The organism is Bradyrhizobium sp. (assembly GCF_049519115.1).
In the GTDB taxonomy this organism is placed as follows: domain Bacteria; phylum Pseudomonadota; class Alphaproteobacteria; order Rhizobiales; family Xanthobacteraceae; genus Bradyrhizobium.
The window spans coordinates 1-110996 of sequence record NZ_JBEKRB010000008.1; the positions used below are offsets into that span (position 1 = coordinate 1).

A 110996-nucleotide genomic window follows, 5' to 3' on the forward strand; every position below is an offset into this window, starting at 1 on the left:
GGTGATGCCGGTCACGATCTCCTGCGCCAGCGGTGAAAGCGGGACGAGGTGTTCCAGCTTGTTCTTGGTCCGCGCGCCGGGCAGCACGATGGCGTCGGCTTCCTTGTCGAGTTCCATCCATTCCAGTTCGCCGATCTCGTCTCGGCGGCAGAGGGTGAGGATCAGTAACTGGACGATCTTGCCGTAGTCGCCAAGTTCACCGGCGGCGCGCCAGATCTGCGCGATTTCGTCAAAGGCGAGAGTCCGCGACCGCGGCTCTCGCTCACCCTGCTTCGTAATGTTAGTGACTGGATTGATTTCGCACTGCCCGGCGTCGATCGCCCAGGCGAAGAAGGTGGACAGGGTGGTGCGGGCTCGGGCGGCGGCCACGGCGCCATTGTCCCGGGCGATCTCGTCGAGCCGCTTCTTGATATCGTCGCGGGAGATGTTGGCCACCGCGGTACGGTGCAATGGCCGGAAGTAGCCTTGCCGCGATCCACCCTCGCTTTCAGCCTTCGCACCGTTTAGGTAGCGCTCCATCTCGTCGTAGGTGGTCTCCCTCGGCGCCGGCCTATCTGGGGGCCAAACTCCTTTTTTCCGCGCATCGAGGTACTTTTCGACGGCTTGGCCGAAAGTGTCCTGCTCGACCTTCTTCCGCGCGTCCTTCCGAACCTGCGCGATGTCGATTCCCTTGGCGATTTCGCCTTGCAGCAGCTGCGCCGCATCGCGCGCGGCCTCTAACTTCAAAGAGCGCGGGCCAATGACATGGCGGCGCTGACTGCCCTGGCGCTGGTAGTAGAGCGTCCATTTCGGTTTGCCCTCGGCGCGGAACCGGAGGCCGAGGCCCGTAACCTTATCATCATAGAACGTCTTGTCGGTCTCGCCGGCCGGCAGCGACAGCCGGTCGAAGTAAGCCTGCGTCCGGTAACGTTCGGCCATCTGGACATCCCCCGCCGATTTTGGGAAGCTATTGGGCGCTTCCCAGTGCATCCCAGTGAAATCAACTGGAATCAATGACAGAGGGTCTAACGTAAAATACTCTGTGAATCAAGGGATTTGAAACACAATGAAATTATGGGAAAGCATAAATAGCCTGTCTGTGGAACAGGAGGTCGGTGGTTCGAGCCCACCCAACTGTACCACTTTCCAATGGCTTAGCCGGATGACAAACGTTTTTGCTCATTTCTGGCTCGCTCGATCGGAAACGGAAATTCCCTCCGGATAGCTGTGTCAGCGTGGTTTACTTCAGCCCGGATTCGGGTTCTGGGCGGAAGGTGTCGGACATGATCGAGGGTGCCGTAGGCGGGCGCTCGCATCTTGTGCTAACGCACCGCTCCGAACGGCCTTTTAGCCGCACGTTACGTTTGGAGAACCAGTGATGTTCGATCGTCTCAGGGTACGCTTGCTGCCGGTCCTTGGGTTGCTGTTGGCCGGCTGTTGGCTTGCGGCGCGCTTGGCTCACGCCCAATTCCCCGAGGGTGAGAACAAATGGACCGAGATCGACGTCATCAATGCGATCAATCGCGCAATGGACGAAAGCAAGGAAAGCGCCGATCTGCGTGAAAAGCTCGTACGCCGCTTTGCCGAATGCTCGCTGACGTATGGCGGACTTTCAACACTGACGTCCAATGCTGAAGCCAAAAAGAGCTACGTTCAGGCTCAGCTGGCCACCATGGAAATTGAATCGACGATTGCCAAGCCATTGCAAAACGAGAAGAGACTGGAACTTGAAGAAGCCGCTCTCAAATCGGTGGGAGTGAGGTTGCGTGCCCTGAAGGCGCAAAACGACAACAAAGAAGCGAGTGCTTTTCTCAGGGGCTGCAAGTCGTTGAACGACGTGAGGGAAATCAACAACGCGGTGCGGGAGATTTCACGCCAGTAAGCACGGTGGCGCTTGCCGGCGGGTCACTCCGCCGGCACTTCTTTCAGATCGAGAGTTGAGTTCTGATCGGTCGTAGCCGCGATGAATCTCCGCCTGCGTAATCAAGCCGTCACATTACGCCGTGATGTCCACCGTCGTGCCGGTTGTCGATGAATTGTCGTTGCCCGTCGATGACGTCGACGTATTGGTCGATGTGGTGTTGGAATTGATACTGCCGCTGCCGTGATGGCCGTGATGGTGATGACCGCCAACCTGTGTCTGTTGAGCCTGTTGGGTCTGCTGCAGGGACGACAAGGCCTGCTGCGCGCCGGAGATATCGCCGTTTTGCAGCGACTGCCCGATCTGATTGACCGTCTGGGCGAGCGGCGTGTTCGAGGTCGCTGACGGACCCTGACCGCTGCTTTGCAGGTCGCTCAGCGTCGAATAGGCCTGCTGCGCATTCGAAAGGTTTCCGGAACTGACGTCGCTGAAGAGCTGGTTGAGCGTTTGACGGAAATTTGCCTGGCTGTTGGCGGTGGTCTGGGCGGAATTGGCCGCGGTGTTGGAAACGGATGAGATGGACATGGCGCGTCTTCCTCGGATGCGAGAGCCGTTTAGAGAACCAGGCTCACGCTTTCGAAAGTCGATCCGCAGGGTAAACCACGGGTTAACCGAGACGTCGTGTCGTAGCTTTGATTTGTTTCAATTTACGAAATCTTTGCCGGTTGCAGGACTGCGCGGGAGAAGCGGCGCCTGAAGGCCGTGTTCAACGGCGCTTGCGGTTCCATGTGGGCAATTCCCCCTCACGCCGCAAAGCGCGTGCGCGCCTGCTTGCCAACACCATGTCGCTCACCCAGAATCTGAGTCTGGGGTGATTTGGGGGATGACATGGGTGCTTTTGCGCTTGGAAGAGAACGACTGGGTAGTGGGCTTGGAAGTCGGCTTGGGAGTGGAATCATTCTGGCCGCCGCGTTGTGGGTATGGCCCACAGCCGGCTGGGCCTACACCGCCGACCAACAGCAGGCTTGCATGGGCGATGCATTCAGCCTGTGCGGTTCTGAGATTCCGGACGTGCAGCGGGTAACCGCCTGCATGGTCAGAAAACAGGCTGAGCTTAGCCCGGGCTGCCGGGTTTACTTCAGGGCTGAGCGTACGGAAGTCAGGCCGGCAAGGCTTCACAGGATACGCAAACGCGTCGCTTCGGACGCGAACGAGGACTGATCGGCCGCCGGCCGTTCAACCGCGGATACCTTGACGGCTCATCGGGGTCGGCGAAACCGGGTATGTCTCAAAAACAACCCCCCCGACTATTCGTGGGCATCGCCACAATTGACCCTAAATTCTTCTTCCACGAATCAGCGCGCTGATTCATTTTTCGTTATCTGGGGTCAATCTGGAGGCGAAGAGGATGAACGTCATTGTTTTTGCGTCGCGTAAAGGTGGCTCGGGAAAGAGTACCCTGGCTGCCCATCTCGCTGCGCATGTCCACAAGACAACCAAGCCGTGCCTGTTGGTCGATGCCGACCCGCAGGGATCGCTGACGTTGTGGCATAAACTGCGTGGTACCAACGAACCGGCGATCAAGACCGCCGTCAATTCGGTCAGCGGCATCGTCGCCGCGGCCAAGCGCGACGGCTACGAATGGGTGTTCATCGATACGCCGCCAAATCTGTCGGCCGTGGTCGATGACGCCATCAAGAACGCCACCATGGTCGTGATTCCGGCGCGGCCGGGCGTCTTTGACGTCAACGCGGTGCAGGAAACGATTCAGATGTGCCGTTCGGCGCGCAAACCTTATGCGGTCGTGCTCAACGGTGCGCCTGCCCGGCGCGACGAGGTGGAAAGCCGCATCGTCACGATCGCCCGCGAAGCATTGATCAAGTTCCGCGCACCGGTATGGGGCGGGCAGATCACCAACCGTGCAGATCTCCTGATGGCGCTAGGCAAGGGCGAAGGCGCCCGCGAATATTTTGCCGAAGGCCGTGCGGCGGCGGAAATCGGCAGGTTGTGGGCGGCGATCGAACGTTCGGTGAAGGCGATCCGCGGCACCGCGTCGGCGAGCGGCACGATGCACAAGCAGGCGGCCTAGTAGATCGGACCCAATGTACGGAAACGGTGCGGCACCGATTCCGTCGCGCTAGCTGCCGGTTGAGCGGTCAAGGCAACATCATCCCGCGTGGGCACTAGGGGAGCTCACGCGGGATGATGTTGCGTGAACGTCAGTTCACCATCAGCACGTAGAACATCACGACCGGCGACAGGGTCAGGATCACCGACCAGATGCCGACCGCCCAGATAATGTCCTGGATGCAAAAGCTGCCCGAATTGAGGTCTGAGTTGTCTTGAGTGTCCATAACGCCCCCGCGCTTCTTGTTTTTAGTCCGGCAACGATGTGACGCGCCGTCAGCTTCCAACCAGAAAGCGAACGGCCAGCACCGGCGAGAAGCCGAGCAGCATCGCCCACAGCCCGAACGATGAAACGATCAGGAAATCCTGCTTCCTCTCGGCCCATTTGGAATTCGCAAAACGCTTGTTTGGGATGGTCTCAGCGGTCATGGTTTGCCCCCCGGCTTGTTGGTGATTGGGGCATTTCATACCGATAAAGTCCTAAAAATACGGACCCGCCATCGGCGCAGAGTTTAACGGGGCATTTCAGCGCCCGTTAACCAAACGAGTTGTGCTCAGTCTGCGATCGATCATGCGGCATATCGTTTGCGCATGCCCTTTCGGAAAACCGCTATACACTTTTCCGGAGCATGCGCTTACCGCTCGGCGCGGCCGACCACATCCATTAGCTCCGTGATCTTGCGGCGCTGATCGGCTTTGTCGCCGGACATGATGGCGTGTTCGACGCAATGGGCGACATGGTCGCGCAGGATTTCCTCCTCGACGCGACGGAGTGCCGCCTTCGCCGCCGCGATTTGCGTGACGACATCGATGCAATAGCGGTCGTCCTCGACCATGCCCGCAAGCCCGCGGATCTGGCCCTCGATTCGTTTCAGCCTTTTCAGGCAGGACGTCTTGATCTCCTGGCGCATAGGCGTCATATACCCCCCTAGGGTATAATTTTCAAGAGAGACGGAATCAAAGGATGGCGCAGGGCGAATCGATACACGGCGCTGAAGCCACGCCTACCGGCCAACCTCAGGCCTGCCATCACCAAGACCATCATGGCGGCCACGCCGGCCACGATCACGCGAAGCCGGCCGCCGGCTCCTGCTGCGGCGGTAAGCATGAGGGCACAGCCGATCAGGATGCCGAGGTCGCAATCGATCCGGTCTGCGGCATGAAGGTCAAGCGCGAGACCGCCAGGCATCGGTTCGAATACAAGGGCCAGGAATATCTGTTTTGCGGCGCGCGTTGCCGCGAACGCTTCCAGGCCGACCCGGAAAACTTTCTCAAGCCCAAACCCGAGCAGGCGCGACCTGCGCCAAAGCGGCAAGAGCCTGCGGGCACGATCTACACCTGCCCGATGCATCCGGAAATCCGACAGGTCGGTCCGGGAAGTTGCCCGATCTGCGGCATGGCGCTCGAGCCGGAGCAGGTTTCGCTCGACCAGGGACCCGATCCCGAATTGATCGACATGACGAAGCGATTCTGGATCGCATTGGTCCTGACCGCGCCGGTGTTTGCGATCGAGATGGGCCGGCATCTCGGCCTGATGCACCTTGTTCCGCCGCCATGGTCGAACTGGATTTCCTTCGCGCTGTCGACGCCGGTGGTGCTGTGGGCTGGCGCGCCATTTTTCGTCCGTGGCTGGCGCTCGGTCGTCTCACGCCACCTCAACATGTTCACGCTGATCGCGATGGGCACCGGCGTCGCCTATCTCTATAGCGCGATCGGCACGCTCTTCCCGCAGATCTTCCCGGCCGGCTTCCGCGATATGCATGGCGCCGTCGCGGTCTATTTCGAGGCGGCCGCCGTGATCACGGTGCTGGTGCTGCTCGGGCAAGTACTGGAATTGCGGGCGCGCGAACGTACCTCGGGCGCGATCCGCGCGTTGTTGGGTCTGGCGCCGAAAACCGCGCGGCGCATCACCGATCACGGTGACGAGGACGTCGCGATCGATGCGATCGCAGTCGGCGACCGCCTGCGCGTGCGTCCCGGCGAGAAAATTCCGGTCGATGGCCTCGTCACCGAGGGACAGTCGTTTGTCGATGAATCCATGGTGACGGGCGAACCGATGCCGGTGGCCAAGGCTGACGGCGCGCGCGTCATTGGCGGCACGGTCAATCAAAGCGGCGCGCTAGTGCTGCGCGCCGAACAGGTCGGCCGTGACACCATGCTGGCGCGGATCGTCGACATGGTGGCGCGTGCGCAGCGGTCGCGGGCGCCGGTTCAGCGTCTCGCCGATCGCGTTTCCGGCTGGTTCGTGCCGGTGGTGCTGGCTTCCGCCGTTATCGCTTTTGCCGCCTGGATCGTTTTCGGACCCGAACCGCGCTTTGCCCTTGGTTTGGTCGCGGCAGTGACCGTGTTGATCATCGCCTGTCCCTGCGCGCTCGGCCTCGCCACGCCGATGTCGATCATGGTCGGGGTGGGACGCGGCGCGCGGGCCGGCATCTTGATCCGCGACGCCGAAGCGCTGGAAGCATTCGAACGGATCGACACCATTGTCATCGACAAAACCGGCACGTTGACCGAAGGCAAACCAAAAGTTGCCTCGGTCGTGACCGCCCCGGGCGTCGACGAAAACACGCTGGTGCGGTTGGCGGCCAGCGTCGAACAGGCCAGCGAGCATCCGCTGGCGCGCGCGATCATCGAGGCCGCCAAGGCCCGCGCTCTGCCACTCGATCAGGTCTCCAACTTTATCGCTCATCCAGGCAAAGGAGCCACCGGCAACATCGGACGCAAAGCGGTTGCGCTCGGCAATGCCGCGTTGATGGGTGATTTGAATATCGCGGTGTCCGGGTTCGAGATTGCCGCCGAGGCTGCGCGGGTCTCCGGCGCGACCACGGTCTATATTGCAATCGATGGCGGGCCAGCGGGCGTCATCGCCGTCGCCGATCCGATCAAGGCCTCGGCGAAAGCCGCCATCGCCGCATTGCGGTCGGAAGGCCTGCGCATCGTGATGCTGACCGGCGACAACGCGACCACCGCCCGCGCGGTGGCCGCACAGCTCGACATCGCGGAAATCGAGGCGGGGGTTTTGCCAGAACGCAAGGGCGACGTGGTGCAGCGCCAGCGCAAGGAGGGCCGCCGCGTCGCCATGGTCGGCGATGGCGTCAACGATGCGCCGGCGTTGGCTTCCGCCGACGTTGGCGTCGCCATGGGGGGCGGCACGGATGTCGCGATCGAAAGCGCGGGTATTACGCTTTTGACCGGCGATCTGGCCGGGCTGGTGCGGGCGCGCCGGCTGTCGGCAGCGACCATGCGCAACATCCGGCAAAATCTCGCCTTCGCCTTTGTTTATAACGCCGCCGGTGTGCCGATCGCGGCAGGCGCTCTCTATCCTCTATTCGGCATCCTGCTGTCGCCGATGCTGGGTGCAGCGGCGATGGCGCTGTCTTCGGTCAGCGTGATCGGCAACGCGCTGCGGCTGGCGCGCGCCAGGCTTTAGTCAGTTTCGTTTCGAGATATGGGCGCCAATGAAACGCGCCAGCGCCGCGCCGATCTCGTCGGGGCTGTCTTCCTGAATGAAATGCAGGCCGGAAACCGTGATCTCCTGCTGGTTCGGAAAGCGCCGGCAGAAATCACGTGAGCGGCCGATCAGCATCGAACCCGGTTCGGCATTGATGAACAATTTGGGCAGCGGGCTTTGGAGAAGCCAGTTTCCGTAGTTTTCAACGATCGCCACGACGTCGGCGGGTTCGCCGCCGATCGGCAGCTCCCGCGGCCACATCAGCGTCGGCAACCGCGACGATGGGTTAAGGAACGGCCGCCGGTACGCGTTCATTTCCATCTCGCCGAGCGGACGGATGACGAGTTTCGGCAGCAACACCTCGATGAATAAGTTTTGGTCGAAGATCATCGCTTCGCCTTTCGCGGAACGCAGGTCGTGAAAGAGCGGCGCCCGGCTTGGCGGAAGGTCTTCCCATTCGCGCGGCCGCACAATCGATTCCATATAGGCGATGGCGCGGATGCGTTCGGAATGCCGCGACGCCCAGTGAAAACCAAGCGCCGATCCCCAATCGTGCAGCACCAGCGTCACGTTTTCGCGCAAATCGAGCGCGTCAAACCAGGCGTCGAGATAGCGCGCATGATCGCGAAACCGATAAGCGCCGTGAGGAGAAGCCGCCGACTGCCCCATGCCGATGAGGTCCGGCGCCAGACACCAGCCGAGATCGCTGACATGGGGAATGACGTTGCGCCAAAGATAGGATGACGTTGGATTCCCGTGGAGGAATACGATCGGATTGCCCTGGCCGACCGTCACATAACTCATCTCGGCATCGAGAATGGGGACGCGCTGCCGGGGAAGGTGGTCTTCAGCAGAGACGGTGATTTTGTTCATGTCGCCGCGCTCTCGCGATTTCGACCGATGAATTCGGCCTATTAAGGCGCGCAGGCCGACTTTGTGCCATGCCAAAGCGTCTCATAATTTCGCGAGGCTCAGGCGTCAGATTCCTGACCTGTCGCAAGCTTGAGCCCGGATAGCGCCATATCGCGATGCGCGGCGTGGCCCAGCAACCGATGGACCGCCAACCAGGCGCCGCCCGGCACGATGCCGTCGCGGCTTGCGAATTCGCGTGCCTCGCCCACGCGTCCCATCCTGGCGTAACAGGCAGTGAGGAACCAGCCGGTGAGGGGATAGGTCGGCAGCTCACGGAATGAATCTTCCAGAAACCTGGCTGCTTGATCGAAACGATGCTCGAAGAAATGGCACATGCCGAGTCCCGTGAGATGAAACGCCCGTCGCGTCATGCGGGGATCGAGCCGCATCGAGGTCTCGAAATGCTCAATCGCGAGATTAGATTCGCCGGAAACCGTGCGCATCCAGCCGCTCCATAGCCAGGCGAAAGCATGACTGGGATTGCGGGCGAGCGCGCCATCGACCAGCCGCTTCAGGGTTTCGACGTCTTCACCGGTATTTAACAGCGCTCCGGCTGCCGAGGTGACGGCGGAGGGATCGTCGGGCGCAGCGTCCAGCGCCCGGCGCGCCCAAACGATGCTCCGTTCGCTTTCACGCGCGATTTCGTCAGTCCATCCGCTCGAGACGTTCTGCGAATGACAGAGCGCCAGCGAAGCCAGCGCCATTCCATATCGTGGATCGCATTCCACGGCCTGTTCGAGCAGCCCGATCGCTTGTAGATTATCCTCGCGCGACCACGCGCGTAGGTGCGGCATCGCGCGCAGATAAAGGTGATACGCGTTCATATCGGCCGTCGGATGCTCCGACACGTGCCTGATCTCGGCATCGAGCAGCAGGGGATCGATCACGCCGGCGACGTGGGAGGCAACCTTGTCCTGAAGTTCGAACACATCGGCCATCGGCCCATCGAACTCTTCGGCCCATAAATGCGTACCCGTGGAGGCATCGATGAGCCGCCCCGTAATCCGCAGCCTTGAACCGTCCCTTCGCACGCTGCCTTCGAGCACATAGCGCACGCCGAGATCATGCCCGACCTGCTTTATGTCGATCGGCTTGCCCTTGTAGGCGAACGAAGAATTCCGCGCGATCACGAACAGCGACTTGAAGCGTGACAGCGCGGTGATGATGTCTTCGACGAGGCCGTCGGCAAAATAGTCCTGCGCGGGATCGTCGGCCAGATTCGCGAACGGCAATACCGCGATCGAAGGTTTGGCCGGAAGCTCGAGTGCTGGCTCCGTCGTGAGCAACGAGGACGGGATTTGCGCCGCACCTTCTCTCGTGAAACGCTTATCCTCGCCGAAGGAGACCCGCCAAACCCGAATCGGTTCGGCAATGTTTTTCAGCTGCTGCGGCCCGAGGTCCTGGCAGATGAGTTCGAACTTGCCGCGGACCTGCCGGTGGGCGTCATCCGAGAGTCAGATGCCGCCGGGATCGGCCAGCCCCTGAAGCCGCACGGCGATATTGACGCAGTCGCCGAATATATCGTTCTCGTCGATCATGATGTCGCCGACATGCATGCCGATTCGAAATTCGATTTTGGCCTCCTTCGCTTTGCCGCCGTTCTGTGCAGCCATCGCGCGCTGGACCTCTACGGCGCTGCGCGCCGCATCTACCGGTCTTGCGAACTCCGCCAGCATGGTGTCGCCGGACGTCTTCACGATACGTCCGCGATGGGATTCGATAGCCGGCGCAACGAAGGTCTGTCGGATGGTCTTGAGCCGGATCAAGACGGCTTCCTCGTCGGCGCGCATCAGGCGGCCGTAGTCCTCGACCGTCCCCGCCAACACCGCCGCCAGTCGTCGTTCCACGCGTTCGCCGGTCACGAAACCTCCGGCCGTTCTTTCACATCGGTCACAATATCACAGCATTTCGATAGGATGGCAGCGAGGCCTGCGCCGGGGGTGAACTCAGACTGTCACATCAAGGGAACCGAACCTCTGACGGCCGGTTCGATTTGGTCGCGTCGGATTCCGATATCACGGAGTTGATGGTCGCTCAGCGATTGAAGTGTTCTGATTGTTTCTCTGCGCTGCCAATGAGCCACGAGGCGGTTCGGCCAGGTTACGAGTGATCGTAGCCATCGGGGCCGCGGGCGGCTGCGGGTAGTGGAGGAAATCGCGCTATCGGTAACATGACTGACTCGCCGCGCGATCTCCTCGTCGAGCCGTGCAGCGAGGTCACAGCTCACCTCCACCATCGGCAAGCGAACCTCGGCGCTGTCGATCAGACCGGTGCGCGCCAGCCAATACTTGGCCGGCGCCGGGCTCGGCTCGGCAAACAGCAACCGCGTGAGGGCGGACACGCTTTCCCAATGCTCGCGCGCTTCCTCGCTTCGGCCTTCCCGGAAATGCTTGCCGATCGCGGCAAACGTCGATGTCTCGATATGGGCCGACAACAGGATGGCGCCGTCGGCGCCATCGCTTAGCGCGTCGTAATACAGGGCATCCTCGCCGGTCAGGATGCGAAAGCCGGCTGGCCGGCGCCGCAACAGGTCGATCGATTGCGCGCGGTTGGCGCCGCAGTCCTTCATGCCGACGATGTTGGGATGGTCAGCGAGTTCAAGCAGCGTCTCGGTCTCGAGCGCGACCGACGAACGGTAGGGGATGTTGTAAAGCACGATCGGCCAGGACGCATGGTCGGCAAGCGCGGTGAAGTGTTGCGAGAGGCCGCGTTGCGACGGACGCGAGTAATAGGGACTCGAGATCAGGTAGCCGTCGATCGGCCAGCCGGCCGTTTCATCCAGCGTGTGACAAAGCTTCCTGGTGTAGCTTCCGGCAAGTCCAAGGCAGATCGGCAAAGTGCGCCGGCTTTCGGCGAGCGCCTCCCGCGTCACCGCGACAATCCATTCGAGTTCGGCGAGCCCGAGGGTCAACCCTTCGCCCGAGGTCGCAGCCAGGATCAATCCATCGATCGGCGAGCATGCGTAGTGGCGCACCAGTCGTCGTAACGAAACTACATCCACGACGCCGTCGCAGAACGGCGTGATGAGCGGCAGCCAGAGGCCAGCTAGGTGTGAGCGAAGGCTGAGAGATTCCGGGTCTGATGTCATGGTCCATCTCCTAATTGGCCGGAGACGGGACACAAAAAACCCCACCTCGCGGCGGGGGTTCAAAGATCGGGCGTGAGCTAAAACTCTATCGCGCGCGTCGATCCGAAGCCCCCGAGAGGGAGGCTTTTTTCACAGCGGTTGCGCACGCATTCGTGATCATGGAGGCAATGATGCGGTGCGCCGGTTCTGCTGTCAACGGAAGAGCGTTTTTCTCATCATGAAAAATGCTTCGTCATCGAAAATGCGAGCAGAAAAAAAGCCGGGCTCGCGAGAGCCCGGCTCTAAGTATTGGCCTCGTTGGGCCGACACAATCACCTTCCAAGAGGGATAACCGAACACCCGCGCCACTGGAGGAGGGGGACATTTGCGCAGCGCGAAAGCTCAGTGTCCGAATAGTATGGGCTTCCCTAGCGCCTTGCAGCAACGGGGTGGACCGCATGTCAGACATGCGGAGACCGGTTATCGACCGATAATTACCGCGTCATACGGAAAAGTGTGCAGCGGTTTTCCGAAAAGATTACGCGCAACCAAAAAGCTAAAGCGCGATGAGGGCCTTCACCGCGCTTTAGGACGGCCAGCGCTGCGCCTTGCTCACCACGAAGTCGCGAAACACCTGGACGCGCGCGACCGTTTTCAATTCCTCGGGATAAACGAAATAGGTGTCGAGCTGGATCGAATCCGATTCGCCAAACAGCTGGACCAGGCGGCTGTTATCTTCCACGAGATAGTCCGGCAGCGCAGCGATACCGAGGCCCTGCTGGCAGGCGCGGACCAGACCAAGGATGTTGTTGACCCTGAAATAAGCCTCGCGCGGGCCGGTTCCGTTGCGGCCGGCCTCGACCAGCCAATTGCGGTTTTGCAGATGCGGCGCGACTTGTCCGTCGGCCAGCGTGATGATGCGGTGGGCGTCGAGTTCGTCGAGCGTACGCGGCGTGCCGAATCGCTTGACGTATTCCGGCGAGCAATAGGCATGAAAGCCCATCGCAAACAGTTTGCGCTGGATCAGGTCCGGCTGCGTCGGCTTGCGGGTCCGGATCGCGACGTCGGCCTCGCGCATCGAAAGATCGAGTTCTTCGTCGGTGACGATCAGCGAGATCCGGATTTCCGGATAGAGCGCAGTGAACTCGCCGAGGCGGGGAATCAGCCAGTTGATGCCGACACCGGGCGTCGTAGTGATCTTGAGATCGCCGCTCGGGCGCTCGCGGCTGTCGGTGAGCTTGGCGCGGGCGGCCTGCAGCTGCATGAACACGTCATGGGCAGTGCGAAACAACAGGTCGCCTTGCTCGGTCAGGATCAGACCGCGGGCATGGCGATGGAATAGCGAGACCGACAATTCCTGTTCGAGCGCCGAGACCTGGCGGGAAACGGCCGATTGCGAGAGACCGAGTTGCTCGCCGGCATGCGTGAAGCTTCCCGCTTCGGCCGCCGCGTGAAACACCTTCAGTTTGTCCCAATCCATATTCGTAAATCCGTCTCGGGTTCGATGAAAATTCATTCCGCTGCCGCGCGGTCATTCGCGCGGAGCGCCAGAAAACGTTCGGCTTCGAGGGCGGCCATGCAGCCAAGGCCGGCGGCTGTGACCGCTTGCCGGTAGGTTTCGTCGGCCACGTCGCCTGCGGCAAACAGGCCGGGCACGGAAGTGGCGGTCGAGTTCGGCGCGACCTCGACATAGCCCGACGGCTTGAGCTTGACCTGCCCGGCGACAAGGTCGGTCGCCGGCGCATGGCCGATCGCGACGAAGACACCGTCGGCCGGAAGTTCGGTCAGTGCGCCGGTCTTGACGTTCTTCAGCCGGACATGGGTCACTTTGGCGGGGCCTTCTTGCCCACGAATTTCGTCGATCGCGCTGTCCCACACGACTTTGATCTTGGGATGCTTGAACAGGCGGTCTTGCAGGATGCGCTCGGCGCGGAAGTGGTCGCGGCGATGCACGACGGTCACCTGCGAGGCAAAGTTGGTGAGGAACAGCGCCTCCTCGACCGCTGTGTTGCCGCCGCCGACCACAATGACTTCTTTGTTGCGATAGAAAAACCCATCGCAGGTCGCGCACGCCGAGACGCCAAAGCCTTTGAATTTCTCTTCCGTCGGAAGCCCCAGCCAGCGCGCCTGTGCGCCGGTGGCGAGGATGACGGTTTCGGCGAGATAGACGTCGCCAGAGTCGCAGGTCAGGCGGAACGGCCGCTGGGCGAGTTCGAGCTTGTTGGCGAAATCGGTGACGATGTTGGTGCCGACATGCGCCGCCTGCTTCTCCATCTGCTCCATCAGCCACGGGCCCTGGATCACATCGGCAAAGCCCGGATAGTTCTCGACGTCGGTCGTGATGGTGAGCTGGCCGCCGGGTTGGATGCCCTGGATCAGCACCGGTTCGAGCATGGCGCGCGCCGCGTAAATCGCCGCCGTGTAGCCGGCCGGCCCGGAACCGATGATGACGACCTTGGCGTGAATAGGTGCAGGCATGGACAGATCCCGTTCCGAGGGGAATTTGATGAGGGCTTAAGCGGGTTTTCGCCCGGGAAGGCGCCGCGATGACGCCGAAAGTGTCAAATGCAAGTCTAAGGCATCTGGCGAGCTATGCAAGAATTGCAATTCAAATGAGCAAAATTTCCCGTGAGCGGTAAAATTGGCGCAGCGCACGCGTAATAAAATTGCGCGCCGTGGCCGAGCTGGGCTAAGAGTGTTACCGCAGCGACCGCAAAAATTGGCGGCCAACCGCGCAAGCATCCTTACCTTGTGGAACCCGGACCTCGTGTCGAAGAATCTTGACGAAATCGATCTCAAAATCCTCAGTGAAATCCAGGCTGACGGCCGAATCACCAATGTGGAGTTGGCCAAGCGGGTCGGGATTTCTCCGCCGCCGTGCCTGCGGCGGGTCCGCACGCTGGAGGAGGCCGGCTACATTCAGGGCTATCGCGGGCTGCTCGATCCGCGGAAGCTCGGTTTCGACGTCACCGTATTTGCCTCGGTGCATTTGTCGAGCCAGGCCGACGCCGACTTGCGCGCGTTTGAGGAGTTCGTTCGCGCCGAGCCGCTGGTACGGGAATGCTGGATGCTGTCGGGCGAAGTCGACTTCGTTCTGAAATGCGTGGCGCCGGATATGGCGACATTCCAGGATTTCGTTACGCACCTGACCGCGGCGCCGCATGTGAGAAACGTGCGAACGTCGCTGGTGCTGCACAATTCGAAATATGAAGCGGCGGTGCCGCTGGAAGTGAAGGCGAAAAATTAATCCGTCATTCCGGGATGGAGCGTTAGCACCAGACCCGGAATCTCGAGATTCTCTGATGTGCAATTGCACATGATAGCTCGCCTCTTCGAGGCGCCCCGGAACGACTGCTACGCCGTCAGCTCTTTCCCAGCTTTGCATCGACGCTGTACGGTCCGCCGCCCGACGTCGCAAGATAAAGGCAGGCGAAGCAGAACAGGATCGCGGCGGTGCCGTTATTGATCAACGGGAAGAACCCGCGCGGAAAATGGCTGATGAAATAGGCGAACGCCATTTCGCCCGACAGGATGAAAGCGGCAATGCGCGTAAACAGGCCGATCATCAGCAACGTGCCGAGGATCAGTTCGATCGTACCGGCCGCACCGATCATCGAGAACAATTCAACCTTGTCGAACGGCATGCCTGCCGGAAATTTCAGGATTTTGGCGAGGCCGTACTGCAAGAACAGCAGCCCGGTAATGAAGCGAAACAAGCTAAGCGCGATCGGCTGAAACTTCGAAAACGTCTGGTCCATGTCATAGCCCCCTGTTTTGACACCTCGGATGTTTGGAAATGTTGCAGTGCCCGCAAGCTTTTGCGGCCCCTACACCCAACCCCCACCTACGAAAACTATTCCGCCGCCGCGCAGAAGAAAAGCCGCGCTTATAAGGCGCGGCTTTATGATTCAAGTCGTTTTGGCTTTGCGAAAAATCAGCGCCACTCGACCTTGGTGATCTCATAGGCCTTGGCACCGCCGGGGGCCACGACCTCCACCGAGGCGCCTTTCTTCTTGCCGATCAGCGCGCGCGCCAATGGCGAGGTGATGGAAATTCTGCCCTTCTTGGCGTCGGCTTCGACTTCGCCGACGATCTGCCACACCGCCTTCTTCTCGGTGTCCTCATCGACCAGCGTGACGGTGGCGCCGAATTTGATGGTGTCGCCGGAAAGCTTCGAGATGTCGATGATGTCGGCGCGCGCGAGCTTGTCTTCGAGCTCGGCAATGCGGCCTTCGTTATGCGACTGCTCTTCTTTCGCGGCGTGATATTCCGCGTTTTCGGAAAGATCGCCATGCGAGCGCGCCTCCGCGATATGCTCGATAATGCGCGGACGATCCTCCGACTGGCGTTTTTTCAACTCGACCTCCAGCGCTGCATAGCCGCCGGCGGTCATAGGAACCTTTTCCATCATCTTCTCTATCCCTTGTCCGTGCGGGCCACAGCCAAGCTGCGGCCCGCGCGAAACGTCTTGCAGATCAGGCCTCCCGGCTGAAATAATCCGGAAAAGCTCATTAAATTTCGGCCCCGAGAGGGCCGATTCAAACATCGATACAGGCGGAGAGTTCCAAGCACCTTGCGGGCGCTTTGTGGCCCGCTAATGATCAGCTTTCGGAAAAATAGCTTTGCAAGGTGCGGACCTCAAGGTCTCCGCCCAGATAAGCGCGGATACCCTGGGCAGCCGCCACGGCACCTGAAAGAGTGGTGTAATACGGCACTTTATGCAAGAGGGCAGCGCGCCGCAACGAGCGACTATCGGCTAATGCCTGCGGCCCCTCGGTCGTGTTAAAGACGAGCTGGATATCGCCATTGGTAATGGCGTCGACGATATGCGGCCGGCCTTCCAGCACCTTGTTAACCTTCTCCGCCGGCACCCCGTGATCGCTGAGGAAGCGCTGCGTTCCCGAAGTCGCCATCACCTTGAAACCGAGCGAGGCTAACAGCCGAACCGCATCCACGATGCGGGTCTTGTCGCTCTCGCGCACCGAGACGAATACGGTGCCCTTGCGTGGGACGCGGGTGCCGCCGCCGAGCTGGCTCTTGGCAAACGCAATTTCGAAGGTGCGGTCGATGCCCATGACCTCGCCGGTCGAGCGCATTTCCGGACCGAGCACGGTGTCGACGCCGGGGAAGCGGGCAAACGGAAATACCGACTCCTTGACGCCGACATGCCCGAGCTTGGGCTTGGTCAGCTTGAAATCGGCAAGCTTCTCGCCGGCCATCAGCCGCGCCGCGATCTTGGCCACCGGCATGCCGATCACCTTGGCGACGAAGGGCACCGTGCGCGAGGCGCGTGGATTGACTTCGAGCACATAGATGTCGCCGTCCTTGATGGCGTATTGCACGTTCATCAACCCGACCACGTCGAGACCTAATGCAAGTTCACGCGTTTGCCGCTCGAGCTCGGTGATCATCTCGGCATTGAGCGAATGCGGCGGCAGCGAGCAGGCGCTGTCGCCCGAGTGAATGCCGGCTTCCTCGATATGCTCCATGATGCCGACGATGAAGGTGTCCTTGCCGTCGGAGAGACAATCGACGTCGATCTCGGTGGCGTCGGACAAATAGCGGTCGAACAACAACGGATTGGTGCCGAGCACGGTGTTGATCTGCCCGGTCTTGTCGTTGGGATAGCGCGCCTTGACGTCGCCCGGCACGAGCTCGGGCAGGGTGCCGAGCAGATAATCGCTCAGTTGATGCTCCTCGCGGATGATCTGCATCGCGCGGCCGCCGAGCACGTAAGACGGCCGCACCACCAGCGGCAGGCCGAGATCAGCCGCAACCAGCCGCGCCTGCTCGACCGAATAGGCGATGCCGTTCTTCGGCTGTTTCAGCCTCAGTTTATCGAGCACGCGCTTGAAGCGGTCGCGGTCTTCGGCAAGGTCGATGGCGTCGGGCGAGGTGCCGAGAATCGGCACATCGGCTTCCTCCAGCGCGTGCGCTAGCTTCAGAGGCGTCTGGCCGCCGAACTGCACGATGACGCCATGCAGGCGGCCGTTTTGTTTCTCGGTCTTGATGATTTCGAGCACGTCCTCGGCCGTCAGCGGCTCGAAGTACAGCCGGTCGGCGGTGTCGTAGTCGGTCGAGACCGTCTCCGGATTGCAGTTGATCATGATGGATTCGTAGCCGGCATCATGCAGCGCGAAGCAGGCATGGCAACAGCAGTAATCGAACTCGATGCCCTGACCGATTCGATTGGGTCCGCCGCCGAGAATGATGACCTTGTCTTTTGCCGACGGCGCGCTTTCATCCGCGGCTTTCCCGGCGAACGGCGCTTCATAAGTCGAATACATGTAGGCCGTTGGCGAGGCGAACTCGGCCGCACACGTGTCGATGCGCTTGAACACCGGACGCACGCCAAGCAAATGCCGGCGCGCCTTCACCTCGGCTTCGGTCAGGTTGACGAGCACGGCAAGCCGCGCGTCGGAAAAACCCATGGCCTTCAGCGTGCGCAGGCCGAACGCGTTCGGCGGCAGGCCGTCCTGCCTAACCTTGGCTTCCATGTCGACGATGGCGCGCATCTCGGCCAGGAACCACGGATCGATCTTGCAGGAGTTGAAGATATCTTCATCGCTCCAGCCGAGCCGCATTGCCTGCGCCACCTGCAACAGACGGTTCGGCGTCGGCGTGCCGAGCGCCGCGCGGATCGCGTTCTTGTCGTCGTCGCGGCCTAGGCCATCGATCTCGATCTCATCCAAACCGGTGAGGCCGGTCTCGAGCCCGCGCAGCGCCTTTTGCAGGCTCTCCTGGAAAGTCCGGCCGATCGCCATCACTTCGCCGACCGACTTCATCGAGGTGGTCAGCGTGGTGGAGGCGCCGGGAAATTTCTCGAACGCAAAGCGCGGGATCTTGGTGACCACGTAATCGATGGTCGGCTCGAACGAAGCCGGCGTCGCGCCGCCGGTGATGTCGTTGGCAATTTCATCGAGCGTGTAGCCGACCGCGAGTTTGGCTGCGACCTTGGCGATCGGAAAACCGGTGGCTTTCGAGGCGAGCGCGGACGAGCGCGACACCCGCGGATTCATCTCGATCACGACCATGCGCCCGTCGGCCGGATTGACGCCGAACTGCACGTTGGAGCCGCCGGTTTCCACCCCGATCTCGCGCAGCACCGCGAGCGAGGCGTCACGCATGATCTGGTATTCCTTGTCGGTGAGCGTCAATGCCGGCGCGACCGTGATCGAATCGCCGGTGTGAACGCCCATCGGATCGAGGTTCTCGATTGAACAGACGATGATGCAGTTATCTTTTTTGTCGCGCACCACCTCCATCTCGAACTCTTTCCAGCCGAGTACGGATTCCTCGATCAGGACCTCGTTGGTCGGCGAGGCGTCCAAGCCCCGCTCGATGATGTCGATGAACTCTTCTTTGTTGTAGGCGATGCCACCGCCGGTGCCGCCCATGGTGAAGGAGGGCCGGATGATTGCGGGAAGGCCGATTTCCGACAGCGCCATCAGCGCTTCGGCAAGCGCCTGCTGCTGATAGCGCTTGCGCCGCTCGTTCTCGCCAAGCGTCCACTGCCGCTCGAATTGCTCCAGCGCTTCGCCTTCGAGCTTTTCGTGATCGGCGAGATATTTGTCGCGGTCTGTTTTTTTTAAGCCGGAGGCGTTGGCGAGCCGCGACTTCGGCGTCTGCAGCCCGATCTTCTCCATGGCGTTGCGAAACAGCTGGCGGTCTTCGGCCTTGTCGATCGCGTCCGCCGTAGCGCCGATCATCTCGACGTCGAATTTGGCGAGCGTGCCCAGCCGGCGCAGCGACAGCGCGCAATTCAGCGCGGTCTGCCCGCCCATGGTCGGCAGCAGCGCGAAGCCGCCGGGAATGACGTGGCGTTCTTTCTCGATGATCTTGGCGACGATCTCGGGCGTGATCGGCTCGATATAGGTCGCGTCCGCCAGCTCCGGATCGGTCATGATCGTCGCCGGGTTGGAATTGACCAGGACGATCCGATAGCCCTCTTCCTTGAGCGTCTTCACCGCCTGCGTGCCCGAGTAATCGAACTCGCAGGCCTGGCCAATGACGATGGGCCCGGCGCCGATGATCAGGATGGTGGAGATGTCGGTTCTTTTGGGCATCAAGTCTCGCGGGTAGCAGCAGGAAAATAGGCACAAAAAAAGGGCGCGCATTCCGCGCGTCCCTCTAAACACTGCGTGAGGCAGGCCCTCGCGCGCACGCGGTCTTTAGACCAGTTTTCGCAGCCGCGAAACCCCCAAAAACGGGCCGTCAACCGGCATTTTGTCTGTTCTGGAAGAGGTTTGGGGGAAGAGCTTAGCCTCGTCCGCCTCCGCTCTGGAGCTACGGCGGGACAGCCTTCGCCACGAGACGGCTTGCCTAGCCGAAGCAGGCGCAGCCTGCGAAGGCTGGAGGCCCGGCCTGGATTTGAACCAGGATAAAGAGCAGTGCAATGCTCTCGCGTCGACGCTTTCCGCCACCGGGCCACGTCCATCTTCCCCCGCGGGCGCGCGGAGAGCTACTGCTTGCCGGGATTAACCCTAATCGGGTGGTTACGATCCCTTCACGACGCCAGCGACTGCCGCGCGATGAAGGTCATTCGCCACGGATTATGGCCGATATTGACGGCGACGCGCGCGGCGGTAAATCCGCATGCCGCGAGTTTGGCGGTCATGTCGGCCTCGCTGTAGCGCTGCAGGCCGACGCGGCTGCGCAATTGCCGGTAATCCGACAACGCGGTCGAGATCAGCCCAATCAGGGCGTCGCGCAGAAAACCGTGATGCGCGGCAAAGCGCAACAGCGCGACCACGTCCCTGATCATGCCGACCTCCGGCCGAAGCACGTCGCCCAGCACCAGCCGTCCGCCTGGTTTCAACAGCCGCCGGGTCGTCGCAAAGGCGCCGTCCAGTTCTTCCGGTGTCATGTACTGGGTGACCGAATTCATCACCACGAGATCGATGGAATGCTCGGCCATCTTCCGCACGTCTTCCAGCGAGCGCACCCGGATCTTCGTGTTGGGCGCAAAACGGGCGATCAGCCGGCCGCGCACCCCGGGCGCCGGCTCGGCCAGATAAAGCTGGCTGCAGGCTTCGGCGACCTTGGCCGCCGACAGCGCTTCCCCGCAGGCATAGTCCAGCACCACCGAGTCGGGCGAGCCGATATAGCCGATAATGTCCCGCGCGATCAGCTGAAAATGCAGGTCGCGGTGCAACTTGCTGACATAAATCGTATGTGTGGAATCGTAATAATCGATCCAGTCGTCCATGACTTCTAATATCCGAAAATGCCGGGGTTCCCCCTGGGGAACCGCCTCGCCTGAGAGGCGTTAAATGGTCCGGTGACTGATGTCCATCGCCGCCTTGTCCGGGTGTTAGAATTCCCGGTTCGTAACAGGAAGGTCCATCGTGAGCAAAGCCAGCAAAACCTCCCCCGATCTCGATACCCCCACCGACCTGCCGCAGGCCGCCGCCGACAAAATCTCGGCCGCCCTCAACGTGCTGCTCGCCGACGCCTTTGCGCTTTACCTGAAGACCAAGAATTTCCATTGGCATGTCAGCGGGCGTCACTTTCGTGACTACCATCTGATGCTCGACGAGCAGTCGGATGCGATTTTCGCCACCACCGACCAGTTGGCGGAGCGTGTGCGAAAACTCGGCGGCACCACGGTGCGTTCGATCGGGCAGGTCTCGAAACTGCAGACCATCAAGGACAACAACGAAGCGTTTGTGCCGCCGCGCGAGATGCTGCGCGAATTGATGGAAGACAACAAGCACGTCGCCGCTGCGATGCGCAAGGCGCACAAGCTGTGCGACGATCACGAGGATTCCGGCACCGCCGGCCTGCTCGAAACCTTCATCGACGAGACCGAGCGGCGCACCTGGTTCTTGTTCGAAGCCTCCCGCCAGGAAGGCAGCAACTCGGAGTAATTCTTCCCCTCTCCCCTTGTTGGAGAGGGGGCCGAGCGAAGCGAGGCGGGTGAGGGGGGGTCTGCGACGATGAGAACCCCTCACCCGGCTTGAATTTCGCGGAGCCTGCCATCGGGCGCGCATTCGCGCGACCCGGTGGCTCATTCTCGCCACCCTCTCCCACAAAGGGAGAGGGTCTAATAGGGTCACATTCCCTTGGCGCCGGAACCTGGAATCTCGAACACCAGACACGTCGTCGTGGCGTGCGCCAGCAGGCGTCCCTTCGAATCGGTGATGCGGGCTTCCGCGGTCGCGGCGCGGCGGCCGACATTGAGCACGCGGCCTTCGGAACGCACCGCACCGGTATCCTGGGTCATGGCGCGGATGAAGCTGATCTTGAATTCGAGGGTGGTGTAGCCGGAGCCTGCCGGCAGCATCGAGTGCACGCACAGACCCATCGCCGAATCCAAGAGCGTCGCGGCGTAACCGCCATGCACCGAGCCGATCGGATTGTAGTGACGAAATCCGGGGATGCTGGAAAACGACACGACGCCCGGTTCGACCGAATGATCAAACGGCTCGATGTTCTGCATGATCGGCGGCGCCGGCAGTTTTCCTGCGAACATGGCGCGAAGGAAATCGATCCCGGCCATCGAGGCCATTACCTCGGTCGGCGTCACGCCATAGTCGATCTTGCGGATCGGGTTGTCGGTCATGGAAAGCGATTCCTGCGATCTATTTTATAATGATGGTCATCATACAAAATATTGAAGCTACCGGCAACACAAGATCGAGATCGTGTCCCGGACGCGGTGCAGCGCCTCTTCGACGGTGCGCCGCAGAGCCGGGACCAATCAAATCGATTTTAGTTGGCCCCGGCTCAGCAGCGCATTACGCCGGCGAAGCCGCGGCGCAGCCGGGGAACGGCCCTTACGCCCGCTTCTTCGCCCGCATCAGATCGGCAAAACGCTGGAACAGGTAGTGCGAGTCGCGCGGACCCGGCGAAGCTTCCGGATGATACTGCACGGAAAATACCGGTTTTCCGTCGAGCGCGATCCCGCAATTGGAGCCGTCGAACAGCGAGACATGGGTTTGCGTCGCGCCCTTCGGCAGCGTTGCCTGATCGACCGCGAAGCCGTGGTTCATCGAGGTGATTTCCACCTTGCCGGTGGTCTCGTCCCGGACCGGATGGTTGGCGCCGTGATGGCCTTGATGCATTTTCCTGGTCTTGGCGCCGACGGCCAGCCCCAGCATCTGGTGGCCGAGGCAGATGCCGAATGTGGGCGTGCCGGAATCGATCACCTTCTGAATCACCGGCACCGCATATTTGCCGGTCTCGGCCGGATCGCCCGGGCCGTTCGACAGGAACACGCCATCCGGCTGCAGCGCTAGAATGTCTTCGGCCGAGGTCGTCGCCGGCACCACGGTGACCTTGGCCCCGACGCCCGCGAGCAGGCGCAGGATGTTGCGCTTGATGCCGTAATCGACGGCGACGACGTTGAACTCAGGCTCGGCGAGCCGGCCGAATCCTTTTTCCCACACCCACGGCGTTTCATCCCACGTGAAGCGCTGGGCCGACGTCACCATCGGCACGAGGTCCATGCCCTCGAGGCCCGGCCATTCCCGCGCTTCTTCCTTCAAGCCGTGAAGGTCGAACTCGCCGTTTTTGGCATGGGCAATGACGGCGTTGGGCATGCCCTTGCTGCGGATCAGCGCGGTCAGCGCGCGGGTGTCGATGCCGGAAAGGCCGATGATGCCGCGCGCCTTCAGCCACTGGTCGAGATCGCGGGTGGCGCGGTAATTCGAGGGTTCTGTGATCGCGGTGCGCAGGATCACCCCGCGGGCACCCGGCGTTGCCGCCATGTTCACCGTCTCGATATCCTCGTCGTTGGTGCCGACATTGCCGATATGCGGGAAGGTGAAGGTGATGAGCTGCCCGGCATAGGAAGGGTCGGTGAGGATTTCCTCATAGCCGGTCATCGCGGTGTTGAAACAGACCTCGCCGACGGCGTGGCCTTCAGCGCCGAGGCCAAAGCCTTCCAGCACCGTTCCATCGGCCAGCACGAGAAGTGCGGTCGGCTTGTGGTCCGGCCAGGCTGGAGCGTTTTCTGATGTCGTCATGAGGCCTTTACATAGTCGCGCGGGCGGCTCTCGTCAAAGTCGCTTGAGGCTGATTCACATGGGTTTTTGACGTTTTCCGAGGCCAATTGCGGGCAACTGCGGTTGTTTCCCCGGCGCGAACATCCTAGATCAGCGCGGAAAGCTGAAACGAGGATGATTCCCATGCTGCGCGACGACATCAACAACGCGGTCAAGGAAGCGATGAAGGCCAAGGAAGAGCGCAAGCTCTCCACGCTGCGGATGGTCAATTCGACCATCAAGAACGCCGATATCGCGGCACGCGGCGAGGGCAAGCCGCCGCTGTCGGATGCCGACCTGCTCGGCGTTTTTCAGAAGATGATCAAGCAGCGCCAGGAATCGGTCGAGCTCTATGAAAAGGGCGGCCGTGCCGAACTCGCCGCGCAGGAGCGCGAGGAGATCGCGGTGATCACGGCGTATCTCCCCAAACAAATGTCGGATGACGACATGAAGGCGGCGATTGCGGCCGCCATCAAGGAGACCGGCGCGGCCGGCATGAAGGACATGGGCAAGGTTGTTGGCGTCCTCAAAGGCAAATTTGCCGGGCAGATGGATTTCGGCAAAGCCAGTGGCCTGGTGAAGGCGGCGCTGACGGGTTGATTTTTGCAGGTGCATGTCGTCCCCGCCTTGTGCGCAATTGCGCACTGGCGCGGGGACCCATACGCCGCGGCGATAGTAAAGTGAGCGAGCTGGTTGACGCTCTGCGCGACGACAGCTCCCTGTGGTTATGGGTCCCTGCTTTCGCAGGGACGTTCCGATGCTCGTGAAGGACCCGAAAGCTTCTTCTCATGCTCACCGAAACCGCCGACTACGACAAACTCTGCCGCGAGTTTCGTTGGGAAATTCCGGCGCGATTCAACATGGCGACCGCGTGCTGCGACCGCCACGCCGACGGCAGCGGGCGCCTCGCGCTGATCTATGTCGATGAGGACGGCTCCTCGCGCCACACGTCCTTCGATGAACTGGCCGACATGTCGCGCCGCTTCGCCAATGTGCTGGTCGCCGACGGGCTGACGCGCGGCGACCGCGTCGCGTTGTTCCTGTCGCAATCATTGGAATTGCCGCTCGCGCATCTTGCGGCATTTCGCGCCGGCATGATCTCGATCCCGCTGTTTGCGCTGTTCGGCGAGGATGCGCTGGAATTTCGTCTCGCCAATTCCGGCGCAAAAACCATCGTCACCGACGCGATCGGCTGGGAGAAGCTGAAGCGAATCCGCGATAAACTTCCCGATCTGAAAAATATCTACCTCGTCGGCGACGACACGCCGGCAGGCACAAAATCATTCTGGCCGGCGTTGCAGGCGGCGTCCTCCGAGTTCGTCACCGTCGACACCGCGGCCGACGATCCCGCGATGATCATCTATACCTCGGGCACGACCGGCAATCCAAAGGGCGCGCTGCATGGCCATCGCGTGCTGCTCGGCCATCTGCCCAATGTCGAGATGATCCACGACTTCTTTCCCAAAGCTGATGACGTGATGTGGACTCCGGCCGACTGGGCCTGGATTGGCGCCCTGTTCGATGTGCTGTTTCCGGCGCTCTATCACGGCGTGCCGGTGGTCGGGCATCGCGCGCGGAAGTTCGATCCGCATGCCGCGATGCAGCTGATGGCCGATCATAAGATCCGCAACGTGTTTCTGCCGCCGACCGCGCTGAAACTCATGCGCCAGGCGGAAGTCAAGAATCCGAACGTGAAGCTGCGCAGCATCTTCTCGGGCGGCGAAGCGCTGGGCGCGGAGCTGCTGGATTGGGTGCGCGCGACCTTTGGCATCGAGGTCCACGAAGGCTACGGCCAGACCGAATGCAACCTCTCCATTGGGAATAACGCAAAACTGTTTCCGATCCGCCCGGGTTCGATGGGCAAGGCGACGCCGGGTTTCGACGTGCACATCATCGATGACGAGGGAAATGAATTGCCGAGGGGAGAACGCGGCATCATCGGCGTTCGCCAGCCCAATCCCGTCACCATGATCGAATACTGGAAAAATCCGGACGCGACGAAAAAGAAATTCGCCGGGGAGTTTCTCTTGACCGGCGATCTCGGACGGCAGGATGAGGACGGCTACTTCTGGTACTTGAGCCGCGAGGACGATGTCATCACCACGGCCGGTTACCGCGTCGGCCCTTCCGAGATCGAGGATTGCCTGCTCAAACATCCGGCGGTCGCGATGTCAGCCGTGGTCGGCGTTCCCGATCCCGTTCGCACCGAATCGATCAAGGCGTGGATCGTGCTACGGCCGGGCTTTGCGCCGAGTGATCAACTCGCGCGCGAGATCCAGGATTTCGTGAAGGTCAAACTCGCCGCGCATGAATATCCGCGCTTTGTCCAGTTCACGGACGTGCTGCCGATGACGGCCACGGGCAAGGTGCTGCGGCGTGAATTGCGGGCGTTGGGATAATCGAGATAATCGGGACGCCTATTGTTTGCGGGCCTTGCCGACTGGTGTCATGCCGGAGTTCTTGATCGCCGTTGTGCTTTGATCCGAGGAGAGGTAATCGATGAATTGTTTCGCTTGTTCGGAACTCCTGGACGTGCCGACGATCGCGGCCGTGAACACCTGAACGAGTTGCACGTCGTCAGGCAGCGGGCCGACGATCTCGATGCCCGGCTGATTGACGAGTTCGCTGACCGGACCAATCGCCAGATCCGCTTCGCCGGCGGCCACCGCGCCTGTCGATTCGATGCCGCGGGCAAACAGTTTTGAGGCCACTTTGTCGGCGATCCCAAGCCGAGGGAATATCTCGTCCTTCAGAAAAATGCCGCTGGTGCTTGCCGGCAGCGCCACCAGATGCGCGCTGAGCAGCGCTCGCTTGAGCGCATCGACGCTGCCGACGTCCGGCTTGGCGCTTCCCTGCCGCACGGCCGCGCCCAGCGGCACGCTGGCCAGTTTCATTTCCGAGCCTTTGGCGATCCGGCCCGCTGCGATCAACTCACCAAGACCTTCTTTCGAAAGAATGACGACATCGACGCCGACGCCCTGCTCAAGCTGCGACTTGATGGTTTTCGGTCCCGTTCCCTGAGAGGCACCGGACAACGTCGTCACCGTCATGCCCATGCTGCGCTCGAACTCCGGCAGAATCTGCTTGTAGGCGAGCGAAAAGCCGCCGGAGATCATGACGGTCAGTTTTTCCATGGCGTTTCCTTCGGATGTCGCAAAGGATGTTGCCAGAGTGACGGCCAGAATGGCCAGTGCGCGTTTCAGCATTTTGGCCTCTACAACAAGGGTGACGCTAGAACTGCCAGTGCGCGCGGGCGGTGAAGACGTTCACCGGGCCACGGTCGGCGTTGTAGCCGGGATTGGCAATGAATTGATAATCGAAGCTCAGCTTCACCGAGGCATTCAGCGCATAGCTGTAATATGCCTCTAAAATCTTCTCCAGCCCGTAGTTCGTCAGTTGCCCGTCGCCGACAAGGATGCCGAGCCCGCCGGCGTTGAGGAAGGCAACATGAGCGTTCGAGATTCCGTTGACGACGCCGGCGATGCCGACGGTGTCATCGGGGCGCCCCCACGACTTGCCTGATATCGAGACGCCGCCCGACACGGTGCGGTCGATGTCGGTAAAGTCCCAGGGCTCGATGTCGCCGTCAGCCCATCCTGCGCGCAAGAATACGCCAAGTGTCGCGGTGATCTGCTGTTCGACGTTGAGGCTGACGCCAGGGCGGCTGGTATAGGCGCGCACCGCATTGATGTCGGCAGGTAGTCCCGTGACTTGTGCGAGCGCAACCGCATCGTTGAAATTTCCGGCATTGCCGCGGTTCAGAAAGCCGGTGATCTTGATCTTGCCCGGCTGGCCCCAGAGGTCGTAGCGGCGCTCGATTTCACCAAGCAGCGAGAACTGCTGGAAGGTAGGGTCGAGTGCAACGCCGATGGGGCTATTGCCGCCCGTGGGTGTCACAGAGAGGTCGAATACGCCCCCGCGAAACGCCCATGAACCGGTGTACCATTCGGCGGCCGCGCCGTAATTGTAGCCCCAGCCATCGGCGGCGTAGTCGAATGTGCCGGCGTTGACCAGCGACCAGTTCAAGAAATCGGATTTCGCATTGTTGGCATAGCGGTTGGTGTCGAAGATATCATTGACGCCGAAAAGGCCGACCGTCAGCACCAGCCGGTCGGTCGAGCGCGTGCCCTTGAACTGAGTGAAATCGTCGTCGACCTTCTCGGTATCGCCGCCGAGATTGATGGTCTGGCGCAGGAAGGCGCGTTGCAGGCGCGCATAGGGTGTGGACGAACCAAGTTTGTAGGCTTCGGCGCTGGTAAAGCCGGCCACGCCATGGGAATCGTTAAAACCGAAGCCCTGATCGATTTCCGGATTGGCCCAGAACTCCGCACCTTTCCAGAGTTTGACTCCGACGGAGAGTGTGGTGTCAAACGTCTCTTTCGATGCCCCGCCGCCGGAGAGGCTGTTAGCCCCTTCATAGGGTGAAGGAAACGCAGGGTGGCCTTGCTGGACGTAGGTTGCCTGCCCATGCACCGAAAAAATATCGGCGTTTTGCATGAAGTGTGACGGTGCGAAAGCAACTGGTGTCGACGGATCGTCAAAGCGGTAGTTGAGCGCCATCCGGAATTGATTGAGCGAGAAACCGGAGCTGACCCGCTGGCCAAACACCGGAAAGCTTTCGTTCACGGACGGAAAATCGGTCCAGAGGTATTCGCCGCGGATGGTCCAATGCGGCGCGAGCGCGGTCTCGACGCCGACGCCGGCGGCCCAGCCGAAGCGGTAGAGCAAGCGGTCTTCGGTATTGCCGGTCGCGTTTTGCATCAGCGTTTGTTGATTGTAGGTCCAGGCGAGGCCGCCCGTAGCATAGAACAGCCAGTGGCCGGGCGCATAGCCGATGCGGCCGCGAAACGTGCCCGACGCCAGCACGTTCTCGCTGAAGCTCCCAGTCCCGAAGGTTGGCGACGTCAAATTCGAAATGCCGCCGATCGTCATACCGGTGATGGGGTCGGGAAAAGTAGGAAACGATCCGTCGCCTTCGACGCCCAGCACCACGCGATTCCGGAGCATCCAGTTATAGCCGCCTTGCACGCCTTCAAACCAGCTGCCGCTTTCCTTGAAGGCATTGGGCGAATGATAAAGCCCAAAGGAACCCGACACCGGTGTACCGCCTCCGGTCGACGCCATCGACCAGCCCTCGCTTCCCGTCGCAAGGCCAATATGGCCACCGACATAAAAGCCGGTCCAGTCATAGTCGGTGGCCGCCGGCGGGGCTTTGACGGGAAGATCGGCCGCGCCGGCATCTGTCGCCAACAGGGCAAGCGACAATGCAACAGACGCGCCTCCGCAGAGGAGGCTGATCATTTCAGCCCGTCGAATCAAGACAGCCCACCATCCCCGTGACAAGTTCATTTCTTGTCATCGTGGCGGAGCAGATGTCAATGCAGGGCGCGGCCGTCAGAAGGCCAAGCAGACAGCCCTGTCATATTGCCGCAACATGATCGAATAGGCCTCGTGACCGAAATAGATCGGCGGCCATTTGTGGCGGGTCTGTTTCTGCCGTTGGGTTGGGGAGGAAGCGATTTCAAGCTTCCATCTTAAGGGCCTCATATGGGATCTCGAGCGGCGTGCCGGTTTCGAGGATGCTCTTGAGGCTGGACAGGATCGCAGGCCATCCCTTCGAGATGCCGGAGTAGAACTTGCAGCCCTCCGCAAAGCCTTCATGCGTCAGCGTCAGCTTGACCAGCTTGCCATAGGGCTCGAGCGTGAAGGTCGCCAGCGCCAGAAAGTCGTTCTTGTATTTGTCCGACAGATTCACAAACGTGTAGGCAAGCCGGCGCGGCGGATCATATTCCACGACCTTGCCGGCATCGGAGACGGTGCCATTGCTGCGCACCATCTCAAAGGACGAGCCGACCTTCCAGTCCGATCGGAGCCGCGCGCCGAACCAGTAGCGTTGAGTGAAATCGCCGTCGGTCAGCGCATGCCAGAGTTTTTCCGGCGTGGTTTCGATATAGGTGACGTAGACGAACTCAGGCTTACTCATCGCGCTTCTCCAGTTGTCGTTTCAACTCGCTGAGCGCGGTGAGCTTGCCGCGCTCGAATTTCTTAATCCACCGTTCGCCGATCTGATGGATCGGCACCGGGTTGAGGTAGTGCAGCTTCTCGCGGCCTTGCTTGTGCGTCGTGATAAGATTGGCCTCCTCGAGGATGACCAGGTGCTTGGTCACGGCCTGCCGCGTCATCGCGAGGCCCTCGCACAGTTCGTTCAGTGTCTGTCCGGCTCGAGCGTGAAGCCGGTCGAGCAGCGACCGTCGCGATGCGTCGGCCAGGGCCTTGAACACGTCGTCCATGGGTGAAGAAGATATGCAACCAAATGGTTGCCTGTCAAGGGGGTGTTTTGGCGGTCGCGTTTGCCTGTGCTAGTGATCGCCCAGCCAGCACAGATTGGTTTTGAAAACCTGGGTGGAAAAAACATGAACCGTTACGTCAAATCGGCAATCTGCTTCACTTCCCTGTTCGTTCTCTGCGGCACCGCGCATGCGCAGAGCGAGCCCAAACAAAAGATTACCGAACAAAAGATCGGCGCGCCTCCCGAAGCCTCCAACATGAAGTTGGTCGGCTACAACGATTTGCAGGCGCGCAGCGCCTATCAGCCGACCATCCACCATCAGGGAGACCGTTACATCGCCTATGTCGGCCATCACGGCGGGACCGATGAAATCCCCGATCCTGTCAATCCCTTGACCGGCAAGACTGAACCGAACGGGACTTCCATCGTCGACGTCACCGATCCCGCGCATCCGAAATATCTGGTCCACATTCCGGGTCAGGAAGGAAAGTACGAAGGCGGCGGCGCGCAGATGGTGCGCGTGTGCGACGGCAAGCAATTGCCCAAGGGCGATCCGAACGCAGTGTACATGCTGCGCGCGGTCGGCAGCGAGGGCCACGAGATCTGGAACACGGCTGATCCTTCGCATCCCGTTCTTGTCACCCGCATCGGCGAGGGGTTGAAGGACACGCACAAGAATTTTTGGGAATGCAATACGGGCGTCGCTTACCTCGTGTCAGGTAAGCCCGACTGGCGTACGCGCCGCATGACCATGATCTATGATCTCTCCGATCCCGCCCATCCCGTGAAGATCAGGGATTTCGGGCTTCCAGGTCAGGAGCCCGGCGCAACCGGCGAGGTGCCGACCGAAGTGCACGGGCCGATTTCCGCGGGGCCAGAAGGCAACCGGGTCTATTTCGGCTATGGCACCGACAAGGGCGGCTTCATGCAGATCGTCGACCGCGACAAGCTGCTGAACGGTCCGAAGGAGCCGACGCCGGAAAACCTGCGCTATCCGGAAATATCGCGAATGTCGATGTCGGCCTTCAACGGCGCGCATACGACGTTCCCGATGCTGAAAATGCCGATTGCCGAATTCGCCCATGACAAGAACCCGACGCGCGACATCGTCATGATCGTGGACGAGGAGATCGTCAACGAATGCGCCGAGCCGCGGCAGATGGTGTGGTTCGTCGACGTCACGATCGAAACCACGCCGATGGTGATTTCGAGCTACACGGCCAAGGAATCGAGCGGCGATTTCTGCCAGCGCGGCGGACGCTTCGGCGCGCACTCGTCCAACGAAAGCATGGCGCCGGTCTACTACAAGAAGATGGCGTTCATTTCCTACTTCAATGCCGGCGTTCGTGCGCTTGATATTCGCGATCCCTATCACCCGACCGAAGTTGGCTATTTCATTCCGCCGATCACGGCCAATACAGACAAGCGTTGTGTGAAGATCGACGGCAAGGACCGTTGCAAGGTCGCGATCCAGACCAACAACCTCGAGACCGACGATCGCGGCTTTATCTACATCGTCGATCGCGCCAACACCGGCATGCACATCCTGGAATTGACCGGAGACGCGCGGAAGATTGTGGACCTGCCGTAACCACCGTCCGTCACGGCCGGGATAAACCCGGCTATGACGCCGGTTACAATTACGAGACTTGCCATGTCCCTTCAGGTTTACCTCGCTTATGTCGCCGCCTGCGTCGGCCTCGCGCTTTTGCCAGGACCGATCGTGACGCTCGTGATCGCCAACGGACTGCGCCACGGCACCCGCGCGGCGCTGACCAATATTGCGGGCGTGCAGGCGGCGATGACAATCGTGATCGGCATCGTCGCGGTCGGGCTGGCCACGCTGATGGCGACCATGGGCTACTGGTTCGACTGGGTCCGCTTTGCCGGCGCCGCCTACCTGGTCTGGCTCGGCATCAAGCTGATCCGCCGGCCCGTCGAGGGCGTGGAGGCTGACGCGCCGCCACCGCCACGCGGGGGATTTTTCCTGCAGGGCTTTCTGGTCGCGCTGTCGAACCCCAAGCTATTGGTGTTCTTCGGCGCCTTCATTCCGCAGTTCGTGGACATGAACCAGGATCACCTGCCGCAGGTGGCACTGCTCGGCGTCACCTTCATGATCGTGGCGGCTTTGACGGATGGCGCTTACGCGCTGCTGGCTGGGCGCGTGCGGTCGTTCTTCTCGGCGCGGAGGACGCGGTTGCTGTCACGCGTCTCCGGCGGGGTCATGATCGGCGGCGGCGTCTGGCTCGCGCTGACGCGCGCGCGATAAGCCTTATCGTGTCCCGGACGCGGTGCAGCGCTGCTTGGCGGTGCACCGCAGAGCCGGGACCCAGCCCGGGAAATAGACCCCGGATCAGCAGCGCATCACGCCAGGAAGGGCGCGCCGCGCTGCGTCCGGGGAACGTCGATTCGCCGACAGCGCCATCGCATCAAGCCGGCAGCAGCGCCTGCATGCGCAATTCTGCTTCGATCTCGCCAAAAATATTCGCCAGCCGCTCCGCCCATTCCGTCTCGCCCGCCTGATCCGAGATCAGATCCTGGCGGATTTCGATGCCGGTATTCATCAGCCCGCGTGCTTCGCCATGGACGGGTATCGTATAATCGGTCTCGTTACTCACGGCATAAGGCTCGTTGTCGCCGACCACGAGGTCGGCCTGCGCGCGCAGACTTTTGAGCAGCAGCGGCGGCAGGCGAGCATCGCTCTGATAGAGCGTGCCGACGTGCCAGGGCCGGTTGATGCCGGCATAGACCGGCGTGAAACTGTGCAACGACACCAGCACCGTCGGCATGCCCTCACGCAAACGCCCATCGATCACGTCAGTGATGTGGCGATGGTAGGGCTCGAACACTTCGCGCCGACGCGCCGCCACGGCCTCGCGGGCGAGCCCCTCATTGCCGGGGATGGTGGTGGCCTCGCTCATCAGCGGGATCGAGCTTGGCGAGGTAAAAGGTCGGTTGCAGTCGATGACGAGCCGCGAATAGGCCTGCGCGATCAGATGCGCGTCGAGATGCGCCGACAGTGCACGAGCCACGCCGGCAATGCCGATGTCCCAGGCGATGTGCCGCGTCAGTTCGCTCGAAGGCAGGCCGAGGTTGCCGAGCTTCTCGGGGATGGCGCGGCCGAAATGATCCGAGGTCAGAAGGAACGGTGAGCGGCCCGACGGGTTGTGCTCCACGACCGGCGCGGCATCCTCGCTGTCAAGGAGTAACGATGTATCGCCGGCGTTCACCAAGACCATCATTCTTGCCCAAATTGCCTACTCAAGCGGCACCGCCGATCTCGAAATCTGCGATGATCGGTATAGATTACATCTTACAAAGTCATAATAATTGCAATCAACGATGCCGCGCCTGACGATTCACCACAAGACCGTATACCGCTATGCGCGCCCCGTCGCATTCGGCGAGCACCGGATCATGCTGCGTCCGCGCGACGGGCACGATTTGCGCGTCTTGTCCGGCGATCTCAGGATCGAGCCGCAGCCGATGTCGCTGCGCTGGATTCACGACGTGTTCGGCAACAGCGTGGCGATCGCGACGTTCGACGAGCGATCCGACCTCTTGAGCTTCACCTGGACCGCGACCGTCGATCATAACCCGGCGGAAGCATTCGCGCTGACACCGGATGACCACGCTTATTTCTATCCATTCTTCTACGACGAGGAGGAGTTTCCGGACCTCCGCGAGTTCATCACGCCGCATTACGGCGATCCGAACGGCGAGTTGTCGGCCTGGGCGCGGAAATTCCTCGACGCGGAAGCGCCGACCCCGACCTTCAAGATTCTGAGCCAGATGACCCACGGCATCCGCGATGCCTTTGCCTATCGCAAGCGGCATGAGCACGGCACCCAGCATCCGCTCGATACACTGCAGACGGGTTCGGGCACTTGCCGCGATTATGCGCTGCTGATGATCGAGGCGTTGCGGCGGCTCGGAATCGCCGCGCGTTTCGTGTCGGGTTATTTGTTTGTGCCGGCGGACGGCGGTTATCTCGGCGGCGGCTCGACCCATGCCTGGGTTCAGGTCTATCTGCCGAACGCGGGCTGGATCGAATTCGATCCCACCAACGGCATTGTCGGGACCCGCGATCTCATTCGCGTCGCGGTCGCGCGCGATCCGCGCCAGGCGATCCCGCTGCATGGCACCTATCTCGGACCCGCCGACGCCTTCCTCGGCATGGAGGTCGGCATCCGCGTCATCTCCGCCGCCGAACAAGTGGTGGAGACCTGATCATGCAGATCAAAGTCGGATTCGAAATCTCCTATACCGCGCCGCAGCCGACGCCGATGGTGATCATGCTGTCGATCCACCCCTCGCGCCGCCACGACATCATCGGCACCGAGACCATCGTCGCCGATCCGGATGTCTCGATCCGCTACTATCACGACTCCTTTGGCAATATTTGCGGCCGGCTGGTCGCGCCTGCCGGCGGTGTCACGTTGCGTGGCGACGCGCTGGTGCGCGATTCCGGATTGCCGGATACAGTCGCACCCGATGCCAGGCAAATGCCGGTCGAGCAATTGCCGGATGACGTGCTGGTCTATCTGATGGCAAGCCGCTACTGCGAGACCGACAAACTCGTCGATCTCGCCTGGTCCATGTTCGGCAATATCCAGCCCGGCTGGGAACGGGTGATGGCGATCTGCAACTATGTGCACGACCGCATCACCTTCGGCTACGAGCACGCCCACCACATGAAATCGGCGTTCGACGCCCATGAACAACGTGCCGGCGTCTGCCGCGATTTCGCGCATCTGGCTTTGACGCTGTGCCGTTGCATGGGCATTCCGGCGCGCTATTGCACCGGCTATATGGGCGATATCGGCATTCCGCCGGATCCGGCTCCGATGGATTTTTCCGGCTGGTTCGAGGCCTATCTGTCCGGCCAGTGGTACACTTTCGACGCCCGCCATGTCGTGCCGCGCATCGGCCGCATCGTGATGGCGACCGGGCGCGATGCCGCCGACGTCGCGCTCTCCACAAGCTTTGGCCGGATGAACCTCGCCAAATTCTTTGTCGTCAGCGACGAAGTGAAGGCCTGATGACGGATCTTCTCTTCGTCTACGGCACCTTGATGCGCGGCTATGCGCATCCGATGGCCCGGCTTCTGTCGGCGAACGCTGAGTTCCTCGGCGAAGCAAGCTGCCGAGGCCGGCTCTACCAAGTGAAGCATTATCCCGGCCTCGTGCTGTCGGATGATGCGGCCGATATCGTCTTCGGCGAACTCTATCGCCTGCGCGCGGTGGAGGATTTGCTGCGCGAGTTCGACATGTATGAGGCGTGTGGCGAGGGTTTTCCCGAGCCCACCCAGTATGTACGCCACACGCTTTCCGTTACGCTCGCCGACGGCAGCCTCACGGACGCCTGGACCTATATCTACAACTGGCCGGTTGAAGCGCTCGCCCGCATTGAGTCCGGCCGGTTTTTGTGAAGGCAAGACACCTACCGTCGTCATTCCGGGGCGCATCGTTAGGTGCGAGCCCGGAATCCATTTCTCCCAGCAACGTTGCGGCGCTATGCATTCCGGGCTCGCGCCAAGAGGCGCGCCCCGGAATGACGAGTAAGGGATCACGCCCGTTTCTTGGGCTTGGCCTTTTGCCGCATGTAGGATCGCAGCACCGCATTCATCCGGCGCTGATAACCGTCGCCCTGACTCTTGAAATAATCGAGCACGTCTTCATCGACGCGGATAGAGATCGCCTTTTTTCGCGCAGGTATCACCAGGACGGAGTCAGACCAGTCGATATCGATGGGTGTGGCATCGGGATCGTTAGCAACGGCCTTGACGATGTCTTCGTCCGTTAGCGCATCGACGCGGGCCCAGTCAGTCTTGCCCTTTCTCGGTGAGTCCCTTGAAACGATCGTAATATTTTTTTCGCTCGTCGCGCCGCGCCCGCCGTGCCGAGATGATCCAGCAGAGCGAGCCCCGGATCGCACAGGCGACCGCGACTTCCCTCCCTTCGACATAACCGAAGATTTGATACCTGACTTCGCCATGACGATCCGATCGGCGGATGAAGGTTGGGCCGTCGAGAATTCCGCGCGCGTCCTCGAAGTCGATCTTGTGATTTCGCAGGTTGCTTTCGCGTTTCTTCGGATCCCATCCGAATTCACGCACGCCTGCGAATAGCCGCTGCACGTCTTCCGTCATAGCAAATCGTCCCCGAATTCGGAGTTTCGACACGGTTGGTACCGCTCGAGGTTCGCTATGACGGTGATGAAGCCCTATGCCCTTGCTGCTCGCCGCACCTCGACAAGTTATGTATATACGATTGTAATGTGGTGTTCAAGCCCCCAGTCGTCATTCCGGGGCGCGAGTGAAACGAGCGAGCCCGGAATCCATTTCTCCGAGCATTGTTGTGGTCCAATGGATTCCGGGCTCGCGCCAAGAGGCGCGCCCCGGAATGACGGGGAGGGCTGTGAATAGCGGCTAGAAGGCCGATATTCTTCGTAATTTCGTCCCAGCACCCTATATCGGTTGTCGGTTAGCCCCGACTCAGACAACCGCGCTAGAATCGCCCCATGCGCTTTACGGCCCAATTCCTCGAAGAGTTGCGCGCCCGGCTTCCGGTGTCGGAAGTCGTGGGCCGCCGCGTCAAATTGAAGAAGGCGGGACGCGAGTGGCGAGGGCTGTCGCCGTTTCAGCAGGAGAAAACCCCGTCGTTTTTCGTCAACGACCAGAAACAGGCGTGGTTCGATTTCTCCTCCGGCAAGAACGGCAATATTTTCGACTTTCTGATGCAGACCGAAGGCGTTTCGTTCCCGGAAGCCGTGGAACGGCTCGCCAACATGGCTGGCCTGCCGCTGCCGGCGGTAACGCCCGATGCTGCGCGCCACGAGGCACGGCGCAAGACGCTGCACGACGTGATGGAACTCGCGGCGAAATTCTTTGCCGATACGCTCGCCTCGCGCAACGGCGCCAAGGCGCGCGGCTATCTCGCGGATCGGGCGATTTCGCCCACCACGCAAGTGCAGTTCCGCCTCGGCTATGCGCTGCCCGATCGCTTTGCGCTGAAGGAACATCTGGGCGCCCAAGGCATCTCGGTCGAGGACATGGTCGAGACCGGTCTTCTGATCGGCGGCGACGATATTCCGGTGCCCTATGATCGATTTCGGGACCGCGTGATGTTTCCGATCACGGACGTGCGCGGCCGCGTGATTGCCTTTGGCGGCCGCGCGCTCGAGAAAGACGTGCCGGCGAAATATCTGAATTCGCCGGAAACCCCTTTGTTTCACAAGGGCGACCAACTCTACAATCTCAGCTCCGCGCGGCAGGCCGCACATAACGGCAGTCCGATCGTGGTGGTCGAAGGCTATGTCGACGTGATTGCGATGGTCGGCGTGGGCTATCCGGCGAGCGTCGCCCCGCTCGGCACGGCGCTGACCGAAAACCAGCTGGCGCTGCTCTGGAAAATGGCCGACGAGCCGATACTTTGTTTCGACGGCGATCGCGCCGGACAAAAGGCGGCATGGCGCGCCGCTGACCTCGCGCTGCCGCATCTTGCACCCGGAAAAAGCCTGCGCTTCGCGCTGTTGCCGGAAGGCCAAGACCCTGACGATCTGGCCCGGGCCGGCGGGCGCGCGGCGATCGACGACGTGATCGCCGCCTCGCGCGGGCTTGCCGACATGATCTGGTCGCGCGAAATCGAAGGCGGCAATTTCGCAACGCCGGAGCGGCGCGCGGCGCTGGAAAAACGTATAGGCGAAATTTCAAACGGCATCGGCGACGAGGTGGTGCGGCGCTATTATCGCCAGGATCTGGCCGAGCGCTTAGGCCGCATGTTCGCTCCCGAGGTGGCGCGCGGCTCCGCCGGCGGCGGGCGTTATAGCGGTGGTTCCTACGGCGAATCAGCCCGGCGATTTGCCCCGCGGGGCGGCCAAAACCCCGGCCGGTTCGATTCCCGAGGCGGCCGTCCACAGGGATCTAGTGCCTTGCCTCGCGGCCCCTATCAGGCGGCCAGTTCGCAACTGGCGGCGAGCCCGATCATGCGCGGCCAGCGCAGCGCCCTGTCTCGCCGGGAGGCGCTGATCCTGCAATGTCTCATCAACCATCCCTGGATTTTGCATGATCACCTCGAGGAGGTCGCAGCCCTCGAGCTTGCCCATGGCGAGGCCCACAAGCTCCGCGCCGGCATCATCGCGGCCTTCGCCAACGATCATCACCATTCGCCTGACACCGCCGAGCAAACCGAAAAGATGCGGGCCGACCTGGCGGCTGCCGGATTTTCACAAATACTTCAAAGGGTTGAAAGCGGGATCACGACCGGGGCGGTGTGGGGCGCGAGGGTCGGGGCAGCCCAGGAGGATGTTCTTTCTACCTGGCACCAGCTCGTCGCCTTGCATCGTCAGTACCACTCCTTACTTAGGGAATTGAAGGACGCCGAGCTCGCTCTGGGCGAAGACGCGACCGAGGCCAGCATGGTCTGGCTGCGCGATATCAAGGCCCGGCTGTCCGAGGTGGACGGCACGGAAGCCATCATCGAGGGATTTGGCGAACTATCCGGCCGGTTCCAGCGTAGTGTTTAGGGCACGAGCGGGATCAAAATTTGTGCGGATGGCCGGCGTCGGAACCGCAAAAAGACTCGCCAAACCCGTGGTTTGGCGGCAAAAACAGGGTTAAGCAACGCTTAATGGCTTTGAGGCATTTAAGGGTGTAGCGGCCGCCGGTTCTTTATCGAAGAGACGCGTTCGAAAATAAACCGCAACGCGCGCTGTTCGAAAATCCGGCTATCCGCAATTTCCGCAATCTGCAGTTAAGGCCATTGTGCGAAATCCGGCGAAAGCGACTGGGGGTGGCGAGATTTGGCGCCGCCCTTTCGTGTCATGAGAGTGAGTTCTGGGTTTAGACGTTTCGAGATGGGCAAACGCCCCGCGATCGAAACGCGGTTGGGAGCAATGAATGGCCAGCAAGGCGAAGACGGTCCAGCTGAAAGACAAGGAAAAGGACGACAAGGCAGCCGACGCGCCTGAAAAGGATTCGCCCGACGCGCCTTCGCCGTTGCTCGACCTGTCGGATGCGGCCGTCAAGAAGATGATCAAGCAGGCCAAGAAGCGCGGCTTCGTGACCTTCGATCAGCTCAATGAAGTGCTGCCCTCCGACACCACCTCGCCCGAGCAGATTGAAGACATCATGTCGATGCTCTCCGACATGGGCATCAATGTCACCGAGGCCGAGGACGACGCCGAGGAAGACAAGCAGGAAGAAGCCGAGGACGATACCGACAACGAGCTTGTCGAGGTCACGCAGAAGGCCGTCACCGAAGTCAAGAAGTCCGAGCCGGGCGAACGCACCGACGATCCCGTGCGCATGTATCTGCGCGAGATGGGCACGGTGGAATTGCTGTCGCGCGAGGGCGAAATCGCGATTGCCAAGCGCATCGAGGCCGGCCGCGAGGCGATGATCGCGGGGCTCTGCGAAAGCCCGCTCACCTTCCAAGCCATCATTATCTGGCGCGACGAACTCAACGAAGGAAAGATCTTCCTTCGCGACATCATCGATCTCGAGGCCACCTATGCCGGCCCCGACGCCAAGAACAACATGAACCCGGCGATGATCGGCGCTCCTGTCGGAGCCGAAGGCGCGCCTGCCGCTGAAGGCGCGGCTTCCAACGGTCATGCTAACGGCAACGGCTCGGCGATGCCGGCAGCCGTGGCGCCTCCTGCGGCGCCGCCGTCGCCCACCCCGTTCCGTCCGCAACCCGCCGCCGGCGATGCCGAAGACGGCGAAAAGGATCCCGCAGAGGCTGCCGCTGAGTCCGATCTCGACGACGACGAGTTCGAAAACCAGATGTCGCTCGCCGCGATCGAGGCCGAGCTGAAGCCGAAGGTGGTGGAAACCTTCGACAAGATCGCCGACAACTACAAGAAGCTGCGGCGCCTGCAGGAGCAGGACATCTCCAACCAGCTCCAGAACGAGACGCTGTCGCCGGCGCAGGAGCGCAAATACAAGAAGCTGAAGGACGAGATCATCGTCGAGGTGAAGTCGCTGCGCCTCAACCAGGCCCGCATCGATTCCCTCGTCGAGCAGCTCTACGACATCAACAAGAAGCTGGTTTCATTCGAGGGGCGTTTGCTTCGTTTGGGTGACAGCCACGGCGTGGCGCGCGAGGATTTCCTGCGCAATTATCAAGGCTCCGAGCTCGATCCGCGCTGGCTCAACCGGGTCTCGAAACTCTCGGCCAAAGGCTGGAAGAATTTCGTCCATCACGAAAAGGACCGCATCAAGGAACTGCGAGGCGAGATTCAGCAGCTCGCGGCTTTGACCGGGCTTGAGATCGGTGAATTCCGCAAGATCGTGCACGGCGTGCAGAAGGGCGAGCGCGAGGCGCGCCAGGCGAAAAAGGAAATGGTGGAAGCCAACCTTCGCCTCGTGATCTCGATTGCCAAGAAATACACCAACCGCGGTTTGCAGTTCCTCGATCTGATCCAGGAAGGCAACATCGGTCTGATGAAGGCGGTCGATAAATTCGAATACCGCCGCGGCTACAAGTTCTCGACCTATGCGACGTGGTGGATCCGGCAGGCGATCACGCGCTCGATCGCCGACCAGGCACGCACCATCCGTATTCCCGTGCACATGATCGAGACCATCAACAAGATCGTGCGCACCTCGCGCCAGATGCTCAACGAGATCGGCCGCGAGCCGACCCCGGAAGAGCTTGCCGAAAAGCTCGGCATGCCCTTGGAGAAGGTGCGCAAGGTTCTCAAGATCGCGAAAGAGCCGCTCTCGCTGGAGACGCCGGTCGGCGACGAAGAGGATTCACACCTCGGCGATTTCATCGAGGACAAGAACGCGATTTTGCCGATCGATGCGGCGATCCAGTCCAACCTGCGCGAGACCACGACGCGCGTGCTGGCCTCGCTCACGCCACGCGAGGAGCGCGTGCTGCGCATGCGCTTTGGCATCGGCATGAACACCGATCACACGCTGGAGGAAGTCGGCCAGCAGTTCTCGGTAACGAGAGAGCGCATCCGCCAGATCGAGGCGAAGGCGTTGCGTAAGCTCAAGCATCCGTCGAGGTCGCGGAAGCTTCGTTCGTTCCTCGATAACTAATTCGGTCGTCATGGTCGGGCAAAAGCGCGAAGCGCGTCTTCGCTAGAATGTCCCGGCCATCCACGTCTTCAATCCAGTCTAAAAAAGCGGCAGGCGAAAGCCAGCCGCTTTTTTTCGACTAACGCTCGCGACGACGAGGGAGGTTGGACCTCGATTGAATCGAAGAATTACTTCTTCTTCGCGCCGACCCGGCTGATGCTCTTGATCTCAAGCGCAGGTCGTCCGGATTTCTCGGCGATCTCGCGGTCCTGCCCGGCAATGAACGCACGCGCGGGCTCGTCGCCATCCAACCCGCCGAGAAGCTCAGAAGGCACGCGACGGTTGGAGCGAACGGAGTCGTCTTCATAGACGACATTGAAAAAGGCAAACTCGCCTTTGGGATTGGTGCCGGGTTTTTTGGGCATGCGCGGCTTTTATCGATACGGGCGCAACTGTCAAATGAAATAGCCGAAATCCACGGGTAGCCAGACCTGCCTTGCGGCAACTGCTGTTCTCGGTCAGCGGAATTCCCTAGGCCTTCGTTTTGAATGCAACGTTCTGCACGAAATCTCGGGCGAAAATCCCGCCCCGGGAAACGCCGGATCATGTCATTTGCTGGGGTCAGCGAAGCGATGCCATGGAGGCGGCCGTGAGTGCGAATGGTTCTTTCATCACGCCCGAGGCGGACGCCACTGAGGCCCTATTCCGCCGCCAGGTGGCACGGTGGAGCTGGACTTCCGCGCTGGTTGAATTCCTCCGCTTCGGCATCAGGCAAGGCTGGGCTTGCCTGTTCGGCGGCATCGCGGTCGGCTTGATGATCTTGACCGCCTGGTTCTATCCCGCGCATGCGCCATTGGCGCGCTACGACTTTCTATTTTTATGCATGCTCGGCGTTCAGATCGCGCTGCTCACAAGCGGGCTGGAGACATGGGAAGAAGCCAAAGTCATCCTGGTCTACCACGCCGTCGGCACGCTGATGGAGATCTTCAAGACCTCGGTCGGCTACTGGATCTATCCGGAGCCTAATCTTTTTCGCGTTGCCGGCGTGCCGCTGTTTTCCGGCTTCATGTATTCCTGCATCGGCAGCTACATCTGCCGCGCCTGGCGGCTGTTCGATTTTCGATTTTCCAACCACCCGCCGCGCCGCCGTCTCGTCGCGCTCAGTGTCGCGATCTATGCCAATTTCTTCATTGACCATTTTGGTCTGGATTTTCGCCTGCTGCTGTTTGCGGCTGCCGCGCTGATGTTCGGCCGCACCACGATCTATTTCAAGGTCTGGCAAGTCTATCGCTCGATGCCGCTTCTTCTCGGCTTCGTGCTGGTGTCGCTGTTCATCTGGCTTTCGGAAAACATCGGCACCTTTACCAGAACCTGGCTTTACCCGTCGCAGCATCAAGGCTGGTCGGCCGTTCCCGTTGCCAAACTCGGCTCATGGTTCTTGCTCATGATTATCAGCTACACGCTGGTCAGCCTGATTAACGCGCCGCGGGCAGCCGCCGCTCACAAGATCTGATTCTGAACAGCCGCCAGCAATCCCTGCTGCCTTCATCGCGCGACCGATGGTAGACTTGCTTTCGTAAACCAGCCCCTTGTTCACGAGCGCTGGTCCATCAAGGGAGAAAGATAAATGTTCCGTCTTGCCGCCGTTGCTTCCGTTGTCCTGGCGTCCGCGTTGTTTGCGCCGGCCGCGTTGGCGCAAACTGCCGAGCCGCACCGTGTCGTGCTGAAAACCGCTGATCTTACCGGCACCGACAAGGAGATCATCATCGCCGTTCTGGAGGTGCCGCCGGGCTCTACCATCGCGCGGCATACGCATCCGGGCGAAGAAGCCGTCTACGTCCTGGAAGGCGCAAGGTTGCAGATGCCTGACGGCAAGGAGATCGACCGGCCGCCCGGGCAGGCCGGGGTGAATGTTCGCGACGTGCCGCATGCCGGTTACAAGGTCGTTGGCGACAAGTCGCTGAAGCTCTTGACCGTGCACATCGTCGACAAGGGCAAGCCGATGACGGTGCCGGCGCCGTAGGGGTGGATACGCGGAACTGAAACCAACCGTCGTCATTCCGGGATGCGCCGTCAGGCGCAGGCCCGGAATCCATGGTGCCGCATTATTAATGCGGGTAAAATGGATTCCGGGCTCGCTCGTTTCACTCGCGCCCCGGAATGACGGAGGAGGGGGGAGCGCAGCCGGTTACCCCGCCTTATGCCGCGCGATCAGCTGATTGGCGACGTCATCAAGACTGTCGCCGACGATGTGCGGCTGGGGACCGACGCCGAGGAGGTCGTTGCCCGGCCGCTTGATCAGCGCCGCTTCCCACTCCGAGGCGACCGCACCCAGCGTATCCCAGGTGTGGCAGGCGATCAGGCACATGTCGGAGGGCTTGGTGCCGAGTTCTTTCTCGGCATAGGCATAGGCCTCGCGCGACGGTTTGTGGTGTTTCACGCCGTCGGCGCTGAAGCGGCGCTCAAACAGATCGACGATGCCGCCATGTGTCAGCTGGCGCGTCTGCACTTCCAGCAGATTATCGGTCAGCGTGAACAGGCGGAAGCCGGCCTCGCGCAATTTGCGCAACGCCGCCGGCACCTCGGCGTGCGGCGGCATGGTCGAGAATTTGTCCGTCAATTCCTTTTTGTCGGCATCGGTGACTTTGATACCTTTTGTGTCCGCCAGCATTTTCATCACCGCGCCGCCGATATCGGTGAACGGCACATAACTGCCCGCCACCGTCAGCGCCGCGGAATACAGGATGAGGTTGGCGAACCAGAGCCGCATCGCGCTCTTGTCGTTGAAGATGCGCGCAAAGACAGGCTCCATCGTCTCGAGATCGAGCAGCGTTTCATTCACGTCGAAAACGATCAGGGGCAGTTTGGCCATGGGACAGGTCTCCTTCTTGTTGCCTGGTTGCTTCCTTGAGGATGGTTCGGGTTTGCCCTCAGCCCTTGTTTTTGAGCCTCTCTCGATGAGCCGCCTGCTTGGCGCGATTGCCGCAGATCGCCATGCTGCACCAGCGCCGCGTGCGCCTTGCCGTGTGGTCGGCAAACAGCAGCGTGCAGCTACTTCCTTCACACGCCTTCACGTCGGAGAAATTTTCCTCGCAGATGAACTCCGCCAACTTTTCACCGATCGGCAGCAGCAACGATTCCGCCGACCGCCAGCGGCGGGTCCGGTGCAACTCCAGGCGATCGCCATGGCCGTCATGATGCCGATGGATCAGGCTGAAGGTCTCGTCGTGTGCGAGCAACTTGTTCAGGGGATCAAGCTCGCGCAACGCGTTCGGCGAAAGCGGCTTGCCCATGTGCTTGCGGACAAAGCCTCGGCACCATTCGCGCAATTCCCTCGCTTGAGCGGCGACCTGATCGAGTTCGCTCCGCGTTGCGCGCGCCTTGATTTCCTTCAACACGTCGGCAGGGACGTAGTTAGCCTGGCTCAGCCAGTCCAACAGTCCTTCGCCATCCCCGATCCAGTCGACAGGCGTATCCACCGGCGTTGCGACCGAGTTGAGAAAATCGAGGCCCGGGGAGTCGGCAAGGAACATGGCGGGAGGGTGATGACTCATCGGCAAAAACGTTTCTCTTGATGTCTGAAGGGTCGGGAAAACATCTCAGAACGTAACCTGTTAAAAAGTATTTGACCAGTTATTGTCGATATGATAGTAACCTGTAAATAGCTAATATATAGGTTACGCCGAATCGGCGAGGGAGCACGAAAATGTCCGCCAACAATGTGAACGTGGTGCTGGCGCATGGAGCCTGGGCGGATGGATCGAGCTGGGCGCGGGTGATCGCGGCGCTCAAATCGGAAGGCGCAAATGTCGTGGCGGCGCCGTTGCCGCTGACCTCGCTCGCGGACGACGTCGCAGCCCTTGATCGCTCGCTCGCGCGTGTCGAAGGGCCTGTGGTTCTGGTCGGACACGCCTATGCCGGCGCGGTCATTGCCGAAACCCGGTCAAAACAGGTGAAGGCGCTGGTCTACGTCACGGCGCTCGCGCCCGATGAGGGCGAGAAAGTCGCCGACGTGTTCTACCGCGTCGCGCCGCACCCGCTGGCGCCGAAACTCGCGCCCGATGACAACGGCCTGATCTGGTTGCCCGAGGAGGCTTTCAAAAACGCCTTCGCGCAGGACGCCGGCACGGAGGACCTCGCGGTGCTCTCGGCCGTGCAGCGGCCGATCTCGCCGGCCTGCATCACCGTGCCCGTGGGGCGTCCGCTCTGGAAGGACGTGCCGAGCTGGTTCCTGGTCGCGGAAGAAGACCGCGTGATTTTGCAAGAGACGCAGCGTTTCATGGCCGAGCGGATGAAGGCGACGGTGAGGGTGCACACGGTCGATCATGCCCCGATCGTCACCGCGCCGCGTGTCGTCGTCGAAATCATTCAGGAAGCGATCCGTAGCGTCGCCGGTTGAAACCCCAAGCCAGGAACGAGCCAAGAAGGAGAAAATCCATGTCAGAAGTCGCATACAAGACCGCCGATGTAGATGGTTTCAAGATTTTCTATCGGGAAGCTGGCCGCAAAGGCGCGCCAAAACTTTTGCTGCTTCACGGCTTTCCGAGCTCAGGCCACATGTTCCGCGATCTGATCCCGCTGTTGAACGATGATTTCCACATCGTCGCGCCGGATCTGCCCGGCTTCGGCCAGTCCGACATGCCGTCGCGGGACACGTTCAATTATACTTTCGATCATATCGCCGATGTCATTGCGCGTTTTACCGAAGTGATCGGCTTCGATCGCTTTGCGGTCTATGTGTTCGACTATGGCGCGCCGACCGGTTTTCGGCTGGCGGTGCGGCACCCCGAGCGGATCACCGCCATCATTTCGCAGAACGGCAACGCCTATGAAGAAGGCTTGAGCGACGGCTGGAAGCCGCTCCGCGATTACTGGCGGGATCCTTCGCTGGAAAATCGCAAGGCGATGCGTGTACTCCTCGTACCGGAAACGACGCGCTGGCAGTATACCCATGGCGTCACGGACCAGACGGCGGTATCGCCCGACGGCTACAGCCTCGACAACTTCTATCTCGCGCGCCCCGGTGCGGACGAAATACAGCTCGATCTGATGGGCGACTACAAGAGCAACATCGCGCTTTATCCGGCCTTCCATGATTATTTCCGTAAATCAAAGCCGCCGTTGCTCGCGGTGTGGGGCAAGAACGATCCGTTCTTCCTGCCGCCGGGCGCCGAAGCGTTCAAGCGCGATATTCCCGGGGCGACCGTGCGCTTCTTCGATACCGGCCATTTTGCGCTGGAAACCCATGCGCCCGAGATCGGGGAGGCGATCCGCGAGTTTCTGGCTCGTTGAAGACGCAGGCTGATGGTATTGGGGCAAGCGGCGGGCGGAAGCCCGCCGTTGTCGTTGTCGCGTCATCGCAAATACATCTGGAACGGCCTAGACCAGAGCCCGTGTTGCGCTAAGCTGATTTGGGCAGAGATCACGCAACGTCAGGAATTTTTGTAATGAGCCACGGTAAAGGATTGATCCCCGCCTTCTCCATGCTGGCGGTGCTCGCCTGTTTGAGCTCGCAAGCTCACGCCGCCCAATGCGGCAACGGACCTGGCGGGTTTGAAGCCTGGAAACAGCAATTCGCAGGCGAGGCCCGCGCCAAGGGTGTTGGCGGTGCCGGCGTCGCGGCCTTGCAGCAGACGACGTATGCGAGCGCGACGATTGCGGCTGATCGCAGCCTGCACAGTTTCAAGCTCTCGCTCGACCAGTTTCTCGCCAAGCGCGGCGCGCCGGCCATCGTCGCGCGCGGCCGCGCCATGAAGCAGAAGAACGCGGCGCTGTTCGCCTCGATCGAGCAGCGCTACGGCGTGCCGGCCGGCCCGCTGATCGCGATCTGGGGCATGGAGACCGGTTTCGGCAGCCAGCACGGCAATCAGAACATGCTGTCTTCGATCGCGACGCTCGCCTATGACTGCCGCCGGCCGGAATATTTCACCGACCAGCTTTACGCGGCGCTGAAACTGATCGATCGCGGCACGCTATCCGGCAGCCAGCGCGGCTCGATGCATGGCGAGATCGGCCAGACGCAGTTCTTGCCCAAGACGATGCTGGAATACGGCGTCGGCAATCTCGAAAGTTCCTCCGGCGCGTTGTCCTCGACCGCGAATTTCCTCAAAGCCCATGGCTGGCGCGCCGGCGCCGGTTATCAGCCGAGCGAGCCGAACTTCGCGGCGATCGAGGAATGGAACGCGGCCCAGGTTTATCAAAAGGCGATCGCGCTGATGGGCCGCCAGATCGACGGCGGGGAGTGAGGGAGAGTGCGACGCGTGGGCATTAGCGGCTGATCACTCCGTCGTCATGCCCGGGCTTGACCGGGGCATCCACGCCTGATCTTCCTAATCTTTGCAGCAAAGTCGTGGATGGCCGGGACAAGCCCGGCCATGACGGCACTTATCTCACGATTTGCGGGGACCAAATGCGGATACATCGTCTCATTATTTTGTCCTTTGCCTTCATCGCATCCGCTCCCGCTTACGCCGCCCGTTGCGGCGGCGATTTCAATACCTTCGTGCAGAGCATGTCGGCGGAAGCGGCATCCGCCGGCATCTCGCAGGCCACGATCGCGCAGGCGCTTGGTGGCGTGCAGCAGGATTCCGGCGTGCTCGCCTTCGACCGGCGCCAGCGCGGCACCTTCACCAAAACCTTCGAGCAATATGTTTTGACCCGCGTAGGTTCCGGCCGCATCAATGGCGGACGCGCAATGCTGCAACGTTATGCGCCTCTGCTGTCGAGCATCGAGGCCAAATACGGCGTGCCGCGGCAGATCCTGGTCGCGATCTGGGGACTGGAAAGCGACTTCGGCAAGGGCGATATGGGAAAACTGCCGGTGTTTCGCGTGCTCGCGACCATGTCGCATGATTGCCGCCGCACCGAATTGTTTCAGGGCGAACTGCTCGCGGCGCTGCAAATCCTGCAACGCGGCGATCTGCCGTTGCGCGAGATGATCGGCGCCTATGCCGGTGAGATCGGGCAGACGCAATTTTTGCCGTCGTCCTACATCAAATACGGCGTCGATTTCGACGGCGACGGCCGCGTCGATCTGCGCCACAGCGTCGCCGACGTCCTCGCCTCGACCGCCAATCTGCTGCACACCAACGGCTTCAAGATGGGCGCGCCCTACGGCGAGGGCTCGGCCAATTTCGAGGCGATGCGCGAGTGGAATCACGCCGTCATCTACCGCAAGACCATCGCCTATTTTGCCGATCAGCTTGCGGGGCGGTGAGGGGCGAAAGCACGTCATTCCGGGGCGCGCGTTAGCGCGAACCCGGAATCCATCATGCAGCAAGCGCGCTCGGCGAAATGGATTTCGGGTTTTCGCTTCGCGAGCCCCGGAATGACGATTGATTATGTTGGACGAGCCATCCCGTCACTGCGAGCAGCGTAAGCGACGGAACAATCCACTCTTTTGCGCTGGATTGCTTCGCTGACGCTCGCAATGACAAAGAGTGCAAATTCAGGCGCTCTTCCCCCGCTTCGACATCTTCTCGATGCGCTTCGCCATCACGTTCCAGTAGGTGGCGGGGCGGAAGCGCTGCAGGATATCCATGAAGCGGGCGTCGCCGCCGATCAGGATGCGCGGCTCGTTCTTCTCGATGCCCTTGATGATCCGAAGCGCCGCATCCTTCGCCGAGGTCTTGGCGATGACGTCGAAGCGCTCGATCGACTGCACTCGCCGCTCATTGTCGGCGATGCCCGAACCTGTGCGTGAGTTGCGCACGATATTGGTCTTGATCCCGCCGGGATGCACGACGGAAAGCCGAACCGGGCTTTTGGCCATCTGCAACTCGTGGCGGAGCGCTTCCGAAAAGCCGCGGACGGCGAATTTTGCCGCCGCATAAGCGGTCTGGCCGGGCGGGGCGACAATGCCGAAAATCGAGGAGACGTTGACGATATGGGAAGCCGGCTGGCTAGCCAGGTGCGGCAGGAAGCCCCTCGTCGCATGCACCGCGCCCCAGAAGTTGATGTTGAGCAGCCACTCCATCTGCGCCTGATCGATCTCATGAAACAGGCCGAGCAGTGAAACGCCGGCATTGTTGATCAGGATGTTGAGCGCCGGGTGGGCCGCGATCGCCTCGCGCGCAAAGGCCGTGACTGCTTCGGACTCGCCGATATCGACGCGGTGAAGGCTGACTTTTCGCGAGGAACCTGTTCGTGCGGAGCCGGTGGCGATTTCGGCTGCGACCTCCCGCAGGCCGGCCTCGTCGCGATCGGCGAGCGCGAGATCGGCCCCGCGCGCGGCGAGTTCGATCGCCAAGGCCCGGCCGATGCCGCTCGCAGCGCCCGTGACGGCCACGGCGGCTTCTGGGATCGCGGTCATCTTCCGATCGCTCCGGCATTCGAGGGATAGGGTCCGCCACTGAAAGCGGATCGGGCAGGCAGGATCAAGGGGAAATCAAAACCGGAATCGAAAAGGCAGACATCAAAAAGGCGAGCCTTTGGCCCGCCGCATCATTCTCGTCATTCGAACTAGTGCCCGGGCAGAGCGAGGCTCCACCCGGGCTTTCGAAGCTACTTCTTCTTCGACTTCTTGGCCTTTTTCGCCTTCTTTGCCTTCTTCGCTTTCTTAGCCATAGCATCCTCTTTTGAGTTAATGGATTGAAACGCGACACGAGGCATGCTCGGCGGAGGGCCAGCCTCGCAATATCCTCAACTGTAATCCCAGCAGATTCGCGCGCGTCTGCCTCGCGTTGTCACGCGTGTGTCATTACGTTATCCACAGAAGTTACGCCTTTTGGCGTGTTTTTGGCGCGAAGGCTTCGCTTTGCGCGTTCGGATCGCCTCACACCATCGATGAAGTGGTGGTCGTAACGCCTCTCACCGTGGTGACTCCGGGGTTAACATCGCGCCGGAAGGCGACCAGGTGTGGCGCCGCGCATCGCCTTCAGCATTTCAAAACCACACCGCGGATTTGCTTCCGAAAAGTGAGACTCCGTTAAGCGCTGCGGTTGCATGTTGCTTCGCAAGACTACGGGGATAGTCGTTTCCTGGGCGGCTTGAAAACGGGGAGAACGGAGCGATGGGCGCTCTGAACCTTAAATGTTGAACGTTCCGACGCTCTGGACGGCGTTCGTCATCAATTTCCTCGCGCTCGGTCTGATCTGGGCGTACATCCTGCACAGCTATCCGAGCCTTAAGGCCGCGCGGTACTGGACCGGCTCGGCTTTGGCGTTGGCCGTCGGCTCGCTGATCGCGACCTTGACGCTGGTCGTGGACTCGCTGATCCCGCTGCTTGTCGGCGGCACGATAGTTGTTTTCGCGACCTGCCTCGCCGCGATGGGCATCAGGCGTTTCTACGGCGCGCCGGTGCTCTGGCGGCTGACGGTGGCGCTGACGGTGCTGACATTCGTCGGCCTTTCGATTTTCATCTACGGCTATGACAGCTCGACCGCGCGGGTTGTGATCTTTTCGGTGGCGCAAGCGCTGCCGCTGGCTTTTCCGCTGAAGCTGCTGATCTCGAAGCAGGACGGCCAGGCCAATGCCGGCGCCCGGCTTGCCGGCGGCGTCGCGGTCGTCATGATCGCCATCTGCGTCTTCCGTGCGCTGAGTAAGCTGTTTCAGATCGGTACGGACTTTTCGTTCGTCCATTTCAATGCGCCGCAATCGATCGTGATCCTGGGGCTGTTGTTCCTGTCCATGGTCTGCAACTTCGGCTTCCTGCTGATGGCGATGGACCGGCTGCGCAACGAGGTCGCGGACCTCGCGCTGATGGACGATCTCACCGGCGTCGGTAACCGCCGGCAGTTGTTGCAACGCCTGGCCGACGAATGCGCCAGATCTGGCCGCAGCGGCCAGCCGTTTGCGTTGCTGGTGGTCGATCTCGACAACTTCAAGACCATCAACGACACCCACGGCCATGCCGCGGGCGATGCCTGCCTGCAGCATTTCACGCTGATGGCGCAGACGCGGCTGCGGCTGGGCGATCTGTTGGCGCGCACCGGCGGCGACGAGTTCTGCATCATGCTGCCGGCTTCCACGTTGCGCGAGGGCGCGATGATCGCGCGCCGCATCATCGACGTGTGCCGCGAGGATGCCGCCGGTTGTTTCGGCAACGAGGTTCCGCTCTCGGTCTCGATCGGGGTCGCGCAATGGACGCCGGATATCGGGGTCTTGCCGGACCGGCTGATCGCGGCCGCCGACCACGCGCTCTATGTCGCCAAGAAAGAGGGCCGGAACCGCTATTCGGTCTACGACCTGCCGCCGCCGCTGGCGCCCGAGCAGGAAGTCACCCCGTCGCAGCCGTTGCGCCGTCACGCCTGACGGAGCCTGGCGGGCTTACAGCTTGATCCCTGCGGCTGGCGCCCGGCATAGTGCGGGCATGCGTTTTCGTTTTCTCCTGATCGCCATCTGCGCGGTTGTCCTATCGGCTCCGGCTCTCGCCGAGCAGCCCTCGATCGAGGCGATCGCGCGCTCCTCCGGCACGCCGGAAATTCCGGGCCTGAAGATGGTCTGGCTCGCGCCATGGGGCGATGTCGCTCATGCCCATCCGTGGCGCAACATCATCGTGCATCAGACCGAGGGACCGGCGGGCTCGGCGCGCGGCGGCGCGCAGGAGCAGGCGAAGAATCCGACGCGCCGCGGCGTCATGGTATGGGTCGAGACCGACGGCACGGTCTACTGGGCGGTGTCGGACAATCTCGTTCCGACCCACACCGATGGCGCCGACCGCAACGACAACAAGTACATCGACAACGCCAAGACCTATCACCAGGTCAACAAGGACACCTCCATCGGGGTCGAGTTCGCCGGCAATTATCCCGACGTCACGCGAGGCGCGACCGAGCAGCAAATCGCGGCGTGGCGGATTCTGGTGAAGGTGCTGCGCGCGCGTTATCGCATTCCGCTCGACCATGTCTATGCGCACAACTGGATCGATTTCAAGGATGCGCGCTACTGCGAAGGCTGCCTACTCGCGACGCTGGCGCGGGAGTGGGGGGAGTAGGTAATCAGCGCGCGACGGATTTGGGTTCAACACAATGTTGGCTCACTGTTCGTGGCGTAATGGCCGACGCAAGGGGAGGCGTTAAGGCAGAGGAATTGCAATGTCGGCATCGATTATCTGGCTGGCCCTGTCAGACCATCGGCATACATTCCGGCGCCGCGGCATCGGAGCCTTGCGGCTGTTACCGGCTATGGCGCTGTTGTTCTGCGCTGCGGTTTCGTCCGCCGTGGAGGAGCCAAGCAAGCCGTTCCTGGAAAAGAACAGCTTTTATTTGTCGTCCGCCGGTTTTCGTATCCAGTTCGCCAACGATCCCGCCGGGCAAAAAGCGCTGCGCGCGCTGCCGGCGCACCGCTTCATCACAAATGGGGTTGGCGACGCCGTGCGTTATCTTTATGCCGAGCCGCAGCATTGCGTCTGCATCTTCGTCGGCACCCAACAGGCCTATGACCGCTACCGCGATCTCCTCCGCCAGCCGCTGAAGCCGACTGACAATGTGCCTGCCGATTACAGGACCCAGTCCGGCATATTGTTGAGTAACCAGCCCCTGCGGCAGAGCACGCGTGGCGACCTCACCACGCTGTCGGATTACCTCAGCATCCTTCGTTGAGGTAACCCTCGATTCATTGAGAGGGGAACCCAACAAAAAAGCCGACGTTGCCGCCGGCTTCCTTGTCTCTCGTTTTCGATCCGCCCTGGTTAGGCGTGCGCGGCCTCGAGGGCTGCGGCTTCCTGCCGGGCAATCGTGCCTTTCACGGCCGACTGCACCTTCTCGAAAGCGCGAACCTCGATCTGCCGCACGCGTTCGCGCGACACGCCGAATTCGGCGGCGAGATCTTCCAGCGTCATCGGCTCTTCCGCCAGACGCCGCGCCTCGAAGATGCGGCGTTCCCTGGCGTTCAGCACGCCGATCGCTCCGGTCAGCGCCTGGTGGCGATGATCGAACTCCTCGTGCTCCGCCATGATGGCTTCCTGGTTGGGCGAGTTATCGACCAGCCAGTCCTGCCATTCGCCGGCTTCGCCGTCGTCCCGGATCGGGGCGTTGAGCGAGGCATCGCCGCCGAGACGGCGGTTCATGTCGATCACGTCCTGATCCGTCACGCCGAGGCGCTTGGCGATCACCTTCACCTGGTCAGGACGCAGATCACCCTCGTCGAGCGCGGAGATCTTGCTCTTGGCCTTGCGCAGGTTGAAGAACAGCTTCTTCTGGTTCGCGGTGGTGCCCATTTTCACGAGCGACCAGGAACGCAGGATGTACTCTTGTATCGAGGCTTTGATCCACCACATAGCGTAGGTAGCGAGCCGGAACCCCTTTTCGGGTTCGAACCGCTTCACCGCCTGCATCAGGCCGACATTGCCTTCCGAGACGACCTCGGAGATCGGCAATCCGTAGCCGCGATAGCCCATGGCTATCTTGGCCACGAGCCTGAGATGGCTGGTGACAAGTTGACCTGCCGCGTCGCGATCGTCATGTTCGCGCAAACGCTTGGCGAGCATGTATTCCTGCTGGGGTTCCAGCATCGGAAACTTGCGGATCTCAGCGAGGTACCGGGAAAGACCGGATTCTCCGTTGAGAATCGGTAGGGTAGCTGTGCGGGCCATCCGTGCGCCCTCCACTTGGTTCAGGCCCCCGATAGCGGCGGGCCAGGCAGGCACTGCTTTGTTAAAGCCAGTCGCTCTGCGATGTTCCGCGTTGGGTATTCAACGCAGGGGCAACATACACCAACCGCGGCTCCTTTTGGAAGTTAAACCCCCGTCACGTTCCGGTGTGGCTGCTATAACCTTCTGGCATATCAAGACTTTTCTAACCACCCTGCGTCATAGCGCCGCCGTTAGCGCCTGCCGCAAAGCCTTGAGATCATCCGGCAAATCCGAGTTCCACTCAAGAATCGCCCCGGTTTTGGGGTGCTCCAGGGCCAAGAGGTATGCATGTAGCGCTTGGCGGTCGAGGGCGGCCAGAGCCGCCTGACTTTGCGGGCCGAGGCGGGCGGCCTTGGTCTTGAAGTGGGGGCCATAGACCGCGTCCCCCATCAGGGGGTGGCCGATATGGGCCAGATGCACCCGGATCTGATGGGTGCGGCCGGTCTCGAGTTCGCAGGAAAGCAGCGAGGCGACTGGCTTGCCGTCGGGGCTATTAAAACTCTCGACGGTCTCCCAATGGGTAACGGCGTGGCGGCCGCTTTCACGGACCGCCATTTTTTCCCGCGCATGCGGATGCCGGTCGATCGGCGCATCGACCGCGCCGCGCTGCCGGTTCGGCACCCCCCAGACGAAAGCGAGGTAGCCGCGCCGCATCTCGCCGGTCTTGCCGTGGTCGGCGAACTGCGCCGAAAGCGACTGATGCGCCGCGTCGTTCTTGGCGACCACCAGCAGGCCGGAAGTGTCCTTGTCGAGCCGGTGCACGATGCCCGGCCGCTTGACCCCGCCAATACCCGAAAGGCTTTCGCCGCAATGGGCGATCAGCGCGTTAACTAATGTACCCGTCTCGTGGCCCGCGCCGGGATGCACCACCAGCCCATCCGGCTTGTCGATGACGATGAGGTCGTCGTCCTCATAGACGATATCGAGCGCGATATCCTCTCCCTTGGGCTCCGCGGCCACCGGCGCCGGCACGTCGATTGTGATCGTATCGCCGGATGCGACATGATAAGCGGGGTCGCGGACGGGAGCGTCCTTCACGGCCACCCGACCGTCGAGGATCAGCGCTTTCAGCCGCGAGCGCGACAGGTCGGACAGGCGCGTCGCGAGCACGCGGTCGAGCCGGGGCGATCCTTCGATGCCTTCGACGATGACTTCCAGCCGCTGATTGTTAGTCAAAGTGACCGTTATCCCAGTTGTGTTTCAAAGATGAGTTTGATGACCGAGACCGTTGCGCCCGATCCGACCCCTGAACAGGCCGCACTGTTTGCACGGGTACGGCGCCTGATGCTGATTGCGGGCCTTACCACGGGGCTGGCGGTCGCGGCCGTTTTGATTGCCATCGGCTACCGTCTTTTTCGCTCCGAGGGAAGCGTGGCTGTGGCCGAGATCACCGCGGTGGTGCCCAAGGGCGCCAAGATCGTCTCGATCACTGCGGCCGGTGACCGGGTGGTGGTGACGCTGGATGTGGGCGGAACGACCGAAATCCGCACGTTTGATGCGCATACGCTCAAAACCACTGGGCGGCTGCGGTTTGTCAGCGAGCCTTAATTATCTCGTCTCACCGTAGAATATCTCTCTGCATTCGTCATTCCGGGATGCGCCGAAGGCGCAGGCCCGGAATCTATTTATCCAAATGAGCTGAGGTGAAATGGATTCCGGGCTCGCTCGTTTACTCGCGCCCCGGAATGACGGCGGTTGGAGCCCCTCTTCGCGTGCTTCGTGCTGGCCTTCCCTCCCCGCGCGTTCCGCGGGGGAGGGAGAAGAGAGAGCAAACCCGCCTTGCCGAATATCGATTTCAACGCTATTCCCTTGGCCGTAAGCTCCCATCGTCTAGCGGTTAGGACGTGGCCCTCTCAAGGCCGAAACAGGGGTTCGATTCCCCTTGGGAGCGCCAACGATTTCGCTGGCGGGATCGGCCGCGGATGTCCATGATCTCACGCGAAATGGTCGCACGCGGATTGGGTTTCGCATTTGCCGTCGTCGCGGCCTCGCTTGGCCTCGGCTCTCCGGCGCACGCGCAATCCGTGCCCTATTGGACCTCGACGACCGGATTCCGCAGCGGCCTGACGTCGGATCCGAACGCGAACCCTTTCGGCAACTTTTCCTCGCGCTACAACTTCGAGAACGGCTGGTTTGTCGGCAGCGAGCGCGGTAACCTAGGTTGGGGCCTGAGCAACTTCGGCTCGCCCGTCGCGTTCGGCAACGGCGCCGCATTCACTTACGAAGGCACGCAGGCCGGCTACAATTTCAAGAGCGCGCCGGTCTCGGTCTATGCCGGCTTCGACACCATCAAGTACAATGGCCCCGGCATCGGCAACCCGTTTACGGCGCTCGACTCCATGTCCTCCAGCAACACGTCCGGCTATCGCGTGAATGCCGGCGTCGAGTTCCGTCCCACCTCGAATCTCAGCCTCTCCGTCGGAGCCAGCTTCTCGCAGCAGCCCAACGACCTCAACTCTGCGCTGTTGCCCGGCGCATCTCCGCTGGCGTTCGGCCGCCGCTAAGGGCGGCAAGTTAGCCATCAGCCGACGAAACATATCGTCGCGTCTTGGAACCATTGTTCTCTTCCGCCCTTTGATTCCGGCAACCCGCAACGGGTCTCAAACCGGATTGGAGCGAACATGGCCAAGAAGTCGATGCTGCTGAGCGATCTCTTTCACGAGACGCTGAAGGATATCTATTTCGCCGAGAACAAGATTCTCAAGACGCTCCCCAAGATGGCAAAGTCCGCGCAGTCGAAGGATTTGCAGAAGGCTTTCACGAAACATCTCAGGGAAACCGAAGGCCAGGTGAAGCGTCTCAATCAGGTCTTCAAGATCATCGGCAAGCCGGCGCGGGGCAAGACCTGCGCGGCGATCAATGGCATCACCGAAGAGGGTGCCGAGATCATGAAGGACTTCAAGGGAATGCCGGCGCTCGACGCGGGCCTGCTAGCGGCGGCCCAGGCCGTCGAACATTACGAGATGTCGCGCTATGGCACGCTTCGCACCTGGGCCGAGGAACTCGGAATGCCCGACGCAGCCAGGCTATTGCAGGCGACACTCGACGAAGAGGAAGCGACGGATTCCGCGCTGACCAAGCTCGCCGAATCCCTGGTCAATGTCGAAGCCGAGCAGAAACTGGCCGCTTGAACCGGATGTTTTGAACGCCACATTGGCTGGGCGTTGTGGATCAAGGAGTTGTAGACAATGGCTGACATCAAAGAGCACATGGAAGTCATCGGCGCCGACGGCGTTCACGTCGGCACCGTCGATAAGGTCGAAGGCAACCGGATCAAGCTGACCAAGAAGGACAGCGGCGAAGGCTCGCACAAGGGCCATCACCACTTTATCGACCGCGGCCTGGTGGCCGGAGTTGAAGGCAACAAGGTGCGGCTCTCGGCCATCGGAGCGGTCGCCGTCACCCTGGAAGACGAGAAATAAAAATAGCGATTTAAAAATAACCATTTGAAGCCGCCCGATGCCGTCGGGCGGCTTTTTATTTGCGTTATTTGCGGCGATGGAATCCACGAGGAGGCACCCGCGTGGGTGTCAGGCCGCAGGTCCGTTCACGCCGAAAACGGGCATTCGCTCTTCGAAATCAACTCGCCGCCGCCGGCCAATCACGATAACCTCCGATGGTGTCCGGCAGGCATCACTACCCGGAGGACTTTCCATGCTGCGACTTTCAACGCTCATTGCCGCGCCTGAACCCTCTGCACAACTTCCGGCCCCGAATGCTCGCTCCTGTTTTGCAACCCGCTCTGCAAGTCGAGCAGGGCTTGGCGCGTATTCACGATCTGCGCCAGCTTCTCGCGTTCCGCGTCATGGGCCTGACCCGGCGCCTCACCGAAGGTCTCGGCAAACCAGCCGATCATCTCCGCATCAATCGTATCGTTCTTGGCAAGCCGTCCAGCCGATCGAGCGAAGCTGCGGACCCGCTTGGGATCAACAATCCGAACCTCGATCCTGGCGCGGTACGGAGCGTCTTGGCCCACTCGCGCTCGTAGCCGCCGGAGGCTTCCATCACGGCCTTGCGGACTTTGCGCCGGCGCAGCCAGGACGCCAGCTCGCGCCGACCCTCCGGGGTGCTTGCAAAAGCGCGCCGCAATGACTGCGATCGAATGCACACATCCACTTTGTCCTTGGCGACATCGATCCCCGCGACAACCAGATTATCTTGTGCCATCATCCAGCTCCCTTCCTTTCTCGGTCCGGGCTCAAGGCCCATGCAACTGTTCGGGTTGAGGAAGACACCGGACCTGTCCCACGCTCCCCGACAGGCTCTTATGGCCTTCGAGCACGAACGGGCTCAGATCCAGCGACGGGCGGTTGGTGAGAACCGCCCGTTCGCACATTCTGGCAGATTTGCCAGACACAAGAGCACGAAATAAGCCGTAACACCGTCGTGCAGGAAATGCCGGATCGCTTCCGGCGTGCCTGCGGTGACTACGCTCGTATGCTTTCTATTTTTGCATACGAGGCTGCGGGTGCACTGACGCGCCCGGCATTCCCTGCGCCCTCTTTATCGAGGGACGTGAATTTCGCATCGCCCCGGGCGCCTTTGGCGTCGCGGGAAGGCGGACGTGTGTGTGATTGCGAGCGTAAACTGGAGGATCGTCAGTGCGAGGAGCGAGAGCGACGAAGCAACCCAGAATCCCGATGCGTCAAGAATTCTGGATCGCTTCGCTTCGCTCGCGATGACGGACGTGGCTGGCGGGTCAGCGGGACCGTTGAATCGCAAAGACGGAGACCCAACCAGTGCCGAAAGTCTGAGCCGAAATGGCGAGAAACAAGCCGGATTACGGTTGCCAAGGACGACGACAGGCGCGATCTTGAGGCCAAGAGACCGGAACAACAGGTCGGAAAAATACTCGGGAGGAAGCCAATGACAGCATTGAACAGGCGCGCCTTTGTCGCGGTCGCAGCAGGCGTAATCGCCGCGCCTTATGTTTCGCGCCAGGCTTTTGCGGATGACGCGATCAAGCTGCGCTGCTCGCTCGATACCGCGCCGTCGCATCCGCGCAACCAGGCGATCGTCGATTATCTCGCCAAGATCGAGGAAGCGAGCCAGGGCAAGATCAAGGGCGAAGTCTTTCACTCCGGACAGTTGTTCGTTGATCTCAATGTCACCAAGGCGCTGCTCCAGGGCCAGGTTGACATGGCCGCGCCCGGCACCTGGACCATGACCGGGCTCGTGCCCGATTGCGACTTCTGCCAGTTGCCCACGCTTTACAGTCCGGAGATCGAGGTGTTCCGCCGCTGTGCCGATGGCGCGCCGGGCGAACACGTCAACAAACAGCTTGAGACCAAGGTGCGCTCGCATGTCATCGGCCCCTGGCTCGAACTCGGCAACGAGAACTGGTACACGACCAAGAAAGAAGTTCGCTCGCTCGACGACCTCTCAGGTTTGAAACTCCGCAGTCCGGGCGGGGCGGGCATCTCCTGGCGCATCGGTTTCGTGCACGCCCTTCCCAACGTGACGCCCTGGCCGAACGTGCCGCTCGCGCTGTCGCAAGGCACCTTCGACGGCTTCGTCAGTAGCGACGAGAGCGTCAATTCGGCAAAGCTCTGGGAAGCCGGCGTCAGATATTCCTACGCCGACCATCAGTTCTTCGCCAACTACATCCCGATGGTCAGCGATGCCTTCTGGTCCAAGCTGGGCGAAGCCGAACGCAAGCTGATGCGCGACGTCTGGGCCGCCAATGTCCAGCGTTACCGGGCAATGTCCGCAAAATCGCAAGCCGATGCCCGCGCGGCGATGCAGGCGAATGGCGTGACGTTCTTCGATCCGCCGGCGGACCAGGTGGCCTCCGATCGCAAGCGCATGATCGGGGCGCAAGCCGATCTCGTCCGCGACACCAAATTGTCGGCCGAACTCGTCAAGCTGGTGAGCGACACCGTCGGCAGCAGCCGCAGCTAAGATCAAGACAAGACGGGCAGGGAGTTCGCCGGTGCGTGATGCGTGGTGGGACAAGGCCGAGCGGATTCTGATCGGCCTGTTGGGCCTCGCCGCGATGATCGTCGGCCTCGTGCAGGTCGCCGGGCGATACATCGCCCCGCGCTATGCGATCACCTCGGCCGAGGAGGTGATCGTCTATCTCGTCGTCTGGGGCATCATGTTGGCTGCCTCGCAACTGGTGCGCACCGACGGCCATGTGCGGCCCGATCTGGTGCTGCGGGCGGTTTCGCCGGACGTGCAGCGCTGGATGGAGGCCGCCAATTGCCTCGTCGCTCTCGCGTTCTGCGCCGGCCTTGCCTGGTATGGCTTCAGCATCGTCGAGACGTCGTGGATGCTGGACGAGCGCAGCTCGTCGGACGTGCAGTTTCCGATGTGGCTTTATTCGGCGGCGGTGCCGACCGGTGCTGCGCTGATGTCCGGCCGCTATCTGATCCGGCTCTATCGCTACATCTTTGCCTTCGATCCCGAGACCATGACGGTCGGTCACATCCCCGCGCATGAGCAAGTCGCCGGCGCGGGCCATGCTTCGCACACCGACACATGATGAAATCAGACACGAATAAAGCCGGGATGAAGATGGGCTTGCTCCATTCTCGCGCGGCAGGGCAATGGCCTTCGCTGCTCCCTCCCCCTGAAAGGGGGAGGGTTGGGGTGGGGGTCGATGGGATAAGCGTGGGGGTCAATAGGCTCGATGCGAGGCGCCGAGGGCTAGTCGTCGGAGCGAAAAATGTGCCCCCCTTCCGGCTCGCTTCGAAGCGCGAGAACGCTTATTCGCTCGCCGACCTCCCCCTTTCAGGGGGAGGTGAACAGCGCTCCTTGGGCGAAGCGAACCCGTCATGCTGATCATCCTGTTTATCGTACTGTTCTTCGGCCTGCTCGCGGTCGGCATGCCGATCTTTTTGGTGCTGGGGCTTTGCGCCGCGATTCTGTATTTCGCATCCGGCGAGCCGCTGATCGGCGTTGCGCAAGTCATCATCGATCACCTGAATTCGCCGACACTGATGTCGCTGCCGTTGTTCGTGATGGCGGCAACCTTCATGCGCCATGGCGGCGTGGCGAAAGCGCTGGTCGATTTGTCCGCCGCCTGGCTCGGCGGCGTCCGAGGTGCGCTCGGGCTGGTGACGGTCGTCGCCTGCACGCTGTTTGCGGCGATCTCCGGCTCGTCGGTGGCCACCGCATTGGCGATGGGGACGATCCTCGTGCCGGCCATGATCGAGAGGGGTTATCCCCGCAGCTTCGCGCTCGGCGTCGTCGGCGCGTCCGGCACCATCGGCATCGTCATCCCGCCATCGCTGGCGTTGATCCTGTACGGCATCGTCGCCGAACAATCGGTGCCGCGGCTGTTTCTCGCCGGCGTATTGCCCGGCCTGTTGCAGGCGGCGGTATTCTTTGCCTGGGTATGGTACGACGCGCGGCGGCGTAAATTTCCGGTCGAGCCGGCATTGCCGTTCGCCGAGCGGGTTCGCGTGACGGCGAGGGCGATCCCCGCATTGATCGTTCCGGTCATCGTGCTGGTAGGCATTTACGGTGGCATCGTCACGGTGACCGAAGCGGCGGCGATTGCGGCCGTCGTATCCATGATGGTCAGTCTCGTCTATTACCGCGGTTTTCATTGGACCGAGACGTTGTGGGTAGTGGCCGATGCGCTGAAGAGCGCCGGCGCGATCATGCTGATCGTCGCCACCGCTTTGGCGTTCGGTCACTGGATGACGGCTTCCGGCGTTCCGGCCGAACTCGTCAAATGGGTGCTGGCGCAGCACATGGCGCCGTGGCAGTTCCTGCTCGCGATCAACGTGCTGCTGCTGGTGCTCGGCTGTTTCCTCGAAGTGATCGCGACGCTGCTATTGGTGTTGCCGATTCTCGCGCCGGTGTTGCCGGCGCTCGGCGTCGATCCCGTGCACTTCTCGATCATCTTCACGCACAATATGGAGATTGCGCTGGTTCACCCGCCGGTGGGCTTAAATCTTTTCGTGCTGTCGACGATTTCGAAGGCGCCGATCGGCGAAGTCGTGCGCGGGGTGTTGCCGTTCCTGATTTTGCTTCTGATGGTGCTGATGATCATCACCTACGTGCCCGCGCTGACGCTGTGGCTGCCCCATGCGGTCTACGGCAATTGAGTGCGAGGCGTGCGGACGCGCGTTAGCCAAGGGTTTGGTCCAGTTTCGAACCCTGGCTGCGGTTGAGCAGGAGATAAAGCGCGCGGGGGTTCGTCGTGAAGTAACGCCAGAACAGCCGGCGCGGCTCGAGCCAGATTCGCCAGCCCATTCGAGGCCGGCATCCTGCATCCAGCGCGGCGCGCGCTGGCGGCTGCCGGAGAGGAAGTTGAACAAACCGCCCGAGGTCTTGATGATGCCGACTTGGTCAGCCGCGGGGTGAATTCGGCGACAAAGGCCTGGCCCCAGGTCAGGATGGCTTTGGGGCGGACGACCTCGCAGACGGCCTGGAGGAAATCGCCCGCCATGCCGGCCACCATCGTGCCGATCCTTGTGACGCTGCTTTTCGTTGGTCTTCTCGTCGTCGTTGCCAACATAAGTTATTATCTAATCGAGCAACCCGGACAAAAATTATTCGCCCGGCTTGCGCGATCGCGCATTGCGCCTTCGCCGGTTCGATCGGTTGGCGTCGTCTAACAGAAGGGTCGTGAGGACTCTTTCACCTCGTAGGGTCGAGGGCGGCAGTTCCTTGTGGGAACGCCGCCATCTTTGCATCTCAGCCGTGCAGCTTCTTCGCAGCTTCTGCAATGGCGCGACCCTGATAGCGCGCGCCAGCGAGTTCGTTTTCGGACGGCTGGCGGCTGCCGTCGCCGCCGGTGATCGTGGTGGCGCCGTAGGGCGTGCCGCCCGTCACTTCGTCGAGTTTCATCTGGCCGCCAAAACCATAGTTCATGCCGACGACGATCATGCCGAAATGCAGGAGGTTGGTGATGATCGAGAACAGCGTGGTTTCCTGGCCGCCGTGCTGGGTTGCGGTCGCGGTGAAGGCGCCGCCGACTTTGCCGTGCAGCGCGCCCTTGGCCCACAGCCCGCCGGCCTGATCGAGGAAGTTCGCCATCTGGGACGCCATACGGCCGAAGCGTGTGCCGGTGCCCACGATGATTGCATCGTAATTGGCGAGGTCATCGATCTTGGCGACCGGCGCGGCCTGATCGACCTTGTAGTAGGAGGCTTTTGCGACGTCCAGCGGTACCAGTTCGGGAACGCGCTTGATGTCGACGGTGGCGCCGGCCTCGCGGGCGCCTTCCGCCACCGCGTTCGCCATCGTCTCGATATGGCCGTAGGCCGAATAATAAAGCACGAGAACTTTCGTCATGATCTTGTCTCCAGGGATTGTTGCGGGAAGGGTTGTTGTGGGTTGAATTGCCGGCCTGCGCCGGCAATTCGGATTTTGGAAATCACAAGGGCCGCGTCGGTTACGCCGCGTCGACCAGCACCAGTTCGGAATCTTCCAGCGCCGTGATCTTGAGCTGCGGCTCATCGCTGATGGCGAGTCCATCGCGGGCGTTGACGTTGATGCCGTTGACTTCGATTTTGCCGGCGGCGGGCACGAGGTAGAGATGGCGCGCCTTGTGCGGCGTGTAATGTGCGCTCTCGCCCGCCTTCAGCGTGGCGGCCAATACGCGTGCGTTCGCACGGATCGGCAGCGCATCCTTGTCGCTCGCTTCTCCGCTGGCAATGGTAACGAACTTGCCGGAGCGGTCCGATTTGGGAAACGGCTTGGCGCCCCAGGTCGGCGCGCCGCCATCCGTCGTCGGCTCGATCCAGATCTGGAAAATCTTGGTCGGCCGAGGCTCCAGGTTGTATTCGGAGTGACGAATGCCGGAGCCGGCGCTCATCACCTGAACGTCGCCGGCTTCGGTGCGGCCCTTGTTGCCGAGACTGTCCTGATGCGTGATCGCGCCTTCCCGCACATAGGTAATGATTTCCATATTGGCGTGAGGATGGGCGGGAAAGCCGGTGTTGGGCGCGATCTCGTCATCATTCCAGACGCGAAGCGCGCCAAAGCCCATGTTGCCAGGATCGTAGTGGCTGCCGAATGAAAAATGGTGTTTGGCTTTGAGCCAGCCGTGGTCGGCAGCGCCAAGCCGGTTGAAGGGTCGAAGTTCAATCATGGGATTTCTCCATTGCCTTAAATTCGTTGGGCTATGGATATGTCCCCGCTCCTGGTATAGAAATAGAAACTATCGAAACTCATTGTTTCTATTTATTAGCTGATGGTCATGGCCAAACTCCCGGACTTCGAGGGGCTCGCGATCTTTGCGAAGGTCGTCGAACTGCGCTCGTTCGCTGCGGCCGCGAATGAGCTTGCGCTGTCGAAGGCAACCGTCTCCAAGGCGGTCAGCCGTTTGGAGGAACGTCTCGGTGCGCGGCTGTTCAACCGGACCTCGCGGCGGCTGGCGCTAACCGACGCCGGACAGAAATTGTCCGGACGGGCGCAGCGCCTGCTGGCCGATGGCGAGGCGACGGAGAACGAGGCGCTGGCCCAATCGGTTTCGCCGCGCGGGCTGGTTCGTCTGGCGGTGCCGATGACCTTTGGCGTCAAAGCAGTGGCGCCGATCCTGCCAGAATTTCTAAAGACCTATCCCGACGTCTCGATCGACCTCCATCTCAGCGACGCGACAGTGGATCTGATCGGCGAGGGTTTTGATGCCGCCTTGCGGATTGCGCGGCTGCCGGATTCTTCCCTGATTGCGCGGCGGCTATGTGCGGTGCCGCGCCACACCGTCGCTGCGCCTTCTTACCTGAAGCGTTACGGCCGGCCGACCCATCCGATGCATCTCGCCCAGCACACGTGCTTTGGCTACGCTTATCTCTCGACCGCCGATGTCTGGCATTACAGCAATGCCGCGGGCGAGCAGGTGAGCGTGCGCCCCGCGGGCCAGCTTCGCGTCAACAATGGCGAAGCGGTACTGCCTGCGGTCATCGCAGGGCTGGGCATCGCCGATCTGCCCGACTTTATCGTCGGTGACGCCATTCGATCCGGAGACGCCGAAGTTATCCTGAAAGGCTGGTCGCAGCCCGAAGGCGCGGTGCATCTGGTGATGCCGCCAGGGGGCCCGCGTCCGGCACGCGTCGAGGCGCTGGGAGATTTTCTCGCCGAGCGCTTTGGTGCCTCGAAGCGGCAGAGGTCCTCCCGGCGCGGCTAAGAGAGCGCTGGTGTTGGATTTCGGTATTGTCTAAGCAGCCGCAAGTTCATCTGGCGGTTTGGTTGGTGTTACCAATCAAACAGAAGAAAAACATTGAGGAAACTTCCGATGAATAGACGTGAATTGCTCAAGGCCACTGCCGCGCTGCCGCTGTTGCAGGCCGTCCGGCCGGATCGAGCTTTGGCGGACACGGCCTGGCCCACGCATACGATTTCCATGATCGTGCCATTTCCGGCCGGTGGGCAAGCCGATCTGGCGGCGCGGCCGGTGGCGTTGGCGCTGGAAAATATCCTAGGCAAATCGGTGATCGTCGACAATCGCGCCGGCGGGGCAGGCGGTGCGATTGGCAATGCGGCGGCGGCGCGTGCCGAGCCTGATGGTTACACGTTGCTGATGACGCTCTCTTCGCTGGCGGTGCTGCCCGAGGCCGACCGTCTTTTCGATCGTCCGCCGGTCTATGAAGTCTCGCAATTTGCACCGATCGCGCGCGTGTTGGCCGATCCGACGCTACTGGCCGTGCCGGCCTCCGCGCCATGGAAGACATTGGAAGATTTCGTCGCAGATGCAAAACGACGCCCCGGTGAGATTCGTTACGGCTCGTCCGGTCCCTACGGCACGCTGCATGTCGCGATGGAAATGTTTGCAGCTTCCGCCGGCATCAAGCTGCTGCATATTCCCTTCCGTGGCGCAGGCCCTGCGTTGAATGCGATCCTGACCGGAACCGTGGAGGCGCTCGCATCGGCACCGGGAACGCTGAAGCAGCAGGTCGATGATGGCAGGATGCGCGTGCTCGCCAATTGGGGTGCGGAGCGTATCGCGAGCTTTCCCGACCTGCCGACCTTCAAGGAGCGCGGCTACAAGGATGTCGAGTTCTACATCTGGGCAGGTCTGTTCGCGCAGAAGGCGCTGCCGGAGCCGATCATGACCAAGCTGCGCGAAGCGATGGCGAAGGCGGCGAAAAGCCCGGAAGTAATCAAGACGTTCGATACGGCCGGCAGCCCGGTTGCCTACATGGACGCGCCGGAATTTTCGAAATTCATCGAAGCCGACAGTGCGCGTCTCGTCGCTGCGGTCAAACGCATCGGCAGGGTGGAATAAACTTCCGCTCCTCAACAAGCTCACATTTTTTTGTTCGGCGCGAACCATCCCGGCCGCATTGATTTGGTTTGGTCCGTGAACCGGTTTGGTTTGGCCGGGCGATGACTTATGAGCTGAGGAGGAAGGGGCGGCCATGCGAAAGCACCGAATTTTCCAAAGTTTTGCCCTCGTTGGTTTGACGGCGACGCTTGCGTGCGGAAGGCCCGCGGCAGCCCAAGAGCATCGCGGAACCATGCAGCAGCAGATGGCGTGTACGCCCGATGTGTTCCGGTTATGCGGGGCTGCGATACCCGACGAAAATCGCATTGTAGCCTGTTTGCAGGCAAACACTCCGCAGCTTAGCGCGGGGTGCCGCGCGGTGTTTGAATCTAGCGACAGTGCCGCTGTTCCGCCGCCGCCAAATCCACCGCAACCGGCGTCGCTACCGGCCCGGCGTTCCCAGTATCAATAACGTCTCGCGCTCAGCATACGTCGACCCATTCGGCCGCGACGAGTTCAGCCATGCGTGCAGGCGCGATCCGAACTGCGCTATGGATCGAGCCCGCTGCCGGCACCACTTCGTCAAACGCTTTCAGCGAAATGTCGCAGTAGACCCTCAGCGGCGTCTTCAGTCCGAACGGGCAGACGCCGCCGACTTCGTGGCCGGTAATGTCAGCGACTTCATCGAGGCCGAGCATCTTCGGTTTGCCGCCGAAGCGTGCCTTTACTTTTTTATTGTCCATTCGCGAGGTGCCGCTCGCGACGATCAGGATCACCTGTTCGCCGACCCTTAAGCTCAGCGTCTTGGCGATCCGCGCCGGTTCGACGCCATAGGCCTCGGCGGCGAGCGCTACTGTTGCCGAACTCTGCGTCGATTCGATGACGGTGATGTCGGGGGCTTTCTCGGCGAAGAAAGCGCGGACGGATTCAAGACTCATGGGCGAGGAGGTCTGGCAATTCTGACAAAGCGCGGATGCGGTGATCGGGTGTGAGGCCGAGTTCGTCCATTTGCGTACGCAGCGCCTTGAACATCGTCAATGGCGGAACGACGTCGCTTTTGACGCAGGCTTCCGCCATCGCCTGCGGCGTCACCCGCTCGATCCAGGCGACGTTTAATCCAAAGGCCTTGGCGCCACAGGCGTCCCAGGGATTGGAGGATACGAAGAGTACCTCATCAGGTCGCGCGCCAAGCTTCGATTCGATCAGCGTGTAGGCGTCCGGCGCCGGCTTGAATATCCGCTTTTGATCGACGCTGATGGTCGCATCGAGCACGCGATCCAGTCCGCTGTTGCGCGCGAGCGCATTGAGCATGTCGCTGGAGCCGTTGGAGAGGATCGCAAGCTTGCGGCCTTTCAGAGCCGTCAACGTCGAGAGCGCATCGGGATACAGATCGAGGTGAAGATATTTGTCCATGATGCGGTCGAAGGCGGCCGCGTCGTGGGCGAGCCCAAGCACGCGCAGCGTATAGGAAAGGGACTCTCGCGTGACGACGGAGAAATCTTCGTAACGGCGCATCAACGAGCGAAGCCAGGTATATTCAAGCTGCTTGATGCGCCAGATCTGCGTAATGATGTCGCCGTACCCCGGAAAGGCTTCTTCGGTAACGGCGGCCACCGATTGGATGTCGTAGAGCGTGCCATAGGCATCAAAGACAACGGCTTTGATCGTCACGGGAAGGTCTCTCTTGTTGTCGGCAGGTTTATTGTCGGCAGGTTTCGATGCAGCACTTGTTGCTAGATGTTCAAAAGCTTTCGCGCATTGGCTTTTAGCACCTTCGGCCGGATCTCGTCGCGGATCTCGAGCTTTGCGAAATCCGATAGCCAGCGGTCCGGCGTAATCACCGGCCAGTCGGAGCCGAACAGCATCTTGTCCTGCAAAATCGAGTTGATGTAGCGCACCAGGATCGGCGGGAAATACTTCGGCGACCAGCCGGACAGGTCGATATAGACGTTTGGCTTGTGGGTCGCGACCGACAGCGCCTCTTCCTGCCAGGGGAACGACGGGTGGGCGAGGATGATTTTGAGATCGGGAAAATCCACCGCCACGTCATCCATGTACATCGGGTTGGAATATTTCAGCCGCATGCCCATGCCGCCCGGCATGCCGCTCCCGACCCCGGTCTGGCCGGTGTGAAACAGCGCGATGGCGCCGCCGTCGCTGATGGCTTCATAGAGCGGATAGGCCAGGCGGTCGTTGGGATAGAAGCCCTGCATGGTCGGGTGGAATTTGAAGCCCTTGATGCCGAATTCCTCGATCAGCCTTTTCGCCTCGCGGACGCCGAGCTTGCCTTTGTGCGGATCGATACTCGCAAACGGAATCAGCACGTCCAGATTTTCCGAAGCCGCCTCGATCATCTCGTCATTGTTGTAGCGTCGAAAGCCGGTCTCACGCTCGGCGTCGACCGGGAAGATCACGGCCGCGATCTTCTTCGCCCGATAATAGGCGGCGGTTTCCGCGACCGTCGGCGGATGCTGGTTCGGCGATTTGAAATAGGCCGCCATCTGGGCCTGGAAGTCGTCATATCCGTCGTCGCCGTGCAGGCCGCAGGGCTCCTCGGCATGGGTGTGAATATCGATCGCCACGACATCGTCGAGATTGGGCAGCTTCAATTTGGGCATCTTTTCCTTCCCGCCGGTAGCGTTGCCGGACTGCTTCTCCTAATTAGTTATGTTCTATAACAATTTGGCAGAACTGCCGATGGCAAAGGCCGTTTCGGGTTCCATGGCCGGTTGCTGGGTTCCAGCGCCCTTGGATTGACATTTGAGGGCCCAATGGCTTAGAAACCCGCGTCCCGGGCGGTTCGGCCGTCGGCGGGATAAAGCCTTTTATTAAAAGCTGGGGTCTTCCGGGAGTGTTCTCGGGCGACCCGGATGATCGCGCCGAATACGGCCTTTCAAGCATCAGGAACGTCCCATGAAGGTCCGTAACTCGCTGAAATCGTTGCGTGGTCGCCATCGCAACAACCGTCTGGTCCGCCGCAAGGGCCGGGTCTACGTGATCAACAAGGTCCAGCGCCGCTTCAAGGCGCGTCAGGGCTGATTTGAGGCTGATCACGGCCTCAAGGTTGATCTGATTTCCCTGTTCATCACAGGTCTTTGACAGTTTGCTGCTTTGCAAGCGGCTTTTGCTGCGTCTAGACTTTCCGCATGGTCTTGAGATTCCTAGCCACCCCGCACGGCCGGATGGTGATGCTCGCTTCTGCGATCGCCGTGATGATGCCGGTTGCGGCGTTGTCGCAGGATTCAGGGACCCAGCCTAAGCAGCAAAAAAAATTACCGGACGCACCCGCGAAACTGCCGAAGGTTCCGGCCGACAAGACGCGCGGGCTGGAGTTCCTGTTTGGGGCACTGAAGGCCGCCCCGGACGAAACCAGCGCCAAGCATGTCGAGGCGCGGATCTGGGCGATTTGGCTGCAGACACCGAGCGATACCGTCGCGCTTCTGATGACGCGCGCCAAGGCCGCCATGGATGCCCAAAACTCCGAGGTCGCGCTCAAGCTGCTTGATTCCGTCGTCAAGCTGCGGCCGGACTATGTCGAGGGCTGGAACCGTCGCGCGACGCTTTACTACCTGAGGAACGACTACGCCCGCTCGCTTCAGGATATTGAGCAGGTGTTGGCGCGAGAGCCGCGCCATTTCGGCGCGCTCGCAGGGCTAGGCATGATCATGCAGGATCTCGGCGACGAAAAACGCGCTCTTGATGCGTTTCGCAGGGCACTGGCGGTCAATCCACACCTCGAAAAGGTGCCGGAACTGGTCAAGACTCTGACCGAAAAGGTCGAGGGGCGCGATATCTAGGGGTCGTGCGGCCGCGTAACTAGACAGCTAGTGCAGAACGCTGCGTTTCGGCCCTGTTGATCCGCCATGCGCGACCGCGGCATGGAGTTGTGCAAGCTCCGTTTCAAGTTGTTCATTGACCAGCAGAAGTGCCTTCAGGGCGCCCCTGATATCGCCGTTGCATCGGGCCACGATTTCATCGATGGCGGTCTCATGTGATCCGGAACTCATCGAAAAGCCTCCAAATATCCTCGCATGACAACTGCTTTGGCATCCACGGGTTGCTGTGGATTATGTGGAAAGGCCGGACACGCAAAAGCCTTCCGTTGAAGCAAAAAGTGCCGCTTATGCTTATAGGAAGCTGCCGATGACGGCTGTATGAAGAGTATTCGCTCGTCCGCCTGGCCGCGGTGGAAAACTCTGCCCTCGGCGAGCGCTCGAAACCCCGCCGCCGCTTCACGCGTATCTTATGCGTGCCAGAATCGAACCGGATTCCTTACATGTTAGTCGCGCTTTTTGTCGCCGCGCTCGTGATGCTGGCGCTGGCGACCCAGGCCGGCATTGCCGTCATTCAACATCGTTTTCCCGCGCAGGGAAAAGCGATTGAGGTCACCGGCGCGACGCTCAACTTGCTCGATATCGGACCGAGGGACGCCGCCGGTCCGCCGATCGTTCTCGTTCACGGTGCAAGCTCAAACCTGGAAGCGATGCGCCGTCCGCTGGGCGACAGGCTCGCTCTCCATCACCGCGTGATCCTGATCGATCGGCCTGGTCATGGCTGGAGCTCGGGGGCCAATGAGGGGACTTCCACGCCGGCTGCGCAGGGGCGGATGATCGAGGAGGCATTGCAGACGATGGACACAGGCCCGGTTATCCTGGTGGTGCATTCATGGGCTGGAGCGTTGGGCGCGCGCATGGCTCTCGACTATCCGGCGCGGGTTGCGGGTCTCGTGATGCTGGCGCCGGTCGCCTATCCGTGGCCCGGTGGTGTGGGCTGGTACAACGAGCTCGTCGCAAAGCCGGTCATCGGTCCGCTGCTCGCCTACACTCTCACTCTGCCGCTCGGCTATTTCCTGACCGAGCCCGGCGCGCGCGAGGTCTTCCTGCCGCAGGTCATGCCGGATGATTTCGTCACAAGCACCGCAACGCCGCTCTTGCTGCGTCCGCGCGAGTTTCTCGCCAACGCCCGCGACCTGGTGCGGCTGAAGCAAGCGGTCACCGAGCAGGCGCCGCGCTATCCGGAAATCTCATCGCCGACCGTCGTGATTTCCGGCGACGTCGACAAGACCGTGTCGACGAATATTCATTCCCGTCCCTTTGCGGCGGCGGTGCCGAACGCGAAGTTGATCGTGCTGCCCGGCGTCGGTCACATGGTGCAAAACGCCGCCCCCGATCTCGTGATCCGCGAGATCGAAGCCATCATTGGCCAGACGGAGCACCGAACGGCCGCTACGGCCAATTAAGCCGTGTTTTGTCACGCGCCGCGTCGTTGAAAGCGGTCGATCGGTCGCATGACCGATCTCGCCGACCGCGGTGAACGAAATATCGAAGGGCACGCACGGCGAGCGCGAGAGCGGAAAAAGAAAATGGCCGGGCAAAGCCCGGCCATTACGAAGGAAAGTTCAAGCCTGGCGGCAGCGGTTACTTGGACTTGCCGTCCTTGTCGAACTTCGAGATGTAGGCCCAGAGGTCGTTGACCTCTTTCTCGTTCTTGATGCCGGCAAAGAACATCTTGGTGCCGGGCACCTTGGCCTTCGGGTCCTTGATGTATTCCTTGAAGTTGGCCTCATTCCAGGTGATGCCGGAATTCTTGTTGGCCTCGGAGTAATTGTAGTCCGGCACAGTGCCCGACTTGCGTCCGTCGAGCCCGTTGAGCTCCGGTCCGACCTTGTTCTTGGCGTCCTCGCCGATCGCGTGACAGGCCAGGCACTTGTTGAAAGAGTTCTTGCCGGCGTCGGCGTCTTGCGCCAGCGCGGCCGGCACAATTGCCACCGATGCAAGGACGATCAACGCGCTAGGTATCAATTTTTTCATTCTCGGCTCTTTTTGCTCGGGACGGGGAAGGACATAGCCTTTGTGGCATAGGCCGCGGGCTATCGACAAGGGCCGCGAACGGCGGTTTGGATGTTCCGGCGCGACTTGCACCCTATGAAAAGCCTGTTTGCGCGATCGGCGCCCATCGTTCTCAGGATGTATCCGGACCTGCTTGATTCCTCACGGGAAATCGGCAATGTCGCAGTCACTCGCAGGATCGGAGAGATCGCAATGACCATCATGATGCCCGCTCCGGATCAGGCAGTTCTGTCGCGCCGCAGCACCATCGTCGAGGCGCTGCGCGCCATCGTGCCGGGCGAGGGCGTAATCGATACGCCGGCCGAAATGCTTCCCTACGAGTCCGACGGGTTGATGGCCTATCGCCAGCCACCGATGGTGGTGGTGCTGCCGGATACCACCGCGCAGGTTTCGCAAGTGCTGAAATACTGCTTCGAGCAGGGCATCAAGGTGGTGCCGCGCGGTTCCGGCACTTCACTGTCGGGTGGTGCGCTGCCTCTGGCGGACGCGGTGCTGTTGGGGCTCGGCAAATTCAAGCGCATTCGCGAGATCGATTTCGATAACCGGGCGGTGGTGACGGAGCCGGGGGTCACCAATCTCGCGATCAGCCAGGCGGTCGCCCATGCCGGCTTTTATTACGCGCCCGATCCCTCGTCGCAGATTGCGTGCTCGATCGGCGGCAACGTCGCAGAGAATTCCGGCGGCGTGCACTGCCTCAAATACGGCATGACCACCAATAACGTGCTCGGATGCGAGATCGTGCTGATCACAGGCGAAGTGCTTCGCATTGGCGGCAAAACCGCCGAGAGCGCAGGCTACGACCTGATGGGAATTATCACGGGCTCGGAGGGGTTGCTCGGCGTCATCACCGAGATCACGGTGCGAATCCTGCAGAAGCCGGAGACCGCGCGCGCCTTGATGATCGGCTTTGCCGAAGTTGAGGCGGCCGGTGAATGCGTGGCGAAGATCATCGGTTCCGGCATCATTCCCGGTGGCATGGAGATGATGGACAAGCCTGCGATCCACGCCGCCGAAGCCTTTGTCCATGCCGGCTATCCACTCGACGTCGAAGCGCTTCTGATCATCGAACTCGATGGTCCCGGCGTCGAGGTCGACGAGTTGATCAAGCGGGTCGAGAAAATCGCGCTCGGATGCGGTTCGACGACGTGCCAGATCTCCAACACGGAGGCCGAACGCAACCTGTTCTGGGCCGGCCGCAAGGCGGCCTTTCCGGCGGTGGGGCGGATATCGCCCGACTATCTCTGCATGGACGGCACCATCCCGCGCGGTGCGCTGCCCAGGGCGCTCGCCCGAATCCGCGATCTCTCCGAGAAATATGGACTGCGCTGTGCCAACGTCTTCCACGCCGGCGACGGCAATCTCCACCCGCTCATTCTGTACGATGCCAACCAGCCCGGTGAGATCGAACGCGCCGAGGCGTTCGGCGCCGATATCTTGCGGGCCTGCGTCGAGTTCGGTGGCGTTCTGACCGGCGAGCACGGCGTCGGCATCGAGAAGCGCGATCTGATGCCGGAGATGTTTTCCGAGATCGATCTCAATCAGCAACAGCGGATCAAATGCGCCTTCGACGCGCAGGGTCTGCTCAATCCGGGCAAGGTGTTTCCGACCCTGCATCGCTGTGCCGAACTCGGCCGCATGCACGTGCATGGCGGCAAGCTCGCTTTCCCTGACCTTCCGCGATTTTGAGCGTGAGCCGCGTGGATATTCTGAAAGTACGTGACGCCAAGGACGTCGAGCACGTGGTGCGCGCGGCGATCGCCAGCGAGCAGCCGCTCGAGATCATCGGCCATGGCACCAAGCGCCTGGTCGGCCAGCCGATGGCGACCAATGCGCTGCTCGACCTGTCGGCGCTCAATGCGGTCAAATCCTATGAACCGAACGAATTGATCATCACGGTCGAAGCGGGCGCGCCGCTTTCGGACGTCAAGTCGCTGATCGATTCGAAAAACCAGCGCTTTGCGTTCGAGCCGATGGATACCGCGTGGCTTCTGGGCACGGCGGCGGCGGCTGGGACAATCGGGGGGATGATCGGTGCAGGGTTCGCCGGGCCGCGCCGGATCCAGGCGGGAGGGGCCCGCGATCATCTGCTCGGCGCGCACGCGGTCTCAGGCTTCGGCGACAGTTTCAAGGCCGGAGGCCGGGTTGTGAAGAACGTCACGGGCTATGACCTCTGCAAGCTGCTTGCGGGTTCCTGGGGAACTTTGGCGGTCGTGACCGAGGTGACGCTCAAGGTGATGCCACGGCCGGAGAGCGAGCGCACGTTGGTGTTGCGCGACCTCGACCACGCCGCCGCCAACCAGGCGATGACCGCGGCGCTCGGTTCCCCTTTCGACGTCTCGGGTGCCGCCCATGTGCCGAAATCGGCCTTGCGCGACACGATCGGCGCGCTTGGCAGCCTGGGGGCGCCCCGAAGTGCGTTGACGTTGGTGCGATTGGAAGGAATTACCGCTTCCGCCGTGCATCGAGCGGCCTCGCTCGCCAAGCTGCTATCGACGTTTGGAACGGCGGAAACGATCGACGATGAGCGATCAGCGGCGGTTTGGGAATGCGTCCGCGATGTGGAGCCCTTTGCGGCCAAGGGCCCGCTCGGCGCCTGGCCGGTGTGGCGTATCGTTTGCCCCCCGGCTTCAGGTGCTGCCCTGGGCGAACGTCTCGCCCGCGAAACCGGCGGCGACGTGCTCTACGACTGGGGCGGCGGCCTGATCTGGGCGGCGATGCCGCCGTGGCCGGATGCCCAGGCGACATTGGTGCGAGAGCGCGCGGCCGCCGCCGGCGGTTATGCCACGCTGCTGCGCGCACCCGACGAGGTGAGGCGCCAAATCGATGTTTTCCACCCGGCAAGCGCCGGCGTGGCGGCCTTGAGCGAACGGGTCAGGCAAAGTTTCGATCCGAAAAGCATTCTCAATCGCGGCCGGATGACACGTCTCGGCGCCTCTTCGGGGTCCCCGGCATGAAGACCGAATTCAGCCTCGCCCAGCTTGCCGATCCCGATATCGCCGAAGCCGACAAGATTCTGCGCAAATGCGTGCATTGCGGGTTCTGTACCGCGACCTGCCCGACCTATGTCCTTCTCGGCGACGAACTCGATAGTCCGCGCGGCAGAATCTATCTCATCAAGGAGATGCTGGAAAAAGATCGTCCGCCGACGGCGGAAGTCGTCAAGCACATCGATCGTTGCCTTTCCTGCCTTGCCTGCATGACCACGTGCCCGTCGGGTGTGAACTACATGCATCTGGTCGATCAGGCGCGGGTAAAGATCGAACGGAACTTTACAAGGCCTTGGACGGAACGGCTGCTGCGGGCTGTGCTCGCGCACGTGCTGCCGCGGCCGAAGCTGTTCCGCGCCAGCATGATACTGGCGCGGTTGGGGCGTCCGCTGGCCGGTTTATTGCCCTCGGGCGGGGTCTCATCGACGCCGACTTTGCTGAGGCGACTCAAGGCGATGCTGGCGCTGTCGCCGCGTGGTCTGCCGGCAGCGGGCCCATCGGGCGGAAGCGTTTTTCCGGCGCAGGGCGAGCGGCGCGGCCGGGTCGCGCTGCTGCAAGGGTGTGCGCAGCAGGTGCTGGCACCACGCATCAACCAGGCCGCGATCAGCCTGCTGACCCGTCACGGCATCGAGGTCGTGCTGGTCAAAGACGAGCAATGTTGCGGCGCATTGACCCATCATATGGGCCGCGAGGACGCAGCATCGGCCTTCGCCCGCGCCAACATCACCGCCTGGCTTACTGAGGCCGATCGCGGCGGGCTCGATGCCATCCTAGTGACGACATCGGGCTGCGGCACCGTCATCAAGGACTACGGTTTCATGCTGCGTGAGGACCGCGATTTTGCCGCCAGCGCCGCCAAGGTTTCGGCGCTCGCCAAGGATATTACCGAGTATATTGGCGGGCTCGATCTCGCGCCGGCACAGCGCCGCGACGACATCGTCGTCGCTTATCACTCGGCTTGTTCGCTTCAACACGGGCAGAAAATCACGCAACTGCCGAAAGAATTGCTTTCCAAGAACGGATTCGTGGTGAAAGATGTACCCGAGAGCCACTTGTGTTGCGGTTCGGCGGGGACCTACAACATTCTCCAGCCTGACATTGCAAACAAATTGCGCGATCGAAAGGTCGCCAATATTGCGATGGTCAAGCCGGACATGATTGCTGCGGGCAATATCGGGTGCATGGTGCAGATTGCCAGCGGTACGTCAGTTCCTGTGATGCACACGATTGAGCTTCTCGATTGGGCGACGGGCGGCCCGCAGCCGACATCGAGCGGACTCGACAGGCTGGTGCGCAACTACAGCCTGAACACCCGGTAGACACGGCTCAGCGCAACAGGAGGACTACATGGCTAAAGCGAAGAAGAAGAAAGGCAAGAAGGCGAAGAAGGGTAAGAAGCTTCTCGCCGCGAAGAAATCCGCCAAGAAGGCGGCTAAAAAATCCGCGAAGAAATCCGCGAAGAAGTCTGCGAAGAAGGCCGTAAAGAAGTCGGCCAAGAAGGCTGCCAAGAAAACCGCGAAGAAGGCGGCTCCGAAAAAGGCGGCCAAGAAAGCTGCGAAAAAGAGGGCCGCTCCCGTCCATCATGCCGAGCTGGAGGCCGCTCCGTCGCATGCGACGGAAACTCCGTCTCATAGCTGGGCGACACCAAGTCACGACGAGCCCGCTGCTGCGCCGTCATGGGAGCACTCCTCCAGCCACCACAACTCCGGTGGCGAGGACGGTAACTAGAACAGTCCGGCCGGTTGGCCTGTAAAATTGAAGGGCCGCAGCGTCGTATCGCTGCGGCCTTTTCGCTTTGCGCTACGCAACTTTATTTGCCCAGCCCCGAAGCAAGCGCGGTAATTTGTGGGCAGATTACAACAGCTTGTCGCAATACTCACTTCATCGCCCAGAATGAATAAAAAATATGCAGATGATTATGTTTTAATCTTCGTGTTATAGCGGCGCTATACCAGATTGTCTCGTGCATAACGGACACGGATGGATGGGCCGCTGATGAAAACGCTCGTTATAGTTGCCGTATTCCTTGCCGTTCCGGGGCTGGTTTTGGCTGCCGACTTGCCGATGAAAGCCGTGAAGGCACCGGCGTTCGATCCCTGGGATATCGCGTTCGGCGTTGCCGTCATGAGCGACTATGTCTTTCGCGGCATCACCCAGTCCAATCATCAGCCATCGGTCACCGCTTATTTTGAGCCGCGCTACAACATCAACAAGGACGTGCAGTTCTACATCGGCACCTCCGTGGAGAGCATCTCGTTCGCGAACCATGCCGCGGCCGAGGTCGATATTTATGGCGGCGTTCGGCCGACCTTCGGCGCCGTGGCGCTGGATTTCGGTCTCTGGGGCTACCTCTATCCGGGCGGACAATGTCAGGAAGGCTTTCCCGGCGGCGTCGCGGTTTGTCCTGCGGGCTCGCCCTTGGCCTCTGGTCCTAATTTCGTTCAGATCAAGCAGGACCTCAGCTTTTACGAGGCCTATGGCAAGATCAACTGGACCATCAACGACAGCTTCGCGCTCGGTGGTAACGAGTATTACACACCGAGTTTTTTGAATTCGGGCGCCTGGGGCGATTACGCCTCGATCACCGCGAAGGCGACGGCACCGGCGAAATGGTTTGGCTCAAGCGGCGTCGGGGCTTATCTGTCGGCCGAAGTCGGGCGACAGTGGTTCGGGACGACGGACGCCTTCTATCGCATTTCGGCGGCCCCTGTGGGCATTGCCTATCCGAGCTACAACACCTGGAATATCGGCATCGCCTTTACGTATAAGGTATTCACGCTCGACCTGCGCTATTCCGACACCAATCTGAGCAAGGGCGATTGCGCGGCGGTGACGAGCGCGTTCAACGCCAACATCCCGGGCAATACGACCGCCATCAATCCCAATGGCTTCGGCTCCAACTGGTGCGGCGCAGCCGGCATCGTCAAGCTTTCGGCCGATCTGACCGCGATGACCAATCTGAAGTAAGTTTCGGCCGCTGCCTCTTTATGAGGGGCTTTTTCGCGGTTGCTGCTCGTGCGCGACAAAGCGGTCGCCCTCGCGGTCCAGCACGATATGGCCGTCGTGAAACGCCTCCAGCGTGCTTCGATGTCCGATCGAGACCGTGGTCGTCGCCGTGAGTTTGTCGGCAAGCAGGCGATAGAGCGTAGCCTCGGAGGCCTCGTCCAGCGAAGCAGTAGCCTCGTCGAGGAAAAGATATTGCGGCTGATGCAATAGCGCGCGGGCAATGCCGAGCCGCTGCTGCTCGCCGAGCGAGAGCATTCGGTTCCAGTGGGCTTCTTCCTCAAGCCTCGGGGCGAGTTGCGGCAGGCCCACGGCGGTCAGCGCCTCGTCAACGAGAGCCGAACTGAATGCGTCGGGGCTCGCAGGGTAAACGATCGCCGCCTTCAGTGCGCCGATCGGAAAATACGGCCGCTGCGGCAGCATCATCAGCGTGGCGCTGGCGGGGATGGTGATCACGCCGTCGCCGAACGGCCAGATGCCGGCAATCGCCCGGAACAGGGTGGACTTGCCGGCTCCCGACGGTCCGGTGACAAGAACGTGCTCGTTGTTTTGAATACGCAGCCCGTCGGCCGCAACCAGCGGCGTGCCGTTAGGCAAGTTGACCAGAAACCGACGCAGCTCGATCGCTTTGCTTTCGCCCGAGCGCACGACCTTGATCGAGGGAGTATCGCCCGGCAGCCGGGCGGCGCTTGCGATCGTTTCCTCGAAACCTTCGAGACGGGCAACGACCGAACTCCACTCGGCCAGCCCGCGATAGATCGATACAAAGAACGACAGCGATTGCTGCACGCTGGAAAAGGCGGAAGCGGTCTGCATCATGCCGCCGAGCTGGATCTTGTCGGTAAAATAGGCCGGCGCCACCAGCACATAGGGAAACACCACCGCGGCCTGCGAATAGCTCGACGTGAACGCGGTCAATCGCTTGGTGCGGGTCATGATCTCGTACCAGTTCTGGACGACGCGGCCGAACCGCGCCAACAGCCGCTCCTGTTCGGCGTTCTCGCCGCGCAACAATGCAATCTGTTCGGAATTCTCACGCACCCGTACCAGATTGAAGCGGAAGTCGGCCTCGTAACGCTGCTGCTGGAAATCGAGCATCACCAGAGGCGAGCCGATCCAGTGCGTTATCACCGTGCCGAAGACGGCGTAGACCACCGCGCCCCACACCAGATAGCCTGGAATATGGAATTCGTTGCCGAACAGCGTCAGCGGCGAGTCGGCCGACAGACCCCACAGGATGATGACGAAGGAACCAAGCGTCACCACCGCGCTCAGGAAGCCGACGCAAATGGTCAGCGTCTGCTCGACAAACATCTTGACGTCATCGGCAATGCGCTGGTCCGGATTGTCAGCCGCATCGCCCTGAAGCTGCATGCGGTAGTGGTTGGCTTTATCCAGCCATTCGCCGAGATAGTGCTGGGTCAGCCAGTTTCGCCAGCGGATCTGAAGCCATTGATTGAGGTAGAGCTGATAGACGGCGAGCGCGATATAGGCGGTCGCAAGCACGCAAAAGATGCCGATTTCGCGAACGAAGCTGTCCCAGTTCTTCTCCTGCAGCGCCGTGTAGAAGCGGTTGTTCCACTCGTTGAAGAGCACGTTGAGTCCGACCACCGTGAGTTCGATCGCGATGACCGCCGCAAGCAGCAAGCGGCCTGCGAATTTGTCTTCGGAACGGAAGTACGGAGCTGCGATGCGCCACACGGTCGCAGGCCTCAAGCGGATATTGTTCACAGATCGGGGTCTCCGGGGGAATAGCTGCGCGAGTGAGGTGTTGGTTTGGCTAGTTCAGGAGGTGGATTTTCTCTACCGGCTCGCTGCGGTCTCTTTCCTAGATTTGCAAAACCATATGCGAATGCCGGTGTCCGGAACTAGACTAAAGTCGTAACAACGCCGATATGGGTTCGCTTGTCGCGACGTGTAAGTCAACTCTAGCATGAGCCTAATGGCGGGTGGCGGGGGGCCCTCTCATTTCGCGTGTTTGTGAGCGGGTTTGGCAGAGGCCAAATTCGCCCTTGAAGCGCGCTTTGCTAAAGGCCCTCAGAACTAGCGCCAGCGTACCAGCCGTTCACGCGGGCCGGCACGCCAAAAAACGCGTGGGGAGGAATCATAATGTGGAATCAGGTCTATAATCCTTTTAACAGTGCTGGACTTTCGACGATCGCCGCGGCGATACCCGTCGTTACGCTCCTGGTGTTGATCGCAAGCGGCAAGGTCAAGGCGCATATCGCGGCCATCATTGCGGTGATCCTCACCAACCTGATCGCGATTTTCGTGTTCACGATGCCGGCGGGCATGTCGATCCGCGCCTCGCTACTCGGCATCGTTGCCGGGTTCTTTCCGATCGGCTGGATCGTGCTCAACGTCATCTTTCTTTACCAGCTTACGGTCGCAACGGGTCAATTCGAACTATTGAAACGCGCGGTTGGCGGCGTTACCGAAGATCGTCGCCTGCAACTGCTGCTGATCGCATTTTCGTTCGGCGCCTTCTTCGAGGGGGCATCAGGATTCGGTACGCCGGTCGCGATCACCGGCTCGGTCCTGATCGGTCTCGGATTCTCACCGCTCGCCGCTTCCGGTCTCTCCCTGATCGCCAATACCGCGCCGGTCGCCTTCGGTGCGCTCGGTACACCGATTCAAGGCCTCGCCCAGGTGACAGGTCTCGATCCTTATATTCTCGGCGCGATGGTTGGTCGGCAACTGCCGCTGTTCTCGCTGATCGTTCCGTTCTGGGTGGTGTGGGCCTTTGCGGGCTGGAAGGGCATGAAGGACGTTTGGCCTGCCATTCTGGTCACCGGCATATCGTTCGCCGTCCCGCAATTCGTAGTCTCCAACTACCTCAATCCCTGGATCGTCGATATCGCTGCATCGCTGATTTCGATGGGGGGGCTCATTCTGTTTCTCAAGATTTGGCAGCCGAAGCAGCTTTGGCTATCGCCCGCGCTGCGCGGCAAAGATGAATCCCTGGCGACGATGACGCCAGCCAAGCCGTTTGATAAGACGCCGTTGAGCCAGGGGCAGCTCTGGAGCGCGCTGTTGCCGTGGATCATCGTCTGCATCGTGATGCTGATCTGGGGTAGTGGCTGGTTCAAGACCTGGGCCGACTCGATCTTTTTCTACAGGTATCCCGTCCCTGATCTGCACAACATGATCAACACGGTGCCTCCGGTCGCGGCCAAGCCGACGCCGCAAGGCGCGGTATTCGCGTTCACCTATCTGTCGTTCACCGGCACGGGCATGTTGATCGCCGCGATCATCGCCGGCTTGCTGGCGGGCTTCTCGCCGATGAAGATGATCGTCGAATACGGCCGTACCATCAAGCTCTGCGCGATCTCGCTGATCACGATTTCGGCGATGCTCGCGATCGGAACGCTGACGCGCCTCTCCGGCGTGGACGCAACGCTCGGTCTCGCTTTTGCGGCGACCGGCGTCTTGTATCCGTTCTTCGGCACGCTGCTCGGTTGGCTGGGTGTCGCGTTGACAGGATCGGATACAGCGTCGAACATTCTGTTCGGCAACCTGCAGAAGATCACTTCGGAGCAACTGGGTCTGCCGTCGGTTCTGATGGCGGCGGCAAACTCCTCCGGTGGCGTCATGGGCAAGATGATCGACGCGCAGTCGATCGTCGTCGCCTCCACTGCGACCAACTGGTACGGCCACGAGGGGTCGATCCTGCGCTTCGTGTTCAAGCATTCGATCGCGCTGGCCTGTCTGGTTGGCCTGTTCGTGATGCTGCAGGCCTATGTCTATCCGTTCACGGCGATGGTCCTGAAGTAGACGCCTGCCCGACATGGTTTGATCAAGTCCCCCCGCGTCCTGCCGGACGCGGGGATTTTTTTGCCGCCGTCAATCTAGTGCCCACTTTCCGAAGTTCGTGCTCCATTGCGGCACCCACCCTCACGAACTTCGGAAAGTTATGGGCACTAGCAAACTTATTGATTCTAGTACCGCTTCATCGATCTGAAGTCCCTGATCGAATTCGCGGCTTGCGGTGCAGGGACTTCAGATCGGCGGTACTAGTCAATGTCATGTTGGCCGACTACAACCGCGGCCGTTCTAATTTTTTGGGGAACACCATGTTGTTGACGCGTGCTTTGTTGAGGCAGGTGGCCGTCGCCTTAGCTGTCGCCAGCCTGGCCGCCAGTTCCGCCGGTGCGGACGAGGGCTTTCCGTTTGGCTTCGAGATGACGCTGGATGCGCTCCCTCAGGCGGGGTCGAAGCGGATTCCGACACTGGAGATCGGCGACAACGGCGAGGCGAAACTCGATTTGTGGTGCAAGACCGGCACCGGTCAATTCTCGGTCGCGGGCAACACCGTGATCTTCGTTCCCGGCCAATTGCAGGACCGCGACTGCCCGCCGGCACGGGCGCAGGCGGACGACGATCTTGTCTCGGCACTCAGCGAAGCGACCACCTGGCGGCGGCGGGGCGACCAGGTGTCCTTTGTGGGAACCAAGCCGTTGCGGTTCCACATCAACACAAACTGACCCAGTGTCCCGGTTCTGACATTCGTATCCTGTCGCGGCGGGCACTTTGACGAATGTCCGAACCAAAGGGACACTGGAAGATATGGGTTTTCCAGTGTGGCTTTGACTCTGACGTTCCTTTTAAGGGGGCGCTGCAAAACGGCAATGAACGTCAGTGTCGCCACACTTTCGGTTTACTTCCAGACCGATTTGTCAGCGTCCCAGCGCTGCCCCTTGAATTCCTTCGTCATCGCCTCAACGACGCCGTGGTCGTCCTTCTGGGCGCCTTCTTCATCACCGCTGGAATCGTTGGCGAGGTTGAGGGCGGGCCCGGAGGTTTCATCGGCGGTCGTGATCGCGGGGCTGGAGACCCACAGGACCAGCCGGTCCGATCCGCCTGGCTTTTCTGATGCGACGAGCGCGGTCACCTCAAGCGTGTCGGTGAGATCAAGCGCGGGATAGAGTTCGCTGGGGCGCTTGAACGTCAGTTTGAGTTTGCCGTTAGCGGAATTCCAGGCAGAAGTCGCGGGCTTTGCCGAAAAGGCTGCCGCCAGAACGTTGGTGATCGTCGCGGCGAACTTGTCCTTGTTGAGCCGATCGCCATCGCGCCAGCCAGTGGCGGAAAAGCGGATGGTGCGGTCCATTTCCAGGATTCCTGTGGTCCAGCCCGCCGCGACCACGCCGGGTACCGATTTGAATTTTGCGATCAGCCCCGCGGCGCGCTCCGGATCGGCGCTGAGCGTAATGGTCTGCTCGCCCGCGCGCAACACGTCGCAGGTGACGGCAAGGCTGCTCAAGGAAACCTCGACGTCCTGTCCTTTCAGGCTCTTGAGAAAATCGGCGGCGGCCTCAAGCTTGACGCGAACGCCGATCGCTTCCGGCGAGACCTCGGTAAAATCCTTCGGCGCCGGCGTGATGCCGTCGTCGCTGGTCTGGCTTTCCTGAAATTCCCGCTCGCTGAGGTCGGAATTGTCGGTCGAATTCACCTCGGTGACGGTCTGTCCGATGCTGATCTGGCCTTTAAACTCAAAATTGTCGCCGGCCGGCTTCCGGGTCAGTTTGACCGTGACCGGCAACTTGCCGCCGATGCTTTGGGTGGCGCCGGTGAGTGTCTGGCCGTTGATCGCCAGATTGGCGACGAAGCGATCCTTGCGGTCCGAGCCTTTGGCGACGGGATAGCAGACATCGAGGGTGGCGGCGGTGACGGTCCTGCCTTGCCGTGTCTCTTTCAGGACCACGTCGGCATTGCCGTCCATCAGACCATCGATGGCGGTGAAATATCTGATGTCGTTGGCGCCGGGTGCTGCTTTCGGCGAAAGCTTCATTTGGCCGTGGGCCATGCCGGTCAAGGCCGCGGCAAAAACGGTCAGGAGAAGCAAAGGTGCGCGCATCTGCACTTCCTCGAAATCAGTTTGCCCTTTCCTAGCAAAGCTCGGGACAAATCGCCAAAAAAGAAGGCCGCTTGTGGCGGCCTTCTTCGAGAACGGATGTTCGGATCGGCTCAGAAGCCCATGCCGCCGCCGTGGCCATGCCCGCCGGCTGCCGGCTGAGCGGGTTCCTTCGGCAACTCCGCGACCATGGCTTCCGTCGTTACCAACAGGCCGGCCACGGAAGAGGCATCCTGCAACGCGGTGCGCACGACCTTGGCCGGGTCGATGATGCCCTTGGCGACCATATCGACATACTCTTCGGTCTGGGCATCGAAGCCGAACGTCTCCGACTTCTCCTCGAGGATCTTGCCCACGACGATCGAGCCCTCGACGCCGGCATTCTCCGCGATCTGACGGATCGGAGCTTCCAGCGCCTTGAGCACGATGTTGATGCCGGCCTGCACGTCGGAATTGTCGTTGTGGATGCGCCCCACAGCCTTCTTGGCGCGCAGCAGAGCGACGCCGCCGCCCGGCACAATGCCTTCCTGCACAGCGGCTCGCGTCGCGTTCAGCGCGTCCTCGACGCGATCCTTCTTTTCCTTGACCTCGACCTCGGTCGCGCCGCCGACGCGGATCACCGCGACGCCGCCCGCGAGCTTGGCCAGACGCTCCTGGAGCTTCTCGCGGTCATAGTCGGAGGTGGTTTCCTCGATCTGGGCCTTGATCTGGTTGACCCGGCCCTCGATGTCCTTCTTCTTGCCGGCGCCTTTGACGATCGTGGTGTTTTCCTTGTCGATCACCACCTTGCCGGCGCGGCCGAGCATGTTGACCGTGACGCTTTCGAGCTTCATGCCGAGTTCGTCCGAAATCAGCTGACCGCCGGTGAGGATCGCAATGTCCTCCAGCATCGCCTTGCGGCGATCGCCGAAGCCGGGCGCCTTGACGGCGGCAACCTTCAAGCCGCCGCGCAGGCGGTTGACGACCAGCGTAGCCAGCGCTTCGCCCTCGACATCCTCGGCGATGATCAGAAGCGGCTTGCCCGACTGCACCACGGCTTCCAGCACCGGCAGCATCGCCTGCAGGCCGGACAGCTTCTTCTCGTGCAGCAGCACGTAGACGTCTTCAAGTTCGGCGGTCATCTTGTCGCCGTTGGTGACGAAATAAGGCGACAGGTAGCCGCGGTCGAACTTCATGCCCTCGACGATGTCGACCTCGGTCTCGAGCGACTTGTTTTCCTCGACCGTGATGACGCCTTCGTTGCCGACCTTCTGCATCGCTTGTGCGATCATCTTGCCGATCGCGGCATCGCCATTCGCGGAGATGGTGCCGACCTGGGCGATCTCGGCGGAGGAGGCGACCGGCTTGGCGCGCTTCTCGATGTCCTTCACCACGGCCGCGACCGCAAACTCGATGCCGCGCTTCAGGTCCATCGGATTCATGCCGGCGGCAACGGCCTTGGCGCCTTCGCGCACGATGGCCTGGGCCAAAACGGTCGCGGTGGTGGTGCCGTCACCCGCGTTGTCGTTGGTCTTGGAGGCAACCTCGCGCAGCATCTGCGCGCCCATGTTCTCGAACTTGTCGTCGAGTTCGATCTCCTTGGCGACGGTAACGCCGTCCTTGGTGATGCGCGGGGCGCCGAAGCTCTTCTCGATGACGACATTGCGGCCCTTGGGGCCGAGCGTTACCTTGACGGCATTGGCGAGAACATCGACGCCGCGCAACATGCGGTCGCGTGCGTCTCCGGAAAATTTGACGTCCTTGGCAGCCATTTGAATTCACTCCATCGGTATCTGGATGTTTGCCTGACGCAGCTTCTTGGCTGCGCCAACGGGGCAAGGGGAGCAGTGCGACGTTTAAGCCAGCACGCCCATGATGTCGCTTTCCTTCATGATCAGCAGTTCTTCGCCGTCGAGCTTGACCTCGGTGCCGGACCATTTGCCGAACAGCACGCGGTCGCCGACCTTGAGGTCGATCGGGATCAACTTGCCGGCTTCATCCCGGCCGCCCGGACCTACCGCCGTGATTTCGCCCTGCGAGGGCTTTTCCTTGGCGCTGTCGGGAATGATGATGCCGCCCTTGGTCTTTTGCTCAGCATCGATACGTTTGACCACGACACGGTCATGCAGTGGGCGAAATGTGGTTTTAGCCATGACGGTTCCTTTGGAAGCCTATTCTGCTGGTCGATCTGCCGTCGAAGGCGGCCTTGGAATACGGGCGTATTCGAGACCGCCTGGGGCACCTATTATGTCATCTTGGCAATCAAGTGTTTGGAGTGCCAATCGCGCGACAGGGGGATATGGTCTTGCGGCGGCCCTGTCAAGCAAACGGGAGGTTAAGGCGTTGGTGAGGCTCATATAGGATGCTTTGGGAAACCATATCGGCGCGTCGGCGTATTTCGCAGGACGTCGTTGCTACGGCAGGGCTTTTGCGCTTCGCTGCAGGTCGGGTGCGACCGCAGGTTTGCTTGGGGGAGAATATGATCGGTTCATCTGGCGCGCGAGCGGCTACCAATCTGGGGATCGCCTCGGTGCTGGCGATCTTCCTGGGGGCGTGCAGCAGCATGAGCCTGCCCTCTTTCTCCTCGTCGTCCCCATCGCCCGCGCCTGAATCAGCGCCGATGCCGGAAATGCCGGCAACGATCCGCGCCGATGAGATTGTCGGCAAATGGGGGCTGGCGTCCTTCCAGAACCCCAATGACCGCGCACGAACCGAAGCGGCCGCGAAGGCCCAGTGCAAACAGCCTTACGTGATCGGCGCCGGCACCAGTGGCGGCGTCATCATGCATCTGGCCGATCAGGCAACGCCGCAGGAATTGCGCCTCAAAGGCAGCCCGGGCGGAAAGAATTACATTGGTCCTCCGGGTCCGGCCGGCGGCGAACAGGACCGCGAGATCGTTTCCTTCGACGGCAGGGTCCTGATCACCCGCTTCATCGACAAGGATGCGGCGACCCGCTACGGCAACATGGTCTATGTTCGCTGCGCTCCGCGGGCGTAAGCGGCAAGTGCCGCGTCAATCCGGGTTCGATGCCAGCGCATCCACTTTGAAATGAGCGAGCAAACAAAAACGCCGGCCAGTTATTTGGCCGGCGTTTTGTTGAAAGCGAGTGCCTTGTTTAGTCGAACAGCGCGTCGATATCGTCCTGCGATGCGTGACCGACGTCGCCATCCAGCTTCGGGCCATTCAGGAGCTTGGCGTCGCCCTCGCGGGTATCGACGATCGGCGGCGCATGGGCCTTGATGGCGTCGACGCCGCCCCAGATGTCCATCATGACGGTAATGTGATGCTCGATGAATTTCATCGTGTTCATCACTTTCTTGATCCGCTGACCGGTGAGGTCCTGGAAATTGCAGGCCTCGAAAATCGAGACGACGCGCTCCTGGATTTCCTCGCTGAGCAGCTTCTGCTGATCCGGCGAAGTGACCCTGCTCAGCGCCGTGGCCGCATTGTCGATCGCCTCGGTGGCTTCAAGGATCTGCTGGGTGGCTTCTTCGGTGCCGCCGACGACGGCCCCGAGTTCGCCGTTGACCTTCGCCATTTCCTCGCCGTTGAAACTATTGCCGTGAAGCACGGCGATTTCTCGCTTGGTTTTGGTGATGGCGTCATAAATCAGGTCGAGTTCCACTTTCAGCTTCTCGCATTGCTCGATCTGGGCACGGTAGGTTTCCAGCAAGGCATGGGCCTCCGCGGCTTCGCGTTCTGTAGCCTCGCCGACCGTCTCGGTCGCGACGCTCGAACGCGATGCCGTTCCCATCTGGGCACGAATGGCGCGTAGTTCGCTCATGATCTCGCGGTGTATGGGGCCTATCTCGGTGTCGACCTCGGGCGGCAACTGCATGTCCCCGGAGAAAGCCTCCTCGATACGAAAACGTCTGCGATGAACCGGCATAAGAATTTCCCTGACCCCTTCACTCCGCTATGCTTTAAAGCAGACCAGATTTAACACGAGGTTCACGCCGGAACCTGCATGAAGAAGATGAGCGGCACCGCACACCAACCATTAACCATGCGTGGTGCGCCTTCACCGAAAATAAACGCTACCGGGCAAAACCGCGTCCATTTGGCGACGTGGTGAATCGAAACCGCGATTCCGTTTACCAAACCGATGCGGTTTTCGCCCTTAGCTGTTCGCGTGCAAGAGGCGCCGCTCCGGCGTTCCCACGACGAAACTAGCGCCGCCTATTTGAAGTTCCCGAGCCACAAGCGGCGAATTCGATCCGGGAACTTCAAATAGAAAGCGGCACTAGAATCGAAATGTTTGCTAGTGCCCATGACTTTCCGAAGTTCGTGAAAGTGGGTGCTGAGGTGTAACACGAACTTCGGAAAGTGGGCACTAGTATGAGTACATCGATGAAGAAAATGTATTTCGCGCTGCTCGCCAGCGCTTGTTGGCTCAGCCCCGGATTCCCGCAGGCCGCCGCAAACGAGGCCGACTTCGTCTCCGATCCCGTTGTTCTGCATCCCAGTCAGCCCGCAGCACCGCCGGCTCCCGCTCCGGTGCGCGTTGCGTCCGCCGATCGACCCAACATGGGCGGCGGCTTCATCGAATTCTTGTTCGGTGATGGCCAGGGGCAGGGTTATCCGTCGCAGGGTCAACTCGACCGGCAACGGCCTCTTTATCCGCAGCAGCCTTCTAACCAACCGCAGCCGCAAATGATGCCGCAACAATCTATGCAGCAACCTGGGATGAGTGAACCTGCGCGTCCTGCCTTCGATCCGAAATTCGAGAAGCAGGTCGTCGACTACGAAGGCAAGGAAGGCGCCGGCACGGTTGTCGTCGATACGCCCAACAAGTTCCTTTATCTGGTCCAGGGCAACGGCAAGGCGATGCGCTACGGCATCGGCGTCGGCCGCCCCGGCTTCACCTGGTCCGGCATCAAGACGATTTCCGCCAAGAAAGAGTGGCCGGACTGGACGCCGCCCTCGGAAATGCTGGTACGCCGGCCGGACCTGCCGCGGCACATGGAAGGCGGACCGCAAAATCCGCTCGGCGCGCGCGCGATGTATCTCGGCTCAACGCTCTATCGCATTCACGGCTCCAACGAGCCCTGGACCATCGGCACCAACGTGTCATCGGGTTGCATCCGGATGCGCAATGAGGACGTGATCGACCTTTACGGCCGCGTCAACGTCGGCACCAAGGTCGTCGTCATCTGATCGACGGGTTTTGCCAAAGCCGCTCTACTCGCAAATATAAGTTGCGGTTGGGGCGGCCGTTTCTCTTAGCCTTCGGTCGGGCGTATCAGGCAAAGTCGCTGTCGCCGTCGCTGCCGAAATTGTCCGAATCCAAATCCATGTCGTCCTGGTCGTCGCTTGACGCGGAACCGAACAACCCCTCACGCGAGTTGTCGTCCTCGCGATCCTGAGCCAGGTCCTGAGCGCGATCCTGTGCCGCGAGATCTCTCGAACTGCCGATGTCGTTGACGCCGGCATCGCGTGCGAGGCTGCTGTTCGACTGGTCGCTCCACGGGCTTCGATCCACGACGTTCGCAGTCTCGCCGAATGCCTGGCGGTTGCCGCCCATCATGCCGCGAAAGCTGTTGAGGAGCAGCGAGCCACCAACCATCCCGGCGGCCGTGGCCGCCGCGGTGCCGAGAAACGAACCGCCGCCAACGCCTCCACCCATCATTCCGCCGAACCCGCCGCCGGCCGGCGCCTGCGGTCCACCATATGGCTGACCGTACCCGCCTTGATCATAACGACCGGGCGATGGCTGCTGCAGGACCTGACCGCTGTTCCAGACCGGTCGGCTGCCTACTTCCGGAGGCCGTACGTTCGGGACGGAACCTTGCGACTGACTTTGCCCGAAGATCGCGCCGCGCATGCTGTCGAGAAAGCCGCCGCTTTGAGCTTGCGCAGGTGCGCTTTGGCTCTCCAACTCCTCGATGCGGTGATGGGCCTGCTTCAGCGCCTCGTCCTGCACCAGCACGGTTTGAACCAGCGCATAAACCGCGTTTGGCGCGATCCGCAAGCCCTGCGCGATCGCGGCCGTCGCATTCGGATCGCGCGGCGCACTCTCCAGCTTGGACAGCCGGTCGAAAAGGTCATCAACCAATTGGCGTTCTTGCGGTGTCATCAGGACTCTCCCTCGCTTTCGAAAGCGTGGCTGAAATGTAGGCGACGTTCATGTCGCATGTAGTGCGTGCGGAAATTAAATTTAGGAAGGCGGCAACAGAATGGCTGCTTGCTACGGCCGGTTTTTGCGCAAGCCTTTGATCGAAAGCCGAAAAACCTCGCGCCGCGGATTAGCTCAGGGTGACCTCATTTGTCGCCAGAAGAGGTAAAAACGCTTCGCTACGGAGGAATTCATATTCGCGTTCGCGCTGGACCGTCAGCGGATCAAGGCTGATCAGCACCTCATCCACGAAGCCCGGGTGGCACATCACGACGCCGGCCTCGGGCATTCCGTGAAGGAATTGCCGCATCAAGGCGCCGAACTCGGCCGCCTTCGAAAAATCATAGGCGCCGGCAAAGGCCGGGTTAAATGGAATGTTGGCGCGAGCGGCGCGCCTGCGGAATTGCGCACTTAGGGCATCGAGAACCAGCGCCTTCGGCGAGTCCAGGCGTTGAGCCCATGGTCGAACGCGGCCGCATTGGCGAATCCACGCGTTGGGCGCTCGGGTCTTTACTGCCGCCAGGAAAGCCGCACGCACGCCGGGAAAGAGTTGCACATGTTGATGGCCGTCGACGAAGTCAGGCGGGCGGCCGAACAGGTCGACAAAAGCTGCCAGTTGCACCGTCACTTCGGTGTGGATGAGTTCGGAATCGAGCCTTCCCATCAGGCCGCGGCGCAACAGTTTGGTGTGCGGCAGAAACAGGCCGCCCTCGGTCGGCCGGAAGTGCATGGTCAGGGGCCGGAACGGTGCCGTCAGCGTCACGTGAAGGCCGATTGCGCAACGCGGATTGGCTTTCGCTGCCGCTGCGAGCGCATTGACTTCATCGCGGCCGATCGAAGGCCCCACCACCATGGCCGACGTGGCGTTGAGGCGGCCGTTCTCGATCAGATCGCGTATGGCGCGGTTGACGCCGGGGCTGATGCCGTAGTCGTCGGCGCACAACCAGATGCGCCGGCTCATTCGGCCGCGGTCCTTTCGTTCGCCTCGCCATCCACGCGTGCATCGGCGCGCTTTTCAGAATGTTCGGCGACAAAATAGATCGGGCGTGCTTTCAACTCGGAGAGGATCTTGCCGATATATTCTCCGACAATGCCGATCATGATGAGCTGCACACCGCCGATCGTCATCAGGCCGACCACGAGCGATGGATAGCCGGGGACCGACTTCCCATCCATGATCGTTTCCCACAGGATCGAGAGGCCGAACAGGAAGGCGGCCGACGCCAGAAACACGCCGAGCAGGCTCGCAAAGCGAAGCGGGGCGACCGAGAACGAGGTGAGTCCCTCGATCGAAAGCCCGACCAGTCGCCCCGGGCTGAAGGTCGTCATGCCGTGCGCGCGTGCGGCGGGCTCATAATCGACGCGGAGCTGGCGAAAACCGATCCAACTCGCCAGCCCCTTGAAAAAGCGGTTGCGCTCCGGAAGCTGCCGCAAGGCAGCGGCGGCGCGCGGCGAAAGCAGGCGGAAGTCGCCTGCATCTTCCGGGATTTTCTGCCGGGCGCCCCAGTTGATCAGCGCGTAGAAGCCGCGCACCGACAATCGACGTAGAAAAGATTCATTATCGCGATTGGCTTTCGCCGTGTAGACGACGTCGTAGCCATCGTCGATCCAGTGGCCGACCAGCTTTTCGACCAGGTCCGGCGGATGTTGGCCGTCGCCGTCCATGAATAAAACCGCGCCGCGTCTGGCATGATCGAGGCCGGCCATCAGGGCTGCTTCCTTGCCGAAGTTGCGCGACAGCGAGACGACCTGAACGTCGATACCATTGGGCGTGAGCCCGCGCGCGATCGAGAGCGTGGCATCGGAACTGCCGTCATCGACATAGACGACCTCGCAGGCCAGCCGATGCCGATTGTTGAGCGTTTTTGCGAGATCGCACAGCCGCTGATGTAGCGACGAAAGGCCGGCCGCTTCGTTGTACAGCGGCACCACGATCGATAGCCCCTGCGCCGCGGCGGTCGCTGCGGTCGTTGACAAGCTCGATACGTCCGTACCCAGCATCATCGGTCAGGTTCCAGTCTCAGCGCGAACCACGTCAGCTTCACTCCAAAAGGTGTTCGGATACAACATATGGCAATCGCGGTGAATTGTCGCCACGGGCAGGCGGTTGCCGTTTTGCCTATTGGCCGAGGAATGCTTCGAGCCGGGCGAACAGCGGGTTTTCGCGGTCCAGCACATAGTCCAGCGAGGCCACCGAAACCGTCTCCGCGCCGTGGTCGCGCAGGAAGCTTCCGAGCGCATAAAGTTGTGCCGGTGGGCAGTGCAGCGTGACCATTCCGGAAGACGTCGGGCCTCCGAAGGGCGACACCACGCCGAAGCGCTGCGCCGCCTCGGCGAGCAAAGCGGCGTTGCATCCGGTGAAGCGGGTGCGGACTTCGCGATATTTGTTCGCGCGGGCACGGGCTGCGATATGGTCGAGGATCACGCGCGCAGCTTCCCGCGCCTCGCTCGACCAGTCAGCCTCGCGCGAGGCGACGAGGTTGGCGTGGCTGCGCAGGATCACGCCGTCATCGAGCACCTTGAGGCCATTGGCGGCAAGGGTCGCGCCGGTCGTGGTGATATCGACGATCATCTCGGCGGTGCCGACCGCGGGTGCGCCTTCGGTCGCACCGGCGCTTTCGACGATGCGGTAGTCGACGATACCGTGTGCGGCGAAGAAGGTGCGGGTGAGGTTGATGTATTTGGTCGCCACCCGCATCCGACGGTTATGCTGCTCGCGAAAGCCCGACGTGACGTCGTCGAGATCGGCCATGGTCCGCACATCGATCCAGGCCTGCGGCACGGCGACCACGACATTGGCGCTGCCAAAGCCGAGACTGTCGATCAGCAGCACGCGCTTGTCGGCATCGAGGATGCTTTCGCGCACCAGGTCCTCGCCGGTGACGCCCATGTGCACCGCGCCGCGCGCCAGCTGCGAGGCAATTTCGCCCGCCGAGAGATAGGCGATCTCCACATTGTCGAGCCCGGCAATGGTGCCGCGATATTCGCGGGCGCCGCGCGGCTTCGCCAACGCAAGCCCGGCATGCGCGAAGAAAGCTTCAGCATTCTCCTGCAAGCGGCCTTTTGAGGGAACGGCGAGAACGAAGGGCGTGGTCACGACCGCCCCCCGGATGGTGCGGGCCGGCCAATTTGTGCGAGCGCCTCGACCCACACCGAAAATCCGACGGCGGGAATGGCAGTCGCCGAGCCGAGCTGCGTCAAGAGGCCGTCATACCGACCGCCGGCGACCAGCGGCTCGACGCCGTTGCCCTTGGCGTGCAGTTCGAACTCGAAGCCGGTGTAGTAATCAAGACCGCGCCCGAATGCGGTCGAGAAACGCGTCAACGCGGTATCGATGCCGCGCGCCGCCATAAAGCCGACCCGGCTTTCAAGTGCATCGATGGCGGCCGTGATGTCGAGTTTCGCGTCCGCCGCGAGCGAGCGCAATTGTGTGATGGCATCGCGCGGATCGCCTGCGATGGAAAGGAATCGCTTGATGATGGTGAGTGCGTCGCGCGGCAGCGCGCCGGCCTTCAAGGTCGACTGTTCGAGAAAGCGGTCGGCGATCTCAGCGACCGTGCGGCCGCCGACGTTGCTGGCCCCGGCGATCGACATCAGGTCGGTGACGAGTGCGAGCGCTGCCTTGCGGTCGGAGCCGGCAAGTGCTGCCAGCACGCCTTCATATTCGTTGCGAGTTGTAGAACTTGTGACCGTGAGCTGCTCTATATCCTGCTCGAGGCTGATTTTGCGGTTGAAGTCCTTCATCAGCCGCCGCCGCCATACCGGGTAAAGGCCGAGGGCATCGATCAAAGCGGTGAAAAGGGCGACGTCGCCGGTACGGATCTCGACATCGGCGACGCCGAAGGCACGCGTGGCCTCGAGCGCCAAGGCCAGCATTTCCGCGTCTGCCGCCGGCCGATCGAGCCGGCCGAACGATTCGACGCCGGCTTGCAGGAACTCGCTTGGCGCGGCACCCCGATAGCGAAACACCGGGCCGAGATAGCTATAGCCGGCCGGCCGTCCGGCCTGGCCGGAGGCCAGATATTGGCGCGCCACCGGAATGGTCAGATCGGGGCGGAGGCAAAGCTCTTCGCCGACCGCATCCGTCGTCAGGTACAGGCTCTTTCGGATGTCTTCGCCCGAGAGGTCGAGAAAGGGCTCGGCTGGTTGCAGGACGGGAGGTTCAGCCAGGGCGTAGCCGGCCTGGGAAAATGACAATAGCAAGGTATCCGCCCAAGCGGCGGACCCGGTCGCACGGCGGGGCGCGGTTGCGGTCATCTTGCAGTCCAACTCCCCCGAAAACGGGTCCGGTCCAGGTAATATGGTTAAACCTTTGACTCAATTTGATTTTTGAGTAGGCCGTTCGCGGCCTGAATCAAGCTGCGGGTACGGGCCGCAGCCCTTTAGCATGGCCGAGATGAGGTTTCGACCGGGATACGCCAAGGCACTTAATATCCAAGGCACTTAACATCAGGTCGCTTAATATGAAGTCGCTTAACAAACCGCTCGTTTTAACGGGCCGAGTGTCCGGTCCAGTCCCCGAGCACAGCCTGTACCAGCGCCAGCGCGGCGACGCCGGCGGTATCCGCCCGGAGGATACGCGGGCCGAGCGAAAGCCGTAAGGCGTTCGGTTGACGTAGCAGAACGGTGCGCTCTTCCTCGGCAAACCCGCCTTCGGGTCCGATCAGGACGTCGATTCCGCCGGTGGCCTTGTTGCCCTGAAGCACGCTTAACGGGTCGGCGACATCGGCCGCCTCATCGCAAAAAACCAGCAGGCGTTCCGGCTTGCGATGGCTGAGGAAGCGATCAAAGGCGACCGGTTCTGCGACCTCGGCGATGCCGAGAATGCCGCATTGCTCGGCTGCTTCGATGACGTTGGCACGCATGCGTTCGCCGTTCACGCGCGCGACCTGGGTAAAACGGGTCAGGACCGGCTGCAGTGAGGACACCCCCATTTCGACGGCCTTTTGCACCATGTAATCGAGTCGGGCGTGCTTGAGCGGGGCGAATACATAAGCAAGGTCCGGCAGGCGATCTTGGGGCAGGGTCCTGCTCTCGATTTCAAGACGATCAAGCCGCTTGCGCCCGGTGATCCAGGCAAGCCACTCGCCGTCGCGTCCGTTGAATACGAGGATGCTGTCGCCGTCCTTAAGTCTCAGCACGTTGCCGAGATAGTTGCTCTGGTCGCGCTCAAGCGTCACCGTCATCCCGCTTTCGAGGGCGGTATCCACGAACAGCCGGGGTTTGCGGAAGTCATGCGAAGGCATTGCGCGTCAGGGTTCCGATCCGCGGGCGTTTTAGCCCAAAAGGAGAAGAAATTGCGCGATTATTGCCTTTCAGGAGCGACGTCGCGCCGCGCTCTTGCCCCATTCCACGGGTTGTTAACCGTTTCCAGCAATCGTAAAATACCGAACCGGAGTCGCTCTCCTATCGGGAAGAAGCTTGCAGGCCTGAAGGAACAGCTTTGATGATCCGCCAGTTGATCGCGCCACTAGTGGTCGCCGTTGTGACATTCAACGTCGGACAGGTTTTGGCGCAAGGCGCGTTTCCCGCGCCGCTACCCGGCAAGGCCGGGAGTGCGAACGATCCGGCTTTCCCGCCCGTCAACGGGGCCGCGCCTTCGGGCGCTTTTGGCAGTCCGCCTCCATCCCCTTCGGCCTTCGGCAATGCGCCGGCGCCTGCGTCCTTTCCGGGCGCCGGGGCGTCGCCCTTCGCGGCGCCTCCGACGCAAGGCGGCCCGCCTGACGAGTGCATGAAGGACTTCTTGCCGTTGCGCCAGGAGGCGGAAAAGCGCGGCGCGCTTTTGAAGACGGCCGGCGAACGGCATGCAGGCCCTGACGAAGCCTGTAAGCTGATCGGCAACTTTCTCCAGGCCGAGACCAAGATGGTCAAATATGTCGAGACCAATTCGGCAAGATGCGGGATCCCGCCTCAGATCAGCGAGCAGCTCAAGAAGGGCCATGTGAGCACCGAGGCGATGAGGACCAGGGTTTGCGGCGCGGCGGCGCAGATGCAAAAGCAGCAGCAGGCCCCTGCCGGTCCGAGCCTGAGCGAAGTGCTGGGTTCTGCGGCAGCCCTGCCGGAAGCCACGGTCGCCAAAAAGAACGGCAACACATTCGATACGCTGAGCGGCAACGCATTGACGCGATGACGCGCATTACCGCAAGCGCCCGGGTCGTATGACCGAGGCCCTCGTGTTCCTTTGGCTCTGAACATTCGCGATGGGAACGAGCGGCAACACCGAAGCGAATATCAAATCCGGCGCATTAACGCAGGTCGCCGACGCGACCGGCAATTGGGTCGATACCCACGCGCCGTTATGGTCGCGGCCCTATCTGCGGCTTGCCCGCTTCGATCGTCCGATCGGTTCCTGGCTGTTGCTGCTGCCGTGCTGGTGGTCGGCCGCGCTCGCCGCAGCTTTGGCCGGCGACGTCAGCCGGTTGCCGCTCATCCTGGCCTTGTTCCTGGTTGGCGCCTTTGTCATGCGTGGCGCTGGCTGCACCTGGAACGACATCACCGATCGGGATCTCGACGCCAAGGTTGAACGGACGCGTTCGCGCCCGATCCCGGCAGGGCAGGTCGGTGTGCCGCAGGCGTTGGCGTTTCTGGTGGCGCAGGCCTTGATCGGCCTTGCGGTACTGCTTCAGTTCAACCGCTTTGCGATTGCAGCCGGCATCGCCTCATTGGCGATCGTCACGGTGTATCCGTTCATGAAGCGCATCACCTGGTGGCCGCAGGTCGTACTCGGGCTCGCCTTCTCATGGGGTGCCTTGATGGGGTTTGCCGTCATCCTTGGACGGATCGGACTGCCTGCGCTTTTTCTCTATGCTGGTTCGATCGCCTGGGTGATCGGTTATGACACCGTCTATGCGCATCAGGACACCGAGGACGATGCGCTGATCGGCGTCAAATCGACCGCGCGTCTGTTCGGTGCGCAGACGCATCGGGCGCTGATCTTGTTCTACAGCCTGGCGGTAATCTTGATCGGCGCGGCGCTGGCGCTGTCCGGCGTGGGCATTTCAGCGTGGATCGGGCTTTCCGCGTTTGCCGCCCATCTTGGCTGGCAGGTCGCGCGGCTGAGGATCGATGATCCGGCGCTGTGCCTGCGCGTCTTCAAATCCAACCGCGACGCCGGGCTGTTGCTGTTTGCAGGGCTATTGGCGGACGCGCTAGTGGAGCGGATTTGACATTCGCTAGCCGCCCCGCCGCAGCTTCTCAAGCGAATGTCAAATCCAACGCTTCATTAGATACCTATATTGCGAGTGGTCCTTTGATTCTAACATTTGCAAAAGTGCCTGCCGGATCAGGATGCAAATGTTGGAATTGGACCACTAGTGCGGTCAGCCTGAAAGCCCGCAGTCTTTAATTTCGTGCGATGATCTCGCGCTCGTCGCGATGCACATTGGCGACATCGAGCGATCCGCCGCCGCGCCGCCGCACCAGGAATTTCGGACGCCGCGCCCGGATCGCGTTGCGCCGCCGCCGCCGTGACGCCGGTTCGCAAGCCGTTTCCTCCGGCAGTTGCGGGAGCGCGAAGATATCGCTCCATGTTTGCCACGCCGCCTCGATCTCCTCGTGGTCGGAACTCACGCAAAGCGGAATGCTCAAAGACGGATCGCGATGCAGCAGCACCAGCATCTGGGCATCGTCGATCCCGCGCAGCGCAATGCCGCGAAAATCGCTGACACGAAGATTGATGGCCATCCGCATGCCCTGGACGGCACGCCGGAGCACGACACGTTCGCGATGCAGTTCGATACGGCGCACGCCGTTGTCGGCGCGGACATCGTGCGCATCGAAGCTCACTGGAAGAGAGAGAGGGTCGAGCCGCAATACGCGGCTCGACCCGGCGGGATTGATCCCGCTTGTTGCTGTTTGACGCCTCACGGCTTTAGTCTCCCCGCCGGGTATTCCCGGTCGTTGGGTGAGAGCATGCCAGAGGGCGTTGCGGATTGGCTTAAAAAGGCTGGTTAATCCGCCGTCACCAGCCTTCCTTCAATCAGCATGATTGACAACACCTTGGCCTACATGATTGACGAGACCTTGCAGGATTGCCGAAATTCTTCTGCTTTGCCGGCGTGAAAGTGCTTGAATTCCAAGTGAATCAGGCACATTTCATGGAGTTCCTGATTTGCTTTCGTCCCACGTTCGAAAGCCCTCCGTCCCTCGTTGAATTTGCGGGATTTGTTCGTGATCTCTTCACCATCGACTGCATCCTCGCTTTCCGCAGAAGAAGCCACCGCCAAGCTGTTCGATCAATCGGCGCTAACGACGCTGGCGGAGCGGCTGGTCGAAGCCGCCAGACGCGCCGGCGCCGATGCGGCCGATGCGGTCGCGGTGCGCGGCATTTCACAAGGGGTGGAGGTGCGCGACGGCCGCGTCGAAGAATCCGAGCGCTCGGAAGGCGACGATGTCGGCCTGCGCGTGCTCGTGGGCAAGCGCCAGGCGGTGGTCTCGACCAACGATGTCGGCGGCGGCGACGGCGTGGCGCGGCTCGCCGAGCGCGCGGTCGCGATGGCCCGCGTGGCGCCGGACGACGACTATGTCGGCCTTGCCGATCCCTCGCTGCTGACCCGCGAGTTCCCCGATCTCGATTTGCTTGATCCGCATGTTCCGACGACCGGCGAACTCGAACGCCGCGCGTGTGAAGCGGAGGCCGCCGCGCTGGCGGTGAAGGGCGTCGCGAAATCCGGCGGCGCGTCGGCATCGACCGGAATTGGCGGCATGGTGCTCGTGACCAGCACCGGTTTTCATGGCGCCTACTTGCGCTCAAGCCAGAGCATCTCGGTGACCGCGATCTCCGGCGAGGGCACCTCGATGGAACGCGACTATGATTTCACAGCCGCGCCGCATGCCGCCGATCTGGTTTCGCCCGAGAGCGTCGGCCGCAGCGCCGGCGAGCGAACGGTCGCCCGCGCCAATCCGCGCAAGGTCGAAACCTGCAAGGTGCCGGTCGTGTTCGACCCACGCGTTTCCGGTTCGCTGGTCGGTCACTTGGTCGGCGCGATCAACGGCGCGTCGATTGCGCGCAAGACCAGCTTTTTGAAAGATCGCTTGGGCGAGCAACTCTTCGCCCGCAATATTCGCATCATCGATGATCCGTTGCGCCGCCGGGGATTGCGCTCGCAGTCGTTCGACGCCGAGGGCGTTCGCGTCAAGAAACTGGCGCTCATCGACGAGGGCGTTCTGACCACCTGGCTTCTGGATTGCGCGACCGCGCGCGAACTCAAGCTCACGACCACCGGCCACGCGCATCGCGGTGTATCGTCGTCGCCATCGCCGGGATCGTATAACCTGCATCTGGAGGCCGGCGAGCCGACGCCCGCGGAACTCACTTCCGATATCCGCCAGGGTTTCTATGTCACCGATCTGATCGGTTCGGGCGTCAATGGGGTGACCGGCGACTATAGTCGCGGAGCATCGGGCTTCTGGATCGAAAACGGCGAAATCACTTACCCCGTGAGCGAGGTGACGATTGCAGGTCACTTGCTCGATATTTTCAAATCGATGGTGCCTGCCAACGATCTTTCATTTCGTTATGGCGTCAACGCCCCGACGGTGCGGATCGAGGGATTGACGCTTGGCGGACGGTGATGCCGGGAAAATTGAGCATCCGGGGAATTTTGCGCGCGACGCCGCGCTTCTGACCGACACGGTGCGGGAGGCAGGCCGGCTGGCACTCTCGCTGTTCCGGACCGAACTGAAGAACTGGATCAAGGGTGCGTCATCGCCGGTGTCGGAAGCCGACATCGCGGTCAACGATCTGATTGCCGACAGGCTCAGGTCGGCTACTCCAGAGTATGGCTGGCTGTCGGAGGAAAGCGCCGACGACGAAGCACGCCTCGGCAAAAATCTGGTGTGGATTGTCGATCCGATCGATGGCACCCGCGCCTACCTCGCCGGCCGCGAAGACTGGTGCGTCAGCGTAGCCCTGGTGGCGGATGCGCTCCCGGTGATGGGGGCGGTATTTGCGCCCGTGAGCGGTGAATTCTTTTTTGCAGAGCGGGGACGGGGATCACGACTCAACGGCGCCGCGATCCAGGCGACGTCCGGCACCGCGCTCGATTTTCCGCGCATCGCGGGCCCGAAGCCGTTGGTCGAGCGGCTTAATCGCTCGGGTGGTGAGATTTCGCTTCATCCGCGCATCGGTTCGCTGGCGCTTCGCTTGTGCCGGGTCGCCGAGGGCAGGCTGGATGCCGCTTTTGCGGGCGGTCAAAGCCGGGATTGGGACCTTGCCGCGGCCAATTTGATCGTGCAGGAAGCGAATGGTAGCATGACTGCGTTGTCGGGGGACACCATCCTGTATAATCGCCGCGAGGTGACACACGGGGTTTTGGTGGCTGCGGGGCGCGATCGTCATGCAAGTATCGTCGAGCAATTTCGAAGCTGTCCCTTGCCGTAAACATGTCCCGATGTTTCTCGAAAGACTTGCGCAGCGGGCACAGCTTTAGGAAGAAAAACCATGCCAGATAGTGCCCCGCAGCAGTTGCTGCACCTTGTCCTCGGTGGCGAACTGAACGATCTCGAGCACAACACGTTCAAGGACCTTTCGCAGGTGGAAATCGTCGGCCTGTTCCCCAACTACGCGAGCGCCCACACGGCCTGGAGAGCAAAGGCGCAGCAGACGGTAGACAATGCCCAGATGCGGTATTTCATCGTTCACCTTCACCGGCTGCTCGACCCCGATCAAGACGCGAAGCCTGGCCATTGAAAAAACTGATTCGCGATCTGCTGCGCAGCAGTTGGTTTCAACGCGCTGTGGGTTTTCTGACGGCCGAATTCCTGAGGCTGGTTTGGCGGACCAATCGATTCAGTTTTGATCCGCCCGATGTGTATCAAATCGTCGAGCCGCTGACGCCGGCGATCTTTGTGTTCTGGCATGGCCAGCATTTCCTCACGCCGTTCATCAAGACCAAGGAAATGCATCGCGCCAAGGTGCTGATTTCGCGGCATCGCGACGGTGAATTCAACGCTATCGCCGCCGAACGGCTCGGCATCGGCACCATCAGAGGCTCCGGCGACCACGGTTCGGCGTTTCACCGCAAGGGCGGCGTCGGAGCGTTCAAGGAGATGGTACGCGCGCTCGAACAGGGGTATAATGTTGCGCTGACCGCCGATGTGCCGAAACGTTCGCGGATAGCCGGGCTTGGCATCATCATGTTGGCGCGCGAGTCCGGACGGACGATCATGCCGTTTGCCATGGCGACCAGCCGTTACTGGTGTCTGAAAAACTGGGATCGAACCACGATCAATTTACCGTTCGGGCGAGGGGCGCTGGTGGGGGGCGAAATGATCACGGTTCCACCCGACGCCAGCCCCGAGGTCATGGAAGAACTTCGTGTGCGCCTGGAGGCGACCCTGAACGAGGCGACCAGTCGTGCTTACGCGAAGCTCGGCCGCCCGCAGGTGACGGATCATGGCTAGCGCCTTGCCGATGACGCTGCGCGTCTACCGGCGGCTGTCCTCATTGGCTGTCCCGCTTGCGCCGGCGCTGATCAAGCGACGGTTAAAGCAGGGCAAGGAAGATTCCGCGCGCGTCGGCGAGCGGCGCGGCATGAGCGAGGATGTCCGGCCGCATGGGCCGCTGGTATGGATCCACGGCGCGAGTGTCGGCGAGGTGCTGGCAGCCGCAGCCCTGATCGAGAAGTTGCGCGCGCTCAATATCCGTATCCTGCTCACCTCCGGCACCGTCACCTCGGCGGCGATTGTCGCCAAGCGCTTTCCGCCCGACATCATTCATCAATACGTTCCTTACGATTCGCCGCGCTACGTCGCGCGCTTTCTGGATCACTGGCGGCCGAGCCTGGCGCTGTTTATCGAATCCGATTTGTGGCCGAACCTCATCCTGTCGAGCGCGGCCAGGCGTTTGCCGATGGTGCTGATCAACGGACGGATGTCGCATCGTTCGTTTCCGCGCTGGCGACGGGTGAGCGGCACGATTTCGGCATTGCTTGGTCAGTTCGAGGTTTGCCTGGCGCAATCCCGCGTCGACGCGGAGCGCTTTACCATGCTTGGCAGCCGCAACGTCGTCGTCACCGGCAATCTGAAGCTCGATGTTCCGGCGCCTCCCGCCGACTTCAGCAAACTGGAGCGGTTGATGTCGGTGACGCGTGGCCGCCCCGTCATCGTGGCGGCGTCGACGCATCCGGGGGAAGACGAGATTCTGCTCGATGCGCACCGTACGCTGGGTGGGTTTTTTCCGTCGCTGCTGACGGTGATCGTGCCGCGACATCCTGGCCGTGGCGAGGCGATCGCGCGGATGATCGGCGCCACCGGCCTTCACGCCAGTCTGCGTTCGCGCGAGGAACTGCCGACCGCCGCCACTGACATTTACGTCGCCGATACCATGGGCGAAATGGGGCTGTTCTACCGGCTTTCGCCGGTCGTCTTCATGGGCGGATCGCTGGTCCAGCATGGCGGACAGAACCCGATCGAGGCCATCAAGCTCGGCGCATCGATCGTTCACGGACCTCACGTCTTCAATTTTGCCGATGTCTACGAAGCGCTCGACGGCGCCGGCGGTGCCAGGCTTGTGGAAACACGCGAGGCGCTCGTGAAGCAACTCGGCCAACTGCTTGCTGACCCCGCCGCCCGCAACAGCACCCTCGCTGCGGCCGAGCGCGTGGTCTCGCAGTTGGGCGGCGCGCTCGATCGGACGCTTGCGGCGCTCGAGCCTTACCTCTTGCAGCTTCGTCTCGAAATGGGGACGGCGGATGCGTGAGCCGGCCTTTTGGTACCGGCCATCATCGTCGATGTCGCTGCTGTTGTCGCCGCTTGCCGCAATTTATGGCGCGGTCGCCGCGCGCAGATTGCAGCGCGAGGGCTTCGATGCCGGCATTCCCGTATTCTGCGTCGGCAACTATCACGTTGGTGGCGCCGGCAAGACGCCGACCGTGCTGGCGTTGGTGAAGCTGCTGCGCGACCTTGGCGAGACGCCGGTGGTGCTCAGCCGTGGCTATGGCGGGCGGCTGCGCGGGCCCGTGATGGTCGAGCCCGGTCGTCACCTTGCGGCCGATGTCGGCGACGAGCCGCTGATGCTGGCGCGGACGGTTCCAGTCGCGGTCGCCCGCGAACGCCTCGACGGGCTGGCGTTGGCCAAGTCGCAAGGCGCGACCGTGATCGTGATGGACGACGGTTTTCAGAATCCGGCGATCGCCAAGGACGCTTCGCTGATCGTGATCGATGCGCATCGCGGGCTCGGCAATTCTTGCGTTTTTCCCGCAGGGCCGCTGCGCGCACCGTTGCCGCCGCAAATCGAGCGCACCGATGCGCTGATCGTGGTCGGCGAGGGCAGCGCGGCCGAGGCCGTCGCGGCCAAGATAGCGGCGCGAGATAAACCGGTCCTGACCGCGCAGTTGAAGGCCGATGATGCCGCGCTATCGTCATTGCGCGGCCAGCGCGTCCTGGCGTTTGCCGGTATCGGCGATCCCGAGCGCTTTTTCCGGACGCTGCGAAGCAACGGTGTCGAGGTCGTAGGCCAACGCGCCTTCGCCGACCATCACCCGTTTACGCAAGGCGAAGTCGATGCGCTGGTGGAGGAAGCCAAGCGCGATGCGCTAAAGCTGGTGACGACGGAAAAGGATCTGGCGCGGCTTGGCGCCGGCGCGGAGCTGCCGCCATGGGCGCGAGGCATCGTCGCATTTCCGGTGAAACTTGAATTCGACAGCGCGATCAAACTGCGCCGGTTTGTATCCGAACGGCTGTTTCGGGCGCGGGATCCAAAATTCCGGAAAGGCTGATCGCTTAGCGTTCAGCCCTGATGTTTCAGTCCTGGTGTTTCAGTCCTGGTGTTTCAGTCCTGGCGTTTCAGTCTCGGCGGTCAGCCTTGGCGTTTCAGCGCGCCGGGATAATGCCGCTGCAGCACGGCGACCGGCTGCGCGTAGGCTTCCTGCAAATCGACGCTCCAGTATTTCAGTTCGTCCAGCGGTATCCGCGCGTCGGTTACCGCGCACCGTACGAAAGTTCCCGGCGAGACCACGCGAAAGTCGCCGTCGAGATATTGCAATTGCGCATCGCCGTGGCCTGGCGGACCGGATTTATTCAACACCTGAAAGCTCTCCGCAGATTTCCGTCTGTTTCCGTTATTACCATAAATAGGGTGGAGTGTCCGCCCGTCAAACCCACCGATTTGTGATGAATTTGCCGCTTTGCGCGTGTTAGCCTTTTGGTGTGTCCGCATGGCGAACTCGCGGCAGCAATGATGCGGACTTCCGAACCGCCACACCAGCACCGTCCCGATCCGGCAAAGCCATGCGTTTTCCATTTGCTAGCATCGCACTCGCACTCCTCGCCGTGGCATCGCCAGCGGCGGCTGCGCCGTTGCCGGTGCCGCAAACCGTCGAGATTCCCTCCGGGACAGCGGTGCTCCGCGCGCAGCTTTTCAAGCCGGAAGGCAATGGCCCGTTTCCGGTCGTGATCGCGCTGCATGGATGCGGCGGGTTGTCCGGCCATTCCGAACCGGTTCAGGTTCGTTATCGGGACTGGGCGGAGGAACTGCTCAAGGACGGCAAGGCGGTTTTGTTTCCCGATAGCTACGGTTCGCGCGAACTCGGCCCGCAATGCCACGTCAAGGAGCGCCGGATCACCGCCCGCCGCGAGCGGGTCGCCGATGTCCTGGCGGCGCGGCAATGGCTGATGCAGCAAGCTTGGGCGGCGCAGGACCGCATTACCCTGTTGGGTTGGGCCAACGGCGCCAGCGCGGTATTGTGGGCGGTCCGCCCGCAATTATTGCTGCATCATGCCGAGCCTGATTTCCGCTCGGCGGTCGCCTTCTATCCTGATTGCCGTCTGTCATCGGGGCTGGGCTGGAGTGCGCGTGTTCCAACCCTGGTTCTGATCGGCGCCAAGGATGACGTTAGTTCGCCATCGGCCTGCCGTCAGATGGTGGAGGGCGCCCACGGCCGCAGTGCCCTGACGCGGATCGTGGTCTACCCCACCGCCTATCACGATTTCGATCGCGCCAATTTGCCGGTTCAGGCGATCGGGCCTAATCCCGACGCCGCCGACCCCGAAAAAGGTCATGTCGGCACCGATGCGGAAGCGCGGGCCGACTCGCAAAAGCGTGTCGCGGAGTGGCTGGCGCGATAATGCCGCGTCGTCGCCTTACAAGCTAGAACAGGTTTCCCTGATCGACGGGCTTTGTCGCGCGCTTGGGCGGCGCGGCCGCCGGCCTTGGTTCACGCCTTGGCTCAGACACGGCCGGCTTCGGTGATGCCGGAAAATCGTTCGCATCGGCGGTCGCGCCGATACGCCCGTCGGAGAATTCGATGCTCATGCGCGCGCCCGGCCCGATGTCGGCGCTGGCATGCAGGGGATGGCCGGCCTCATCGCGCACCAAAGCGAAGCCGCGCGCCAGCACACCGCGATAGGACAGCGCGTTCAGCAATTGCCCGCTATGGGCAACCCGCGCCGAAAGCCGTTGCGTCGAGGTCGCAAGCGCGCGCCGGGCGCGCTCAGTCAGTCGCAGCGTGCGTTCGCGGTCGCGGGCAATTACCTGACGCTGCGCCTGCGCGTTGGACAATTTCGAAGCTTTCAGCCGGACCGCCAGACCGGCGAAGCGATCGCTGCGGTTTCGCAGCAGGCCTTTGGCCGAATGCGACATCCGTTCGCCGGACACGGTAAGGCGTTGCCGGGCTTGCGCGAGCTGGCCGCGCAGCACCCGCATGGTCAGCCGCGCGCTGACGCCTGCAAAGTGCCGAAAATGCGCGTGGGTATTGGCCTTCAGGCTGCGGGGCAGGGCAAAGGCCGCGCCGTCCAGCCGTTGCCGCGGAATGGCCAGGAGTTCGCTCAAGCCCGGCAGCGCGCGGGCGGTGGCGCGCAATTCGTTGCGGCGCATCTCCTGGCTACGCTGCCAGCACAGCATGGAGCGCCGCGCCAGCGAGGCGACCTCGACCATCAGCTCGCTTCGCACCGGCACGGCCATTTCGGCCGCTGCCGTCGGCGTCGGCGCGCGCTTGTCGGCGGCAAAATCGATCAGCGTGATGTCGGTCTCGTGGCCGACCGCCGAAATCAGCGGGATCATGCTGTCGGCAGCGGCGCGGACCACGATCTCCTCATTGAACGACCAGAGATCTTCCAGCGAGCCGCCGCCGCGCGCCACGATCAGAAGATCGGGCCGTGGAATTCTGCCGCCTTCGGGCAGCGCGTTGAAGCCGCGGATCGCGTTTGCGACTTGTTCGGCCGAGCCTTCACCCTGCACGCGCACCGGCCACACCAGCACTCGGCGGGGAAAGCGGTCTTCCAGCCGATGCAGGATATCGCGGATCACGGCGCCGGTCGGAGAGGTGACTACGCCGATCACTTCAGGGAGCCACGGCAATAGCTGCTTGCGCGCCTCGTCGAACAGGCCTTCCGCAGCAAGCTTCTTCTTGCGCTCTTCCATCAGCGCCATCAGCGCGCCGATGCCGGCAGGCTCGAGCGATTCGATCACGATCTGGTATTTCGACGAACCGGGATAGGTCGTGAGCTTGCCGGTGGCGATGACCTCAAGCCCTTCCTGCGGCTTGAAGCGCATCCGTGCATGCGCAAATTTCCAGATCACCGCCTCGATCTTGGCGCCGTCGTCCTTCAGCGCGAAATAGCAATGGCCGGAGGCATGAGCGCCCCGGAAGCCGGTGATTTCCCCGCGCACCCGGACATGGCCATAGGCGTCCTCCACCGTCCGCTTCAGCGCGGACGACAGCTCGGTCACCGTGAATTCGGGTGCATTGATCAGCGCTTCGGTCGCGGCCATTCCTAGTGTCCACTTTCCTAAGTTCGTGCACTACCTCAGCGCCCACCTTTCACGAACTTCGGATAGTTGACACTAGCAAACATATGATTCTGGTGCCGCTTTCTATTTGAAGTACCTGGCGAGTACGCCGCTTGCGGGCAGGAATTTCAAATAGGCGGCACCAGCCAATCGATTCGGGGGCGGGGGTCGATCCCAAATTGAGGAGTTCCTCCCCCAACCGCCAATTTAGCGCTTGCATGACAAAGAACTCTGTAATATAGAGTTCTCTATAAACACAAACACCTGGAGCCAATCATGTCGAAATGGATTGTCCGATTTCCGCTGAAAGTCCTGGGCTGGAGCTTCGCCCTCGTCGGATTTGCCGTGCTGGTGCTGACGGCGATGATTGCAACGCCATTAGAGGGCCTGCCCGAATTGACCTCGATCTCGCAGTCCGCACGCGCGGTCGATCGCAGCTCGATGCCGCCGCTATCGCGCTTTTCGGCCCGCGACGGTACTGAACTCGCCTACCGGCATTATCCGGCGCGCGGACCTTCGAGCGGCAGGATCGCCATTCTCGTGCACGGCTCTTCGGGATCGAGCTCCTCGGCGCATGCGCTGGCGGACGCGCTCGCCTCGCGCGGAGTAGAAACCTATGCCCCCGATATTCGCGGCCATGGCGGCTCCGGTACCCGCGGCGATGTTGGCTTTATCGGCCAACTCGAAAACGATATGGCCGATCTTGTCGCGCTGGTGCGCAAGACCTCTCCGACAGAACCTCTGACGCTGCTCGGTCACTCGGCAGGTGGCGGCTTTGCGTTGCGAATTGCGAGCTCGCCGATACAGGATCTGTTCGCGCGCACCGTGCTGCTCGCGCCCTATCTCGGCTATGATGCCCCGACCAATCGTCCCGGTTCCGGCGGCTGGGCCAGCGCCGACATTCCGCGCTTCCTCGGGCTGACGGCGCTCCGCAAACTTGGCATCGATTGCTGTGAATCGCTGCCGACGCTCGCCTTCGCCGTGCCGGCAAATTCGGCCAAAATCCTCAACCCGTCCTACTCGTTCCGGCTGATGCGCAATTTCGCGACACGCGGCTACCAAGTGGATTTCGCCGCCGCGCACCATCCAGTCACGATGATTGCTGGCGCGGCCGATGAACTGATGCTGGCCGACAAATATGCCGACACCGTGCATGCGGTCGCACCATCTGTCGAGGTCAAGCTGATTGACGGCGTCGATCACATGGGCATTGTCGGCAATGCGAAGGGGGTCGCGGCGGTCGCCGACGATGTCGCCAACACACGGACAGGATCATGACCACTATCGATCCGAAGGAAGCTGCGCAGGCGCTGAACGATATCGAGCAGATCGTTCAGCGGGTCCGTCAGTCGCGCATTTACGACATCGCGAGCCAGATCATGATTGCGGCGGGCGTCCTGGTCCTGGCGGGCAATGTCGCGAACTTCCTCACCCCGCGCTACGCCAACTACATCTGGATCACCGTCAATGTGCTGAACGTCGCAACCGCCGCGGCGCTCAGCACCATGGGCGGCAGGCAGATCGGCGTGCGGTTTGATTTCAGGATGCTTGCCGCATTCGTACTGTTCTTCGCTTTCGGTATCCTGTGCAGCGGCGTGTTCGGGCATTACGGACCGCGTGAGATGGGCGCGTTCTGGCCGATCTACTTCATGCTGTTTTACTGTATCGCCGGGCTCTGGTTCGGCCGCGCCTTCATCATCATTGGTCTTGGTATCATCGTGCTGACGCTGATCGGCTATTTCTTCGTCGAAGGCGCCGCATTTCTTCTTTGGATGGCCGCCGTCAATGGCGGCGGACTGATCCTCTCTGGCCTCTGGATGCGCAGGATCTGATCCATGGCTGAACTCGATGACATCATTCACCAGCCGTTGCGGCTGAGAATCATGGCAGCGTTGAATGCGCTGCCGGCAGGCGAGGGGCTTGAGTTTTCCCGCTTGAAAAAAATGACAGGTGCGACCGACGGCAATCTCGGGGCCCATATCGAGACGCTGGCCAAATCCGGCTACGTCGGGATCGAAAAGGCCTTCGTCGGCAAGAAGCCGCAAACCACCGTGACGGCGACCTCAGCCGGTCGCGGCGCGTTCGCCCGCCACGTCGCGTCCCTCCAGCAGATCATCGCGGCATCGGGAGGCGAGAGGTAGCTCATTTTGCACCTCTCGATCGTCATTCCGGGATGCGCCGTTAGGCGCAGACCCCGAATCCATAATGCCAGTTGGTGGTTATGGATTCCGGGCTCGCCGCTTCGCGCCGACCCGGAATGACAAGTGTGTGGATATCTAGCCCTTGCGGGGAGCAGGGGAGTCGTGCGACCGACAATGGAATTTCGCGGGTTCTGATTGGCGTTCTCATGAAGATACTTTTGCTGGGCTCTGGCGGCCGGGAACATGCGCTTGCGTGGAAGATTATGGCGTCACCGCTCGTAAAAAAACTCTGGTGCGCGCCCGGCAATGCCGGCATCGCCCGCGAAGCCGAATGCCTGCCGCTCGATATCGCCGACCATGGGGCCGTGATCGCGTTTTGCCAGCGCGAGGAGGTCGATCTGGTCGTGGTCGGACCGGAAACCCCGCTCGCGGCCGGCATTGTCGATGATCTCTCTGCCGCCGGCATCAAGGCCTTCGGGCCGAGCAAGCAGGCGGCGCGGCTTGAGGGGTCGAAGGGCTTTACCAAAGCGCTCTGCACGGAGTTCAACATTCCGACCGGCGCTTACGGCCGTTTCACCAACCCAGCCGATGCGCTTCTTTATGTGCGCCATCATGGCGCGCCGATCGTGGTCAAGGCGGATGGACTTGCCGCGGGCAAGGGCGTTGTGGTCGCCATGACGCTGGCGGAAGCTGAAGCGGCCATCGCCATGATGTTCGACGGCGCGTTCGGCGCGGCGGGCGCCGAAGTCGTGGTCGAGGAATATCTCGAGGGACGCGAGATTAGTTTCTTTGCGTTGTGCGACGGCGAGACCGCGATCCCGCTCGCCTCCGCGCAGGACCACAAGCGGGTGTTCGACCACGACCAGGGACCAAACACCGGCGGCATGGGTGCCTATTCGCCGACGCCCTTTGTCACATCAGCCATTCACGACCAGATCATGGCTGACATCATCCTGCCGACGGTGGCCGGCATGAAGGCGCGCGGCACGCCGTTTTGCGGCGTGCTCTATGCCGGCGTGATGCTGACGGCGGCCGGCCCCAAGCTGTTCGAATATAACGTCCGCTTCGGCGATCCCGAATGTCAGGTGCTGATGCTGCGGATGATGTCGGACATCGTGCCGGCGCTGCTGGCCGCCTGCGACGGCGAATTGAAGCATTTCGATCTGCGCTGGTTCGACGAACCGGCTCTGACGGTCGTGATGGCCGCGAAGGGATATCCCGGCGATTACGCCAAGGGAACCCGCATCGAGGGGCTGGATGAAGCGGCGCAAATCGAGGGCGTCGAAATCTTCCAGGCCGGCACGATCGCCAAAGATGACGCCATTCTCGCCAATGGTGGCCGCGTGCTTAACGTTTGCGCCTCGGGCAAGACCGTGGTGGAGGCGCGGCAACGCGCCTATGCCGCGGTCGACCGGATCAAATGGCCGGAGGGATTTTGCCGGCGCGATATCGGCTGGCAGGCAGTCGAGTACGAGCAGGCGCTGAAGTAGCGTTGCGGTGATCAAGCGTGGAGTGATCGACGATGTCCGATCTGGCCGACCTTTTCCCGGATTTTGGTTCTGAATGGATCAATACAACATCTGGCCGCATCTTTGCCCGCGTCGGAGGCAACGGTCCGCCGTTGTTGTTGCTGCACGGCTTTTCCGAAACGCATGTGATGTGGCATTGCGTCGCGCCGCAACTCGCCGACCGCTTCACGCTGATCATCGCCGATTTGCCGGGTTACGGCTGGTCGGACATGCCGGAAAGCGACAAGGATCACACGCCCTATACCAAGCGCGCGATGGCACAGACCATCATCGAGGCGATGGAGCAACTCGGCCACGTGCATTTCGTGCTCGCCGGTCACGATCGCGGCGGACGCGTCGCCTATCGTCTGGCGCTCGATCATCCCGGCCGGCTGTCGCGGCTGGCGGTGCTCGATATCCTGCCGACCTATGATTACTGGGCGCGCATGGACCGGCTCTATGCGCTCAAGATCTATCACTGGACGTTTCTGGCCCAGCCTCATCCGCTGCCGGAGACATTGATCGGCGGCAATCCTGATTTTTTCCTCAAGCAGAAGATGGCGAGCCAGACCAAGTCGAAGACGCTGGCCGCCATCGATCCGCGCGCGCTTGAACATTATCTGGCGGCATTCCGCGATCCCTCCCGCGTGCACGCGATGTGCGAGGATTACCGCGCCGGCGCTTATGCCGACTTTGAGATCGACAAGGCCGATCGCGAGGCGGGAAAAAAGATTACGATCCCGATGCTGGCGTTGTGGGGTGACGCGGGCATCGCGCGTGCCGCGGCCACGCCGCTCGACACCTGGAAGAACTGGGCGACCAACATATCCGGCGGTCCGGTTGATTGCGGTCACTTCCTCACGGAAGAAAATCCCGACGCGACGGCGAAGGCGTTGCGGGAGTTTTTCCTGGCGCCGTAGGCTTGCTGGCTTCGTCATACCCCGCGAAAGCGGGGTATCCAGTACGCCGAGGCCTCTCGATTCAAGTTCAGCGCCTCTGGAATACAGGATCATCCGCTTGCGCGTATGATGACGACGGACCCGTTATCTCCGGGCCTTGAAGAAATCCCGCAGCAGCGCCGCAGCTTCGCGTTCGCCCACCGCAGAATAGACCTCGGGGATGTGGTGGCAGGTGGGTGATGCAAAGAACCTGACGCCGGAATCCACCGCCCCGCCTTTGGGGTCGGCTGCGCCATAGTAAAGCCGCCTGATCCGCGCCAGCGAGATCGCGCCGGCGCACATCGTGCAGGGTTCGAGGGTGACATAGAGGTCGCAATCGACCAGCCGCTCGCTGCCGACTGCGGAAGTGGCCTGCCGGATCGCGAGAATTTCGGCGTGCGCCGTCGGATCGCGGTCGGTCAGGGTACGGTTTCCGGCCGTAGCGATGACCTCGTTGTT

112 protein-coding genes, 2 tRNA genes and 2 pseudogenes (1 of these 116 running past the window's edge) are annotated in these 110996 nt (G+C 61.5%); 60 read left to right on the forward strand and 56 right to left on the reverse strand.

What is annotated here, in order from left to right:
- The coding region (locus tag ABSE61_RS08280) for a tyrosine-type recombinase/integrase (RefSeq protein WP_423870604.1) at window positions 1-918 on the reverse strand (918 nt) is incomplete at its 3' end.
- 439 nt (window positions 919-1357) lie between these two features.
- Here ABSE61_RS08280 and ABSE61_RS08285 point away from each other — a divergent pair.
- Entirely contained in the window at window positions 1358-1861 is a 504-nt protein-coding gene (locus tag ABSE61_RS08285) for a hypothetical protein (protein ID WP_423870605.1), read from the forward strand.
- Window positions 1862-1975: 114 nt separating this feature from the next.
- On the opposite strand, the gene ABSE61_RS08290 is transcribed toward ABSE61_RS08285, so the two are convergent.
- Window positions 1976-2425, reverse strand: coding sequence for a hypothetical protein (locus tag ABSE61_RS08290; protein WP_423870606.1), 450 nt, complete (start codon window positions 2423-2425; stop codon window positions 1976-1978).
- Between the two features lie 823 nt (window positions 2426-3248).
- On the opposite strand from ABSE61_RS08290, the gene ABSE61_RS08295 reads away from it, so the two are divergent.
- Window positions 3249-3929 carry an AAA family ATPase gene (locus ABSE61_RS08295; protein ID WP_423870607.1) on the forward strand — a complete coding sequence of 227 codons (681 nt, stop codon included), beginning with the start codon at window positions 3249-3251 and terminating at the stop codon, window positions 3927-3929.
- Between the two features lie 130 nt (window positions 3930-4059).
- Here the strand turns inward: ABSE61_RS08295 and ABSE61_RS08300 are convergent, their stop codons facing one another.
- From ABSE61_RS08300 to ABSE61_RS08310, 3 genes are all read right to left on the reverse strand, one after another.
- A complete protein-coding gene (locus ABSE61_RS08300; protein ID WP_423870608.1) occupies window positions 4060-4194 on the reverse strand; it encodes a hypothetical protein in 135 nt (44 codons plus the stop codon).
- A 49-nt stretch (window positions 4195-4243) separates the two neighbouring features.
- Window positions 4244-4396, reverse strand: coding sequence for a hypothetical protein (locus ABSE61_RS08305; protein WP_423870609.1), 153 nt, complete (start codon window positions 4394-4396; stop codon window positions 4244-4246).
- Between the two features lie 206 nt (window positions 4397-4602).
- On the reverse strand, window positions 4603-4878 hold the full coding sequence (locus ABSE61_RS08310; protein ID WP_423870870.1) for a metal-sensitive transcriptional regulator: 276 nt from the start codon (window positions 4876-4878) through the stop codon (window positions 4603-4605).
- Window positions 4879-4931: 53 nt separating this feature from the next.
- Between ABSE61_RS08310 and ABSE61_RS08315 the strand changes: the two genes are divergently transcribed.
- Window positions 4932-7397 carry a heavy metal translocating P-type ATPase gene (locus ABSE61_RS08315; RefSeq protein ID WP_423870610.1) on the forward strand — a complete coding sequence of 822 codons (2466 nt, stop codon included), beginning with the start codon at window positions 4932-4934 and terminating at the stop codon, window positions 7395-7397.
- Here the strand turns inward: ABSE61_RS08315 and ABSE61_RS08320 are convergent, their stop codons facing one another.
- From ABSE61_RS08320 to trxB, 7 genes and pseudogenes are all read right to left on the reverse strand, one after another.
- Window positions 7398-8291 carry a haloalkane dehalogenase gene (locus ABSE61_RS08320; protein WP_423870611.1) on the reverse strand — a complete coding sequence of 298 codons (894 nt, stop codon included), beginning with the start codon at window positions 8289-8291 and terminating at the stop codon, window positions 7398-7400. It lies immediately after the preceding gene.
- A 98-nt stretch (window positions 8292-8389) separates the two neighbouring features.
- Entirely contained in the window at window positions 8390-9616 is a 1227-nt protein-coding gene (locus ABSE61_RS08325) for a tetratricopeptide repeat protein (RefSeq protein WP_423870612.1), read from the reverse strand.
- Between the two features lie 168 nt (window positions 9617-9784).
- On the reverse strand, window positions 9785-10192 hold the full coding sequence (locus ABSE61_RS08330) for an adenylate/guanylate cyclase domain-containing protein (RefSeq protein WP_423870613.1): 408 nt from the start codon (window positions 10190-10192) through the stop codon (window positions 9785-9787).
- 92 nt (window positions 10193-10284) lie between these two features.
- Window positions 10285-10413, reverse strand: coding sequence for a DUF1127 domain-containing protein (locus ABSE61_RS08335; protein ID WP_423870871.1), 129 nt, complete (start codon window positions 10411-10413; stop codon window positions 10285-10287).
- Window positions 10414-10506: 93 nt separating this feature from the next.
- Window positions 10507-11418: pseudogene (gene dapA / locus ABSE61_RS08340) on the reverse strand (4-hydroxy-tetrahydrodipicolinate synthase); the annotation flags it as partial.
- A gap of 565 nt (window positions 11419-11983) precedes the next feature.
- Window positions 11984-12877 carry a LysR family transcriptional regulator gene (locus ABSE61_RS08345; RefSeq protein ID WP_423870614.1) on the reverse strand — a complete coding sequence of 298 codons (894 nt, stop codon included), beginning with the start codon at window positions 12875-12877 and terminating at the stop codon, window positions 11984-11986.
- 32 nt (window positions 12878-12909) lie between these two features.
- Complete coding sequence (gene trxB, locus ABSE61_RS08350; RefSeq protein WP_423870615.1) at window positions 12910-13875, reverse strand: thioredoxin-disulfide reductase; 966 nt, start codon at window positions 13873-13875, stop codon at window positions 12910-12912.
- Between the two features lie 289 nt (window positions 13876-14164).
- Here trxB and ABSE61_RS08355 point away from each other — a divergent pair, with 289 nt between their 5' ends.
- Window positions 14165-14644, forward strand: coding sequence for an Lrp/AsnC family transcriptional regulator (locus tag ABSE61_RS08355; protein ID WP_423870616.1), 480 nt, complete (start codon window positions 14165-14167; stop codon window positions 14642-14644).
- 115 nt (window positions 14645-14759) lie between these two features.
- On the opposite strand, the gene ABSE61_RS08360 is transcribed toward ABSE61_RS08355, so the two are convergent.
- The 5 genes from ABSE61_RS08360 to ABSE61_RS08380 form a co-directional block, all read right to left on the reverse strand.
- Window positions 14760-15155 carry a DoxX family protein gene (locus tag ABSE61_RS08360; RefSeq protein ID WP_423870617.1) on the reverse strand — a complete coding sequence of 132 codons (396 nt, stop codon included), beginning with the start codon at window positions 15153-15155 and terminating at the stop codon, window positions 14760-14762.
- Between the two features lie 176 nt (window positions 15156-15331).
- Entirely contained in the window at window positions 15332-15805 is a 474-nt protein-coding gene (gene greA, locus ABSE61_RS08365; protein WP_423870872.1) for a transcription elongation factor GreA, read from the reverse strand.
- Window positions 15806-15998: 193 nt separating this feature from the next.
- A complete protein-coding gene (carB, locus tag ABSE61_RS08370) occupies window positions 15999-19463 on the reverse strand; it encodes a carbamoyl-phosphate synthase large subunit (protein WP_423870618.1) in 3465 nt (1154 codons plus the stop codon).
- A 286-nt stretch (window positions 19464-19749) separates the two neighbouring features.
- Window positions 19750-19826: transfer RNA gene (locus ABSE61_RS08375), tRNA-Ala, on the reverse strand.
- A 77-nt stretch (window positions 19827-19903) separates the two neighbouring features.
- Window positions 19904-20605, reverse strand: a complete 702-nt coding sequence (locus ABSE61_RS08380; protein WP_423870619.1) for a class I SAM-dependent methyltransferase — start codon at window positions 20603-20605, stop codon at window positions 19904-19906.
- A 139-nt stretch (window positions 20606-20744) separates the two neighbouring features.
- Between ABSE61_RS08380 and ABSE61_RS08385 the strand changes: the two genes are divergently transcribed.
- On the forward strand, window positions 20745-21266 hold the full coding sequence (locus ABSE61_RS08385) for a Dps family protein (RefSeq protein WP_423870620.1): 522 nt from the start codon (window positions 20745-20747) through the stop codon (window positions 21264-21266).
- Window positions 21267-21451: 185 nt separating this feature from the next.
- On the opposite strand, the gene ABSE61_RS08390 is transcribed toward ABSE61_RS08385, so the two are convergent.
- Entirely contained in the window at window positions 21452-21961 is a 510-nt protein-coding gene (locus ABSE61_RS08390) for a PaaI family thioesterase (RefSeq protein WP_423870621.1), read from the reverse strand.
- 214 nt (window positions 21962-22175) lie between these two features.
- Entirely contained in the window at window positions 22176-23366 is a 1191-nt protein-coding gene (carA, locus tag ABSE61_RS08395; RefSeq protein ID WP_423870622.1) for a glutamine-hydrolyzing carbamoyl-phosphate synthase small subunit, read from the reverse strand.
- Window positions 23367-23528: 162 nt separating this feature from the next.
- Here carA and ABSE61_RS08400 point away from each other — a divergent pair, with 162 nt between their 5' ends.
- Together ABSE61_RS08400 and ABSE61_RS08405 are read left to right on the forward strand one after the other, a co-directional pair.
- Complete coding sequence (locus ABSE61_RS08400; RefSeq protein WP_423870623.1) at window positions 23529-23984, forward strand: GatB/YqeY domain-containing protein; 456 nt, start codon at window positions 23529-23531, stop codon at window positions 23982-23984.
- Window positions 23985-24172: 188 nt separating this feature from the next.
- On the forward strand, window positions 24173-25783 hold the full coding sequence (locus ABSE61_RS08405) for an acyl-CoA synthetase (RefSeq protein ID WP_423870624.1): 1611 nt from the start codon (window positions 24173-24175) through the stop codon (window positions 25781-25783).
- A gap of 18 nt (window positions 25784-25801) precedes the next feature.
- Here the strand turns inward: ABSE61_RS08405 and ABSE61_RS08410 are convergent, their stop codons facing one another.
- The 4 genes from ABSE61_RS08410 to ABSE61_RS08425 form a co-directional block, all read right to left on the reverse strand.
- Entirely contained in the window at window positions 25802-26590 is a 789-nt protein-coding gene (locus ABSE61_RS08410) for a molybdate ABC transporter substrate-binding protein (RefSeq protein WP_423870625.1), read from the reverse strand.
- A 25-nt stretch (window positions 26591-26615) separates the two neighbouring features.
- The gene (locus ABSE61_RS08415) at window positions 26616-28685 is read right to left on the reverse strand and encodes a carbohydrate porin (RefSeq protein ID WP_423870626.1); all 2070 of its coding nucleotides are present in this window, start codon (window positions 28683-28685) and stop codon (window positions 26616-26618) included.
- Window positions 28686-28905: 220 nt separating this feature from the next.
- Window positions 28906-29367: an SRPBCC family protein gene (locus ABSE61_RS08420; RefSeq protein ID WP_423870627.1), complete on the reverse strand. Its 462-nt coding sequence runs from the start codon at window positions 29365-29367 to the stop codon at window positions 28906-28908.
- Complete coding sequence (locus ABSE61_RS08425; RefSeq protein WP_423870628.1) at window positions 29360-29674, reverse strand: ArsR/SmtB family transcription factor; 315 nt, start codon at window positions 29672-29674, stop codon at window positions 29360-29362. The genes ABSE61_RS08420 and ABSE61_RS08425 overlap by 8 nt, the downstream gene beginning before the upstream one ends.
- A gap of 123 nt (window positions 29675-29797) precedes the next feature.
- On the opposite strand from ABSE61_RS08425, the gene ABSE61_RS08430 reads away from it, so the two are divergent.
- Together ABSE61_RS08430 and ABSE61_RS08435 are read left to right on the forward strand one after the other, a co-directional pair.
- Window positions 29798-31264 (forward strand): LVIVD repeat-containing protein, encoded by a 1467-nt coding sequence (locus ABSE61_RS08430; RefSeq protein ID WP_423870629.1) that lies wholly within the window; start codon window positions 29798-29800, stop codon window positions 31262-31264.
- A gap of 63 nt (window positions 31265-31327) precedes the next feature.
- Window positions 31328-31942 carry a LysE family translocator gene (locus ABSE61_RS08435; RefSeq protein WP_423870630.1) on the forward strand — a complete coding sequence of 205 codons (615 nt, stop codon included), beginning with the start codon at window positions 31328-31330 and terminating at the stop codon, window positions 31940-31942.
- Between the two features lie 160 nt (window positions 31943-32102).
- Here the strand turns inward: ABSE61_RS08435 and ABSE61_RS08440 are convergent, their stop codons facing one another.
- Entirely contained in the window at window positions 32103-32912 is an 810-nt protein-coding gene (locus ABSE61_RS08440; RefSeq protein WP_423870873.1) for an N-formylglutamate amidohydrolase, read from the reverse strand.
- Between the two features lie 103 nt (window positions 32913-33015).
- Between ABSE61_RS08440 and ABSE61_RS08445 the strand changes: the two genes are divergently transcribed.
- Genes ABSE61_RS08445 through ABSE61_RS08455 form a run of 3 tightly spaced genes read left to right on the forward strand, consistent with a single transcriptional unit; the run spans window position 33016 to window position 35104 of the window.
- Window positions 33016-33903, forward strand: coding sequence for a transglutaminase family protein (locus tag ABSE61_RS08445; protein ID WP_423870631.1), 888 nt, complete (start codon window positions 33016-33018; stop codon window positions 33901-33903).
- A gap of 2 nt (window positions 33904-33905) precedes the next feature.
- Window positions 33906-34715, forward strand: a complete 810-nt coding sequence (locus ABSE61_RS08450; protein WP_423870632.1) for a transglutaminase-like domain-containing protein — start codon at window positions 33906-33908, stop codon at window positions 34713-34715.
- A complete protein-coding gene (locus ABSE61_RS08455) occupies window positions 34712-35104 on the forward strand; it encodes a gamma-glutamylcyclotransferase family protein (protein ID WP_423870874.1) in 393 nt (130 codons plus the stop codon). Before ABSE61_RS08450 ends, ABSE61_RS08455 begins: the two co-directional genes overlap by 4 nt.
- A gap of 137 nt (window positions 35105-35241) precedes the next feature.
- Here ABSE61_RS08455 and ABSE61_RS08460 read toward each other — a convergent pair whose 3' ends face one another.
- Window positions 35242-35394 carry a BrnA antitoxin family protein gene (locus ABSE61_RS08460; protein WP_423870633.1) on the reverse strand — a complete coding sequence of 51 codons (153 nt, stop codon included), beginning with the start codon at window positions 35392-35394 and terminating at the stop codon, window positions 35242-35244.
- 103 nt (window positions 35395-35497) lie between these two features.
- A complete protein-coding gene (locus ABSE61_RS08465) occupies window positions 35498-35824 on the reverse strand; it encodes a BrnT family toxin (protein ID WP_423870634.1) in 327 nt (108 codons plus the stop codon).
- A gap of 371 nt (window positions 35825-36195) precedes the next feature.
- Between ABSE61_RS08465 and dnaG the strand changes: the two genes are divergently transcribed.
- Both dnaG and rpoD read left to right on the forward strand, forming a co-directional pair.
- Entirely contained in the window at window positions 36196-38199 is a 2004-nt protein-coding gene (dnaG, locus tag ABSE61_RS08470) for a DNA primase (protein WP_423870635.1), read from the forward strand.
- A 373-nt stretch (window positions 38200-38572) separates the two neighbouring features.
- On the forward strand, window positions 38573-40726 hold the full coding sequence (gene rpoD / locus ABSE61_RS08475) for an RNA polymerase sigma factor RpoD (protein ID WP_423870636.1): 2154 nt from the start codon (window positions 38573-38575) through the stop codon (window positions 40724-40726).
- A gap of 167 nt (window positions 40727-40893) precedes the next feature.
- On the opposite strand, the gene ABSE61_RS08480 is transcribed toward rpoD, so the two are convergent.
- Window positions 40894-41130 (reverse strand): hypothetical protein, encoded by a 237-nt coding sequence (locus tag ABSE61_RS08480; protein WP_423870637.1) that lies wholly within the window; start codon window positions 41128-41130, stop codon window positions 40894-40896.
- Window positions 41131-41420: 290 nt separating this feature from the next.
- Between ABSE61_RS08480 and ABSE61_RS08485 the strand changes: the two genes are divergently transcribed.
- On the forward strand, window positions 41421-42218 hold the full coding sequence (locus tag ABSE61_RS08485; RefSeq protein ID WP_423870875.1) for a DUF817 domain-containing protein: 798 nt from the start codon (window positions 41421-41423) through the stop codon (window positions 42216-42218).
- Window positions 42219-42332: 114 nt separating this feature from the next.
- On the forward strand, window positions 42333-42728 hold the full coding sequence (locus ABSE61_RS08490) for a cupin domain-containing protein (protein ID WP_423870638.1): 396 nt from the start codon (window positions 42333-42335) through the stop codon (window positions 42726-42728).
- Window positions 42729-42893: 165 nt separating this feature from the next.
- Here the strand turns inward: ABSE61_RS08490 and ABSE61_RS08495 are convergent, their stop codons facing one another.
- Window positions 42894-43577: a haloacid dehalogenase type II gene (locus tag ABSE61_RS08495; RefSeq protein ID WP_423870639.1), complete on the reverse strand. Its 684-nt coding sequence runs from the start codon at window positions 43575-43577 to the stop codon at window positions 42894-42896.
- A gap of 58 nt (window positions 43578-43635) precedes the next feature.
- Entirely contained in the window at window positions 43636-44259 is a 624-nt protein-coding gene (locus ABSE61_RS08500; protein WP_423870640.1) for a CGNR zinc finger domain-containing protein, read from the reverse strand.
- Window positions 44260-44411: 152 nt separating this feature from the next.
- Between ABSE61_RS08500 and ABSE61_RS08505 the strand changes: the two genes are divergently transcribed.
- The 4 genes from ABSE61_RS08505 (at window position 44412) to ABSE61_RS08520 (ending at window position 47921) form a co-directional block, all read left to right on the forward strand.
- Window positions 44412-45104: an alpha/beta fold hydrolase gene (locus tag ABSE61_RS08505; RefSeq protein ID WP_423870641.1), complete on the forward strand. Its 693-nt coding sequence runs from the start codon at window positions 44412-44414 to the stop codon at window positions 45102-45104.
- Window positions 45105-45142: 38 nt separating this feature from the next.
- Entirely contained in the window at window positions 45143-45997 is an 855-nt protein-coding gene (locus ABSE61_RS08510; protein ID WP_423870642.1) for an alpha/beta fold hydrolase, read from the forward strand.
- A 191-nt stretch (window positions 45998-46188) separates the two neighbouring features.
- Window positions 46189-46950 (forward strand): lytic murein transglycosylase, encoded by a 762-nt coding sequence (locus tag ABSE61_RS08515; RefSeq protein WP_423870876.1) that lies wholly within the window; start codon window positions 46189-46191, stop codon window positions 46948-46950.
- A gap of 164 nt (window positions 46951-47114) precedes the next feature.
- Window positions 47115-47921, forward strand: a complete 807-nt coding sequence (locus tag ABSE61_RS08520; protein WP_423870643.1) for a lytic murein transglycosylase — start codon at window positions 47115-47117, stop codon at window positions 47919-47921.
- Between the two features lie 231 nt (window positions 47922-48152).
- On the opposite strand, the gene ABSE61_RS08525 is transcribed toward ABSE61_RS08520, so the two are convergent.
- Window positions 48153-49016, reverse strand: a complete 864-nt coding sequence (locus ABSE61_RS08525) for an SDR family NAD(P)-dependent oxidoreductase (protein ID WP_423870644.1) — start codon at window positions 49014-49016, stop codon at window positions 48153-48155.
- A 719-nt stretch (window positions 49017-49735) separates the two neighbouring features.
- Between ABSE61_RS08525 and ABSE61_RS08530 the strand changes: the two genes are divergently transcribed.
- The 3 genes from ABSE61_RS08530 to ABSE61_RS08540 all read left to right on the forward strand — a co-directional run bounded on the left by ABSE61_RS08530 (window position 49736) and on the right by ABSE61_RS08540 (window position 52245).
- Window positions 49736-50956 (forward strand): GGDEF domain-containing protein, encoded by a 1221-nt coding sequence (locus tag ABSE61_RS08530; protein ID WP_423870645.1) that lies wholly within the window; start codon window positions 49736-49738, stop codon window positions 50954-50956.
- A gap of 58 nt (window positions 50957-51014) precedes the next feature.
- Window positions 51015-51638, forward strand: coding sequence for a peptidoglycan recognition protein family protein (locus ABSE61_RS08535; protein WP_423870646.1), 624 nt, complete (start codon window positions 51015-51017; stop codon window positions 51636-51638).
- A gap of 190 nt (window positions 51639-51828) precedes the next feature.
- Complete coding sequence (locus ABSE61_RS08540; protein ID WP_423870647.1) at window positions 51829-52245, forward strand: hypothetical protein; 417 nt, start codon at window positions 51829-51831, stop codon at window positions 52243-52245.
- Between the two features lie 89 nt (window positions 52246-52334).
- Here the strand turns inward: ABSE61_RS08540 and rpoH are convergent, their stop codons facing one another.
- Window positions 52335-53237: an RNA polymerase sigma factor RpoH gene (gene rpoH, locus ABSE61_RS08545; RefSeq protein WP_423870648.1), complete on the reverse strand. Its 903-nt coding sequence runs from the start codon at window positions 53235-53237 to the stop codon at window positions 52335-52337.
- Window positions 53238-53453: 216 nt separating this feature from the next.
- Window positions 53454-54452 (reverse strand): RluA family pseudouridine synthase, encoded by a 999-nt coding sequence (locus ABSE61_RS08550; RefSeq protein WP_423870649.1) that lies wholly within the window; start codon window positions 54450-54452, stop codon window positions 53454-53456.
- A gap of 39 nt (window positions 54453-54491) precedes the next feature.
- On the opposite strand from ABSE61_RS08550, the gene ABSE61_RS08555 reads away from it, so the two are divergent.
- The 5 genes from ABSE61_RS08555 (at window position 54492) to ABSE61_RS08575 (ending at window position 56698) form a co-directional block, all read left to right on the forward strand.
- On the forward strand, window positions 54492-54824 hold the full coding sequence (locus tag ABSE61_RS08555) for a hypothetical protein (protein WP_423870650.1): 333 nt from the start codon (window positions 54492-54494) through the stop codon (window positions 54822-54824).
- A 271-nt stretch (window positions 54825-55095) separates the two neighbouring features.
- A tRNA-Glu gene (locus ABSE61_RS08560) sits at window positions 55096-55170 on the forward strand.
- Window positions 55171-55198: 28 nt separating this feature from the next.
- Window positions 55199-55780 carry a hypothetical protein gene (locus tag ABSE61_RS08565; protein ID WP_423870651.1) on the forward strand — a complete coding sequence of 194 codons (582 nt, stop codon included), beginning with the start codon at window positions 55199-55201 and terminating at the stop codon, window positions 55778-55780.
- A 117-nt stretch (window positions 55781-55897) separates the two neighbouring features.
- The gene (locus ABSE61_RS08570) at window positions 55898-56407 is read left to right on the forward strand and encodes a YciE/YciF ferroxidase family protein (protein WP_423870652.1); all 510 of its coding nucleotides are present in this window, start codon (window positions 55898-55900) and stop codon (window positions 56405-56407) included.
- A gap of 57 nt (window positions 56408-56464) precedes the next feature.
- A complete protein-coding gene (locus ABSE61_RS08575; RefSeq protein WP_423870653.1) occupies window positions 56465-56698 on the forward strand; it encodes a DUF2171 domain-containing protein in 234 nt (77 codons plus the stop codon).
- A 251-nt stretch (window positions 56699-56949) separates the two neighbouring features.
- Here ABSE61_RS08575 and ABSE61_RS08580 read toward each other — a convergent pair whose 3' ends face one another.
- Window positions 56950-57252, reverse strand: a complete 303-nt coding sequence (locus ABSE61_RS08580; protein WP_423870654.1) for a hypothetical protein — start codon at window positions 57250-57252, stop codon at window positions 56950-56952.
- Window positions 57253-58142: 890 nt separating this feature from the next.
- Here ABSE61_RS08580 and dctP point away from each other — a divergent pair.
- The 3 genes from dctP (at window position 58143) to ABSE61_RS08595 (ending at window position 61333) form a co-directional block, all read left to right on the forward strand.
- The gene (dctP, locus tag ABSE61_RS08585) at window positions 58143-59177 is read left to right on the forward strand and encodes a TRAP transporter substrate-binding protein DctP (protein WP_423870655.1); all 1035 of its coding nucleotides are present in this window, start codon (window positions 58143-58145) and stop codon (window positions 59175-59177) included.
- Between the two features lie 31 nt (window positions 59178-59208).
- Complete coding sequence (locus ABSE61_RS08590; RefSeq protein ID WP_423870656.1) at window positions 59209-59760, forward strand: TRAP transporter small permease; 552 nt, start codon at window positions 59209-59211, stop codon at window positions 59758-59760.
- 292 nt (window positions 59761-60052) lie between these two features.
- Complete coding sequence (locus tag ABSE61_RS08595) at window positions 60053-61333, forward strand: TRAP transporter large permease (protein ID WP_423870657.1); 1281 nt, start codon at window positions 60053-60055, stop codon at window positions 61331-61333.
- Between the two features lie 22 nt (window positions 61334-61355).
- Here ABSE61_RS08595 and ABSE61_RS08600 read toward each other — a convergent pair.
- Window positions 61356-61611, reverse strand: a pseudogene (locus ABSE61_RS08600) (WecB/TagA/CpsF family glycosyltransferase); the annotation flags it as partial.
- Between the two features lie 64 nt (window positions 61612-61675).
- Here ABSE61_RS08600 and ABSE61_RS08605 point away from each other — a divergent pair.
- A complete protein-coding gene (locus ABSE61_RS08605; protein WP_423870895.1) occupies window positions 61676-61846 on the forward strand; it encodes a hypothetical protein in 171 nt (56 codons plus the stop codon).
- A 79-nt stretch (window positions 61847-61925) separates the two neighbouring features.
- On the opposite strand, the gene wrbA is transcribed toward ABSE61_RS08605, so the two are convergent.
- Together wrbA and ABSE61_RS08615 are read right to left on the reverse strand one after the other, a co-directional pair.
- Complete coding sequence (gene wrbA, locus ABSE61_RS08610; protein WP_423870658.1) at window positions 61926-62525, reverse strand: NAD(P)H:quinone oxidoreductase; 600 nt, start codon at window positions 62523-62525, stop codon at window positions 61926-61928.
- Window positions 62526-62625: 100 nt separating this feature from the next.
- Window positions 62626-63324 carry a pirin family protein gene (locus tag ABSE61_RS08615; protein WP_423870659.1) on the reverse strand — a complete coding sequence of 233 codons (699 nt, stop codon included), beginning with the start codon at window positions 63322-63324 and terminating at the stop codon, window positions 62626-62628.
- 108 nt (window positions 63325-63432) lie between these two features.
- On the opposite strand from ABSE61_RS08615, the gene ABSE61_RS08620 reads away from it, so the two are divergent.
- Both ABSE61_RS08620 and ABSE61_RS08625 read left to right on the forward strand, forming a co-directional pair.
- Window positions 63433-64359, forward strand: coding sequence for a LysR family transcriptional regulator (locus ABSE61_RS08620; protein WP_423870660.1), 927 nt, complete (start codon window positions 63433-63435; stop codon window positions 64357-64359).
- Window positions 64360-64467: 108 nt separating this feature from the next.
- Window positions 64468-65457: a tripartite tricarboxylate transporter substrate binding protein gene (locus ABSE61_RS08625; protein WP_423870661.1), complete on the forward strand. Its 990-nt coding sequence runs from the start codon at window positions 64468-64470 to the stop codon at window positions 65455-65457.
- A gap of 461 nt (window positions 65458-65918) precedes the next feature.
- Here ABSE61_RS08625 and ABSE61_RS08630 read toward each other — a convergent pair whose 3' ends face one another.
- The 3 genes from ABSE61_RS08630 to ABSE61_RS08640 all read right to left on the reverse strand — a co-directional run bounded on the left by ABSE61_RS08630 (window position 65919) and on the right by ABSE61_RS08640 (window position 68054).
- The gene (locus ABSE61_RS08630) at window positions 65919-66374 is read right to left on the reverse strand and encodes a YbaK/EbsC family protein (RefSeq protein ID WP_423870662.1); all 456 of its coding nucleotides are present in this window, start codon (window positions 66372-66374) and stop codon (window positions 65919-65921) included.
- The gene (locus ABSE61_RS08635; protein ID WP_423870663.1) at window positions 66364-67107 is read right to left on the reverse strand and encodes a haloacid dehalogenase type II; all 744 of its coding nucleotides are present in this window, start codon (window positions 67105-67107) and stop codon (window positions 66364-66366) included. Before ABSE61_RS08635 ends, ABSE61_RS08630 begins: the two co-directional genes overlap by 11 nt.
- A 62-nt stretch (window positions 67108-67169) precedes the next feature.
- Complete coding sequence (locus ABSE61_RS08640; protein ID WP_423870664.1) at window positions 67170-68054, reverse strand: amidohydrolase family protein; 885 nt, start codon at window positions 68052-68054, stop codon at window positions 67170-67172.
- A gap of 295 nt (window positions 68055-68349) precedes the next feature.
- Here ABSE61_RS08640 and ykgO point away from each other — a divergent pair, with 295 nt between their 5' ends.
- Together ykgO and ABSE61_RS08650 are read left to right on the forward strand one after the other, a co-directional pair.
- Entirely contained in the window at window positions 68350-68475 is a 126-nt protein-coding gene (ykgO, locus tag ABSE61_RS08645) for a type B 50S ribosomal protein L36 (RefSeq protein ID WP_002718645.1), read from the forward strand.
- Window positions 68476-68651: 176 nt separating this feature from the next.
- Window positions 68652-69233 (forward strand): tetratricopeptide repeat protein, encoded by a 582-nt coding sequence (locus ABSE61_RS08650; protein WP_423870877.1) that lies wholly within the window; start codon window positions 68652-68654, stop codon window positions 69231-69233.
- A gap of 27 nt (window positions 69234-69260) precedes the next feature.
- Here ABSE61_RS08650 and ABSE61_RS08655 read toward each other — a convergent pair whose 3' ends face one another.
- Window positions 69261-69443 carry a hypothetical protein gene (locus ABSE61_RS08655; protein WP_423870665.1) on the reverse strand — a complete coding sequence of 61 codons (183 nt, stop codon included), beginning with the start codon at window positions 69441-69443 and terminating at the stop codon, window positions 69261-69263.
- 269 nt (window positions 69444-69712) lie between these two features.
- Here ABSE61_RS08655 and ABSE61_RS08660 point away from each other — a divergent pair, with 269 nt between their 5' ends.
- The gene (locus ABSE61_RS08660) at window positions 69713-70675 is read left to right on the forward strand and encodes an alpha/beta fold hydrolase (RefSeq protein ID WP_423870666.1); all 963 of its coding nucleotides are present in this window, start codon (window positions 69713-69715) and stop codon (window positions 70673-70675) included.
- A 178-nt stretch (window positions 70676-70853) separates the two neighbouring features.
- On the opposite strand, the gene cycA is transcribed toward ABSE61_RS08660, so the two are convergent.
- The gene (cycA, locus tag ABSE61_RS08665) at window positions 70854-71246 is read right to left on the reverse strand and encodes a cytochrome c-550 CycA (RefSeq protein WP_423870667.1); all 393 of its coding nucleotides are present in this window, start codon (window positions 71244-71246) and stop codon (window positions 70854-70856) included.
- Between the two features lie 231 nt (window positions 71247-71477).
- On the opposite strand from cycA, the gene ABSE61_RS08670 reads away from it, so the two are divergent.
- From ABSE61_RS08670 to ABSE61_RS08690, 5 genes are all read left to right on the forward strand, one after another.
- On the forward strand, window positions 71478-72971 hold the full coding sequence (locus ABSE61_RS08670) for an FAD-linked oxidase C-terminal domain-containing protein (protein ID WP_423870668.1): 1494 nt from the start codon (window positions 71478-71480) through the stop codon (window positions 72969-72971).
- Window positions 72972-72982: 11 nt separating this feature from the next.
- Window positions 72983-74239: an FAD-binding protein gene (locus tag ABSE61_RS08675; RefSeq protein ID WP_423870878.1), complete on the forward strand. Its 1257-nt coding sequence runs from the start codon at window positions 72983-72985 to the stop codon at window positions 74237-74239.
- The gene (gene glcF / locus ABSE61_RS08680; protein WP_423870669.1) at window positions 74236-75591 is read left to right on the forward strand and encodes a glycolate oxidase subunit GlcF; all 1356 of its coding nucleotides are present in this window, start codon (window positions 74236-74238) and stop codon (window positions 75589-75591) included. The genes ABSE61_RS08675 and glcF overlap by 4 nt, the downstream gene beginning before the upstream one ends.
- 28 nt (window positions 75592-75619) lie before the next feature.
- A complete protein-coding gene (locus ABSE61_RS08685) occupies window positions 75620-76000 on the forward strand; it encodes a histone (protein WP_423870670.1) in 381 nt (126 codons plus the stop codon).
- Window positions 76001-76267: 267 nt separating this feature from the next.
- On the forward strand, window positions 76268-77239 hold the full coding sequence (locus ABSE61_RS08690) for a TorF family putative porin (RefSeq protein ID WP_423870671.1): 972 nt from the start codon (window positions 76268-76270) through the stop codon (window positions 77237-77239).
- An 18-nt stretch (window positions 77240-77257) separates the two neighbouring features.
- Here the strand turns inward: ABSE61_RS08690 and ABSE61_RS08695 are convergent, their stop codons facing one another.
- Window positions 77258-79006 carry an ABC transporter ATP-binding protein/permease gene (locus ABSE61_RS08695; RefSeq protein WP_423870672.1) on the reverse strand — a complete coding sequence of 583 codons (1749 nt, stop codon included), beginning with the start codon at window positions 79004-79006 and terminating at the stop codon, window positions 77258-77260.
- A gap of 378 nt (window positions 79007-79384) precedes the next feature.
- Here ABSE61_RS08695 and ABSE61_RS08700 point away from each other — a divergent pair, with 378 nt between their 5' ends.
- Entirely contained in the window at window positions 79385-81049 is a 1665-nt protein-coding gene (locus ABSE61_RS08700; RefSeq protein WP_423870673.1) for an L-lactate permease, read from the forward strand.
- 299 nt (window positions 81050-81348) lie between these two features.
- Window positions 81349-81759: an META domain-containing protein gene (locus ABSE61_RS08705; RefSeq protein WP_423870674.1), complete on the forward strand. Its 411-nt coding sequence runs from the start codon at window positions 81349-81351 to the stop codon at window positions 81757-81759.
- A 173-nt stretch (window positions 81760-81932) separates the two neighbouring features.
- Here ABSE61_RS08705 and ABSE61_RS08710 read toward each other — a convergent pair whose 3' ends face one another.
- The 3 genes from ABSE61_RS08710 to ABSE61_RS08720 all read right to left on the reverse strand — a co-directional run bounded on the left by ABSE61_RS08710 (window position 81933) and on the right by ABSE61_RS08720 (window position 85258).
- Entirely contained in the window at window positions 81933-83129 is a 1197-nt protein-coding gene (locus ABSE61_RS08710; protein WP_423870675.1) for a hypothetical protein, read from the reverse strand.
- A 110-nt stretch (window positions 83130-83239) separates the two neighbouring features.
- On the reverse strand, window positions 83240-84877 hold the full coding sequence (groL, locus tag ABSE61_RS08715; RefSeq protein ID WP_423870676.1) for a chaperonin GroEL: 1638 nt from the start codon (window positions 84875-84877) through the stop codon (window positions 83240-83242).
- A gap of 84 nt (window positions 84878-84961) precedes the next feature.
- Window positions 84962-85258 carry a co-chaperone GroES gene (locus ABSE61_RS08720; RefSeq protein WP_423870677.1) on the reverse strand — a complete coding sequence of 99 codons (297 nt, stop codon included), beginning with the start codon at window positions 85256-85258 and terminating at the stop codon, window positions 84962-84964.
- 326 nt (window positions 85259-85584) lie between these two features.
- Here ABSE61_RS08720 and ABSE61_RS08725 point away from each other — a divergent pair, with 326 nt between their 5' ends.
- Entirely contained in the window at window positions 85585-86103 is a 519-nt protein-coding gene (locus ABSE61_RS08725; protein ID WP_423870678.1) for a hypothetical protein, read from the forward strand.
- A 118-nt stretch (window positions 86104-86221) separates the two neighbouring features.
- Here the strand turns inward: ABSE61_RS08725 and ABSE61_RS08730 are convergent, their stop codons facing one another.
- A complete protein-coding gene (locus tag ABSE61_RS08730; RefSeq protein WP_423870679.1) occupies window positions 86222-86995 on the reverse strand; it encodes a protein phosphatase CheZ in 774 nt (257 codons plus the stop codon).
- A gap of 461 nt (window positions 86996-87456) precedes the next feature.
- On the opposite strand from ABSE61_RS08730, the gene ABSE61_RS08735 reads away from it, so the two are divergent.
- Entirely contained in the window at window positions 87457-88263 is an 807-nt protein-coding gene (locus ABSE61_RS08735; RefSeq protein ID WP_423870680.1) for a L,D-transpeptidase, read from the forward strand.
- An 85-nt stretch (window positions 88264-88348) separates the two neighbouring features.
- Here the strand turns inward: ABSE61_RS08735 and ABSE61_RS08740 are convergent, their stop codons facing one another.
- The 6 genes from ABSE61_RS08740 to ABSE61_RS08765 all read right to left on the reverse strand — a co-directional run bounded on the left by ABSE61_RS08740 (window position 88349) and on the right by ABSE61_RS08765 (window position 94467).
- Window positions 88349-89182, reverse strand: a complete 834-nt coding sequence (locus tag ABSE61_RS08740; protein ID WP_423870681.1) for a DUF2076 domain-containing protein — start codon at window positions 89180-89182, stop codon at window positions 88349-88351.
- Between the two features lie 169 nt (window positions 89183-89351).
- The gene (locus ABSE61_RS08745) at window positions 89352-90182 is read right to left on the reverse strand and encodes a ChbG/HpnK family deacetylase (protein WP_423870682.1); all 831 of its coding nucleotides are present in this window, start codon (window positions 90180-90182) and stop codon (window positions 89352-89354) included.
- A complete protein-coding gene (locus tag ABSE61_RS08750) occupies window positions 90179-91225 on the reverse strand; it encodes a glycosyltransferase family 2 protein (protein WP_423870683.1) in 1047 nt (348 codons plus the stop codon). Before ABSE61_RS08750 ends, ABSE61_RS08745 begins: the two co-directional genes overlap by 4 nt.
- A gap of 115 nt (window positions 91226-91340) precedes the next feature.
- Window positions 91341-92318 (reverse strand): ATP phosphoribosyltransferase, encoded by a 978-nt coding sequence (gene hisG, locus ABSE61_RS08755; protein ID WP_423870684.1) that lies wholly within the window; start codon window positions 92316-92318, stop codon window positions 91341-91343.
- A complete protein-coding gene (locus ABSE61_RS08760) occupies window positions 92315-93478 on the reverse strand; it encodes an ATP phosphoribosyltransferase regulatory subunit (RefSeq protein ID WP_423870685.1) in 1164 nt (387 codons plus the stop codon). The genes hisG and ABSE61_RS08760 overlap by 4 nt, the downstream gene beginning before the upstream one ends.
- A 233-nt stretch (window positions 93479-93711) precedes the next feature.
- Complete coding sequence (locus ABSE61_RS08765; protein ID WP_423870686.1) at window positions 93712-94467, reverse strand: 16S rRNA (uracil(1498)-N(3))-methyltransferase; 756 nt, start codon at window positions 94465-94467, stop codon at window positions 93712-93714.
- Window positions 94468-94667: 200 nt separating this feature from the next.
- Between ABSE61_RS08765 and ABSE61_RS08770 the strand changes: the two genes are divergently transcribed.
- Window positions 94668-95351, forward strand: a complete 684-nt coding sequence (locus ABSE61_RS08770) for a hypothetical protein (protein WP_423870687.1) — start codon at window positions 94668-94670, stop codon at window positions 95349-95351.
- A 70-nt stretch (window positions 95352-95421) separates the two neighbouring features.
- Window positions 95422-96387, forward strand: a complete 966-nt coding sequence (gene ubiA, locus ABSE61_RS08775; RefSeq protein ID WP_423870688.1) for a 4-hydroxybenzoate octaprenyltransferase — start codon at window positions 95422-95424, stop codon at window positions 96385-96387.
- A gap of 175 nt (window positions 96388-96562) precedes the next feature.
- Here the strand turns inward: ubiA and ABSE61_RS08780 are convergent, their stop codons facing one another.
- Entirely contained in the window at window positions 96563-97087 is a 525-nt protein-coding gene (locus ABSE61_RS08780; RefSeq protein ID WP_423870689.1) for a DUF6101 family protein, read from the reverse strand.
- 303 nt (window positions 97088-97390) lie between these two features.
- Between ABSE61_RS08780 and ABSE61_RS08785 the strand changes: the two genes are divergently transcribed.
- The 6 genes from ABSE61_RS08785 to lpxK are packed head-to-tail and all read left to right on the forward strand — an operon-like array spanning window position 97391 to window position 102939.
- Entirely contained in the window at window positions 97391-98794 is a 1404-nt protein-coding gene (locus tag ABSE61_RS08785) for a TldD/PmbA family protein (RefSeq protein WP_423870690.1), read from the forward strand.
- On the forward strand, window positions 98781-99602 hold the full coding sequence (locus ABSE61_RS08790) for a 3'(2'),5'-bisphosphate nucleotidase CysQ (protein WP_423870691.1): 822 nt from the start codon (window positions 98781-98783) through the stop codon (window positions 99600-99602). The genes ABSE61_RS08785 and ABSE61_RS08790 overlap by 14 nt, the downstream gene beginning before the upstream one ends.
- A gap of 60 nt (window positions 99603-99662) precedes the next feature.
- Window positions 99663-99911, forward strand: coding sequence for a DUF4170 domain-containing protein (locus ABSE61_RS08795; RefSeq protein WP_423870692.1), 249 nt, complete (start codon window positions 99663-99665; stop codon window positions 99909-99911).
- Window positions 99908-100624, forward strand: a complete 717-nt coding sequence (locus tag ABSE61_RS08800) for a lysophospholipid acyltransferase family protein (RefSeq protein ID WP_423870693.1) — start codon at window positions 99908-99910, stop codon at window positions 100622-100624. Before ABSE61_RS08795 ends, ABSE61_RS08800 begins: the two co-directional genes overlap by 4 nt.
- Window positions 100617-101921: a 3-deoxy-D-manno-octulosonic acid transferase gene (locus ABSE61_RS08805; RefSeq protein WP_423870694.1), complete on the forward strand. Its 1305-nt coding sequence runs from the start codon at window positions 100617-100619 to the stop codon at window positions 101919-101921. Before ABSE61_RS08800 ends, ABSE61_RS08805 begins: the two co-directional genes overlap by 8 nt.
- Window positions 101914-102939, forward strand: a complete 1026-nt coding sequence (lpxK, locus tag ABSE61_RS08810; protein WP_423870695.1) for a tetraacyldisaccharide 4'-kinase — start codon at window positions 101914-101916, stop codon at window positions 102937-102939. The genes ABSE61_RS08805 and lpxK overlap by 8 nt, the downstream gene beginning before the upstream one ends.
- A gap of 80 nt (window positions 102940-103019) precedes the next feature.
- On the opposite strand, the gene ABSE61_RS08815 is transcribed toward lpxK, so the two are convergent.
- Window positions 103020-103247, reverse strand: coding sequence for a DUF2093 domain-containing protein (locus tag ABSE61_RS08815; protein ID WP_423870696.1), 228 nt, complete (start codon window positions 103245-103247; stop codon window positions 103020-103022).
- 203 nt (window positions 103248-103450) lie between these two features.
- On the opposite strand from ABSE61_RS08815, the gene ABSE61_RS08820 reads away from it, so the two are divergent.
- Complete coding sequence (locus tag ABSE61_RS08820; protein ID WP_423870697.1) at window positions 103451-104287, forward strand: dienelactone hydrolase family protein; 837 nt, start codon at window positions 103451-103453, stop codon at window positions 104285-104287.
- Window positions 104288-104309: 22 nt separating this feature from the next.
- Here ABSE61_RS08820 and xseA read toward each other — a convergent pair whose 3' ends face one another.
- Window positions 104310-105932, reverse strand: a complete 1623-nt coding sequence (xseA, locus tag ABSE61_RS08825) for an exodeoxyribonuclease VII large subunit (protein ID WP_423870698.1) — start codon at window positions 105930-105932, stop codon at window positions 104310-104312.
- Between the two features lie 294 nt (window positions 105933-106226).
- On the opposite strand from xseA, the gene ABSE61_RS08830 reads away from it, so the two are divergent.
- The 5 genes from ABSE61_RS08830 (at window position 106227) to ABSE61_RS08850 (ending at window position 110519) form a co-directional block, all read left to right on the forward strand.
- A complete protein-coding gene (locus tag ABSE61_RS08830; protein WP_423870699.1) occupies window positions 106227-107228 on the forward strand; it encodes an alpha/beta hydrolase in 1002 nt (333 codons plus the stop codon).
- The gene (locus ABSE61_RS08835) at window positions 107225-107782 is read left to right on the forward strand and encodes a hypothetical protein (protein ID WP_423870700.1); all 558 of its coding nucleotides are present in this window, start codon (window positions 107225-107227) and stop codon (window positions 107780-107782) included. Before ABSE61_RS08830 ends, ABSE61_RS08835 begins: the two co-directional genes overlap by 4 nt.
- Window positions 107783-107785: 3 nt before the next feature.
- Window positions 107786-108091 carry a winged helix-turn-helix domain-containing protein gene (locus ABSE61_RS08840; protein WP_423870701.1) on the forward strand — a complete coding sequence of 102 codons (306 nt, stop codon included), beginning with the start codon at window positions 107786-107788 and terminating at the stop codon, window positions 108089-108091.
- Between the two features lie 206 nt (window positions 108092-108297).
- Window positions 108298-109581: a phosphoribosylamine--glycine ligase gene (gene purD / locus ABSE61_RS08845; protein WP_423870702.1), complete on the forward strand. Its 1284-nt coding sequence runs from the start codon at window positions 108298-108300 to the stop codon at window positions 109579-109581.
- A gap of 32 nt (window positions 109582-109613) precedes the next feature.
- Window positions 109614-110519: an alpha/beta fold hydrolase gene (locus ABSE61_RS08850; protein WP_423870703.1), complete on the forward strand. Its 906-nt coding sequence runs from the start codon at window positions 109614-109616 to the stop codon at window positions 110517-110519.
- Between the two features lie 123 nt (window positions 110520-110642).
- Here the strand turns inward: ABSE61_RS08850 and ABSE61_RS08855 are convergent, their stop codons facing one another.
- Window positions 110643-110996, reverse strand: the 3' portion of a protein-coding gene (locus tag ABSE61_RS08855) for a nucleoside deaminase (RefSeq protein ID WP_423870704.1). The gene runs 93 nt beyond the window's last position; only the last 354 of its 447 coding nucleotides appear in the window; the start codon falls outside the window, past its right edge; it ends in the stop codon at window positions 110643-110645.

What these genes read in the sequence shown, in the direction of transcription:
- ABSE61_RS08700 (WP_423870673.1), top strand. Translation starts at nt 79,385, where the DNA reads ATGTGGAATCAGGTCTATAATCCTTTTAACAGTGCTGGACTTTCGACG.
- ABSE61_RS08605 (WP_423870895.1), top strand. Translation starts at nt 61,676, where the DNA reads ATGCCGGCCACCATCGTGCCGATCCTTGTGACGCTGCTTTTCGTTGGT.
- ABSE61_RS08575 (WP_423870653.1), top strand. Translation starts at nt 56,465, where the DNA reads ATGGCTGACATCAAAGAGCACATGGAAGTCATCGGCGCCGACGGCGTT.
- purD (WP_423870702.1), top strand. Translation starts at nt 108,298, where the DNA reads ATGAAGATACTTTTGCTGGGCTCTGGCGGCCGGGAACATGCGCTTGCG.
- ykgO (WP_002718645.1), top strand. Translation starts at nt 68,350, where the DNA reads ATGAAGGTCCGTAACTCGCTGAAATCGTTGCGTGGTCGCCATCGCAAC.
- ABSE61_RS08765 (WP_423870686.1), bottom strand. Translation starts at nt 94,467, where the DNA reads ATGCCTTCGCATGACTTCCGCAAACCCCGGCTGTTCGTGGATACCGCC.
- ABSE61_RS08285 (WP_423870605.1), top strand. Translation starts at nt 1,358, where the DNA reads ATGTTCGATCGTCTCAGGGTACGCTTGCTGCCGGTCCTTGGGTTGCTG.
- ABSE61_RS08730 (WP_423870679.1), bottom strand. Translation starts at nt 86,995, where the DNA reads ATGCCGGTTCATCGCAGACGTTTTCGTATCGAGGAGGCTTTCTCCGGG.
- ABSE61_RS08480 (WP_423870637.1), bottom strand. Translation starts at nt 41,130, where the DNA reads ATGCCCAAAAAACCCGGCACCAATCCCAAAGGCGAGTTTGCCTTTTTC.
- ABSE61_RS08410 (WP_423870625.1), bottom strand. Translation starts at nt 26,590, where the DNA reads ATGCTGAAACGCGCACTGGCCATTCTGGCCGTCACTCTGGCAACATCC.
- ABSE61_RS08420 (WP_423870627.1), bottom strand. Translation starts at nt 29,367, where the DNA reads ATGAGTAAGCCTGAGTTCGTCTACGTCACCTATATCGAAACCACGCCG.
- ABSE61_RS08595 (WP_423870657.1), top strand. Translation starts at nt 60,053, where the DNA reads ATGCTGATCATCCTGTTTATCGTACTGTTCTTCGGCCTGCTCGCGGTC.
- ABSE61_RS08495 (WP_423870639.1), bottom strand. Translation starts at nt 43,577, where the DNA reads ATGGCCAAACTGCCCCTGATCGTTTTCGACGTGAATGAAACGCTGCTC.
- carB (WP_423870618.1), bottom strand. Translation starts at nt 19,463, where the DNA reads ATGCCCAAAAGAACCGACATCTCCACCATCCTGATCATCGGCGCCGGG.
- ABSE61_RS08345 (WP_423870614.1), bottom strand. Translation starts at nt 12,877, where the DNA reads ATGGATTGGGACAAACTGAAGGTGTTTCACGCGGCGGCCGAAGCGGGA.
- ABSE61_RS08310 (WP_423870870.1), bottom strand. Translation starts at nt 4,878, where the DNA reads ATGCGCCAGGAGATCAAGACGTCCTGCCTGAAAAGGCTGAAACGAATC.
- ABSE61_RS08500 (WP_423870640.1), bottom strand. Translation starts at nt 44,259, where the DNA reads ATGAGTCATCACCCTCCCGCCATGTTCCTTGCCGACTCCCCGGGCCTC.
- ABSE61_RS08435 (WP_423870630.1), top strand. Translation starts at nt 31,328, where the DNA reads ATGTCCCTTCAGGTTTACCTCGCTTATGTCGCCGCCTGCGTCGGCCTC.
- ABSE61_RS08360 (WP_423870617.1), bottom strand. Translation starts at nt 15,155, where the DNA reads ATGGACCAGACGTTTTCGAAGTTTCAGCCGATCGCGCTTAGCTTGTTT.
- ABSE61_RS08510 (WP_423870642.1), top strand. Translation starts at nt 45,143, where the DNA reads ATGTCAGAAGTCGCATACAAGACCGCCGATGTAGATGGTTTCAAGATT.
- ABSE61_RS08565 (WP_423870651.1), top strand. Translation starts at nt 55,199, where the DNA reads ATGTCCATGATCTCACGCGAAATGGTCGCACGCGGATTGGGTTTCGCA.
- ABSE61_RS08305 (WP_423870609.1), bottom strand. Translation starts at nt 4,396, where the DNA reads ATGACCGCTGAGACCATCCCAAACAAGCGTTTTGCGAATTCCAAATGG.
- ABSE61_RS08415 (WP_423870626.1), bottom strand. Translation starts at nt 28,685, where the DNA reads ATGATCAGCCTCCTCTGCGGAGGCGCGTCTGTTGCATTGTCGCTTGCC.
- ABSE61_RS08710 (WP_423870675.1), bottom strand. Translation starts at nt 83,129, where the DNA reads ATGCGCGCACCTTTGCTTCTCCTGACCGTTTTTGCCGCGGCCTTGACC.
- ABSE61_RS08465 (WP_423870634.1), bottom strand. Translation starts at nt 35,824, where the DNA reads ATGACGGAAGACGTGCAGCGGCTATTCGCAGGCGTGCGTGAATTCGGA.
- ABSE61_RS08850 (WP_423870703.1), top strand. Translation starts at nt 109,614, where the DNA reads ATGTCCGATCTGGCCGACCTTTTCCCGGATTTTGGTTCTGAATGGATC.
- ABSE61_RS08450 (WP_423870632.1), top strand. Translation starts at nt 33,906, where the DNA reads ATGCAGATCAAAGTCGGATTCGAAATCTCCTATACCGCGCCGCAGCCG.
- ABSE61_RS08735 (WP_423870680.1), top strand. Translation starts at nt 87,457, where the DNA reads ATGAAGAAAATGTATTTCGCGCTGCTCGCCAGCGCTTGTTGGCTCAGC.
- ABSE61_RS08705 (WP_423870674.1), top strand. Translation starts at nt 81,349, where the DNA reads ATGTTGTTGACGCGTGCTTTGTTGAGGCAGGTGGCCGTCGCCTTAGCT.
- dnaG (WP_423870635.1), top strand. Translation starts at nt 36,196, where the DNA reads ATGCGCTTTACGGCCCAATTCCTCGAAGAGTTGCGCGCCCGGCTTCCG.
- ABSE61_RS08630 (WP_423870662.1), bottom strand. Translation starts at nt 66,374, where the DNA reads ATGAGTCTTGAATCCGTCCGCGCTTTCTTCGCCGAGAAAGCCCCCGAC.
- wrbA (WP_423870658.1), bottom strand. Translation starts at nt 62,525, where the DNA reads ATGACGAAAGTTCTCGTGCTTTATTATTCGGCCTACGGCCATATCGAG.
- ABSE61_RS08445 (WP_423870631.1), top strand. Translation starts at nt 33,016, where the DNA reads ATGCCGCGCCTGACGATTCACCACAAGACCGTATACCGCTATGCGCGC.
- ABSE61_RS08770 (WP_423870687.1), top strand. Translation starts at nt 94,668, where the DNA reads ATGATCCGCCAGTTGATCGCGCCACTAGTGGTCGCCGTTGTGACATTC.
- ABSE61_RS08380 (WP_423870619.1), bottom strand. Translation starts at nt 20,605, where the DNA reads ATGGACGACTGGATCGATTATTACGATTCCACACATACGATTTATGTC.
- lpxK (WP_423870695.1), top strand. Translation starts at nt 101,914, where the DNA reads ATGCGTGAGCCGGCCTTTTGGTACCGGCCATCATCGTCGATGTCGCTG.
- ABSE61_RS08490 (WP_423870638.1), top strand. Translation starts at nt 42,333, where the DNA reads ATGTTCCGTCTTGCCGCCGTTGCTTCCGTTGTCCTGGCGTCCGCGTTG.
- rpoH (WP_423870648.1), bottom strand. Translation starts at nt 53,237, where the DNA reads ATGGCCCGCACAGCTACCCTACCGATTCTCAACGGAGAATCCGGTCTT.
- ABSE61_RS08795 (WP_423870692.1), top strand. Translation starts at nt 99,663, where the DNA reads ATGCCAGATAGTGCCCCGCAGCAGTTGCTGCACCTTGTCCTCGGTGGC.
- ABSE61_RS08690 (WP_423870671.1), top strand. Translation starts at nt 76,268, where the DNA reads ATGAAAACGCTCGTTATAGTTGCCGTATTCCTTGCCGTTCCGGGGCTG.
- greA (WP_423870872.1), bottom strand. Translation starts at nt 15,805, where the DNA reads ATGGAAAAGGTTCCTATGACCGCCGGCGGCTATGCAGCGCTGGAGGTC.
- ABSE61_RS08820 (WP_423870697.1), top strand. Translation starts at nt 103,451, where the DNA reads ATGCGTTTTCCATTTGCTAGCATCGCACTCGCACTCCTCGCCGTGGCA.
- ABSE61_RS08840 (WP_423870701.1), top strand. Translation starts at nt 107,786, where the DNA reads ATGGCTGAACTCGATGACATCATTCACCAGCCGTTGCGGCTGAGAATC.
- ABSE61_RS08530 (WP_423870645.1), top strand. Translation starts at nt 49,736, where the DNA reads ATGTTGAACGTTCCGACGCTCTGGACGGCGTTCGTCATCAATTTCCTC.
- ABSE61_RS08300 (WP_423870608.1), bottom strand. Translation starts at nt 4,194, where the DNA reads ATGGACACTCAAGACAACTCAGACCTCAATTCGGGCAGCTTTTGCATC.
- ABSE61_RS08320 (WP_423870611.1), bottom strand. Translation starts at nt 8,291, where the DNA reads ATGAACAAAATCACCGTCTCTGCTGAAGACCACCTTCCCCGGCAGCGC.
- ABSE61_RS08540 (WP_423870647.1), top strand. Translation starts at nt 51,829, where the DNA reads ATGGCGCTGTTGTTCTGCGCTGCGGTTTCGTCCGCCGTGGAGGAGCCA.
- groL (WP_423870676.1), bottom strand. Translation starts at nt 84,877, where the DNA reads ATGGCTGCCAAGGACGTCAAATTTTCCGGAGACGCACGCGACCGCATG.
- ABSE61_RS08740 (WP_423870681.1), bottom strand. Translation starts at nt 89,182, where the DNA reads ATGACACCGCAAGAACGCCAATTGGTTGATGACCTTTTCGACCGGCTG.
- ABSE61_RS08650 (WP_423870877.1), top strand. Translation starts at nt 68,652, where the DNA reads ATGCCGGTTGCGGCGTTGTCGCAGGATTCAGGGACCCAGCCTAAGCAG.
- ABSE61_RS08805 (WP_423870694.1), top strand. Translation starts at nt 100,617, where the DNA reads ATGGCTAGCGCCTTGCCGATGACGCTGCGCGTCTACCGGCGGCTGTCC.
- carA (WP_423870622.1), bottom strand. Translation starts at nt 23,366, where the DNA reads ATGACGACATCAGAAAACGCTCCAGCCTGGCCGGACCACAAGCCGACC.
- cycA (WP_423870667.1), bottom strand. Translation starts at nt 71,246, where the DNA reads ATGAAAAAATTGATACCTAGCGCGTTGATCGTCCTTGCATCGGTGGCA.
- ABSE61_RS08315 (WP_423870610.1), top strand. Translation starts at nt 4,932, where the DNA reads ATGGCGCAGGGCGAATCGATACACGGCGCTGAAGCCACGCCTACCGGC.
- ABSE61_RS08615 (WP_423870659.1), bottom strand. Translation starts at nt 63,324, where the DNA reads ATGATTGAACTTCGACCCTTCAACCGGCTTGGCGCTGCCGACCACGGC.
- ABSE61_RS08520 (WP_423870643.1), top strand. Translation starts at nt 47,115, where the DNA reads ATGCGGATACATCGTCTCATTATTTTGTCCTTTGCCTTCATCGCATCC.
- ABSE61_RS08525 (WP_423870644.1), bottom strand. Translation starts at nt 49,016, where the DNA reads ATGACCGCGATCCCAGAAGCCGCCGTGGCCGTCACGGGCGCTGCGAGC.
- ABSE61_RS08620 (WP_423870660.1), top strand. Translation starts at nt 63,433, where the DNA reads ATGGCCAAACTCCCGGACTTCGAGGGGCTCGCGATCTTTGCGAAGGTC.
- dctP (WP_423870655.1), top strand. Translation starts at nt 58,143, where the DNA reads ATGACAGCATTGAACAGGCGCGCCTTTGTCGCGGTCGCAGCAGGCGTA.
- ABSE61_RS08390 (WP_423870621.1), bottom strand. Translation starts at nt 21,961, where the DNA reads ATGACCGACAACCCGATCCGCAAGATCGACTATGGCGTGACGCCGACC.
- ABSE61_RS08400 (WP_423870623.1), top strand. Translation starts at nt 23,529, where the DNA reads ATGCTGCGCGACGACATCAACAACGCGGTCAAGGAAGCGATGAAGGCC.
- ABSE61_RS08570 (WP_423870652.1), top strand. Translation starts at nt 55,898, where the DNA reads ATGGCCAAGAAGTCGATGCTGCTGAGCGATCTCTTTCACGAGACGCTG.
- ABSE61_RS08670 (WP_423870668.1), top strand. Translation starts at nt 71,478, where the DNA reads ATGACCATCATGATGCCCGCTCCGGATCAGGCAGTTCTGTCGCGCCGC.
- ABSE61_RS08745 (WP_423870682.1), bottom strand. Translation starts at nt 90,182, where the DNA reads ATGAGCCGGCGCATCTGGTTGTGCGCCGACGACTACGGCATCAGCCCC.
- ABSE61_RS08290 (WP_423870606.1), bottom strand. Translation starts at nt 2,425, where the DNA reads ATGTCCATCTCATCCGTTTCCAACACCGCGGCCAATTCCGCCCAGACC.
- xseA (WP_423870698.1), bottom strand. Translation starts at nt 105,932, where the DNA reads ATGGCCGCGACCGAAGCGCTGATCAATGCACCCGAATTCACGGTGACC.
- ABSE61_RS08640 (WP_423870664.1), bottom strand. Translation starts at nt 68,054, where the DNA reads ATGCCCAAATTGAAGCTGCCCAATCTCGACGATGTCGTGGCGATCGAT.
- ABSE61_RS08760 (WP_423870685.1), bottom strand. Translation starts at nt 93,478, where the DNA reads ATGACCGCAACCGCGCCCCGCCGTGCGACCGGGTCCGCCGCTTGGGCG.
- trxB (WP_423870615.1), bottom strand. Translation starts at nt 13,875, where the DNA reads ATGCCTGCACCTATTCACGCCAAGGTCGTCATCATCGGTTCCGGGCCG.
- ABSE61_RS08430 (WP_423870629.1), top strand. Translation starts at nt 29,798, where the DNA reads ATGAACCGTTACGTCAAATCGGCAATCTGCTTCACTTCCCTGTTCGTT.
- ABSE61_RS08555 (WP_423870650.1), top strand. Translation starts at nt 54,492, where the DNA reads ATGACCGAGACCGTTGCGCCCGATCCGACCCCTGAACAGGCCGCACTG.
- ABSE61_RS08830 (WP_423870699.1), top strand. Translation starts at nt 106,227, where the DNA reads ATGTCGAAATGGATTGTCCGATTTCCGCTGAAAGTCCTGGGCTGGAGC.
- ABSE61_RS08295 (WP_423870607.1), top strand. Translation starts at nt 3,249, where the DNA reads ATGAACGTCATTGTTTTTGCGTCGCGTAAAGGTGGCTCGGGAAAGAGT.
- ABSE61_RS08725 (WP_423870678.1), top strand. Translation starts at nt 85,585, where the DNA reads ATGATCGGTTCATCTGGCGCGCGAGCGGCTACCAATCTGGGGATCGCC.
- ABSE61_RS08835 (WP_423870700.1), top strand. Translation starts at nt 107,225, where the DNA reads ATGACCACTATCGATCCGAAGGAAGCTGCGCAGGCGCTGAACGATATC.
- ABSE61_RS08535 (WP_423870646.1), top strand. Translation starts at nt 51,015, where the DNA reads ATGCGTTTTCGTTTTCTCCTGATCGCCATCTGCGCGGTTGTCCTATCG.
- ABSE61_RS08515 (WP_423870876.1), top strand. Translation starts at nt 46,189, where the DNA reads ATGCTGGCGGTGCTCGCCTGTTTGAGCTCGCAAGCTCACGCCGCCCAA.
- glcF (WP_423870669.1), top strand. Translation starts at nt 74,236, where the DNA reads ATGAAGACCGAATTCAGCCTCGCCCAGCTTGCCGATCCCGATATCGCC.
- ABSE61_RS08655 (WP_423870665.1), bottom strand. Translation starts at nt 69,443, where the DNA reads ATGAGTTCCGGATCACATGAGACCGCCATCGATGAAATCGTGGCCCGA.
- ABSE61_RS08405 (WP_423870624.1), top strand. Translation starts at nt 24,173, where the DNA reads ATGCTCACCGAAACCGCCGACTACGACAAACTCTGCCGCGAGTTTCGT.
- ABSE61_RS08505 (WP_423870641.1), top strand. Translation starts at nt 44,412, where the DNA reads ATGTCCGCCAACAATGTGAACGTGGTGCTGGCGCATGGAGCCTGGGCG.
- ABSE61_RS08750 (WP_423870683.1), bottom strand. Translation starts at nt 91,225, where the DNA reads ATGATGCTGGGTACGGACGTATCGAGCTTGTCAACGACCGCAGCGACC.
- ABSE61_RS08625 (WP_423870661.1), top strand. Translation starts at nt 64,468, where the DNA reads ATGAATAGACGTGAATTGCTCAAGGCCACTGCCGCGCTGCCGCTGTTG.
- rpoD (WP_423870636.1), top strand. Translation starts at nt 38,573, where the DNA reads ATGGCCAGCAAGGCGAAGACGGTCCAGCTGAAAGACAAGGAAAAGGAC.
- ABSE61_RS08425 (WP_423870628.1), bottom strand. Translation starts at nt 29,674, where the DNA reads ATGGACGACGTGTTCAAGGCCCTGGCCGACGCATCGCGACGGTCGCTG.
- ABSE61_RS08685 (WP_423870670.1), top strand. Translation starts at nt 75,620, where the DNA reads ATGGCTAAAGCGAAGAAGAAGAAAGGCAAGAAGGCGAAGAAGGGTAAG.
- ABSE61_RS08660 (WP_423870666.1), top strand. Translation starts at nt 69,713, where the DNA reads ATGTTAGTCGCGCTTTTTGTCGCCGCGCTCGTGATGCTGGCGCTGGCG.
- ABSE61_RS08440 (WP_423870873.1), bottom strand. Translation starts at nt 32,912, where the DNA reads ATGGTCTTGGTGAACGCCGGCGATACATCGTTACTCCTTGACAGCGAG.
- ubiA (WP_423870688.1), top strand. Translation starts at nt 95,422, where the DNA reads ATGGGAACGAGCGGCAACACCGAAGCGAATATCAAATCCGGCGCATTA.
- ABSE61_RS08720 (WP_423870677.1), bottom strand. Translation starts at nt 85,258, where the DNA reads ATGGCTAAAACCACATTTCGCCCACTGCATGACCGTGTCGTGGTCAAA.